Origin of the sequence: Acidovorax benzenivorans (assembly GCF_028680575.1) — a bacterium.
Taxonomy (GTDB): domain Bacteria; phylum Pseudomonadota; class Gammaproteobacteria; order Burkholderiales; family Burkholderiaceae_C; genus Acidovorax; species Acidovorax benzenivorans.
Genome location: NZ_JAPCKI010000005.1, coordinates 284055 through 390660, shown reverse-complemented (window position 1 = coordinate 390660; position 106606 = coordinate 284055). Strand labels below are relative to the sequence as shown.

The following is a 106606-nucleotide window of genomic DNA, read 5'->3' as shown; positions in this document are numbered from 1 at the left end:
GCCAATCATGTCCATGGTGATCACCTTGAATCCCTGCTGAAATTCTCAGCAGGTCAGTGGAACACCCTGGTCAATTTTGGATTGGCACTTTGCGGTTTAGCTGGTCAAGATTGCATCGGCACCAACAGTGTGGATCACCTTGTCGGCCACGCGCGCCGTGCTGGCCGTGCCCTTGCCGTATTCCCCGCTGCCGTTGAGAACCTGGCTCAAGGTGGCTGGGCTGATGCCAAGCGTCTTTGCCACCTGGGTGCGTTGCTGTTGCTTGCGGATACGGCCGGAACTGGTCACCTTGATCTTGACCGTCCTGGCTTGAGCCTTCGCGCGGGGGGCGAGATAACGCGAGGGCCAGATTTCATTGGCTGGCTTGCCTAACGCTTCGGCGACGATTTGCTCAGCAGCCCACCAATGCGTGGAAAGCACGCGCTGAAAGTGTGAATAGCCGTGCTCTTTGGCGAGCTGACGAAGGCTCACACCTTTCTTTTCGAGTGCGGCTTTGACATCCGCTGGATGCCAATCTGTCTGCTGCATACATTTTTGTGTGTTCATGGTCATGATGGTAAACACAAATAAATGTTCTCGCAAGCATTTGATGCACACAAAAGAGTGTATTTAGTCCAGGTGGAGTGTTGCCTTTCTCTGCGCGTGGTGGTAGCAGGTGTTTCTGTTTCAACTTGCGCATGCTTTAATGTGTTCATGGACACACTAAAATGTTTGCATCGCCTTGTGAGGTGTTGAAGCCATGGACCGACCTAGTAACGAACTCCGCGACGCCTACGCGGCATCCTTAGGTGAACGAATCCGGTCCTGCCGTGGAGGCGTCACCCGAGAAGAGTTCGCACGCAAACTCGATCTCCACGTAAACACCATCGGGAAGTTCGAACGCGGCATCACCATCCCTGATGCGTTTGCGCTGCTTCGTATGGCTGAGATTGGGAAATGTCCGGCAGAGTGGCTGCTGACCGGCAAGGTGAAGTCCGACAAGATCGACCGCAGTGTTCATGCAGTGGAATCGGGCGACTACATCTACGTCCCACACTTCGATGTGGCGATGTCAGCTGGCAATGGCGTCTTTTGCGACGTTGAGCGGGTAGTAGCCATGCGTCCGTTTGAAGCCAAGTTCATCCGTCAAGACCTGGGTATCAGCCACAACGAACTGGCCCTCGTGTCCGTCGTGGGCAACTCGATGGAGCCATTGCTGCGCTCCCGCGATACGACCATGCTGGACCTTCTCGCCAAGGGCGTGACCACAGAGGGCATCCATGCCATCCGACTTGATGGCGCGCTGATGCTCAAGCAAGTGCAGCGCTTGCCCGGCAAGGTGCTGCGGGTCAGCAGTGCCAACCCAGAGTACGCACCGTTTGAGATTGACGGCTCGGAGGACGAGTCCGAGCGGGATTTCATGGTGCTTGGTCGTGTGCGCTGGGGCGGCGTGACATTCAACTGACGATAGGCATGCCATGAAGACAACCAATGCGGCCATCACTGCAGCAGTGCTCATGTTGAGCACGCTGGGTACGGCGTATGGAAAAACCATAAGCGAAGAGCAGGCGCTCCGCACTTGTCAAAAGACGCTCAAGCAGGCCGCTCGTGATCCAGAGACCGCCGTAGTCCCGGACGTGGGCGCCATGCGTGGTGGTGCTGACAGGCGATTTCTTTGGAATGCAAATTCCCGCCTTGTGCGTATGCGCAATGGCATGGGCATTGAGGTCGGCGTGATCGCACTATGCGTCGTTGATGAAGAAACGGGGAGGATCAAGCTGCTGACGCTCGACAGCAAGCAGCTAATTTCCCCAGGAAATCCGTAGGCAACAGTACAGAAAAACTCTCTCATGCAGCAAAACTCACAAGAAATCTTCTGGCGCAGTTTCGACAGTCTCAACGGGGGGGACTCTTGGTGCCGAGGTCAACTGGCGGTACTCTGCGGGGAGCTCGGGCTGGAAGGAGTACACAGCCAACTTGAGCTTGAACGCACTTCTGGTTCAAGAAAAAGTGAGGCCGATATGCTGCTTGCGGGCTTTTACCGACTTGATCCAGGAGCGCTAAAAGCTGCAACGACAGATGCACAGCACCGTCACAATGAGCTGCTGGCAGCATTTCGGAGTTGCGAGGCCGCCGAGCAAAAATTACAGGCCACCAGAGCCGCTTGGGAGTCCGCTGCCACAGCACTCAAGCTGACCATCGATTCCCTCCAGCCAAAGGTAGATGCTGCAGAGGATATACGCAGCAGGCAGTTTCTACCTTGGGCTCCAATCATCCATTTTTCTCGCCCTCTTGGACCAAAGGCATTTCTAGATTCGCCAGAGTCATTGAAGAAAAGTCGGGATCAGTTTGATGCGAAGATTAAAAATTTCCGCGAGCTTTACGATTACGCGTACTGGCTTAGGCTTGATGCCGAAAGTCCGAATTTTTCTGTTTTCGAAAGTGCGCTCAAGCGGGTAAATGATGCGCAGAAAAATTTTGAACTCGGACTTGCTCGCAAACAGCATCTAGACAATGCCTTTCAGACCGCACGAGACAGCTATTTTGCGTCGATCAGTAGTTTGCAACAGCTATTTTTTAATCTCACGGTTGGTCAACGCGTAGCCCTCTTTTCGTTGATGCACAGAGAAATCCCGATGTCAGAATTTCGAGTGGGTGTACCAGCCGATTTGCTTGAAATCACTTGACCAAGGCCGGGAATCGCACCTCCAGCCAGATAGTATTTATTAGTCAGGCCAGCACATGCTGGCCTTAGTTTTTTGTGCCCCGACCTCGACAGTCGCGGCATGGGAATCACCACTTCTTTCCTCCTGGGCATCTTCACGGTGCAGCTGCTCGCGGCTGTTGTTGCGTTGCGTTTTTTGGTCGCAGCATGGTTGCGGCATCAGGTTGCGCTTGTCGTGGCACAGGAGTGGTCGAAGGAGAATTGTCGGTACTCAGCCGATCAGTCTTTTGGTGAAAGTGGCGGCCGAGTCTATGCGGCCGCCATTGCTGCTATTGAGGCTTCTGCAGCTCTTCGATCAACGCACGGCGGAACGCTGCAATGTTCTTCGCTGCGTCCTGGGCATCCTCCTCTGAACCCAGAGGCATCCCGCCTAGCGGATGTTCCTGATGCTTCAGGAGAAGTCCGATGACGTCGTGGCTGAATGCTATCGCTTCGTTTTCTGTTAAAGCTCTCATGAGTGCCCCTTTCGTTGGCATTGGTGGTGGTGAGAAACGACCATTGTCCAACGTCAGGCGGCGCTCACCAATGCTGGGAAACACAACACCCCGCCAGATCGTCGCAGTCATGTCGCTCTCAGCGGCCGGGCTGGTGGGCCTGGTGGTGCATGAGAGCTACACCGACAAAGCCATCGTCCCCACCCAAGGCGACCGCCCCACAGTGGGCTTCGGTAGCACCATTCATGAGAACGGAGCGCCTGTAAAGATGGGCGACACCACCACCCCAGTGCGTGCACTCATCAAGGCGCATACCCACATTACCAAGGATGAGGCAGCTTTCCGCGACAGCCTGCCTGGCGTGGCGCTCCACCAGGGCGAATACGACCTGTACCTTGACTGGGTGTACCAGTACGGCATGGGCGCCTGGCGCACATCCGCCATGCGGCGTGAGCTGCTCGCGGGCAACTACAAGCCCGCGTGCGATGGCCTTCTCGACTACCGCAAGCTGACCAGCACCCGCCAGGAGGGGCCGGGCTGGACCGTGAGCAGGCGTGATGCCCAGGGCAAGCCAGTGCGCTGGGAGTTCGACTGCAGCACGCCCGGAAACAAGGTCTGCCGGAGCGTGTGGACCCGCCAGCTTGAGCGCCACAAGAAGTGTATGGAGTTGCAGTGATGGGAAAGCTCAAACGCCTTTTTTGGGCTGTCGCATCTGCCGTCGTTGTCGCCTTCGTTGGGGCATGCTCACCTCGGGCGGCACGGCGGCAACCATGGCCCAGGGCGCCGGGATGATGGCTGGCGTACTGGGGCCGATTGCGCTGGGCATCGCTGCGCTCACGTCGATCATTGGCAAGACGAAGGGCGAGACCCGTGTGGGCGGGCAGTTTGGCGTGGCGTATGACGGCGGCGTCTACAACCAGCGGCGCGGCCAGGCCTATACCTACGAGGGGCAGCAGTTCGACCGGGACTTTTCCAACGGTGCGCGTGTGGGCCTCACAGACGGCCAGGCATATCGCCTGGAAGGCGACAAGGTTGCCAATGAGCAGGCACTGCGCGACGCGGTGGCTGGCACGGCCAGCACCATCAATGACTTGCTCAAGGGCATTGGCAGCTCGCTGTCGCTCACGGGGTTCTCTGCCGGACTAGAGACCAGCACCAAGGATCGCGGCGGCAATTTCGCGGGCGGCATCTTGGGCGATGGTGTGGCATTCGGCGAGTCGGGCAAGGGCGACAACTACGCAGGCACGCTCTACGAGTTGTTCAGCACGCGCAGCCCGGACTTCAAAACCGCCGTCGAGAACTTCACGTTGGACCTCAAGCAGGCGACGCTGCAGTCCATCCAGGCCGCTGCCCAGTACGCCGCCGAGAAGGGCGAAGAGTTCCCCGCGCTGATCGCCAAGAAGTTCAAGGGCGTCGATTTTGAGGCCCTGACGTCTGAACAGACCGACGAGTACCTGAACTTTGTAAACACCCAGATCGAGGGCGTGAAACGGCTGCGCCAGGCGTTTGACGCGATGGGCATGGACCACCTTGCCGAGGTGAGCTTCGATGTGGCCTCGGGGCTTGCAGAGGTGTCTGGCGGGTTCGACAACTTCCTCACCAACCTCAGCAACTTCTACACGAACTTCGTCTCGGCCGATGAGCAGCGGGCGAACATGCAGCGGGTGCTGCAGAACGCGCTCTCGGCTGTGAACCTACAGCTGCCGGACATTGATGCCACCGACGCACGGGCGCAGTACGCCGCGCTGGTGAAGGCCGCTGAGAACGACATGAGCGAGCAAGGGCGAAAGGCATATGCCGCCCTGATCGCCAATGCCGGTGCCTTTGCCAGCATCACCAAGACGGTGGAGAGTGCGACCGATGCTCTGGACAAGCAGCGCGATTCCCACCTGAAGGCGTTGGAGCGCTCGGTCGCTGCTGAAAAGAAAGCCCTGCAAACGCGCCTAGACGCCGCCCAGGACATCGTCAGCACGCTGGGTGGCCTGGTGGACATACTCCACTCGAACGTGCGAGAGCTGTACGGCCAAACCGACGCAACCCGCGCCATGCTGGCACAGCAGGGGAATGACTTCATCCTGAAGGCCTTGCAGACCGCGCAGAAAACGGGCTACCTGCCCGACGCTGATGAGTTGGCAGACGCCATCTCTGGCGCGCGCGGCTGGCTGGATGTTGCGAACTTCGGCGGTGATGCTGCCGAACGCGACTATGCAGCCAACGTGCTGGCGGGGCGCCTGCAGGGCTTGGAGCGCATTGCGGGCAAGCAGCTCACGGACGCTCAGAAGACGGTGCGCGAGCTGGAGTTTCAGACCGGCCAGCTGGACCAAGAGCTGGAATACTGGCGTGATCACCTCGCGATTGCCAACAACACCTACGAAGCGATCACCTCGGTCGCTGAAGCGGTGGAGAACCTGCGCGGTGACTTCCAGAACGGCAGCACAAAGCCAGGTGGTGCAAACACTGTGGGCGGTGGCACTACTCCCTCGGCAGGCGGCGGCGCAGTGCCCCGCGCAAACTACGGCGCAGACGAAGCCCTCACATCGTTTGAAAAATTCAAAGCCTGGTACGCCGGGATTCGCGTCAACGCCGACCCACGCGTCTTGATGAACGAGGGCTACCAAGTCCCCGATTGGATGCGTGTCCACAACGGGGCCGACGACGCAACGGACAAGGAGCAGTTTGGGTCGTACTTGTTTTTCAAGAACAACCCTCAATACGCCAAAGACCTTGAGCAGGTATACAGCACAGGCCGCTCCAGCTACGCCACCGACGGCTCAACGCTCGTCCGCAGTGATCTCTCCAAGATGCCCACGGATGTGGCGGATTACTACCGCAACAACCGTGACGAGCTGCTCGCGTCGGAGGGCTTTGGGCTCGACCCCGTGCTCGCGTACCAGCTCTACAACTTTGGGCCCCAGCAGTTTGGTCTGGATGGCAAGCGCCAGTCGTTCACGGAATGGTTGCAAACAACCAAGTGGACACCCGAAGGCCTCGTCGCCAACAACAACGTTGTGTCGTATGCCCAAATGGGCTACAGCAACTACAACCTCGCGCGCTGGGACACCAGCAGCGGCAATATCGTTGATGTGGACGGCCGGATGTACACCCCGGACGGCAAATACATCGGCAACGCCAGCCGAGCACAGCTCGACGCCATCTATGGTGCGGGCTACCAGCCCACCACGAGTGGCTCCCGGTCATCACTCTACAACTCGCAGGTGAATGGCGGCGCATCTGAAGCCGACTACTACGGCGCCATCAAGACCAACCTAGACAAAGCGATTGCCGACGGCTGGTCCGCCCAGCAGCTTGTGGACGCTGTGACGTCCACGGGGGCATCGCTGCAGGACGTCGCCGCTGCATACGGGATCAGCCTCGCGCAAGTGCAAGAGAACCTGCGCGCTGGTGGGGCCACCAACATTCCGCAGTTCAGAGGCGGCGGCTCTCACTGGGGTGGGCTGCGCATTGTGGGCGAGGACGGACCGGAGTTGGAGGCAACAGGGCCGTCGCGTATCTGGAACCAGCAGCAGCTCGCTGACGCCTTGGGCGGAGGTGGCAACGGTCGGCTTGAAGAGTTCTTCCTGAAGCTGACAACCGAAATCCAGTTGCTCAAAAGTGCCTTCGAAGTTGGTGCGAACCACAGCGGCGACACCCTTGCCCTGCTGCGCGACGTCAAGAACGGCAACGCGCTCATCGTTCAAACCGCTCCTGCCTGAACCATGTACTACATCGAACGCAACCCCATCACAGACGCCATGTTCCTGGAAGGCTCTGTCCCTGAGCCCGCCCCATCAGAGCCTGCATGGGTCAGCGGCACCGCCTATCCGATCATCGGCACAGAAGTCACGCGGGCAAACATCCACCGTGTGTTCCGCAGTGCCGTAGAGATACCTGCAGGCACAGTGGTGGTGCCCGAGCAGGACCCCACACGCTGGACCGACATGCGCCCCACGCTGCGCCACCGGCCTTTTGGCCCCCACCTGCGGGCCGATGGCATGCTGTTCTACAAGCACCAGCCAGTGCAGAGCACCACGGAGGACATCAGCTACCGGTTACGCCAGCGGTATGCGAACGCGGTTGCCATCTTTGGCGCCAAGGGCGCGCACTGGCGCGTGCGTGTTTACAAGTTCGACGGTGGCCCTCTGGCGGTAGAACACACCGGCCGTATCAAGTCTGCCGCGCGGGGCTTCTGGGACTACCGCTTCGGGCAGCGCACCACGACCGACCGCGTCTTGGTCCACGGGCTCCCGATCTTCCCTGCGGCCGTGGTGCACGTCACGATTGAGGGCACGGGGACCCAGCTGCGCGCCGTCTCGCAGATCGAAGTTGGCAAGCTGCGCTACATCCCGGGCGTGGACCTTGAAGGGCCGGAGAGCGGCGTGGAGTTCGGACTGGTCCGCGCGCCCCGTGTGCTCACCAGCCGCAAGGCCGACGAGAACGGAAGCACCTCGGTGCTGATCTATGGCGCCACCTGCGACATGAGCGGTACAGCCGCACTGAGCAGCAAGAACGAAGACTCGGCGCTTTACCAACTGCTGCGCCTGGTTGGCAAGGGCGTTGCATTCACACCCACGCTGCTGCCCGGCTACCGGCAAAGCCTGCTTTTCGGGATTCTCAAGAGCGCCCCCATGTCGCGGGACAACGCCCGCACGTCCTCGTTCCGCTTCGAGATCGAGGGCCTGCCGACCACCTCTCCAAACTGACCCACACGACCGATATGCCAACCCCGATCACACCCATCGAAGCCGCGCCACAGGTACCGGACTCCAGCCAGGACGAGCCGATCTTTGACGAGGCGCAGGAGAACTTCTATCTGTGGGAGAAAGACAAGCTCGCCCCGGGCGCCAATGCCATGGCCGCTGCAACCTTCACCAACGCCACAGAAGCCGCAGCCAGTAAAGAGGCCGCGCACGCGAGCGAGCTGGCTGCAGCGGCCTCCGCGCTCACGTCGCTGGGCGGGTCGAATTTTCAGGGTGATTGGCTCGCTCTTCCTGGCGCGCCGCTCAATCGGCCAGCAAGTGTGGCGCACGCTGGGCGCATTTGGCTGCTGCTGCAAGACCTCGAAAACGTGGCGCTGGCTGGCCAGGTGCAGCCCGGCGGCATCGTCAACGCGGTGAGCAAGCGGCCCAAGAAGGAGGCGATCAACGAAGTGGGCGTGGAGGTGGGCAGCTTTGGCCAGCGCACGCTGCAAGCAGACATCAACCGGCCACTGTCAGAATCGGGCAAGACGGCGCTGCGCATCAACGCCCAGGTGTCCAACGCCGACGACCCCACGCAGTTCGTGTACCGCAAGGACCGCTGGTTTGCGCCGTCGCTGTCCATCGACCTGGGCGCGCAGACCGACCTGGTGCTGTTTGCCACCTACAGCCAAAGTGAATGGATGCGCCAGCAGGGCATCACGCCCTACGGCACGCTGCTGCCCAACCGCAACGGCACCCTGTCACGCACCATGTTCACGGGCGACCCGAGCTTTGGCGTATATGACGTGGAGAGCACCACGGTGGGCTATGCGCTGGAGCACAAGGTGTCGGACGCCATGACCTTCCGCCAGAACGTGCGCTACGAGACCGAGAAGGGCACGGGCAACTTCATCTCCAACCTGGCGCTACAGGCTAACCAGCGGCTGCAAAACCGCCAGGCATCGCGCCAGTACATGGACTACGACCTGCTTGCCACCGACACCTCGCTGCTCACACGCTTCGAGGCGCTGGGCGTCAAGCACCAGCTCGTCACGGGCCTGGACGTGCGCAGCGGCCACAGCCTGCTGGCCAGCCGCACCTGCCGCATCGGCGCGCTGGATTTGTTCGCGCCCGTCTATGGCATGCAGGCCACCTGCCCCGCAGCGCTGACCAGCGATGCACCGTCCAAGCTCACCGTAGCCGGGCTGTATGCACAAGACCAGATCAAGTTCGGCCAGGGCTGGACGGCCCTGGTGGGCCTGCGCCGCGACTGGTCCACCAACGACACCAACAACCGCGTGGCCAACACACAAACCCGCCAGAAGGACAGCGCCACCACGCTGTCCGCCGGGCTGGTGTATGAGTTCAAGCCGGGCTGGTCGGTCTATGGCAGCTATGGCGAGTCGTTCTTGCCCGTGTCGGGCCTGGCCTTCGGCGGATCGCCCTTTGTGCCCGAGACGGGCAAGCAGTGGGAGGCGGGCGTGAAGTACGAGTCGCCCAACGGCCAGATCACCGGCGCGCTCGCCATCTTCGACCTGGTACGCCAGAACGTGACCACGGCCGACCTGGTGAACACGGGCTTCAGCGTGCAGACCGGCGAGCAACGCGCACGGGGGCTGGAGCTGGAGCTGGGCGCGGACCTGAAGAACGGCTGGAAGCTGACCAGCGCCTACACCTACACGCAGACCAAGGTCACGCGCGACAACAACGCTGCCATCGTCGGCCTGCCGCTCAACCTCACGCCGCGCCACACGCTCACGGCCTGGGCCACGTACAAGCTGCCGCAGTACCAGCGCGTGACGCTGGGCCTGGGCGGGCGCTACGTGAGCGAGCAGATCGGCTCGTACCCGTTCACGCTGCCGTCGTACTTTGTGGCCGATGCCTCGGTCAGCTACGTGGGCGAGAACTACCGTGTGACGGCGGGGGTCAAGAACGTGTTCAACAAGGCGTACTACGACGGAGCGATCAATGCCAACGTGGTGTCTCCGTCACTGCCGCGCAACTTCAGCCTGGGCGTGACGTACTTCTTCTGACGGCCGCTTCAAAGTCTTTGGCATGTCCTTCCCGCCGTTCGCCCTGAGCCTGTCGAAGGGCTACCCAATGTGCTGTGCCCTGGCTTCGACAGGCTCAGCCCGAACGGTTGGGGAATGAGCCCAAGCCCCTCCCCAATAGCCGCCGTTACACCGCCCACCATGACCAGCCAGCGCACCTTGAACCGCCTCTTTACCCTGCACTCCTGGGCGGGCATCGTCACGGGGCTGCTGCTGTTTATCGTGTGCTTCTCGGGTGCGGTGGTGGTGTTCAAGAACGAGATCGACCTGTGGGCCAACCCGTCGCTGGCGCAGCTGCCGCGCTCTGCCACGCCAGCGTCGCTGGACGCAGTGCTGACGCAGCTGCACACCCGCTACCCCGGCGCCACGGTGGAGACCATTGCGCTGCCCGATGCGGTCAACGCCAGCTACTTCGCGTTTGTGCGCGAGCGCGGGGCACCTGCGAACACGCGCACCAAGGTGGCCTTGCGCTCGGATACGGGCACGGTAGTTGGCCCGGTGGACAGCCAGCTGGGCCAATACCTGCGCATGCTGCATGTGTTCCTGTTCTTCGGACCGCGCTGGATCGTGGGCTTTCTGGGTGCTGCGATGCTGGTGCTGATTGCCACAGGCATCGTCATCCACCGCAAGATCCTGGCCGAGCTGTTCACGCAGCGCTGGGGCCGCAGCTTTCGCGTGGTGATGTCGGACCTGCACAAGTCTGCGGGCATCTGGGGGCTGGGCTTTCACATCCTGATCGCGGCCACGGGGGCGTGGATGGGACTGACGCCGCTGTTCGAGCAGGGCACCAAATACCTGACCACCACCGCCACCATCACCGAAGCTGCAGCTGCAAAGCCCGCGCGCAAGGCCGCTGGCGATGCCGCCGAGCCCGTGCCCATGCAGTCGCTGGATGCGCTGTACGCCACCGCGCAGCAGGCTGTGCCGGGGCTGGAGGCGCGTTATGTGTCGCTGCGACGCTGGGGCACGAGCACGGCCGAGGCGGGCTTTACCGGTAACCTGCAGGGCCACCTGGCCAGCACTGCGCGGGTGGACATCCACGCCGCCACCGGCGCGCCCAAGAAGGTGCACGACCCACGCACGGCGGGCTTCTGGTCGCTGGTCAACGGACTCATGGAGCCGCTGCACTTTGGTGACTTTGGCGGGCTGGCGCTGAAGTGGCTGTATTTCTTTTTGGGCATGACCCCCGCGTTTTTATCGGTCTCGGGCACGCTGATCTGGCTGGATGCACGCCAGCAGCGCAGGCGCGAGGCCGAGGCGGCGCAGGGCACATCGACCGGCGAAATCGCGGCTGCGGGTTGACACCGCATTACTCGCTCCATTTTCTGCAGCCCTACCGTCCATGCAACGTTTCTTCCTGGCCCTGCACGCCACCACACCCGCCGCGCTCATCGTGGCGGTGTTCGTGCACCTGTGGGGGCCTTCGGGCCTGCCCTCGCTGGCGCAGCGGCCGGTGTGGTCGGTGTGGGCGCTCATCGGCGTGTGGCTGCTGATGTCGGCCGTGGCCGCGTGGGCGCTGCGCACGCTGGCGCTGTGGCGCGTGGCGCTGGGTGGCGCGGGCGCGCTGCTGGCCGTGGCCGGTGTGGCTGGGCTGGTGCTGGGCAGCGCGCAAGGCCCTGCCATGTTGGTCAGCCTGGTCGCCATGGGGCTGGTCTGTGGGGGCATTGCGGTTTTCATCGGGCCACAGCGGGTGCAGGCGCACCGGCGCAAGGCGTCGCGCGCTGCGGCCGTGGCTCGGTCGGGTTCTGCAGTGCACGCAACCACCGCCCACCCGCGCTGGCACCCACGCGGTTGGGCCCGCTGGGTAGGGTCAGCCCACTGGCCCTTCTGGCTGACCGGTGTGCTGGCGGTGGAATCCTTCCGCCTGGCCCACATCGTGGCCACCGAACCCGCACGGTCGTCGGGCATGCTGGGCCTGCTGCTCGCCTTCTTCGTGGCCCTGCCCGCCGCCACGCTGCGCCACTGGGCGCCCCGCACCACCGTGCTGCTGTGGGCGTTGGCCGCGCTGGCCTATGGCGGCCTGGCGGCCAAGGCCGGGCTGGTGCAGTGGGCGGTGGCGTCGGCGTTGTGCGCCTTGGCTGCGGGCGCACCCCTGCTGTTGCGCGCGCGGCGGGCGCTGCGCTGGCGGCGGGCGGGCCACGGTGCGCCGCACACGCCCAACCCAGGCACCCACCGCACCCCGCCGGAGGCCGCATGAACGAGCTCATCGGTGCCAGCGCCGCGCTGGCCTCACTGATCGCGCTGACCCGCTGGGCGCGCACCGTGCCCACCCGCGCCTGGGGCGACGGCACTCCCCCCACCACAGCAGCATCACGGCACGCCTGGGCCGTGGTCCTGGCCACCCTCGTGCTGCAGGCCCTCGCAGCCTCTGCAGCGACCGGGCTGGCGGCGGGGCTGGCGCTGGTGGCGGCTGCCTGGATGGTGCTGGGCTGGCTGCTGGTACTGGCCATGAACCAATGGCCCATCGCCAGCCTGCGCTGGGGCCACCGCCTGGGCGCCCTGGGCGGCGCGGGCTGTGTGCTGGCACTGGCCTGGCAGTTTCTGCGGGCATGGGGCGTCGCACACTGAAACACACCCAGCTCGCAAGATCAGAGACATTGGCGCATAGGTTTTGGATAAAAACAGGCTACAGCGCTTATGCAATATGCGCCAATAGCTATTTTTTTAATAGCATCCGACGCAACAGGCAGTGCGCTGCCAACCCCTGCCCGCCCCCACAGCGCCACGGCACAATCGCGCCCATGGACCTGCCACTCGACGCCCCCTGGATTCACACACTGCGCTTCACGCTGGAGGTGGCCGCCACCATTGCGTTTGCCCTGTCGGGCGTGATCATGGCGGCGCGCAAGCGGCTGGATGCCGTGGGCGTGTGTGTGGTGGCCTTTGTGGCCGCGTTTGGCGGGGGCACGTTGCGCGATTTGCTGCTGGACCAGCGGCCCTTTTTCTGGATTCGCCACACCGAATTCGTCTGGGGCATCCTCGCGCTGTGCATCGGCGCCATGCTGTTCATGCGCCAGCGGCACTTTCAGCCCACCGAGCGCGCCATGCTGCTGCCCGATGCCATCGGCCTGGGCCTGTTTGCCGCTGTGGGGGTGGACATTGCCACCGCCGTCGGCATGCCACCGATCATCAGCGTGATGATGGGCGTGACCACGGGTGTGTTTGGCGGCGTGCTGCGCGACGTGTTGTGCAACGAGGTGCCCCAAGCCTTCAGCGACCACCGGCCCTACGCGCTGTGCGCCTTCGCGGGCGGCTGGGCCGACGTGGCCCTGCGCCAGGTGCAGGCGCCGGACTGGGCGCCGCTGGTGGCCTGTGTGCTGCTGACGGCCGGGCTGCGCGGGCTGGCGCTGTGGCGCAACTGGGAACTACCGGCGTGGCGGGTGTAGCGGGCACATCCAACCCCTGCCGCACAAGGCTGGCGCGCCTGTGACAGCATCTGGTGCCCAGGGCCCGCACACTGGCCCCGTCCGACTGCAGGAGACAAACCACAATGACCACCACCCCCACGCCCGCCCACCTGCGCGCCACGGCCCTCATCGACAGCGACGCCCCCACCGTCCAGGCCTTTGCCGCTCAGCACGCGCGTGGTGCCACCGACCGCGAGCGCGCCGTGGCCCTGTACCTGGCCGTGCGCGACGGCTTTCGCTACGACCCCTACCGCATCGACCTGTCGCCCCAGGGCATGACAGCCAGCACCGTGCTGGCCAACGGCTACGGCTGGTGCGTGCCCAAGGCCGCGCTGCTTACCGCCGTGTGCCGTGCGGCGGGCATTCCGGCGCGCATGGGCTTTGCCGACGTGCGCAACCACCTCTCCACCGAGCGCATGCGCGAAACCATGAAGACCGACCTCTTCATCTGGCACGGCTACACCGACATCTGGCTCGATGGCGCCTGGCGCAAGGCCACGCCCGCGTTCAACATCGAGCTGTGCGAGCGCTTTGGCCTGCTGCCGCTGGAGTTCGACGGCGAAAACGACTCGATCTACCACCCGTTCGACAAGTCGGGCGCACGCCACATGGAATACGTGCGCCAGCGCGGCGCCTTTGACGACATGCCGCTCGCGCAGATCGTGGCGGACTTCCGCACGGTGTACGGCGGCTGGCTGCAGGGCGACGCCACCCGCAGCAGCCTGCAGGACGCCAGTTTTGCCAACGACATTGAAAAGGAAGCCCGCTGATGACGCACGCCACCGAGAACGCCACCACCACCCCCATCCCCGCAGGCTTTGCCCCGCTGGAGGCAGGTGGCCCTTACATCCAGCACAACGGCCCGCTGTATGTGCTGCACCAGGGCAATGTGGTGAAGTTCGGCTTTCGCGTGGAGCAGCGCCACACCAACCCCATGGGCAACCTGCACGGCGGCATGATGGCCACCTTTTGCGACATGCTGGTGCCCCTGTCGGTGCACCGCAAAAGCGACCAGGTGTCTGACCGCTTCTTGCCCACCATCAGCCTGCAGATCGACTATCTGGCCCCTGCCCCACTGGGCGCCTGGGTCGAGGGCGAGGCCGAGCCGCTGCGCATCACGCGCTCTCTCGTATTCGCGCAAGGCCTGGTCACGGCCGATGGCGTGCCGTGCGCGCGGGTGAGCGGGGTGTTCAAGATCGGGCCCGTGGCGCCCCGTGACGCCGTGGAGTGAACGGCCGCAGGCCCGAATGGCGGCGTGTGGCAACACGCCACCCCTGGCTGAACGCCCCGCGCTTGCGTAGCCACGCATACCATCCAGTTTCGCACTATTATTCATAGATGTTTTTTATTTTTGTATTTGCATACATCTATGAGCAATATAGCGACTTGGTATTCTCTAGCTTGAGCACTCAAATAAATTCATAGATGTTCAAAAATACTCATTTAAACTAACATCTATGAATGCCAGCACAAAACACCAAGCCCACTGACTACCCCCAGGCGGTTCTTCAGCAGATCATGTCGCTTGCCCAAAACATCGTGATCGCACGCAAGCGCCGCAAAGAGACGCAGGCCCAGTGGGCGAAGCGGCTGGGCGTGTCGCAGCCCACCATGGCGCGCATCGAACGCGGCGACCCGTCGGTGTCCATGGCGTCGTACGTGATGTGCATGTGGCTCATCAACCAGGCCCATGGGCTGGCCGACCTGATTGCGCCGCAGAACGACCTGGCCTCGCTGGAACAGGAAGTGGCCAGAACAAGGCCCCGGTCCACGGCGCGGGCTTCGGTGCAGAAACCGACGACAACAGGAAAAAAGACAGCCACCCAAACGGAGGCCAGCGAAACACAAGGAACTGCCTTTCCACCCGCATCAAAAGCCAATGCGCCAATCCATTCAGTAGCCCCGCACCTGGCAAAAGAAGAGCGTTCATTGTTCGGCACAGATCGGACGGCTGCAGCAAAGAAGGCCACACGGATAGCGGGGCTCGGCGCGGTCGAACGCACACCCAACAGCACCGCCGCAGGCCTGGCCGCACTGATCTCGGGCCAGAAGAAAGCGCGGCCATGACCCCACCCGACAACGCGCGGCAAGTCACACCGCGCTCCTACGTGCCGCAAGACACGCTGTACGTCTGGACGTTGGTCAACCCTGCACAACCCGTGCTGACGGGGGCGGTGGGCCTGTCGCAGTTGGTGCCCAACTGCGCCACCTTCAGCTACGCCGCAGATTGGTGGGAGTTTGCGCTGAGCGAAGACCTGCCCCTGCTGGCGGGACACGTGTTCAGCGCCAACCACAAAGACAGCGCACCCGGCGCCATTGACGATGCGCGGCCAGACCGTTGGGGCGAGCGCATCATCCGCCACATCGACCGCCCTGCGCGCCTGTCGATTCTGGAGATGCTGCTGTTCGCTGGTGACGACCGCTTTGGCGCTTTGGGCATCTCCACATCGGCCGATCACTACATCCCCCGCCGCATCGGACCCTATCCGCAGTTGCGCGATCTGGAGGCCATGGTGCGGGCGGTGGAAGACGTGCAGTCGCAAGTCCCGGTCACGCCAGAGATCCAGCGGCTGGTGCAGCCCGGCGTGACGCTGGGTGGGGCACGCCCCAAGGCGCTGCTGCAAACCGACAGCGGGCCCTGCGTCATCAAGTTCAGCGAGCTGGACGACGCGGTGGACACGCCCCTCATCGAGCACGCCACCATGACGCTGGCGGCCAGGGCAGGCATCCACGTGGCCACCACGGGCGTGCTGCCCATTCCATCGCGGATGGGCCGTGGGCCCCAACGCCACGCACTGACGATCGAGCGGTTTGACCGCGTGCGGCTGGACACCCTGAACCTGCGCGTGCACTGCATTTCTGCCAAGACCGCACTGGCGGCTGCGGGCCTGGCCGAAAGCTACGGCGCACTGGCCACCGTGCTGTTGCGCCAGGCACACCCCGACCGGCAAAAGGCGCAGCGCGAGGAGCTGTTTCGGCGCATGGTGTTCAACATCCTCATGGACAACACTGACGACCACGAGCGCAACCATTGCCTGCGCCTGGGCTTTGACGGCTACTACGACCTGGCCCCGGCGTTCGACGTGGTGCCCACGCTGCAAAACATGGGCTACCAGGCCATGGTGGTGGGCCAGCACGGCGCGCAATCCACGCTGGACAACGCGCTGACTGAGTTGAGCGAATTCGGCATCCCCCGAGCCAGGGCCATCGAGCTGATTCAGGAAGTTGCTCAAGCGGTAGAGCAATGGCCCCAGCATTTTCTGCAGCACGGCGTTTGCGCGGCCGACATGGAGCAACTGGCGGCCAGCATCGACCGCGATGCACTCAAACAGCAGCGCCGGGCGTTCTGCTGAGCCGACGACCGAGGGGCGCCCTCAGCGTCCCTGGCGTTCTTCCTCGCCCAGTCGCTCCACCACATATTCCACAAACCGCGCCAGCTTGGGCAATTGCCGCCGGTCGGGCGCATACACCAGTTGCACGGGCCGTGGCGCGGGCAGGCAAGGCTGCATCACCGGCACCAGCGCGCCGCTGGACAGGTCGTCGGCCAGCAGCACCTCGGGCTGCATGATCAGGCCCAGGCCGCGTAGCGCAGCCTCGCGCAGGCCGTCGCCCTGGTTGCAAACGAAGCGCGCGTTTTCGGGCCAGAAGAACTCGTCTTTACCATCGCGCAGCGTCCATTCCACCCGGCGCTGCCACACCGAATGGCTCAGGCACTGGTGTCGGGCCAGGTCGGCCGCACGCTCGGGCGTGCCGTGGCGCTGCAGGTAGGCAGGGGCAGCAGCAATCACCATGCGGTAGGGGCGCAGCGGGCGCGCCACCAGGCCCTCATTCACCACCTGGCCAATGCGCACGGCCACGTCAAAGCTCTCGCCCGCCAGGTCCACCACGCTGTCAGTGAGCTGCAGGTCCACACGCACTTGGTCATGGCGTTGAAGAAAGTCGGCCACCAGCGGCGCGATGACATGGTTGCCCAGCGTGAACGGCGCGCTGACCCGCAGCAGGCCCTGCGGCACGGCGCGGCTACGCTCTACCGCCGATTCGGCCCAGCGCACCTGCTCCAGCACGCGCTTGCTGTCGTCGTAGAACGCGGCGCCCACCTCGGTCAGGCTGTTCTGGCGCGTGCTGCGCTGAAACAGGCGCGCGCCCAGGTGGGTCTCCAGCTGCTGGATGTGTTTGCCCACCATCACCGCCGAGATGTGGAGCTGACGCGCAGCGGCGGCAAAACTGCCAGCCTCGACCACGGCCACCATGACTTCCATGTTGCGCAGCTTGTCCATGGCAATTCCCAATATTCCTAATCAATAGTTAGCACAAGCATAACTTCTACGTACTTTATGCATTGATTAATTAACAAAAGAATCGGGTTGTCAGTTCTTCTTCAACCCTTTTCAACCCCAAGGAACACACCATGTCCAAGATTCTTCTCATCGGCGCCAGCGGCACCATCGGCCAGGCCGTGCTGGCCAACCTGGGCGCACGCCACGACGTGATCACTGTGGGGCGCAACAGCGGCACACACCGCGCCGACTTTTCGCAGCCGGGCTCGGTCGCCAAGCTGTTCGCTGCCGTGGGCCAAGTCGATGCCATCGTCAGCACCGCAGGCAACCTGCACTTTGGCCCGCTGGCCGACATGACGCCCGAGCAGTTCAACCTGGGCCTGCAAGACAAGCTGCTGGGCCAGGTGCAGCTGGCATTGATCGGCCAGAAGTACCTGACCGATGGCGGCTCCATCACGCTGACCGCAGGCATCCTGTCCATCGAGCCCATCCGCAATGGCGCCAGCGCCACGGCGGTGAACGCCGCCATCGAGGGCTTTGTGGCGGCCGCCGCCATCGAGCTGCCGCGCGGCCTGCGCATTAACGCAGTCAGCCCCACCATCCTCACCGAGTCGGTGGGTGTGTACGGGCCGTTCTTCCCGGGGTTCGAGTCCGTACCCGCAGAGCGCGCAGCGCTGGCCTACCAACGCAGCGTGGAAGGCGCGCAGACGGGGCGCGTGTACCGGGTGCAGTGATCTCGTCTACCCGAATTTAAACAAAAATAGCTGCTACCGCCCTATTCATAGGCGGTAGCAGCTATCAATTTAGTAGCTGCAACGAACCTCGGTGGCGCTTAGTCCAAACTTGCGCCCGACTCCTTCACGACCTTGCCCCATTTGATGGACTCGGCCTGGATGAAGGCAGCAAACTGCTCGGGCGTTTCGCTGTACGTTTCGGCGCCTTGCTCGTTGATCTTCTTCTTCACATCCGCCTGGTTCAGCACCTTGACCAGCGCGGTGTTGAGCTTGGCCAGCACCGGCGCGGGCGTACCGGTGGGCGCAAACATGCCGAACCACGATGTGGCCTCGTAGCCGGGCACACCGGCCTCGGCGATGGTGGGCACGTTGGGCAGCTCGGGCGAGCGCTTGGCCGTGGTCACGGCAATCGGCACCAGTTTGCCGCTGCGCACATGCTGGATGGCCGAGGGCATGTTGTCGAACATGATGCCGATCTGGTTGCCCAGCAGGTCGGTGACGGCGGGTGCGCTGCCCTTGTAGGGCACGTGCACCATGTCCACCTTGGCCAGGCTCTTGAACAGCTCGCCCGACAGGTGGATGGAGCTGCCGTTGCCCGACGAACCAAAGTTGACCTTGCCGGGGTTGGCCTTGGCGTAGGCGATCAGTTCCTTCACGCTCTTGTAGGGCTGCGCGGGGTTGGCCACCAGCAGGTTGGGCACGTTGGCCACGCGCGTGAGCGGCGCGAAGTCCTTCACGGGGTCAAACGGCATCTTCTTGTACAAGCTGGCATTGATGGCGTGCGTGCCCACCGTGCCCATGAACAGCGTGTAGCCATCCGCTGGCGCCTTGGCCGCCATGGTGCCGCCGATGTTGCCACCCGCACCCGCGCGGTTGTCCACGATGACCGACTGGCCCAGCTCGGTGGTCAGTGCCTGGCCGATGATGCGCGCCAGGATGTCGGTGGTGCCGCCTGCGGCAAAGGGCACAACGATGGTGACGGGCTTGGTGGGGTAGGCCTGGGCGAGCGCAGCGCTGCTGCCCAGTAGGCCGATACCAGCGAGGGCGGTGACAGCAGCGGCCGACAGCGCGAAGCGGCGGGTGGTGTGGGTGGAACGGGTCATGGTTTGTCTCCTTCAAGAAGGTGGATGAATGGATGGGTGCCACCAGCGCCGCGTTGGGCAGGGTCTGGCCGCGCCGTGGCCTCAACCGGGTGCCGATGCCTCCGGGCGAGAACGGGGGGCGCCCCTTGCGGGGCGGCAGGGAAGATCAGTTCAGGTTGCTAAACAGGCGCCACTCCCAGCGTGGTGCCTCCGCACACGTACAGCACCTGCCCGGTCACGAAGCCGTTGTCGGGCGAGAGGAAAAACAGCGCCGCGCGCGCCACATCGTCGGGCGTGCCCATGCGGCCCACGGCGATGCTGTTCAAGATGCGCTGCGTCTGCGGCGCACCGTCGGGGTTGCTCTGGCGGAAGAGTTCGGTGGCAATCGGGCCGGGGCCAATCGCGTTGACGGTGATGCCGTCACGACCCAGCTCCATGGCGAGCGTGCGCGTCATGCCGATCATTCCGGCCTTGGTGGCCGAGTACACGATGCGGTCGCCCTTGCCCAGCGCGGCACGCGACGACATGTTGACGATGCGGCCCTGCCCGCTGGCGCGCAGCGTGGGCAAAAAGGCCTGCACCAGCAGCATGGGCGCACGCAGGTGCAGGCCCACCACGTCATCCAGCTGCGCCGTGGTGGCAGTATCGATGGTGCCGGGGCGCGTGGCGCCCGCGTTGTTCACCAGCGCCGTCACGTTGTGTTTGGCGGCAATCTCGGTCGCGCGCTCGCGGGTCGATGCCTCATTGGTCAGGTCGCCCTGGTACGAGGTAAGCCGAGGGTGGCTCCAGGTGGGCAGCACGTAGTCCAGGTTGACCACGGCGTGGCCCTGGGCCAGCACGGCGTCGGCAATCGCACGGCCGATGCCGTTGCTGGCACCCGTAATGACGGTGACCGGTGTGGGGTTGCGTTCGATCACGGTCACACGCGCTCCAGGATGATGGCAATGCCCTGCCCCACGCCGATGCACATGGTGCACAGCGCGTACTGGCCGGCGTGTTCATGCAGGCGGTTGACGGCGGTGGTGACCAGCCGTGCACCGCTCGCACCCAGCGGGTGGCCCAGCGCAATCGCGCCGCCCCAGGCGTTCACCCGCGCGTCGTCGTCCTTGATGCCCAGTGCGCGCAGCACGGCCAGGCCCTGCGCTGCAAAGGCTTCGTTCAGTTCGATCACGTCCATGTGGTCGATGGTCAGGCCCGTCTGCGCCAGCACCTTCTGCGTGGCGGGCGTGGGGCCAAAACCCATGATGCGCGGCGCCACACCGGCCACCGCCATGCCCACCACGCGGGCGCGGGGCTTGAGGCCGTATTTGGCAGCGCTGGCTCCGTCGGCCAGCAGCAGTGCGCAAGCACCGTCGTTCACGCCGCTGGCGTTGCCCGCCGTCACCGTGCCATCGGGCCGCACCACGCCCTTGAGCTTGGCCAGCGCTTCCAGGCTTGTCTCGCGCGGGTGTTCGTCCTGGCTGACGATGATGGCGTCGCCCTTCTTTTGGGGGATGTGCACGGGCACGATCTCGCGCGCCAGGTGGCCGTCCTTGATGGCGGCTACAGCGTTGAGCTGGCTGCGCAGGGCCATCTGGTCTTGCGCTTCGCGCTCAATGCCGAAGTCCGTCGCCACGTTCTCAGCGGTTTCGGGCATGGAGTCCACGCCGTACTTTTCTTTCATCAGCTTGTTGATGAAGCGCCAGCCGATGGTGGTGTCGTACACCGCGTTGTTGCGGCTGAAGGCCGACTCGGCCTTGGGCATCACGAACGGTGCGCGGCTCATGCTCTCCACGCCGCCCGCAATCATCAGGCCCGCCTCGCCTGCCTTGATGGCGCGCGCCGCGGTGCCCACGGCGTCCATGCCAGAGCCGCACAGGCGGTTGATGGTGGCGCCGGGCACGTCGATGGGAAGGCCCGCCAGCAAGCTGCTCATGTGGGCCACGTTGCGGTTGTCTTCACCGGCCTGGTTGGCGCAGCCGTAGAGCACGTCGGTCACGGCCGCCCAGTCCACGCCGGGGTTGCGGTCCATCAGCGCCTTGATGGGGATGGCACCCAGGTCGTCGGTGCGCACGCTGGAGAGCGCGCCGCCATAGCGGCCGAAGGGGGTGCGGATGGCGTCGCAGATGAAGGCTTGGCGTTGTTGGCTCATGGTGTTGTCTCCTCGTTTCTTGGGGGGTTGGATTCAGGCGGCCGCACGGATCGACAGGCCCACCAGTTGCTCCAGCTCGGCCAGCGACAGGCCAGGCACGGTGTCGATGAGCTGCAGCCCCGTGGGCGTGCAAGCCAGTGTGCACAGATCGGTGTAGATGCGCTTCACGCAGGCGACACCGGTGAGCGGGTAGCTGCATTGCGTGACGATCTTGCTGGCGCCCTGCTTGGTCAGCAGGTCCATCATCACCCAGGTCTGCTTGGCGCCGATGGCCAAATCCATCGCGCCGCCCACGGCGGGGATGGCTCCGGGCTCGCCGGTACTCCAGTTGGCCAGGTCACCCGTAGCCGATACCTGGAAGGCGCCCAGCACGCAGATATCGAGGTGGCCGCCGCGCATCATGGCAAAGCTGTCGGCATGGTGAAAGTACGCACCGCCGGGCAGCAGCGTCACGGGCTGCTTGCCCGCGTTGATGAGGTCGTAGTCCTCCAGACCCGCAGCGGGCGCGGGGCCCATGCCCAGGATGCCGTTCTCGCTTTGCAGGATGACCTCGCGGCCTGCGGGGATGTGGTTGGCCACCAGGGTGGGCTGGCCGATGCCCAGGTTGACGTAGGCGCCGTCGTGGATGTCTTGCGCCACGCGTTTTGCCAACTCGTCTTTACTACGTTTTTGATAGCTACTCACGCTTATTCCTTGTGCGCCAGAGGCCAATTTCATGCTGATTTCTTGAAACCACCGGCCTGGGTGGCCGTGCGGTCGATCTTCACGACGTGAGTCACGTAGATGCCGGGGGTGACGATGGCCTCCGGGTCCAGCGAGCCGAGCGTGACGACCTCGTGCACGGTGGCGATGGTGGTCTTGGCGGCAGTGGCCATCACGGGCCCAAAATTGCGGGCGGACATACGGTAAGTGAGGTTGCCCCAGCGGTCACCCTTCTCGGCCTTGATCAGGGCCACGTCGCCGTGGATGGGGTACTCCAGCACGTAGTGTTTGCCGTTGATCTCGCGCGTCTCTTTGCCAGCGGCCAGCTCGGTGCCATGCGCTGTGGGGCAGAAAAAGGCGCCGATGCCCGCGCCCGCAGCGCGCAGGCGCTCGGCCAGGTTGCCCTGAGGTACGAGTTCCAGCTCCAGCTTGCCGCTGCGGTACAGCTCGTCGAACACATGGCTATCGACCTGGCGCGGAAAGCTGCAGATGATCTTGCGCACCCGCCCTGCCTTGAGCAGCGCGGCCAGGCCCTGGTCGGCGTTGCCAGCGTTGTTGTTGACCACGGTGAGGTCGCGCGCGCCCTGGGCGATGAGGCCGTCGATCAACTCACCCGGAATGCCGGCCGTGCCGAACCCGCCTATCAACACCGTGGCACCATCCTTCACCCCCGCGAGGGCCTGGGCCACCGAGTCCGCCAGTTTGTTGATCATTGCAACGCTTTCTTGGTTTGCTTGGTTGTTGTCTCTTCGAAATTTGTTCGCATACAGAACAAATGTTCGCTTAAAGAATTATAGTTGGCACACGTATGAATTCACAAATCCCAGAAACCAAAGACCCCAAACCGAGCGACAGCTATGTGCAGTCGTTCGCGCGCGGGCTGGAGGTGATCCGTTCTTTCAGCGCGGCCACGCCGCAGCAGACGTTGAGTGAAGTGGCCGCGCAAACTGGCCTGACCCGTGCGGGCGCACGGCGCATCCTGCTCACGCTGCAGACGCTGGGGTACGTAGAAACGGACGGCAAGCTGTTTCGCCTGAGCCCGCGCATCCTGGACCTGGGGTTTGCCTACCTGTCGTCACTGCCCATCTGGAACCTGGCCGAGCCAGTGATGGAAGATCTGGTGGAAGAGGTGCGCGAGTCGTCATCGGCCGCTGTGCTCGACGGCCTGGACATCGTCTATGTGCTGCGCGTGCCCACGCACAAGATCATGCGCACCACGCTGGGCGTGGGCTCACGCCTGCCCGCATGCTGGACGTCCATGGGCCGCATGCTGCTGGCCGGGCTGCCAGACGATGAACTGCAGGCCCGGCTGCAGGGCCACCCCATGCAGCGTTTTACCGAACACACCACCACCGATGTGGATGCGCTGATCGCCCACATCCGCCAGGCGCGGCAGCAAGGCTGGTGCCTGGTGAACCAGGAGCTGGAAGAAGGCTTGATATCGATTGCGGCGCCGCTGACCAACCGCATGGGGCAGACAGTGGCGGCGCTCAATATCAGCGGTCAAGCCAACCGCACGAGTGCGGCGGTGATGCAGGAGAGCTTGTTGCCCGGGCTGCTTCGCGCGGCAAAAACCATCTCGCGCATGATGGGTGCCCCACGCGCGTGAGTGACAGCAGGCCTGCGCAGCAGCAGCGCTGCCGTGGATTTTGAGACGGGCTCAAATCATCAGCGCTTGCGAAAGCCCAACACCAGCACCACACCGCCAAGTACCATGGCGCCCAGGCTCATCCATTGCGGGATGTTCACGGACTCTTTTTCCTTGACCGTCAGCTCCAGTGGCCCCAGTTTGGCTTGGGTCGTGTCCTTGGTAAAACTGAAGCCCCCGGTCAAAAATCCGGCCAGCCCCAACACCAACAACAGCACACCGACGATTCGCATTGCATTCATAACGTTTCTCCCCATGCCGGGTTTGGAGGACTGCGACAAAGTGGACCCGGCTCCCGGCCTTTGCGCCAGCCCAATGTAGGTGCGCCGCCCCACGGTCAGCGTAGGACGCCGCCCCGGCGCGATGTAGCAGGCAGGCGCAATCCGCATCGCCCTCCCCCGCCTTCCCTTCAGGCGCCAGGCTCTTGCCCTGCGTGCTACCCTCACGCCCCATGTTCAGCCCCTCTCAAGCCGATGTGCGCCGCTTTCTGTGTGGTGTGCACGCCAAGACCCAGAGCGGCGCGCCTATGGAAGCCATCGAGACGTTGGCCAGCCTGTGGATCGCCGAGCACCCCGAATACCACGCCGACCTGTCCGACGCCGACGCCGCCGTGGCCCGTAACTACGACGAAACGCCGGGGCAGACCAATCCGTTTCTGCACCTGTCGATGCACCTGTCGATCAGCGAGCAATGCAGCATCGACCAGCCACGCGGCATCCGCCAGGCGGTGGAGCTGCTGACGGCGCGGCTCGACTCATTGCACGACGCGCACCACGCAGCCATGGACTGCCTGGGCGAAATGCTGTGGGAAAGCCAGCGCGCAGGCCGCCCGCCCGATGGCGATGCCTACATCGCCTGCGTGCAGCGGCGCGCCACGCGGGACTAAGAACCTGTTCAAGGTCTAAGCCCCGCACGGAGCGTGGTGTTCACAACAGCTTGAACGCCAGCACCGCCACCAGCGTGGGCGGCAACGCGCCCAGCAGCAGTCCCAGCGGGTGGATGGCGTTGTCAGCGAACTTTTCTTTCAAGATCGCCGCGCCTGCAGGGTTGGGTGCATTGGCAATCACCGTCAGGCCACCGCCCGTCACCGCTCCCGCCACCAACGCCACCTTGAACTCGTTGCTGAGGCCTTCGACCAGTGAGCCCAGGTAGGTCAACGCAGCGTTGTCGGTGAAGGCCGTGAGCGCTGCCGCGCCAAAGAACACGGCGTTGGCGTCCATCTTCATGAGCACTGGCTGCAGCCACCACTGTTGCAAACCGCCCAACACCACCAGCCCGGCCAGAAAAAAGGCCACCAGCAAGGCCTCGCGCAGGATCAACGGGTTTTGATGGCGCTGGTAGGCGGTGGTGAACCCCATAAAGAAGAGGAACAGGCCCATAAAGACAGCAGGGTGGTGCGCAAACAGCACCACCAGCGCCAGGAACATCAGGTGCACCAGCATCACGGACACAGGGACTGGCGCCTCGTCCGTGGCGATCTTGCGCCCCATGTGCCCCACCTGGCGGCGAAACAGCAGCGTGGCGATGCCCGCATTGACCACAACGGCCACGGCGGCCTTCCAGCCAAAGTTCGACGCCATGAACCACAGGTCCCAGTTCCACTGCGCCGCCACCATGAGCACCGGAGGCGCAGCAAACGGCGTGAGCGTGCCGCCGATCGAGATGTTGACGAACAGCACGCCAATGGTCGAATACTTGAGCTTGCTTGACAGCGGCTGCGAGAACAGGATGTCGCGCAGCATCAGCGCCGCCAGCGTCATCGCAGCAGGCTCGGTGATGAAGGAGCCCAGCAGCGGGACGACCGACAACACCACAAAATACATCGCCACCCCGCGCTGCAAAGGCATGCATCTCGCGAGCAGCCGAACCGCAGAGCCCGCCATCTGAAGAATCGGCCGAGTAGCCGCAATCACCATGATCGCGAACACAAACAGCGGTTCGGTGAAGTTGCGCGAGTCCAGGTATGCCGTGGCCTCCTGCTTGCCGCTGATGGAGAACATGAACAGCATAAGCACCAGCGCCCAAAAGCCGAAGACCACTTCCACCTCGCCCATCAGATGCCAAATGCCCGCATGTTTGGGCTGCGTGTGCGCGAGGTGCTCGAAATACTTGGTGGAGAAGGTGTGGAGGATGGCCAGGCCGAACAGGACGGCACCGATCACCTGGATCAGGGTGGGAGAGGAGTTCATGGGTCGCAGAAAAACCGCGCGGCGGCCCGACCAGCGCATGAACCTGCCGAGCCACCATGGCGCCGACACCCAATCATGATTTTACCGTGGGACGACTGCGGGCCTTGTAGGCGCAGCGCGCTTTAACAGCCGCGCGTGCTGAGCACACCACCATGCCACCCACTCGGGAGTCGCACGTTCCAGACCATCATGTGGGCGCCCTATCTGCAGATCCCTATCCGCAGCCCCTATCCGGTCACTCGCCCGCACAGCCGCTGCCATCAACACCCGCTGAGCCCATCCCCAGTGGGCACCGTAGCTGCCATCCACCGAAGGATGCGATCGCCCAGCAAAAAGCCCGCCGAAGCGGGCCTTTTTGGTGAGTCAGCGCAGTTGCCGATCAACGAAAGCGCGACTGGGGCACCGTGTGCAGGTCACCGTCCAGGCCGCTCACGTAACTGGCCAGCGCCTTCAGTTCAGCGTTGGTGAACTGCTTGGCCACACCGCCCATGATGGCGTTACCTCGGCCCACGTTGGTGTTCTTCTCGACCTTGTAGGACTTGAGGGCCACAAACAGGTAGTCGGCGTGCTGGCCTGCAATCTTGGGGTACGAGGGGTCGATGGGCTTGGCAAAGTTGTCGCCGTGACAAGACACGCAGGCGCCCTTCTTCAGCAACCCCGCCACCTGCACACTGGGTTCGCGCGAGGGCTTGGCGGGCAGCTCGGCACCGGTCTTGCCGTGTTGTTCGTAGTAGGCCGACACGTCAGCGATGTCCTTCTCGGACAGCGACTCGGCGATGCCGCGCATGGTGGGGTGCTTGCGTTCGCCCTTTTGGTAGGCGACCAGCGCCGCCGCAATGTACTTGGCGCTTTGGCCCGAAATCATGGGCACCTTGTGCACCTCGGGGAAGCTGGCTTGGTAGCCTGGAATGCCGTGGCATCCAATACACATGGCAATCTTTTGCTTGCCGGCTTCCACGTCGCCCTTGGCTTCCTGGGCGTGGGACAAGGCGGTCACGGAAGCGACAGCCAGGGCAAATAGCGTGGTCAACGTTTTGTTCATTTTGCGCGCACAATCTCGTGGAAGTTCAGCTCTGGGCTCTGATCAGCAGTCGATTATAGCCAGCGCCCTGTCAAGCCCATTCATCAACGATCCGGTGTTTTCCCCCATGAAATTCCAAGGCTCCCAGAACTACGTCGCCACCCAAGACCTGATGCTCGCCGTCAATGCCGCCATCACGCTGCAACGGCCGCTGCTGATCAAGGGTGAGCCCGGCACGGGCAAGACGATGCTGGCCGAGGAAGTGGCCCAGGCGCTGGACATGCCGCTGCTGCAATGGCACATCAAGTCCACCACCAAGGCGCAACAGGGCCTGTATGAGTATGACGCAGTGAGTCGCTTGCGGGACAGCCAACTCAATGATGGCGACAGCGCCGAGCGCGTGAAGAACATCCGCAACTACATCATCCAGGGCGTGCTGTGGCAGGCCTTCACGGCCGACCGGCCCGTGGCGTTGCTGATCGACGAGATCGACAAGGCCGACATCGAGTTTCCGAACGACCTGCTGCGCGAGATCGACCGCATGGAGTTCTACTGCTACGAAACGCGCGAACTCATCAAGGCCAAGCACCGCCCACTGGTGTTCATCACGTCCAACAACGAAAAAGAGCTGCCCGACGCCTTCCTGCGCCGCTGCTTCTTTCACTTCATCAAGTTCCCCGAGGCCGACACCATGCGGCAAATCATCAACGTGCACTTCCCCACGCTCAAGAGCGAGCTGCTCAGCGTGGCGATGAAGACGTTTTATGACGTGCGCAACCTGCCGGGCCTGAAGAAGAAGCCTTCGACCAGCGAACTGATCGACTGGCTCAAGCTGCTGGTGGCCGAAGACATCCCGCTCACCGCCCTGCAAAGCGCCGACAACAAGGTCGCGGTGCCTCCACTGGTGGGGGCGCTGCTCAAGAACGAACAGGACGTGAGCCTGTTTGAAAAGCTGGTGTTCATGAACCAGAGGAACCGCTGAGTGAGCGACGGCAACAACGACACCCGCCAACTGCTGGTCAATGGCCTGTCTGACGCCGTGGGCTTCGTGGGTGGTGCGCTACTGGGTTTCTGGCTGGGCAAGTTGCTGGGGCTCGACATCTTCGCGCCCGGCTATGGCACCGGCAGCCTGATTGGCATCGCCATGGTGGGCATCGGTGGTGGCCTGGGCCTGCATGTGGCTCGGCGCTGGCAAACCAGCCGCCGCAGCCAGCCGTCCAAGGATTAATGAAAGGGTAGAGCCCCATGGCTTTTGTAGAACCTGTCACGCTGCGTGATCGCGGCATTCGCCTGGAGCCCCTGGCGCTGTCCCATGAACAAGGCCTGGCCGCCGCCGCTGCCGATGGCGAGCTGTGGAAGCTGCGCATCACTTCGGTGCCCGAGCCCCAGGACACCCGCGCGTACATCGAGGCAGCCCTCAAGATGCGCGAAGACGGCAACCGCTTTGCCTTTGCGGTGGTCGATGATGCCACCGGCAAAGTCCTTGGCACCACGAGCTACCACGACATCGTGCCCGCCGTGAAGCGCGTGGAGATCGGCTGGACCTGGTACTGCAAAAGTGTGCAGCGCACCCACGTCAACACCACCGCCAAGCTCTTGATGATGGGCCACGCGTTCGACACGCTGGGCTGCCACGTGGTGGGCTGGCGCACCGACAACTACAACTTTGCGTCGCAACGCGCCATTGAGCGCCTGGGTGCCAAGAAGGACGGCGTGCTGCGCGGCCACGCACTGCGCCGCGACGGCACCATCCGCGACACCGTGATGTACAGCATGCGTGCCGGCGAATGGCCCGAGGCCAAGGCGCAGTTGCTATATCTTTTAGAGCGCCACGCGCAATAAGCACTAGCGCCAGAGGCCAAAATCATGCTGATCGACTTCTTCTACACCCTGCGCTCGGCCAAGTTGCCTGTGTCGGTCAAGGAATACCTCACCCTGCTCGAAGCCCTGCAGGCCGGTGTGGTGGGCCCCAAGTCGGATGACGCGTGGAGCCTGGACGATTTCTACAACCTCTCGCGCCTCACGCTGGTCAAGGACGAAAAGCACTACGACAAGTTCGACCGGGCCTTCGGTGCCTACTTCAAGGGCGTGGAGATGGTGGCCGACTTCACCAAGCAGATCCCGGCCGACTGGCTGCGCAAGATCCTGGAGAACGAACTCACGCCCGAGCAAAAAGCCGCCATCGAGAAGATGGGCTGGGACGAGCTCATGGAGACGCTGAAAAAGCGCCTCGAAGAACAAAAAGAACGCCACGAGGGTGGCAACAAGTGGATCGGCACCGGCGGCACCAGCCCGTTTGGCCACGGCGGCTACAACCCGCAGGGCGTGCGCATTGGCGGCGCAGGCAAAAACAAGAGCGCCGTGAAGGTGTGGGAGCAGCGCGCCTACAAGGACTACGACGACCAGCAGGAGCTGGGTACACGCAACATCAAGGTGGCGTTGCGCCGCCTGCGCAAGTTTGCGCGCGAAGGGCATGAGCTGGAGCTGGACCTGCCCGACACCATCCGCAGCACGGCGGCCAATGCGGGCTACCTGGACATCAAGATGGTGCCCGAGCGGCACAACAACGTGAAGGTGCTGCTGCTGATGGACGTGGGCGGCACCATGGACGAGCACATCCAGCGGGTAGAAGAGCTCTTCAGTGCGGTCAAGAGCGAGTTCAAGCACCTGGAGTTCTACTACTTCCACAACTGCGTGTACGACTTCATGTGGAAGAACAACCGCCGCCGCTTTGCCGAGAAGTTTCCGACCCTGGACATCATCCGCAAGTACAACAAAGACTACAAGCTGATCTTTGTGGGCGACGCGACCATGAGCCCCTACGAAATCCTGCAGCCCGGCGGCAGTGTGGAATACAACAACGAGGAAGCGGGCGCGGAGTGGATTCAGCGCCTCACGCACGCCTTCCCCAAGTTTGCGTGGATCAACCCCGAGCCCCAGGGCGTGTGGCAGTACCGCCAGAGCATCAGCATCATCCAGCAACTGGTGAGCAACCGCATGTACCCGCTGTCGCTCAAGGGGCTGGAAGAGACCATGCGGCTGCTGTCCAAATAACCCGTGCGCACTCGGCAAGGTGCCTTGTGAGCATCTGTCCGACAGGGAGCGCTGCAGTTTCAGGGCATAGTCGGGGATGACGTGGGCGGGCCTCGTGGTTCTGCCCCATACATTCCATCCCTTCAAGACACACTCCCTCGCGCCGTGCCTATCCGCGTTTTGCGCCCCACCACCGCTACCACCCCAACGCCGGCCCTGTGGTCGGCGTTGCTGCTTTCTGGCGCGCTGAGCCTCGGCGGCTGCAGCCTGTTGCAGCGTGCCGACGAGCCCGCAACCAGCGACATTGCCAGCCCCGCCGCCAGCGATGGTGCCGCTGCGTTTGACGTGGTGGTGCGCGCGCCCGACGGCGTGCGCGAGACGCTGGAGCGCCACCTGGAGCTGCAGCGCTTTCGCCAACTGCCCGACCTGCAGGCCAACGAACTGCAGCGCCTGCTGGGTGCCACCGACGCCAATGCGCGGGAACTGCTGAGCACCCTGGGCTACTTTGCCCCCACCATCACCGTGGAGCTGACCGAAGCGCCAGACACCGCCAGCGCCCGCAAAACGGCCCCTCGCACCGTCACGGTCACTGTAGAGCCCGGCCCACCAACACGCATTGCCGCTGCCAACATCACCGTGGCAGGCACCGCCGATGCGGACACCGACAACCTGGCGCGCCAACAGCAGCGCCTGCAGCGCAACTGGTCCCTTGCACCCGGCCAACCCTTCACCCAGTCGGCGTGGGACAACGCCAAGGCCGACGGGTTGCGCCAGCTGCAGGCGCGGCGCTACCCCACGGCCCGCATCGCCAACAGCCGGGCCGAGATCGATGCTGACCTGCACGAAGCCCAACTGGGCGTGAGCTACGACCCAGGCCCCGCCTACCGATTCGGCCCCTTGCGGGTTCAGGGCAGCGAGCGCTACAACAGCGATGGCGCGCGGCGCCTGGCACGCCTGCCCACCGGCGCGGTGTATGACGAGGCCCAGATGCTGGACGCCCAGTTGCGCCTGGCCAGCAGCGGCTACTACGACGCCGTGTTCCTCACGCTCGACACCGAAGGCACCGACCCGCAAGCTGCCTCCGTGGTGGCCCAGGTGCGCGAGGCCGCGATGCAAAAGCTGGTGTTTGGCCCCGGCTTCTCGACCGACAGCGGCGCACGCCTGTCGCTGGAGCACATCCACAACCAGATGCCCGTGCTGGGCTGGCGCGCGGTAACCAAACTCGCGCTCGACCGCGAAACCAAGCTCGCCAGCACCGAATGGACAGACCTGCCCAACAACAACGGCTGGCGCTGGTTTGCGGGTGGCCAGGCGCTGCGCGAAGCCACGGGCGACTACGACGTGAACAGCGGCCGCCTGCGCGCGGGCCGCAGCAAAAGCACCAAAAGCATCGACCGCAACTACTTTCTGCAATACGACTATGCCAACAGCCAGGGCCTGACCGACAACACGCGGTCGCCCTCCGACACCAGCACGGCCCTGAGCATCAACTACGGCTGGACGGGCCGCTACTTCAACAGCCTCACCGCCCCCACGCGAGGGCACGGCGTGGCGGTGGAGCTGGGCCTGGGCACTACGCTGCGGCCAGAGCGCGACCCGTTTGTGCGCACCCTGGTGCGGTGGCAGTCCTTCATCCCTGCAGGGCGCGTGCAAGACGATGCGGGCATCGGCCGCAATGCGCGCGTGGCACTGCGGGCCGAGGCAGGCGCCGTGCTGGCGCGCGAGGGCGCGCAGATCCCCGTCACACAGCTTTTTGTGACCGGTGGCGACACCACGGTGCGCGGCTACGGCTACCGCAGCATCGGCGCGCGCACCGACAACGGTCAGCTCTATGGTGGCCGCTACCTGGCCGTGGGCAGCGTGGAGTGGCAGCGCCCCATCGTCTACCAGGGCGCCATGACCGACTGGGAAAGCACACTGTTCGTCGATGCAGGTGCCGTGGCCGACAAGGTCGGTGACCTGAGCCCGCGTGTGGGCGTTGGCGCCGGTGTGCGCTGGCGCAGCCCCGTGGGCCCGCTGCAGGCCGACCTGGCTTACGGCGTCAAGACCAAAGAGGTGCGGTTGCACCTGCGTCTGGGGTTCAGCTTCTGATGGTGATGAGCAACGCCCCACACACCTCCAGGCCCCGCGCCCGTGCGTCGGACTTCAGCGCCGGGTCCTCGTCCGCCCCTCGCCCCCAACCACCCCGCGCGCCGCGCGTGCTGCGCGCCCTGGGCTGGCTGCTGGTGGCCCTGGTGGCCTTGCTGCTCACGGTCAGCGCGCTGCTGTGGTGGTGGGCGGGCAGCAACACATCACTGGCCACCACACTGGCCCGCGCGGCGCAATACCTGCCCGCCAACCAGCAACTAGAGAGCCGCGAGGTCAGTGGCTCGCTGCGCAGCGGCGGGCGCATTGGCTGGTTGCGCTGGAGCAGCCCCACCCTGGCGGTGGAAGTGACCGACATCCGCCTGGGCTGGCAGCTGGCCCCCTTGCTGCAGCGCCGCCTGGAGCTGGGCGAGGTGCATGCCGCCCGCGTACAGATCACAGCCCAACCTACCGACGCGCCCAAGCCCACGCCCCTTACCGACCTAGTGCTGCCGCTGCAGCTGGGCGTGCCGTTCCGTGTAGACCAGTTGTTGTGGGCCGGGCCGCCCGCCGTGGAGGCCCGGGGCCTCGTGGGCGACTACCGGTTTGACGGCCGCCAGCACCGCCTGAACATCGGCGCGGTAGAGCTGGCCCAGGGCCAGTACAGCGCACGCGCCACGCTGGACGCCCAAGCCCCCATGGCGCTGGACGCCACCGTGGACGGCACCGTGCGCACCGCCGTCCCCGGGGGTGGCGCGGCGCTGCAGGTGGGCGCCCACGCCACGCTGCAGGGCACGCTGGCCACCGCCGCAGCCCAACTACAGCTGCGGGCGCGCGTAAACCCCGCGCCGCCCAGCGAAGCCCCAACACCACCTGCAGCCGCGTCTGCCAGCCAACCGCGCGCACCAAAACCCCCGCCTCCACGCACAACCACCGCGCCCGCTGCAGAACCCATGCAGGCCGACCTGTCCGCCACGCTGGCACCATGGGCGCAGCAACCGCTGCTGTCCGCCAACGCCACGTTGCGTGCCATCAATCTGGCGGCCCTGTGGCCGCAGGCACCCGCCACGCAGCTGAACGGCACCGTGCAAGCCGGGCCGACATCCGGTGGTTCAGGCACGGCCGGCAACCCCACAGGCTGGAGCCTGCAGGCCCGGCTGCGCAACGACCTGCCCGGCCCGTGGGACAAAACCCGCCTGCCACTGACCGCATTGGACGCGAGCGCAAACTACGACGGCACACGCTGGACCGTGCCCAGCGCCACCCTGCAGGCAGGTGCGGGCAGCATCACGGCACAGGGCCACTACACCCCCGCCACCCACGCCCTGGAAGGCCAGGCCACGCTGCGTGCCCTGCGCCCCGACACCCTGCACACGCTGCTGGCCGCCGCCCCGCTCTCGGGCCGCGTCGCCGCGCAAACCCAGGACGACGCCGTGCGCTTCAGTGCCGATGTGCGGGCTGACCAAAGTACGGCTGCGCGCGCCGTGATGACAAAGACAACAGCGGCAGCAGGCGCACCGCTTCGCATCAACACCTTCAGCACACAAGGCACCTGGCAGGCCGCCGCTGGCGGCACGGTGCGGCTGGACCGTCTGGTACTGGACGCCCTGCAGGCCCGGGTGGAGGCCACCGACCTGCGCGTGGCGCTGGGCGCACAGTCCGCCCAAGGCAAAGTCACCGTGGCGGTGCCCGGTGCCACGGCACAGGCACAAGGCACGCTGGCCGCACAAAGCGGTGCAGGCGACCTGCAGGTGCAGTGGACCGACACCGACCGCACGCAGCGCTGGCTGGCCAGCCTGCCGCTGGTGGGCGCTGCCGTGCAGCGCACGCTGCAAGGGGCCAGCGCCAAGGGGGCGGCACAGCTCACCGCCCGCTGGAAGGGTGGCTGGCAAACGCTGGCCCAGCAACTTCCAACAGCCAACGCTGCCAACGTGCCACCTCGCAACCAGGATCGCTTTGAGCTGCAAGCCACGCTGAACGCCCCCCACCTGGACCTGACGCTGCCCGCCACCACCACCACCACCACCAACGCAGGCGGCGGTACAACCGCCGGGCAAGCCCTGCAACTGCGCGCCATCCAGGCAGAACTGGGTGGCAACTTGGCACAGGCCACCCTGGCGTTGCGTGGCGAGGTCCGCACGCCAGCCCCCCAGTCCATACAGACGGCGGTGCAGACCCGCGTCTCCAGCACCATGGTGGGTGCTGGGCAATGGCAGCTGCAGGTCAGCGAACTGCGCCTGCAAGCGCAAGCAGCGCAGCGCCCCGGTCCATGGACCCTGCAACTGTCGGAGCCTTTGGGCATGACCGTGCGCACTGGCGCACACACCCCCAGCGCACCCGCCTCAGGGGCGAGTAGGCGCGCCACACCGTCCGCCTCGGCATCCGCATCCACCCTCAGCCTGCAGGCAACAGCCGGGCAGGCCCGCGTGACAGGCCCCTTGCCGGGCACCGTGGCACTGCGCTGGTCGCCCGTGCAATGGTCAGCGGCCACGGCACCCGGCGCCGCCCTTCGGTTGCAAACGCAGGGCACGCTGCAGGGCCTGCCCATGGCCTGGGTCGATGCCCTGGGCCTGGGCGAGACACCGGCCGCCGCAGGCCAGCCCGCGCAGCCGCTGCTCGCGCGCATGGGGCTGGCCAGCAGCATCGTGCTCGACGGCCAATGGAGTGTGGACACCACCGGCGACGCCCTGCGCGCCAGCGCCAGCCTGCGCCGTGCCAGTGGCGACCTGCGCATCCTGGCGGGCGATGCCACGGCCGTCACGGCGGTGCAAAGCAGCGGCCAGGGCGCTGGCTCGGGGGCCACCACCGTGCTGGCGACCAGGGCCACACCGCCTGCAGGTTCATCCAGCGCATCGGGCGCCCCAGGCACTCCCGCCGGTGTGCGCGAGGCAGAAATCACAGTCTCTGCCGAAGGCGACAAGCTGCGCGCGCGCCTGCTGTGGGCCAGCGACCGCGCAGGCGAGATCGACGCCACCGCCAGCACGCGCCTGGCCGCCACCCATGCCGATGCACCCTTCACCTGGCCTGCAGACGCCCCGCTGGCCGGCACCCTGCGCGCGCGCTTGCCAGACGTGGGCGTGTGGTCGGCGCTGGCACCGCCCGGCTGGCGGGTGCGGGGCACGCTGGACGCCAGCGCCACCTTGTCGGGCACGCGCGATGCCCCGCGCTGGGCGGGCACCTTGGGGGCCGACGACATGGCGGTGCGCTCGGTGGTCGATGGCGTGGACCTGCAAGGCGGCCGCCTGCGCGCCACGCTACAGGGCAACCAGCTCAACATCACCGAGTTCCGCCTGCAAGGCGGGCGCGGCAGCAACGCGCGCATCGCGGGCTTCAGCGGCAACCGCACTGCGGCAGCGCAAGACGGCGGCACGCTGACCGCCACCGGCCGCGTGGCCTGGGGTGACAGCGCCACGGCAGGCACCGGCTTGTCGGGCATCGCCATGTCACTGCAGGCCGAGGCCAAGGCCCTGCAGGTGCTGGTGCGGGCCGACCGGCAAGTGAGCGTGTCGGGCCAAGTGCAGGCGCAACTGCAACAGGGGCAGATCAGCCTGCGGGGCAAGCTCACCACCGACCGCGCCACCATCATCCTGCCCGACGAATCAGCGCCCCGCCTGGGCTCGGACGTGGTCGTGCGCTCTGCCGCCAAGGACCGCGAAGACCAGGCCAAGGCGCAGGCCGCCGCCAAGGCCAGCCAGGTGGCGGCGCAGGCAGAGACAGCCAAGCCCCCCGACATCGCCATCACCCTCAACCTGGGGCACGACTTTGCGCTTCAGGGCCAAGGCATCACCACCCGGCTGACGGGTGAAGTGGACATCCGCAGCAGCGCCGTGCCCGGCGCCCCACCCCGCGTGACCGGCGAAGTGCGCACCGACCAGGGCCGCTACCGCGCCTGGGGCCAGATGCTGGATGTGGAGACGGGCCTGATCCGCTTCAACGGCCCCTACAACAACCCCTCGCTCGACATCCTGGCGCTGCGCCCCAACATCAGCGTGCGCGCGGGGGTGCAAGTCACCGGCAGCGCGCAGGCGCCGCGCGTCACGCTGTACTCCGACCCCGAGCTGCCGGACGCCGAAAAACTGTCGTGGGTGGTGCTGGGCCGCAACGCATCGGCGGGCGGGGCCGAAGCCGCCGTGCTGCAGCAGGCAGCGCTCGCCCTGCTGGGCCGCAACGGCAGCAAAAACCCCACCGCCAACGCCGCCAGCCGCCTGGGCCTGGACGAGATCGGCTTTCGCGGCGCCAGCACGGGTGAGGACGCCAGCGCCGCCGCCCTCACGTTCGGCAAACGCCTGTCCAAAGACCTGTACGTGACGTATGAGCGCAGCCTGTCGGGCACGCTGGGCACGCTCTACATCTTTTACGACCTCTCCCGCCGCCTCACCCTGCGCGGGCAGACGGGGGAGAAAAGCGCGGTGGACATCATCTATACGGTGAAGTACGACTGAGGCGGAGCACACCAGGGAGCGAGCGCACGCCCACTACAATGCGCGGCTGTCTCGCCTCCTCGTAGTTCAATGGATAGAACGAGTGCCTCCTAAGCGCTAGATACAGGTTCGATTCCTGTCGAGGGGACCAGATTTATGGTCAAAACGGCCTCTAGCGCTTATTAAATAAGCGCTAGCAGCTATCAAAACAGTAGTATTCAGAGAAGCAACCCCGTGGCAGGGTCTTCGCAGTGTGTGCGGCGGGCCTGCCCGCTTGAAGGCCCTTAGAGCCTGTTCAGAGTCTTACAGCCCACACACCGCAGCCACATGCTCCAAGACATCCAGAAAACCCTGTGGGCCACCGCCGACAAGCTGCGCGCCAACATGGACGCCGCCGAATACAAGCACCTGGTGCTCGGCCTCATCTTTGTCAAATACATCTCTGACACCTTTGCCGCCCACCACGCCACGCTGGTGCTGCGCCTGGCAGACCCCGACGACGAATACTTCTACGGTGATGCCGACCCCGCCGACATTGCCGCCGAACTGGAAGACCGCGACTACTACAAAGAAGCCAACGTCTTCTGGGTGCCAGAAGCCGCCCGGTGGGAGCAACTGCGCAGCAGCGCCAAGCAGCCCGACATTGGCAAACGTATTGACGACGCCCTGACGCTGATCGAGGCCGAGAACCCCACGCTCAAAGGCATTCTGGACAAACGCTACGCCCGTGCACAGCTGCCCGACGGCAAACTGGGCGAGTTGGTCGACTTGGTATCCACCATCGGCTTTGGCGACACCCCCGACGTGGCGCGCGACACCCTGGGCCAGGTGTACGAATACTTTCTGGGCATGTTCGCCAGCGCCGAAGGCAAACGCGGCGGGCAGTTCTACACGCCCGCCAGCATCGTCAAAACCCTGGTGGCCGTGCTCAACCCGCACACCGGCAAGGTGTACGACCCGTGCTGCGGCAGCGGCGGCATGTTTGTGCAGAGTGAAAAATTCATCGAAGCCCACGGCGGCAAAAAGGGCGACGTGTCCATTTATGGGCAAGAGAGCAACCCCACCACCTGGCGCCTGGCCGCCATGAACCTGGCCATTCGCGGCATCGACTTCAACCTGGGGCGCGAACCCGCCGACACCTTTGTGCGCAACCAGCACCCCGACCTGCGCGCCGACTTTATCCTGGCCAACCCGCCCTTCAACATCAGCGACTGGTGGCACCCCAGTTTGGAAGGCGACGCCCGCTGGGTGTATGGCGACCCACCCCACGGCAACGCCAACACCGCCTGGCTGCAGCACATGCTGCACCACCTCAAAGCTACCGGCCGTGCTGGAATCGTTTTGGCGAATGGCAGCATGAGCAGCAGCCAGAACAACGAAGGCCAGATCCGCGCCGCCATGGTCGATGCCGACGTGGTGGAAGTCATGATCGCCCTGCCCGGCCAGCTGTTCTTCAACACGCAAATCCCGGCATGCCTGTGGTTTTTGGCCAAGAACAAAAAGCGCAAGGGTGAGGTGCTGTTTATCGACGCCCGCAAACTCGCCACCATGATCAGCCGCGTGCAGGGAGAGCTGACCGACGAGGTCATCGACCGCATCGCCGCCACCGTGGCCGCCTGGCGCGGCGAGCCCGCGCCCACCGTCAGCTCCGTTCAGGCTGAGCCCGTCGAAGCCCACCCCCACCCCGCCCCCTATCAGGACATCCCCGGCTTCTGCCGCAGCGTGCCCCTGGCCGAAATCGCCCAGCACGGCCACGTGCTCACCCCCGGCCGCTACGTGGGCGCCGAGGCGGTGGAGGACGACGACGAAGCCTTTGCCGACAAGATGGTCAAGCTGACGGAGAAGCTGGGCGAGCAGATGGCGAGGGGATCGGAGTTGGATGCGGTGATTCGGCAGAAATTGGGGGGGTTGGGGTATGAGTTCTGAGTGGCCCTATATCGCTCTGAACGAGTTATGTCTCAAGATCACCGATGGGGCACATCAGAGCCCTAAGTCGGTGGAAACTGGGAAACCAATGGCCTCCGTGAAGGACCTCACACGATTTGGTGTCGATCTCAGTTCAGCGCGGCATATTTCGACAGATGACTTTGCTGTTCTCGTCAAGCAAGGTTGCAGACCGCAAGTTGGCGATGTCTTGATAGCAAAGGATGGGAATTCGGCTTTGGATACGGTTTGTTGCGTTGATAAAGAGCTGGAAGCCGTACTGCTCTCATCAGTTGCAATTCTTCGCCCCGACCCTACGAGACTGAATTATCAGTACCTAAAACACTACCTCTCATCCCCCGATGTCGTCGAATACCTGAAGAGCAACTTCATCTCTGGTGCTGCGATACCTCGCGTTGTGTTGAAGGATTTCAAGAAGGCGGAGATTTGTGTACCGCCCTTGAAAGAGCAGGCCCGTATTACCGCCATTCTGAACACATTCGACGACCGCATCACCCTCCTGCGCGCAACCAACGCCACGCTCGAAGCCATTGCCCAGGCACTGTTCAAGTCGTGGTTTATCGATTTCGACCCCGTGCGCACCAAGATGGAAGGCCGCGCCCCCGAAGGCATGGACGAAGCCACCGCCGCGCTGTTTCCCGATGCGCTGGAGGAGTCGGAGTTGGGGTGGGTGCCGAAGGGGTGGCGAATGAGCCGCCTGGCCGACCTGACTTCAACACACCATGGGAGCATCCAAACAGGGCCCTTTGGCAGCCAGCTCCATGCGTCGGACTACGTGGACTCAGGCGTGCCGGTGGTCATGCCAAAAGACATCAAGGATCGCCGTGTCATGACCGACTCGATTGCGCGAGTGAGCCAGGAAAACGCTGATCGCCTTTCAAGACACAAACTGATCGCGGGCGACATTGTTTTCAGTCGCCGGGGTGATGTCGAGCGCCACGCTCTCATCACACAAAGAGAAGCGGGTTGGCTGTGCGGCACAGGTTGCCTTTTGCTCCGCCCAGGCAAAAGTTGGCGCTCTTCAACCTTTTTGTCCATGGCATTGGACGCGGCTCAAGCCCGCACTTGGCTGGTACAGCATGCGGTGGGCGCCACCATGCCGAATATCAACACCGGCATCCTTGGCTCTGTTCCCGTGCTCCTGCCGCCAGATGCGCTGCTTTCTGCCTTCGAGGATGTAGTCTCGGCAACGGAACTGCAGCGCAGTCACAACTCATCAACCGCTGAAACCCTCTCCGCCCTCCGCGACACCCTGCTCCCCCGCCTGATCTCCGGCCAGTTGCGCTTGCCCGAAGCGCAGGCGCTGGTAGACGATGTCTGAAAGGACCGGGGCTGTGAAAGTGTTCTTTCATAGCGGCGCGGTCTATTAAAGAGTTCTTTCACAGCGCGGCCAGAGGGCCGTTGGACGTTGGCTGCCGCTGTGCAGAAAACCCGTCTGGGCTGTAAATGAAGGCGCGCGCATGTATAAAAAATCGCGTTTTCTATACAGATGCTGGCTAACATGCATAGAAATCCGGCTTTTCTATACACATCCCTGACCTTCTCAGGCCCAACATGCCCCTGCTCCACCCGCTCGAACAGCTGGACGCTGCCCGCTTCGACACGCCCGCCATCCTCAAGAAGCTGGCCAGCAGCAGCCGCCAGTTGGCAGAACTCAAGGGCATTGCGGCGTCCATCCCCAACCAGGGCATCTTGATCAACACGCTGGGCTTGCAGGAGGCCAAGGACAGCTCGGAGATCGAGAACATCGTCACCACGCACGATGAGCTGTTCAAGGACGATGTGCTGCCCGAGGCGTTTGCCAACCCGGCCGCTAAAGAGGTGCTGCGCTACCGTCAGGCGCTGCGGGTGGGGTTTGAGCAGGTGCGGGCCACCGGGCTGCTCACGGCCAACCACATCATCCAGATTCAGAGCGAGCTGGAACGCAACAACGCGGGCTTTCGCAAGCTGCCGGGCACAGCGCTGAAGGATGGCGCGGGGCAGACGGTGTATACGCCCCCGCAAGACCCGGCCGAGATTGTGGCGCTGATGGGCGGCCTGGAGCGGTTTCTGAACGACCCCGATGTGTTCGCGGTAGACCCGCTGATCAAGATGGCGCTGGCGCACCACCAGTTTGAAAGCATTCACCCGTTTTACGACGGCAATGGCCGCACGGGGCGCATCGTGAACGTGCTGTATCTGGTGAAAGAGGGGCTGCTCGACATTCCGGTGCTGTACCTGAGCAAGCACATTGTGCGAACCAAGGCCGACTACTACCGCTTGCTGCAAACCGTGCGCGACGACGACACCTGGGAGGACTGGGTGCTGTACATGCTGGACGCCGTGGAGCAGACCGCCGCGCAGACGCTCGCCACCATCCACGCCATCAAAACGGCGCTGTTCGACTACAAGCACCGCATTCGGGCGCAGCACAAGTTCTACAGCCAGGACTTGATCAACAACCTGTTCACGCACCCGTACACCAAGATCGACTTTTTGCAGCGCGACTTGCAGGTGTCAAGGCTCACGGCCACCAAGTACCTGGACGCGCTGGCCACCAGCGGCTTTGTGCAAAAGCAAAAAATCGGGCGCGGCAACTATTACGTCAACCAGGCACTCAGCACCATCTTGCTGGGCCAGAACGAGGCCCGCCCATGACCGAAGACCAGCTCGAACGCGAAACCCTGGCTTGGCTGCAGGACGTGGGCTACACCCACATCGCAGGCCCCGACATCGCCCCCGACGGCCCCGCGCCCGAGCGCAGCGACTACCGCCAGGTGCTGCTGGCCGGCCGCCTGAAGGCGGCGCTGGTGCGGCTGAACCCTGCCGTGCCCGTGGTGGCCATTGACGACGCCCTGGCGCAGGTGCAAGACCTGGGCGTGCCCGCGCTGCTGGGGGCCAACCGGCGGTTTCACCGGCTGCTGGTGGCGGGTGTGCCGGTGCAGTACCAGCGCGGCAACGAGACGGTGGGCGACTTTGTGCGCCTGGTGGACTGGGCCGCGCCCGAGCGCAATGACTGGCTGGCGGTGAACCAGTTCAGCGTGCGGGGGCCGCGCCACACGCGCCGGCCCGATGTGGTGCTGTTTGTGAACGGGCTGCCGCTGGTGCTGCTGGAGCTGAAGAACCCCGCCGACCAGGCCGCCAGCGTGTGGAAGGCCTACGACCAGATCCAGACGTACAAAGAGCAGATCCCGGACCTATTCCACACCAACGAGGTGCTGGTGATCTCGGACGGCACCGAGGCGCTGCTGGGGTCGCTGAGCGCAAGCGCCGAGCGCTTCATGGCGTGGCGCACGATTGACGGTGTGGCGCTGGACCCGCTGGGCCAGTTCAACGAACTGCAAACGCTGGTGCGCGGCGTGCTGGCGCCGCAGTACCTGCTCGATTACCTGCGCTACTTTGTGCTGTTTGAGGACGATGGCCAGCTGGTCAAAAAGATTGCGGGCTACCACCAGTTTCACGCGGTGCGTGCCGCCATTGCGCAGGTGGTGGCTGCGGCCAAGCCGGACAGTGGCACAGAACCGGCCATCAAGGGCAAGGGCGGCGTGGTGTGGCACACGCAGGGCAGCGGCAAGAGCATCACCATGACCTGCTTTGCCGCCCGCGTGATGCAAGAGCCCGCGCTGCAGAACCCGACCATCGTGGTCATCACCGACCGCAACGACCTGGACGGCCAGCTACTGGGCGTGTTTGGGCTGGCGCAAGACCTGCTGCGCGAGCAGCCCGTGCAGGCCCGCACCCGGCAGGAGCTGCGCACCCTGCTGGCCAACCGGCCATCCGGCGGCATTGTGTTTGCCACCATCCAGAAGTTCATGCCCGGCGAGGACGAAGACAGCTACCCCATGCTGTCGGACCGCCACAACATCGTGGTGATAGCCGACGAAGCGCACCGCACGCAGTACGGGTTTGAGGCGCGGCTGAAGGTGCGCAAGGAAAATTTCAAGCCAAATCAGGCTCTAGCGCTTGAAACACAAGCGCTACCAGCTACCAATACAGTAGCAATCCCCATCACCACAGGCAGCGGCACCGCACCCGCACACCGCGCCGAGTTTGCGCCGCCCACCTACCGGGCAGGCACCGAAGCGAACACGGTGGAGCCCACCCGGGAGCACTACCAGGTGGGTTACGCCCAGCATCTGCGCGATGCGCTGCCCAACGCCACCTTTGTCGCGTTTACCGGCACACCCGTGAGCGGCACCGACCGCGACACGCGCGCGGTGTTTGGCGACTACATCCACGTGTATGACATGCAGCAGGCCAAGGAAGACGGCGCCACCGTGGCCATCTACTACGAAAGCCGCATGGTCAAGCTGGGCCTGAAGGCCGACGAGCTGCCCAGCATTGACGCCGAGGTGGACGAGCTGGCCGAGGACGAGGAAGAAAGCGTGCAGTCGCGCCTGAAAAGCCGCTGGGCCGCGCTGGAGCAAGTGGTGGGCGCCGAGCCCCGTGTGGCGCGCGTGGCCCAAGACCTGGTGGCGCATTTTGAAGAGCGCAACACCGCCCAGCGCGGCAAGGCCATGGTGGTGGCCATGAGCCGCGACATCTGCGCGCACCTGTACAACGAGATCGTGCGCCTGCGCCCCGACTGGCACGACGCAGACCCCGAACTCGGCGCCATCAAGATCGTGATGACCGGCAGCGCCAGCGACAAGGCCCTGCTGCGCCCGCACATCTACAGCGCACAGATCAAAAAACGGCTGGAAAAACGCTTCAAAGACCCGGCCGACTCACTGCGCATCGTGATCGTGCGCGACATGTGGCTGACCGGCTTTGACGCGCCCTGCGTGCACACCCTGTATGTGGACAAGCCCATGAAGGGCCACAACCTGATGCAGGCGATTGCCCGCGTGAACCGCGTTTTCAAGGACAAGCAGGGCGGCCTGGTGGTGGACTACATCGGCATTGGCAACGAGCTCAAAGCCGCCATGAAGGAATACACCGCCGCCCAAGGCCGGGGCCGCCCCACGGTGGACGCGCACGAGGCCTTCAGCGTGGTGCTGGAAAAGCTCGATGTGCTGCGCGCCCTGCTGCACGGGTTTGACTACAGCGGCTTCTTGACGGGCGGCCACCGCGTGCTGGCGGGTGCGGCCAACCATGTGCTGGGCCTGCCGCGCCAGGCCGGGCAAGACGGCAAAAAACGGTTTGCCGACACGGCCCTGGCGATGAGCCAGGCCTTTACGCTGAGCTGCACGCTCGACGAGGCCAAGGCGGTGCGCGAGGAAGTGGCATTCATGCAGGCGGTGAAGGTGATCTTGACCAAGCGCGACATCACCGCCAAACAGCGCACCGACGAGCAGCGCGAGCTGGCGGTGCGCCAGATCATCAGCCAGGCCGTGGTGTCTGAAAGCGTGGTGGACATCTTTGATGCGGTGGGGTTGGAAAAGCCGAACATCGGCCTGCTGGACGAAGGCTTTCTGGCCCAGGTGCGGGCGCTGCCCGAGCGCAACCTGGCGGTGGAGCTGCTGGAGCGCCTGCTGGAGGGCGAAATCAAAAGCCGCTTTGCCAGCAATGTGGTACAGAGCAAAAAGTTCTCGGAGCTGCTGGGTGGGGTGATCGTGCGCTACCAGAACCGCAGCATTGAAACCGCCCAGGTGATGGAAGAACTGCTGGACATGGCCCGCAAGTTCCGCGAGGCACATGGCCTGGCCGACAAACTGGGGCTGACTGAAGACGAGGTGCGCTTTTACACCGCGCTGGCCGAAAACGAGGCCGCCGTGCGCGAGCTGAGCGACGACACGCTAAAAAAAATCGCCCACGAACTGACCGACAACCTGCGCAAAAACCTGACGGTGGACTGGACCGAGCGCGAGAGCGTGCAAGCCAAGCTACGCCTGATGGTCAAACGCATCCTGCGCAAGTACAAATACCCGCCGGACCTGGAAGCGGCAGCGGTGGAACTGGTGCTGCAACAGGCACAGGCGCTGGGTGATGCGTGGAGCGAATTGGCCGCAGCCTGATTGAAGTGCCCCATGGGCGTGCAGCACTGAGCCCCGTTGAATCCAAGAGGCGCTCCCCTGGCCGACGAAACAAACAGGGTTTCATCTCCATCTCTTGTAGGGCCCGCTCCACATCTTGGGCGCCAGCCTTCAGACCGTGAAGCTGTCGGACAATGCCCCGGTGCCCCCGCAGACGCGCACATTCTCAAGTCAATACGCCACTTGCCCACCTAAGATCAGCCCATGTCGGCACCCCCTTCCCCCTCCATCCTTCCCTTTGCCCCACAGCCATCCGCCAGCGCGCTGGCGCAGGCGCTGGGGGTTCCCGTCTTTACCCCGCACTGGCACATGCCGCAGTACCCCGATGGGGCCGTGGGGCCGTGGCAGATGAAGCGCACAGGGGTGGGGCTGGACCGTGGCTACCACAGCGGCCCGTGTGTCACCTCGGGCTCGGCAGTGCTGATGCGCCAGAGCGCTGCGGGCGGGTGGGAAACCTGGATGTCGCTGTCGCCGATGGAAGTGGAAAGCCAGGAACTGGCCTGCCGCCATGCGCAGGGCCACACGGTGGTGATGGGTCTGGGCATGGGCTGGGTCGCGGCCAACATCGCGCTGCAGCCCTCGGTGGAGCGCGTGACCGTGGTGGAGCGGGATGGGGATGTGCTGGAGCTGTTTGGCCGTTGCCGCGTGCTGGAGGGGCTGCCGGAGTCCGCTGCGCGCAAGGTAGAGCTGGTGCAGGCTGACGCGCTGCAGTGGCAACCCCAGGGCGCGCCCGTTGACTTTCTGTACGCGGATATCTGGCTGCACCTGGCGGAGCCACAAACCCTGGCGGAGGTGCAGCGCATGCAGGCCAACGTGCAAGCTGATCAGGTGTACTTCTGGGGGCAAGAACTGGTGCTGGGTGCCATGGCCAGCGCGCAGGCGGCGCCTGGTACGCCCGCATGGGCCGACGCGGTGGACCGTGCCGTGCGCGAGACAGATTTGCCGATGCTGGCGCAGGCCGAGGAAGGGTATGCCAACCTCATTGCGCGTGTTTTGCAGTTGCGCAGCCAAGGCCGCCATCCGGCAAGCGCCTGAACCCACCCCGCCCCCGCCGGAAGGCAGGGAACGCGATAGCACGTTCAGGCGGCTTGCGGCGCAGCGCGGTCGGCAGCAGACGGGCGGCCAGCAGTCATTGCACTGCCCATCGAGGCCGCCACGATGCAGCCAATCGCCAGCCACTGAACACCGCTCAGGTGCTCACCCAGCAGTGCCAACGCCAGCACAGCAGCCACCGCTGGCTCCATGCTGATCATGATGCCGAAGGCCTCCTTGGGCAGGCGCTTCAGGGCCATCATCTCCAGCGAGATCGGGATGGCGCTGGAGACCGCCGCCACCGCCACGCCGATGAGCAGCACGGAGGGGGACAGCAGCGCAGCGCCCGCATGCACCACGCCCACCGGCACCACCACCAGGGCCGCCACCAGCAGGCCCAGCGACACCGAATGCCCCGCATGCAGGTGCCCGGCGCGTTTGCCAAACACGATGTAAAGCCCCCAGAACACGGCCGCGCCCAGGGCGTAGAAGACCCCCACCGGGTCCAGCGTGCTGCCGTTGAGCCCCAGCGGCAGCAGCATGCCCAACCCCGCCATGGCCAGCGCCACCCACACAAAATCCACCGCGCGGCGCGATGACCAGATCGCCACCGCCAACGGCCCCGAGAACTCGATGGCCACCGCCAGGCCAAACGGCAGCGTACGCAGCGACATGTAGAACATGAGGTTCATGCCCCCCAGCGCCGCGCCGTACAGCATGACGGCCCGCGCATCGGCGCGCGACAAATGCCAGCGCCAGGGCCGCCACAGCAGCAGCACCAGCAAAGCCGAAAAGCCCACGCGCACGGCGGTGGTACCCTGCGCACCCACCACCGGAAACAGCCAGTGCTTGGCCCACGAGGTACCGATGCCCAGCGCGGTGACGGAGCCCAGAACGGCAAGAAAAGGGAAAAAACGGTGAAGTAAAGAATGGGAAGGGGAAGCGCTCATGGACTGAAAATATAGTGCGACACCGGCGCGCTTTTGACTCGAATTTCTGGGCTTACGCGCAACTTTCGCTCACCTCTCAAGGAGCCTCCGCATGGGCAGCCCGGCAACACTCGACCGCTTTGACCTCGCGATCCTGGACATCCTGCAGACCGACAACACCACGCCCCAGCGCGCGATTGCGCAGGCAGTCAACCTGTCGGCACCCGCCGTGCAGCGGCGCATCCAGCGGCTCAAGGACAGTGGCGTGATCCGCGCCAACGTGGCCGTGCTGGACCCGGTGAAAGTGGGCAAGCCGCTGACCATCGTGCTGGAGGTGCACCTGGACAACGAGCGCCCCGACCGCACCGCCCCGCTGCGCGCGCGCATTGCGGCGGAAGACGCGGTGCAGCAGTGCTACAGCGTGACGGGCGAGGCGGACTACCTGCTGGTGGTGAACGTGGCGTCGATGGAAGACTACGAAGCGCTGACGCGGCGGCTGTTTGAGGGGGACGACAACATCAAGCGATTCAGGACCTCAGTGGCGCTGGCCAGCCTCAAGACCGGGCTGCGCGTGCCGCTGGACAGCGCAGCACCCGCCACCTGATCACAGGTCACAGGTCACAGGTCACAGCCCCAACACCTGGCGCATCTGCGTGCCCGTCAGGCGCTGGCGCGGGCCGCCCAGCAGCGCGCACATGCGCGCATTGAGCGGCGCCGCCAAACCATGCTGCGCCGCCAGCCGCACCACCGCGCCACACAGCGCGTCGATCTCCGTCACGCGCCCGGCCTCCAGGTCGTCCCACATCGACGAGCGGGCCGTGGCGTCGATCTGCAGCATGCGTTTGGCGAGCCGGGTGAACAGCCAGTTGGGCAGGCGCAGCACATGGGGCAGCAGCGTGGGCGACACGGCCGTGACCTGGGCGGGCGTGATGCCCGCGCGCGCCATCACGCGCAGCGCCTCGGTCTGCAGCGCGGCAAAGACGCGGCGGCAGTCGCGGTCCAGCAGCTCTTGCCGCAGCGGCAGGTCGGACAGCGCATTGACCGGGTTGTTGAGGTTGAGCAGCAGCTTGCCCCACTGCACGGCACGGATGTCTTGCGGCAACACGGTGGCCAGGCCTGCGGCGTTGAAGACCGGCGCGATGCGCTCCGTGACGGCATCGCGCTGCAGCTGCAAATGGCCCGCGGTGGCGCGGTGTACCTGCGCGCCGCGCAGCACCACGTTATAGGGCACCATGCCCGCCAGCACGTTCAGGCCGGGCGCCATTGCCGCGATGCGGGCCACGTTGTCGACGCCGTTTTGCAACGAGATCACCGGGGTGCCGGGCACACAGGCCGCCACCAGCTCGCGTGCGGCAGACTCGGTGGCGCCGCTTTTGACGCACAGCAGGATGATGCTGTCGGCACTGGGCGCGGCGTCTGCCAGCGTGGCGGCCAGTTGCAGTGCGGACGCTGGCACGGTGCGGTCAAAGCCGTCCAGGTCGGTGACCTTCAGGCCCTGCTGCTCGATGGGCTGCAGCGCATGTGGGCGGCCCACCAGGCACACCGACTGGCCGTGCGCGGCCAGTCGCCCACCCACATAACAACCAATGGCGCCTGCGCCCAAAACGATGAAGTTCATGCCGATGCGTGTGTGCTGAGGTGGAATTGGACGCAGACAGACCAGGAACCGGCACAGCCTGCGCGCTACCCCCGCATTGTGCGGGGCAGGCCCCTGGCGGCGTGGCGCGCACGCGACGAGGCGCTTTGAAGCACTCTGCGGGTGACTTTGAGGGCTTTTGAGCCGATAGCGCTAGTGCAATATGCCTGACCAGCTATTCAATTAATAGCAAACAGGGCATCACACAGCTCAGGGCTTGGCAGCCGCAAACCGCACGGTCACCCGCAGGCCGCCCAGGCGCGCCGAACTGTCCAGCGCCACGGTGGCGCCATGGGCCTGCGCAATGGCCTGCACGATGGCCAGGCCCAGGCCGCTGCCGGGAGCGCCTTCTGACGTTTCACGCACAAAACGCTGCATCACGCGCTCGCGGTGCTCGGGGGCAATGCCGGGGCCACTGTCTTCGACGGTGAGCACGGCGGCGTCGCCCTCGCGGCACACCTGCAGGTCCACCTGGCCGCCGGGCGGGCTGTATTTGATGGCGTTGTCCAGCAGATTGCGCGCCAGCATGCGCAGGGCCTCGGCATTGCCGGGCACGGTGGCGGCGTCCGATTCCAGCAGGCCCACATCCATGCCACGCGCCTGGGCAGCGGGAGCCACGTCGGCCAGCGCCAATTGCGCCGTGGCACGCAGGTCCACCGGATCGTTGACGGCCGTGCTGGCCTCCTGCCGTGCCAGGGTGAGCAGCTGCTCGACCAGGCGCGTGGCGCGCTCGATGCCAGCCGACAGGCGTTCGATGGCGGCCGCCCGCGCGGCATCGTCGCCCGCGCGCTGCAGGCCCTGCAGCTGCAGGCGCAGCGCGGCCAGGGGCGAGCGCAGCTCGTGCGCGGCGTCGGCCACGAAATGCTCCTGCGCGTCAAAGGCGCGCTGGACGCGTTCGAACAGCAGGTTGAGTTCACTCACCAGCGGCTGCACTTCGTCAGGCAGTTGTGCATCGCTCACGGGCGAGAGGTCATCCGCCTGGCGCTGGGCCAATTGGCGGCGCACGCGCTCCACCGGGGCCAGCGACCGGCTCACGCCCCACCACACGGCCAGCACCAAGAGCGGCGCCATGATGGCCAACGGTGCCAGCGTGCGCAGCGCCAGGCTGCCAGCCATGTCGCGCCGCGCGGCCATGTTCTGCGCCACCTGGATGACCTGCGAGCGCGTCTGCATCGAAAACACCCGGTAGGTGCCGCCACGCGCCTGCACGTTGGTAAAACCCAGCACGGCAATCTGCGGCAGGGCGGCGCCCACGGCCGATTCAAAAATGCGCAGGCCCTCATTGGTCCACACCTGCACGATGAATTCGTGGTTCTCGTCCTCCGGGTCCAGGCCCGGGCCCAGGCCTTGGGCATCCACCGGCAGGCCCGAGCGCAGGGCCAGCGCGGTTTGCTGCATGTGGTAGTCGAACAGCGCATCGGCCTCAGCCAACGCCCCCCGGTAGGCCAGCGCGCCCTGCACCGCGCCAGCCAGCACGATGGCAGCGAGCAAAAACATCAGCAGCCGCATGCGCAGCGACCGCGGCAGCATGGACTGCAGCGCGCTGCGCCAGGAGGTGGTTGGCACGTTCTTCATCTCTATCCATCCATCCCCGCCGCATGCTCAGGGCAGGAGGTTGCGCGGGGGCAGCCAGCAAGTGCCGCCCCGCAGCAAAGGCTGTCGTCCCCTTGGGGGGAAGCGGCGAAGCCGCTCAGGGGGGTCATGCCTTCGGCACGAGGTAGCCCACCCCGCGCACGTTCAGCACCAGCTCGGGCCCCAGCTTCTTGCGCAGGCCGTGGATGTAGACCTCCACCGCGTTGCTGCTCACCTCGTCGCCCCAGCCGTAGAGTTTGTCCTCCAGCTGCTGGCGCGACAGCACCATGCCGGGGCGGGCAATGAGCGGCTCCAGCACCGCCCATTCGCGCCCCGACAGCACCACGGGCGTGCCGCGCACGGTGACCTCGCGCGTGGCGGGGTTGATGCTCACGCCCTGGTGCTCGTACACCGGCTCGGCGCGGCCCGCTGCGCGGCGCAGCAGGGCACGGATGCGGGCCAGCAGCTCGTCTAGGTCGTAGGGCTTGAGCACGTAGTCGTCAGCCCCAGCGTCCAGCCCTTCGATGCGCTGGGCCACGGCATCACGGGCGGTGGCCACCAGCACAGGGGTGCGATTCTTGCGGGCCCGCAGGTCACGCAGCACGGCCAGGCCGTCGCGTTGGGGCAGGCCCAGGTCCAGCAGCACCAGGTCGTACGCCTGGGTGCGCAGGGCGGTGTCGGCCGCATCGCCAGCGCGCGCCCAGTCCACCGCGTACTGCTCGGCGCGCAGCAGGTCCAGCACGGCTTCACCGATCATGGAATCGTCTTCAACAAGCAGCAGGCGCATGGCAAGGGGGTAGAACGGTCAGTCGGGGATCGGTGAGAAGGGCTACCCGCGAAGGATAGCGGCGGTACGGCCGCTGACGCCGCACTGGACTGCCAGAACGACTTAGATTTGACACATCACTGTCACAATGAAAGCGCCACGCGCACACTGCCCGCCCCATGGGCCGGGCCACCACCATAAAACACAAGGAGCAAGACCGATGGCATTTCCCTCTCTCCACCACCTTGCTGCGGCCGTTGCGCTGGCCGCGCTGTCTGCCACGGGTGCCCAGGCGCAGGGCGTGGTCAACGCGCTGTGCAGCACCGACGCGCCCTGGTGCGAAGCGGCAGCCAAGGAGTTCACCCGCAAGACGGGCATCAAGGTGAACCAGGCCCACAAGGGCACGGGTGAGATTGCAGCGCAGTTGCGCGCCGAGGCCAACAACCCAAAGACCGACATCTGGTGGGGCGGTACGGGCGACCCCTTCTTGCAGGCGGCCGAGCAGGGCCTGCTGGCCGAATACCGCCCCGCCTATCTGCATGACCTGCACAGCTGGAGCGTGCGCCAGTACGCCATGTCGGGCCACCAGGTGGGGGGCTTTTACAGCTCGGCCATCGGCTTTGGCTACAACACCGAAACACTCAAGAAGAAAAATCTGCCCGAGCCCCAGTGCTGGTCCGATGTGATCAAGCCCGCCTACAAGGGCGAGGTGGAAATATCGCACCCCGCCTCCAGCGGCACGGCCTACACCGTGATCGCGGGGCTGGTCCAGCTCATGGGCGAAGACAAGGCGTTCGACTACCTCAAGGCCCTGCACAAGAACACCACCACCTACACCCGCAGCGGCCAGGCGCAGGCGCCGAACTTGGCCAAAGGCGAGGTGGGTGTGGGCATCACCTTCATGTTCAACTTTGAAAAGTGGAAGGCCGACAAGTACCCGGTGAAAACCCAGGCGCCTTGTGAAGGCACCAGCTACGAGGTGGGCGGGATTGCACTGGTCAAGGGCGCGCGCAACATGGAGAACGCAAAAAAATACTACGACTGGCTGATGAGCCCCGAAGGCCAGGCCGTGGGCGCCCAGGTGGGCAGCTACCAGGTGCCCGCCAACAAGACCTTCAAGATGGACCCGCGCATCCCGACGCTGGACAACGTCAAGCTCATCAAATACGACTTCGAGAAATACGGCAAGGCCGCCGAACGCCGGCGCCTGATCGACCGCTGGACGAAGGAAGTGGAGCCCCTGCCGCGCTGACGCGCAGCGCCCGCCGCAGGGCCCCAACCGACGGCGGGCGCAGGCCATGGATCAGCCCAGGCGCACGGGCACAAAGATCTTGTCGCCGTCGCGCTCAATCAGCAGCGCGACCGACTTGCCCGCCTTGGCCATGGCCGCACGCACCTGCGTGATGTCCTTGATGGGCGCGCCGTTGATGGCCAGCAGCACGTCGCCCGGCTGCACACCGGCTGCGGCGGCGGGGCCCCGCGCCTGCTCGATGACCAGGCCCTCGCTGAGGCCTCCCTTGGCACCCATTTCACGCCGCTCCTGCGGGTCCAGCGGGCGCAGCGACAGACCCAGTTGGCCCTTGCCCACGGCGTCGTCGTTACGTGCTTGCTTGATCGCCTTGTCGCTGGCATCGCCCAGGGTGGCGGTCAGCTCCAGCGGCTTGCCCTGGCGCCACACCGACAGCTTGACCTGCTGGCCCGGCTGGGCCTGGCCCACCCAGGCGGGCAGATCGCCCGAGGCCACGATGGGCTGGCCGTCCACCTGGCGGATCACGTCGCCCGCCTGCAGGCCTGCCTTCTCGGCCGGGCTGCCCTTGCTGACGCTGGCGACCAGCGCGCCTTCGGGCTTGTCGAGCGCGAACGACTCGGCGAACGCCTGGTTCACCTCTTGCACCGCCACGCCCAGTTGCGCATGGCGCACCTTGCCGGTAGCGACGATCTGGTCCTTGATCTTGGCGGCCAGCTCGATGGGGATAGAGAACGACACGCCCTGGTAGCCGCCCGAACGGCTGTAGATTTGCGAGTTGATGCCCACCACCTCGCCACGCGCGTTAAACAGCGGCCCGCCCGAGTTGCCGGGGTTCACCGCCACGTCGGTCTGGATGAACGGGACCAGGCTGTCGTCAGGCAGCGAGCGGCCCTTGGCGCTGACCACGCCCGCCGTCACGCTGTTTTCAAAGCCGAAAGGCGAGCCGATGGCCAGCACCCATTCGCCCACCTGCAGGTCGCGGGTACTGCCCAGGCGCACCATGGGCAGGTTCTTGGCGTCGATCTTGAGCACGGCCACGTCGGTCTTGGGGTCGGAGCCCAGCACCTTGGCGCGGAACTCGCGCCGGTCCGTGAGCTTGACGATGACTTCGCTGGCGCCCTTGACCACGTGGGCGTTGGTCAGCACCAGGCCGTCAGGGCTGACGATGAAGCCCGAGCCCTGGCCGTGCGTGGGCACGTTGGGCTGGCCTTGCGCACCCGCGCCCGGAAAACCAAACTGGCGGAAAAATTCATAGAACGGATCGTCTGGGTCGATCTGCGGGCCCCGGCGCTGACGCGCGGCGGGCTGGCTCTCGTCTTGGCTGTCGTCATCGGCCATCGCGGTCTTGGTGCTGCCCGTCACGCTGATGTTGACCACCGCCGGGCCGTTCTGCGCGGTGATCTGCGCAAAGCTGGGCAAGGCCCCTCCAGGGGCGGCCGGTGTCTGGGCCACGATGGCGGGTGGCGGGGTCAATGCGCGTGCCTGGTGCCCGGTGATGAGGCCTGCGCCCGTAGCACCCACCGCCCCGGCGGCCACCAGGGCCAGGATGAGGCGGCGGGGAGTGGAGGTCAGCGTGGTCGTGTTCATGGTGTGGAGCCTTTCCAATCGGAGTTGCGATGGAAGACAGTGTGGGCACCAACACTTAGACGAAACTTAGAACGTGTTTACGATCTCCCAGGAGTCGCTCAGCGGCTCTTTGGCGACCCAGGCTACACCGCCCCACGCCCCTTCTGGCTCTCGAAATACACCACCTTGCGGGCCCGCATCACATCACCCAGGGGCCGGTGTGCAGCCAGCGCCTGCCAAGGGTCGAACACGGCGGCCTCCACCTCGGCGGCCAGTGCGGGGTCGGCCACAGGGTCTTGCCTGGGCAGGGTCAGACGGGCCACCGTGGTGTAGGGCGTGGGCCAGTCCACGCTGGCATCCTCAATGGGCGTGGTGGCCTCATTCACAAAGGGCTGCAATTGCAGATCCCACAACAGATCCTGCTGGCGCAGGCGGGCCGAAAACTCGGCGTTCCAGTCGTCCTGAACCTGGGTGACCGGCGCGCCGTTGGAGGCATGGGGCACCAGGCGCACACGCACCGCATACGGCCCACACGCGATGGGCGCCGCGCTGTGTACGGCATGCGCAGCAAAGCCGCCGAAGGGTCGGCCGAAAGTCTTGACCGTCTTGGCGATTTGCCTGGCGGCCCCCAGCAGCCCGTGGCGCTGCACCAAAAACTTGATCAGCGCGCCGCCGCCATGCGAGGCCGCCACCACAAAGTCCACGAACTCGCCGCTTTGGGGAAAGGCGAACTTCTCCTGGTTGATGAGCGTGAAGTCCTGGCTTTTGGCAGGCCCGTTGCCCAGGGCGGAATCGCCCTTCACGCCCAACACGCTGAACGAGAAGCCCCGGATGTCGGGCTTGCGGTCGGAGGTCTTGTCCATGCCGCCATTGCTCAGCCGCACCCGCACCTCGTACTGCCCAGGCTGGGCAAACAGGCCATGCGCCGCGAACGCAGGCAGATCGCCCAGCACCTGCAACTGGCCGCGCGCGGCGGTGAGCTGCTTGCGGTGCAGGCCCCTGCCATTGCCGTACTTGTGCGACTTGCGCGCCTGCAGTTCGGCAAACTGGCGCGCATACCCGGCAAAGCGCTGGGCTTCGTCGGGGGCCACCACTTCTTTCCAGTCGGTGCTGGGGGTGTAGCTTGTGTCCATGAATGACCTCGGTTGAAAACCTGGGGGCATGGTAGCGCGACATACCGAAAAACGGGGACCTCGTTGACCCCTGCGCTCAGAGACTGCGAAACCGGTACACGATCGCGCCCTGCACCACCTCCCTGGGCGCCAACCAGCGCATGGGGAAGGCCGCGTGGTTGGGCGCATCGGGGTACTCCATCGGTTCCAGGCAGATACCGTCGCCCGGCTGCCAGAGCCAGTCGCCCTGCTGCGCGCCACGGCCCCGATCCCGCGCCGGGTCCGCCTTGAGGCCATGGCCCGCATAGACCTGCACACCGGGCGCGGTGCTCCAAACCTCCATTGCACGGCGGCTGACGGGCTCGCTCAGCAGCGCGGCCAGGCGCAGGCCGTGTGGGGTGATGGCTGACGACGGGGGTGCAAAAGGTGCATCCTGTTCGTCCAGCACCAGGTAGTGGTCCAGCCCGCCGGCCAGGGCCAGTTGTGCGCTGGGCGCTGCCACTGCATCGCCCACACGGCGGGCCTCGCGGAAGTCGAATGGCGTGCCCTGCACCGCAGCCAGTGCACCGGTGGGGCATACGTCGGCTGCCAGCGGCACATAGCGGCTGGCAGGCACGTGCAAGGTGTGGCCGTGGGTGCTGCCCTTGCCCGCTAGGTTGAAGAACGCATGCCCGGTGAGGTTCAGCATGGTGGGCGCATCCAGCGCCTCGGCCGTCCAGGCCATGTGGAGCGCGTTGTCGGCCGTGACCTGCAAGCGAAGCTGCAGGCGCACCGCACCCGGTACGCCGTCGTCTTGGGTGCAGAAGGTGTGGCTCAGGGTAAGTGCATCGGCCTGCACGTCATCCACTGCAAACACCTGAAAGCGGCTGCCACGCGGCCCACCATGGTGGTGGTGTGGGCCGCTGTTGGTGGGCAGTTGCAAAGGCGAGCCATCCGGCACGGTGAGCGTGCCTGCACGCAAACGCCCAGCCCAACGCCCGATCAATGCGCCCATGGAGAGCTGGCCTTCCAGGAAGCCTTGCAGGCTGTCGTAGCCCAGCGCCACATCGGCCAGGCCACCCTGCCCGTCGGGCACCGCCACCTGCACCAGGCGGGCGCCGTAGTTGCTCACGGCCACCTGCAGGCCGCCCGCGCCACGCAGGGTGAACAGGTCAGTGCGCTGGCCATGCAGGTCGCGCTGGAATGCGTCGCGGGAGAGTGTGTAAGCCATGTGCCGAGTCTATTTCGTGGGGTTGGGTGCGTCGCGCGTCACCAGCCAGATGCCCGCGCACACCAACACCAGGGCCAGCAGGTTTTTCCACTCCCACAGCGCCTCGCCCAGGAACAGTGCCGACAGCGCTGCGCCGAAGATCGGCACCGTGAAGTTGAACACCGTGACCTGGCTCACGCGGTTGTGCTTGAGCAAGATGCTCCACAGCGAGAACGCGGCCGACGACAGCAGCGCCAGGTACAACAGCAGCACCGTCGAGCCCCAGGTGAAGCCAGCGAGCGAACCGCCCAGCGACCAGCCAATGGCCAACAACGCCACACCGCCCAGGCCCAGCTGCCAGCCCGTCATCACGACGGAGTCCATGCGCTGCGACACCTGCTTGCCGTAAATGCTGGCCGCGGCCAGCACGAGGGCGGCGATCACCACAAAGCCTTCGCCCAGCAGCGTGAAGTCCAGGTCCAGCGTGCCGCGCCCCAGGTTGACGACCATCACGCCCGCAAAGCCAACCAGGCAGCCCCACAGCTTGGCGTGGCTGAGGCGGTCGTTGTGATAGACCCAGTGCGCCAGCAGCACGCTGAAAAACGTGCCCGTGGCGTTCATGATCGAACCCTTGACCCCGGTGGTGTGCGCCAGCCCCACGTAGAAGAACACGTACTGCAGCGTGGTCTGTGCCAGGCCCAGCACCACCAACTGGCGCCCGGCCACCAACCCCAGACCCCAGATGGCCTTGCGCGTGGCCACGGCCCAGGCCAGCAAGATCAGCCCCGCGCCCAGAAAGCGCCAGCCTGCAAACACCAGCTGCGTGGGGATGTCATTGCGGGCGACGGCAAACCAGGCATAGCCGGTTTTGATGGCTGGGTACGAGCTGCCCCACAGCAAGCAACACAGCAACGCCAGCGCCACCACGACCTTGCGGTCGGAAAATCGGGTGTGACCCATGTGAGTTCAGCGCTCTCTAGTGACACAGCCCGTGCAAGGACGGGCTGTGTGGGAGGAGGCTCGCAGCTCCAGGACGCAAGCTGCAAGACCACGGTTTCTGCTATCCATTGCGCTACGCGCCACCCCCAACGCATGCAAAGGGCACAGCCCAGGCGATGGCAGCCGCGCAAGGGCCGCCCCGCCGCGCTGGCTGCGTCCCACTTCCGTAGCGCGCAGCGCGTAGAGAGAGGGGAAAGGCGCGAAGCGACTCAGGGGGTGTCACTTCAAGTCACGGGTGCGGGATTGAACAACACCAGCGCGTTGTGCAGCTTCCACTGTTCGGCCCAGGTCTTCTTGCGGCCGCTGGCCACGTCGAGCAACAGGTGGAACATCTCCCAGCCCAATTGTTCGATGGTGGCCTCGCCATCGGCGATCTTGCCCGCGTTGATGTCCATCAGGTCGTGCCAGCGCCGGGCCAGGTCGCTGCGCGTAGCCACCTTGACCACGGGACATTCGGCCAGACCGTAGGGTGTGCCCCGGCCGGTGGTGAACACATGCAGGTTCATGCCCGCAGCCAGCTGCAGCGTGCCGCAGATGAAGTCGCTGGCGGGTGTGGCGGCGTACACCAGGCCGCGCTGGTCGCGGCGCAGTTTCTCGCCAGGTGCCAGCACATGCGCAATAGGCGCGGTGCCGCTCTTGATGATGGAGCCCATGGCCTTCTCGGCGATGTTGGACAGCCCGCCCGCCTTGTTGCCCGGCGTGGTGTTGGCTGCGCGGTCCACACGGCCACGGTCGAGGTATCGGTCGTACCAGCCCAGTTCGCGCACGATGGATTCGGCCACCTCGGGCGTGGCCGCGCGGCTGGTGAGCTGCTCCACGGCATCGCGCACCTCCGTGTTCTCGCTGAACATCACGGTGGCTCCGGCGCGCACCAGCAGGTCGGCACAAAAGCCCACGGCGGGGTTGGCGGTGACACCCGAGAACGCATCGCTGCCACCACACTGCACGCCCAGCACCAGCTCGCTGGCGGGGATGGTCTCGCGGCGGCGCGCGTTCAGGCGCTCCAGGTGCGGGCGCGCGCTTTGCACGATGTGGTCGAGCATGGACATGAAGCCCACATGCTCGTCGGCCTGCAGGCACACCGTCTCGGGCCCCAGCGCCGCATCGCGCTCGTCGGTGATGGGGAAGCTGCCCGGAGGCAGCAGGCGGTCGGGCTGGAGCTTTTCGCAGCCCAGGCTCACCACCATGACCTCACCCCCAAAGTTGGGATTGAGGCTGATGTTGCGCAGCGTGCGGATGGGGATGATGGCGTCGGGCGCGTCAATGGCCACGCCGCAGCCATAGGTGTGCTCCAGGCCGATCACGTCGTCAACCTGCGGATACAACGGCAGCAGTTCGTCCTTGATGCGGCGCACCGCCAGGGCCACCACCCCCGCCACACACTGCACTGTGGTGGTGATGGCCAGGATGTTGCGCGTGCCCACCGAGCCGTCGGCGTTGCGGTAGCCCTCGAAGGTATAGCCCGTGAGCGGTTCCAGCACGGGCGGCTTCACGGTGGCCATGGGCAGGCCCTCCAGCGCGCGTGCCGAGGGCATTTGCAGCAGGCGCTCGTGCACCCAGCTGCCTGCCGGGATGGGCTTGAGCGCGTAGCCGATGGGCACGCTGTAGCGGCGCACCACATCCCCTTCGGCCATGTCCGACAACGCTAGCTTGTGGCCCTGGGGCACCTTGTCGCGCAGGATGATGCCCGCGCCCGGCACGCCCTCGGGCAGCACCGTGCCTGCGGGCAGGCCACCGTCGTTGGCGACGATGGCGACGTTGTCGTCCGCGTGCATGCGGATGGTGAGGGGTTCTCGCATGGGGTCAGTTCTCTTCATGTCCGCTTCGCGTTTTGCACGGCCGTGCTCATCCACCGGCCTTCAGCACCAGGTCCGGCAACCACATCGAAAACTGTGGCACGTAGGTCACCAGCATCAGCGCCACGATGAGTGCGCTGTAGAACGGCCAGATGGTCTTCATCACCTCGCCCACGGAAATGCCGCCGATGGTGCAGCCGATGAACTGCGTGGTGCCCACGGGCGGCGTGTTCAGGCCCAGCGCGCAGTTGATGAGCATGACGATGCCGAACTGCTCGGTGCTCATGCCGAACTGCTGGCAGATGGGCAGGAAGATGGGCGTGCAGATGAGGATGGTGGCCGCCATGTCCAGGAAGGTGCCGAGCACGAACAGGATGATGTTTACGCACAAAAAGATCACCCAGGGCGAGGTGCTCATGGATTTGAGCGCATCGCCCGTCAACTCGGCCACGCCGTACAGACCGATCAGGTAGCCGAACATGGACGAGATGCCGATCAGCAGCAGTACGGTGCCCGTGGTCTTGACCGCCTTGGAGGCGGCCTTGAGGAACTGCTCGCGCGTGAGCTTCTTGTAGACGAAGACCGACAGCACCAGGGCCCAGACCACCGCCACCGAGGCAGACTCTGTGGCCGTGAACGCCCCCGACAGAATGCCCGCGATGATGATGACCACCACAGCCAAACCCGGCACCGAGGCACGGAACGATATCCACACGATCTTCCAGCCGGGGAAGGTGCCTGCAGGGTAGCCGCGCTTGACGGCCACGAAGTACGCAGCCGCGAGGTTGCAGATGGTGAGCAGCAGCGCAGGCACGATGCCCGCAAGAATCAGCGCCGCAATGCTCACCTTGCCGCCCGCAGCCAGCGTGAAGATGATGAGGTTGTGCGACGTGGGCATGAGCGCACCCACCAGCGATGCATGTGTGGTCACGTTCACCGCGTAGTCGGCATGGTAGCCCTCTTTTTTCATTTGCGGGATGAGCACGGCGCCCATCGCAGACACGTCGGCCACGGGCGAGCCCGAGACACCACCGAACAGCGTGCAGGCGAGCACATTGCTCATGCCCAGGCCACCGCGCACATGGCCCGCCACGCTCTTGGCAAAGTTGACGATGCGGTCGGCAATGCCGCCGTACATCATGATTTCGCCAGCGAAGATGAAGAACGGGATCGCCAGGAACGAAAACGGGTTCATCCCCGAAATCATTTGCTGAAAGCCCACGGCCAGCGGCAGGCCTTCGTACAGGATGGTGGCCAGCGAAGACAGGCCGATCGAGAAGGCCACGGGCACGCCCAGCAGCAGCAATAGCGTGAAGCTCACGCACAGGATGGTCAACGCCATGGTGGTGGAATCTTTATGGGGACGTTAGGGTGCTGAAACGACGGTTTCAATGCCACGCAGGCTCAACCTCGGCGTCGTGCAGGATGGCAATGATGTGTTCCAGCGAGAACATGGCAACCAACACGCCAGCCATGGCAGGAGGCACGTATTTGAAGGCTTCAGAGATGCCCAGCGTGGGGATCTTGTAAGGCGCCACCGATTCGGCCAGCACGCCACAGTTCCAGGCCATGACGATGCCGAACAGCAGCACCAGCGCGTGGATCAGCAGTTCGAGCTTGGTGCGCAGCCAGTCGGGAGCCAGCACCAGAAAGGATTCGAGACCGATGTGGCCCGCATCACGCACGCCCACGGCCATGCCCAGCATGGTCACGTACAGCACCAACAGCACGGCGCCACTCTCGGCCCAGGTCGGGGTGTCATTGAAGATGTAGCGGCCAATGACCTGGTAGAGCACGGCGCACACCAGGAGGACGAGCCCCCCCACGCCGAGCTGCAGGCAGGTGCGCGCGATGAAGGCACAGAGTCGCGTGTACATAGAGAACATTCAGAAGACGAAAAGATGGACCTGCCGCAGGACACACGGCCCTGCGGCAGGGAATGCCAGGGTCACTGCACCGCGTCGATGCGCTTGACCATGTCCTGGAGCTTGGGGTCTTTCAGGAACTTTTCGTACACCGGCTTCATCGCGGCCTTGAAGGCAACCTTGTCAATTTCGACGATTTGCGCTCCCGCAGCCTTCACGGTGGCCAGGGACTTTTCTTCACGCTCGTCCCAGATCTTGCGCATGAAACCCACCGATTCCTTGGCGGCAGCGCGGATGGCCTTTTGTTCGTCGGCGCTCAGGGTGTCCCACACCCGCTTGCTGAACAGCAGGATCTCGGGTGCCATGGAATGCTCGGTCTTGTTGAAGTATTTGGCCACTTCGAAGTGGCGCGAGCTTTCGTAGCTGGGGTAGTTGTTCTCGGCGGCGTCCACCAGACCGGTCTTGAGCGCGGTGTACACCTCGCCAAACGGCATGGGGGTGGCGTTGGCACCCATGGCTTCAAGCAAGGACACCCACAGGTCGCTCTGCTGCACACGCACCTTCAGGCCCTTGACATCAGCGAGGGTCTTGATGGGCTTCTTGACGGTGTAGATCGAACGCGCGCCGGAGTCATAGAACGCCAGCCCCACAAAACCCTGCGACTCGCAGTCCTTGAGGATCTCGTCGCCGATGGCGCCGTCCAGCACCTTGCGCATGTGTTCCTTGTCGCGGAACAGGAAGGGCATGGTGGGCACCATGGTGGTGGGGCAGATATTGTTCATGGGCGCGACGTTCACGCGGGTCATGGCAATCGCACCCAGCTTGGTCTGCTCAATGGTGTCCTTCTCGATGCCGAGCGAACCCTTGGCATACACCTTGATGCTGTGCTTGCCACCCGTGGCCTTGGACAGCGTCTCGCCCATGTGGCGCACGGCCAGCACGGTGGGGTAGTCCTCGGGGTGGATGTCCGACGAGCGGAACTCGGTGGCCTGCGCGGCCAGGCTGCCGAGCAAGATGCCAGCGGCGATGGCCACGCGGCCAAAGAGGTGTGGAACGTTCATGGTGCGTTGTCTCCTGGGTTGAATCTGTTGGGTGGCGCCGCGCTCAGGCGGGCTGATACGGGGCTTCTGCGAGCCCTTGGGCGCCCGGGCGGGTCACGAAGACCGCGCCGCCGTGGGCCACATCGTTGCCCTGCGGCTGGCCGGGGCGGATGGAGGTGATGAACAGCTGGTCCATGTCGGGCCCGCCAAAACTGCACATCGAAGGTTTGCTGACGGGCACGACCAGCGAGCGGTCCAGCACGCCCGATGGCGTGAAGCGGTGCACCATGCCAGCGTCGTTGGCGCAGATCCAGTAGCAGCCATCGGTGTCGATGGCGGCACCGTCGGGCCGACCAGGCAGCTCGCGCATGTCCACCAACAGACGGCGCGGGCCCAGGCTGCCGTCGTCATGCAGATCCAGCGCCCAGATCTTCTGCACGCTGGGGTGGCTGTCGCTGAGGTACATGGTGGCGCCATCGGGACTGAACGCCAGGCCGTTCTGGGTGACCAGGCCTTGCACCTGCGGCGCCGAGAGGCCGCGTGCATCTTGCCGGTACAGGCCGCCCGCTGGCTGCGCCAGCGACATGTCGCGCACCATGGTGCCAGCCCAGAATCGCCCCTGGCGGTCACAGCGGCCGTCATTGAAACGCATGCCCGATTGCGGGTGCTGCACGGCAGAGATGAGGGTGCAGGCCAGAGTGCCGTCATCGGCGGGCTGCAGATGGAAGATGCCGGTGTCCATGCCTGCCACCAGCCCACCGCTGGCATGCAAGGCAATGCAGGCCAGCCGCTCGGAGGTTGTCCAGCTGCTCAGTTGCCGGTCGGCCCAGCGCAGACGGCGCAGCGCACGGCCCTCAATGTCCACCCAGTACAGCGCCTGCTCGGCAGGGCTCCACAGCGGGCTTTCGCCCACTTGGTCCTGGTGGTGAGGCAACAGGAGTTCCATGGACTCGCTCACTCGAACGGACCGGTGCGCACAAACGGCCCGCCCTGGTAGATCACGGCGGGGTCGGTCAGGTCAGGCTGAGGGTCGGCGGCTTCCACCTGGGCACGGAAGGGTTCGGAGCTGTCTTGAGGGCGGTAGCCGATGTGGCGCGCCAGCGTGTTGTCCCACCAGGTGGTGGTGTTGTCGCCCATGCCATAAATGATGCTGTGGCCCACCACTGGCGCCGTGAGGCTGGCCACCACCAGGCGCTCCAGGTCGTCGTAGCTCATCCAGGTGGCCAGCATGCGGCGGTTGCGTGGCGCGGGGAACGATGAGCCGATGCGCAGGCACACGGTTTCGATGCCATAGCGGTCAAAGTAAAAGCGCGAGAGGTCTTCGCCAAATGCCTTGGACAGGCCGTACAGGCCGTCGGGCCGCGCCGGGTCGCGCAGGCCCACCACCTCGTCTTGGCGGTAAAAGCCGGTCACGTGGTTGGAGCTGGCAAACACCACGCGTTTGACGCCCTGCTTGCGAACGGCTTCATAGAGGTTGTAAGCGCCCACGATGTTGGCCTGCAAGATGGGGTCCCAGGGCTGCTCGGTGGACACGCCACCCAGGTGCACCACGGCGTCCACGCCCTCCAGCAGAGGCAACATGGCACTGGCGTCTTCCAGGCGCGCGGGGCGCAGCTCTTCGCCGGACGCCTCGCTGCCCAGGTCGGCGATGTCGGACAGGCGCAAGGTGGTGCAGTACGCCTTCAGGCGCACGCGCAACTCACACCCCAGCCCCCCGGCGGCCCCGGTCAGTAACAAGCGTTGAAAACGGATCGGCGTCGGGTGACAGGGCATGGCTTTTGCGGAGGTTCTTGGTACAGTGGCGTTACAAGCGGTTGAACGTCATCAGTTGTCATACAACAAAAGGCAATGTACTCCTTTCAACCCAGCCACCACATAGGGATAACACCGAGACATGAGCACCGACATCGCCCCACGCCGCAAGCCCCGCACCCTGGCCCTGGAGCTGGTGGACTCCCTGGGCGACCGCATCCGTGACGGCCGCCTGGCACTGGGCGACAAGCTGCCCACCGAGGCGGCCATCATGGCCGAGTTCAACGTCAGCCGCACGGTGGTGCGCGAGGCCATTTCCAAGCTGCAGGCCTCGGGGCTGGTCGAGACGCGGCACGGTATTGGCACCTTTGTGCTGGGCCTGGGGCAAGCCCCGGGGTTCAAGATCACGCCAGACCAGTTCAGCACCCTGCGTGACGTGATAGCCGTGCTGGAGCTGCGCATTGGCGTAGAAACCGAAGCCGCCGCGCTGGCAGCGCAGCGCCGCACCCCCGCCAACCTCAAAACCATGCGCGAGGCGCTGAACACCGTGGCCGAGGCCGTGGACGCCGGGCGCGATGCTGTGGCGGCAGACTTCCAGTTCCACCTGGAGATTGCGCGCGCCACGCAGAACAGCCACTTTGCCGAGCTAATGGGCACGCTGGGCAGCATGATCATTCCACGCGCACGGCTGGACTCGGTCGATCCACCCAACGACGAGCGTCGGCAGTACCTGCGCCGCGTCAATGGCGAGCACGAAAGCATCTACGACGCCATCGTGGGCCAGGACCCTGATGCAGCCCGCGCAGCGATGCGCACCCACCTGGCCAACAGCCGTGAGCGCCGTCGGCGCGCACAGGCCGAAGCAGGCTGAAGGCAGCCCGCCCATGGCGACACCACCTACCCCGCGCAATGACAACGCCCTGGGCAGCGCGTATAGCGCACTGGTCCCATGAGTAGTTACCCGCAGTGCTCAAAAGCCCACTTATGTTGTACGATGACATACAACAATAAGCTCGCCCAAACCGGGCTGCGGCCCACTGCCTTTGCCTGTAAGGCGGGCCCAGCGCAGGCCCGTTCTCATTCTGTCTGCCAGGCATTTCCTGGCACAGGGGCTTTGTTCCGATTTTCTTCAACCACCTGCACACCACCACAGCCATGCACGCAAACCTGATCGCCGGCACCTGGACCGAAGGCGTCCGTACCTACCAGAACACCAACCCGTCGGACACCCGCGACGTGATCGGCGACTACGCCGTGGCCAGCCGCGAACAGGCGCTGGAGGCCGTGTCGGCCGCCCACGCAGCCTTCCCCGCATGGAGCTTGTCCACCCCCCAGCAACGCTTTGACATCCTCGACGCGGTGGGTAACGAAATCATCGCTCGCAAGGCCGAGCTGGGCGACCTGCTGGCACGCGAGGAAGGCAAGACCCTGCCCGAAGCCATTGGCGAAGTGGGCCGCGCGGCCGCCATCTTCAAGTTCTTCGCAGGTGAAGCGCTGCGCCCCGGCGGGGAGCTGATCCCCTCGGTGCGCCCTGGCGTGGGCATCGAAATCACACGCGAGCCGCTAGGCACCATCGGCATCATCACGCCATGGAACTTCCCCATCGCCATCCCGGCCTGGAAGATCGCCCCGGCCCTGGCCTACGGCAATTGCGTGGTGTTCAAGCCCGCTGAAGTGGTGCCCGGCTCCGCCTGGGCGCTGGCCGACATCCTGCACCGCGCGGGCCTGCCTGCGGGTGTGTTCAACCTGGTGATGGGCCGGGGATCTGACGTGGGCCAGGTTCTGCTGGAAGACGAACGCATTGCAGGCGTGAGCTTTACCGGCTCCGTCGGCACCGGCCAGCGCGTGGCCGCCGCCTGCGTGCCACGCGGCGCCAAGGTGCAGCTCGAAATGGGTGGCAAGAACCCCTTCGTGGTGCTCGACGATGCCGACCTGGCCGTGGCCGTGGGCGCAGCCGTCAACAGCGGCTTCTTCTCCACCGGCCAGCGCTGCACCGCCAGCAGCCGCGTGATCGTGACCGAGGGCATCCACGACCGTTTCGTGGCTGCCATGGTCGAAAAGATGAAGACCCTGAAGGTGGATGACGCCCGCAAGGCTGGGACCGACATCGGCCCCGTGGTGGACGACCGCCAACTGGCGCAAGACCTGGAATACATCGGCATCGGCCAGCAGGAGGGCGCCAAGCTCGCCTACGGCGGCGAGGCCCTGGAGAAGAACGCCGACGGTGCCCCAGGCTTTTACCTGCGCCCCGCCCTGTTCACCGAGACCACGCCCGGCATGCGCATCAACCGCGAAGAAATCTTCGGCCCGGTGGTCAGCGTGTTGCGCGCCAAAAACTACGAAGAGGCCCTGGCCCTGGCCAACGACACGCCCTTTGGCCTGGCCAGTGGCATCGCCACCACCAGCCTCAAGCACGCCACACACTTCAAGCGCCACGCGCAAGCCGGCATGGTGATGGTGAACCTGCCCACGGCGGGCGTGGACTATCACGTGCCGTTTGGTGGCCGCAAGGGCAGCAGCTACGGCCCACGCGAGCAGGGGCGCTACGCGGCAGAGTTCTACACCACGGTGAAGACTGCGTACACGCAAGCCTGAAGCTGGCACCGCCGCCGCCGACGCGGCGGCGCCAACGGCCACGGCGGTTGCCCTGCGTCAAATTGCGGCAAAATCAGGCCCTAGCGCTTATACAAAAAGCGGATGAAGCTATAACATTTGTAGCAAATTGCGCTGCACCGCAGCATCGCGGCGGTATCATCCCGCCCCATGACCTCCCTCCCACGGACCTTCTCTGCGCTGCGCCTGTGGGTGCTGGCCTGGTTCGTGGCGTCGATGGGGGTGGCCATTGCATCGCCGCTGGTGCACCCCCAGTCCATCGAGGTGATCTGTTCGAGCGCGGGCACCATCAAGCTGCTGCTGCAAACCGACGATGGCACGGTGGAAATGGGCGCCATGGGCATGGACTGCCCTTTGTGCTCCACCCCCAGCGCCCCGCCCCCCACACCGGCAGCCGCCGTGCTGCCACCCCACCCCCTGGCCCATGCGCTGCAGCCCGTCGAGGCCGCTCGCATCGCGGCAGCCACCGCAGCACCGCTGCCCGCACGCGGGCCACCATCGCGCTCTTGATCTGAAGCCTGTTGGCAGTACCCCACACCTGGTGGTCGGGTGCTGCCTTGTTCCCGCTGGTTTCTAGACCGCGCAGCCCTGCGTGCACTCCACGCGGGCCAGGCTGCGCTGTCGCCTCAAGACAAGAGCGTTTTCATGTCCCGTTCCTACTCCTCCCCCCGCCATGCTGCGGGCTCTCCGCACCTACCTCTTTCTCCTCTGTGCTGGGGTGTATTCGCCACCTGCGCACTGGCCTCGGTCGCAGCCCATGCACAGACCACCACCGCGCCCACACTGCAGGCCGTGGACGTGGTGGACACCGCCGCATCCCCCAACGGCAAGCTCAGCCTGGACACGCCCGTGGACACCGGCAGCCGCCTGGGCCTGACGGTGCGCGAGAACCCGGCCTCCGTCACGGTGGTGGACCGCGCCACCATCGATGCCCGTGGCGCGCAAGACACGCAGGAAATCCTGCGCGCCGTACCGGGTGTGGTGGCGCACAACGCGCCCGGTTCGATGTCCGCGCACTACCGGGGTTTCACCAGCAACTCGGTGGCGCAGCTCTACAACGGCATCAACCCGCAATACGGCAGCGCCACGCGCGCGGTCGACAGCTGGATCTACGACCGGGTCGAGGCCATCGGCGGCGCGTCGAGTTTTCTGTACGGCTCGGGGGGTGTGGGCGGCTCCATCAACTACATCACCAAGACGGCCGAGCGCAGCGACTTTGTTGAGGGCCAGGTGCGCCTGGGCTCGTACGACCTGAAGGAAGTGTCCGTGGGCCTGAACCGCCGACTGGCAGGTGGCGATGGCAGTGCGGGCCCGGCGCACTACGCACGCATCGACCTCAACCACCGCAACGCGCGCAGCTGGACCGAGGGCACCAATACGCAGTCCACTCAGCTCGCCACCTCGCTGCTGTCAGACCTGGGCGGCGGCTTCAGCCACACGCTGGCCTACGAGTACCAGAAAGACCATGTGGACCGCCCGTACTGGGGCACACCGGTGCTCAACCCCGCCGTGGGCGCGCTGACCATCGACCCGGCCACGCGCTTCAAGAACTACAACAGCGCCGACGGCATGTACGAGCATCGCGTGCAGTGGCTGCGGTCGGTGGCGCAATGGCGTGTGTCAGACGCACTGCAGTTCAAGAACACCTTGTACGTGTACGACGCGCTGCGCGACTACCGCAACGTGGAGACCTACACCTTCAATGCCACCAACACGGCGGTCACGCGCACATCCCCGCTGTTGCAGCGCCACGACCAGCAACTGGTGGGCGACCGGTTGGAGGGCACCTACCAAGGCCAGCTGGCGGGCAGGAAGAGCGACTGGGCCTTTGGCCTGGACGTGAGCGTGAACAAGCAAACGCGCTTCCCGTTTGGCCCCTCGGTCACGGTGAGCACGGTCAATCCGTACCACTTCTCCATAGAGAACTTCTTCGACATCCCCGGCATGTCGCCCGTGTGGAACCCCGACAAAGACAACAAGATCACCAACACCGCGCTGTACCTGGAAAACCGCACGGCCGTGGCGCCGGGCGTGAACGTCATCACCGCGCTGCGACACGAGCGCATTGAACTGGACCTGGTGAACCGCCGCGCCGTGACGGCCACAGCCCCCGCCACCTTCAGCCGCAGCTACCACCCCACCACCGGCCGCCTGGGCGTGGTGTGGAGCATTGCACCTGGCGCCAACCTGTATGCGCAGGCCTCCAACGCGGCTGACCCGCCCTCGGGCTCGCTGGCATCCGCCTCGTTTGCCGATGTGCGCAACAACAGCGAGCTGACCACGGGCCGCCAGGTCGAGGTGGGCAGCAAGTTCGACTTCTGGGACAACAAGGGCAGCGCCACGGTGGCGGCCTTTGAAATCCGCCGCAAAAACATCGCCTCGCAAGACCCGTCCAACCCCAACCTCACGGTGCTGGTGGGCGAGCAATCGTCCAAGGGCGTCGAGTTGTCGGCGGGCATCCGCCCCACGCCGCAGTGGCAGCTGCAGGGCAACCTGTCACTCATCCGTGCGCGGTATGAGAATTTTGTGCAGGGCGGCATCTCGCGCGCGGGCAACGTGCCGCAACTGGTGCCACAGCAGGTCGCCAACCTGTGGGCGTCGTATGCCATCACGCCCACCGTCACCGCCAGCGCGGGCGTGCGCCATGTGGGCAAGGTGTATGGCAATGCGGCCAACACCAAGTTCTGGCCTTCGTACACGCTGCTGGACCTAGGACTGGCGTGGAAGGTCAACAAGACGACGACCTTGACGGGCCGCGTGCGCAACGCCACCGACCGTATCTACGCCGCCGAGACGCGCGACCAGGTCTACCTGGGTGCGCCGCGCACGCTCGATGTGACGCTGCACACCGCGTTCTGACGCAGGCGGAGAACCGGACATGCCACACGCCAAACGCTGGCTGTACCTCGTCCACCGCTGGCTGGGCGTGCTGCTGTGCGCCTTCTTCGCCATGTGGTTCCTTTCGGGCCTGGTGATGATGTACGTGGGCTACCCAAAGCTCACGCAGGCCGAGCGCCTGACCCATCTGCCGCCGCTGCGCACCGCCACTTTGGGCCCCGAGCGCCTGCTGGAGCCCACTGACGCCCTGCAGCGCGCAGGCCTGGCAGGGCCGCTGCAGGACTTGCGCCTGGCCGTGGCCAGCGGCGGTCGCGCGGTGTACCTGGCCATGGCGGCAACCCCATCGGGCGATGCCGCCCCGCACCCGCACAGGACACCAGCGGCTGTGGTCATCGACGCCATCACAGGCGACCGGCTGCAGCGCGTGGACGCAGCCCGGGCCGTCGCATCGGCCCGCGCGTTTGCGCAAGCGCCCGACCCGCTCATCACATACCAGGGCGCGGTCAACGAAGACGCCTTCACCCACTCGCGTGCACTCGATATGCACCGCCCGCTGCACCGCCTGCACCTGGGCGACAGCGCGAGCACCGTGGTCTACGTGTCGGGCACCACCGGCGAGGTGGTGCGCGATGCCCCGCTGCACGAGCGCGCCTGGAACTACGTCGGTGCCTGGATCCACTGGCTGTATCCCTTCCGGGGCAATGTCTTCAACGACTACTGGACCAACATCGTGAACTGGCTGTCCATTGCGGGCATCGTGCTCACGCTGACGGGCACGGTGGTGGGCGTGCTGCGCTGGCGCTTTCTGGGGCGGTACAAGACCGGTTCGCGCACGCCGTACCGGGGCGTTGTGATGCGCTGGCACCATGTGTTCGGGCTGGCATTTGCCGTCATCGCTTTCACCTGGGTCTTCAGCGGCCTCATGTCGATGAACCCATGGAAGATTTTTGACAGCGGCGCGGCGCCACTGCGCCAGCAGGCCATGAACGGCGGCCCGCTGATGCTGCCCGCGCAGGCCGCCAGCGTGCAGGCTCTGCTGTCCGCTGCTTCACCCAACACGCGCGAGCTGCGCTGGGTGCGCAGCGCAGGCCATACGCTGGTCATGGCGACCAGCCCCACCGGCGCCCCGGCGCTGCTCAACGCCACCACAGCTGCACCACACACCTGGCCCCCCGGCGCTGTGGCCCAGGCCGCAGCAAGGCTGTTGCCCCACCCCGTGGTGCGCACTGAAACGCTGACCGCCTACGACCTGCACTACTACAACCGCGCCGCCCACACCATGGCGGGCGGCGGCGACAAGCCCCTGCCCTCATTGCGTGTGGTGTTTGACGACCCACACGCCACCTGGGTCCACATCGACCCGCGCACTGGCGCCGTGTTGGGCCGCACCGACAGCCATCGCCGCGCCAGCCGCTGGCTGTTTGCCATGCTGCACAGCTGGGACTGGCTGCCGTTGCTGGAGCGCAGGCCGCTGTGGGACGTGGTGCTCATCGTGCTGAGCCTGGGCGGGGCAATGATGAGCCTGACCGGCGTGGTGATGGGGTGGCGCAGGCTGGGGGTAAAGCTGCGGCCACCCACCGCGGCTGTGGCCCGCCCGTGACCTGGGCGCGCTGCGCGCCTATGATGGTCGCAGTTGCCTTTTGAAACACCTGCACATGACGGCCCCTACATCGCCTTCCGCAATGTCCGCTACGCGCCAACCCACCAACGGCCGATCATCGCCCCCCAAGCGGTCGGCCAGCCTGCCTTTGCGCACCATGGTGGCGTGGGGCACGGCCCTGGTCCTGCTGATGGCCTGGGTCACGGTGGCCATCCTGATGAACGTGTCCTGGCGCGATGCCATGAACGCGCAGACCCGGCAAAACAGCAACCTGGCGCTGAGCCTGAGCGAACAGACCGTGCGGGTAATGGCGGCGGTAGACCAGGCCACGATCCGCATGCGCAACGCAGTCCTGGAAAACGACTTTGAAAAGGCGGACTTCACGCGGTTTGCCAACGAAACCGGGCTGGCGCCCCTGATCCTGACCCAGCTCTCCCTGGTGGGCCCCGATGGCCGGTTTATCGGCAGCAACATCGATCCCACCAGCGAAAAAACCGGCCATGTCGATCTGTCGGGCCGCGAACACGTGCAGGTGCACCTGAACCCGAAAGTGGCAGAGGCTGCGCGCCTGCAGCAAACGCCCAACGGACTGTTCGTTGGCAAGCCGGTGGTGGGAAAGGTGTCTGGCAAGGCCACCATCCAGCTATCGCGAAAGATTCCGGACGCCAGTGGCGGCATCGCAGGCCTGGTGGTGGCCTCGGTGAACCCCGGCTATTTTGAGGACGTCTATCGGGGCGTGCAGTTGGGGCGCACCGGGGTCGTGACCCTCATCGGCAATGACAGCACCGTGCGCGCCCGTGTCATGGGCGGACAGAGCGTGGGCATGGGTAGCGTGCTGGCACGTGCTGCCAACAACAACATGGAAGAACTGGGGGCCAACGGCAACTACGTGCGCTCCAGTGGCATCGATGGCGTCGAACGTATCTATGCCTACAGCCGCGTGGGCGACTATCCGCTGCTGGTCGTGGTGGCCACCAGCACCGACGAGTCCCTGCAGGAATGGCGCGCCAGCCGCAACGTGGCCTTGTTCACCATGGCGCTGTTCAGTGTGGCGCTGGTGGGCGCCGCGATCATCTTTGTGCGCAGCGTGCGCCAGCTGGAAAGCACCAACGCCGCCTTGCGCATCAGCGAGGCCGAGGCCCGCTCGGCCAGCCAGGCCAAGAGCGAGTTCCTGGCTGCGGTATCGCACGAGCTGCGCACGCCCCTCACTAGCATCCGGGGGTTTGCAGAGCTGATGGAGCTGCGGCTGGAGCAGCCCCGCTTCAAGGAGCAAGCCAGCCTGATCCGCAAAGCGGCAGATCACCTCAACGCTCTGCTCACCGAGATCCTGGACCTGGCCAAGGTGGAGGCGGACGCCATGCCCCACACGCCCACCGAACAGAACGTGGCAGAGATCGTTCAGTCCACGGCCGACTTCTTTGCCATCACGGCGGCGAACAAGAATCTGGCGCTCGATGTGCGCATCGCCCCCGATGCCCCCCAGACCCTGTTGTGTGACGGACTACGGATCAAGCAAGTGCTCAACAACCTGCTCTCCAACGCCTTGAAATTCACGGACACGGGCTCGGTCGCCATCGAGGTGGACGCCGCTGGCGATACCGTGCGCTTTCACGTGGTGGACACCGGCCCCGGAATCCCGGAGCACCTGCATGAAACGATCTTTGAAAAATTCCGCCAAGGCAACGACCGGGTCAGCTACCAGCACGGCGGCACAGGCCTGGGGCTGACGCTGTCGCGGGCGCTGGCGGTGCTGATGGGAGGCACGCTCACGCTGTCATCCACGGAGGGCCAAGGCGCGCGCTTTACGCTGACGCTGCCACGCGACCCAGGCACTGAGCCTCAGTAAGCAGTTCGTACTGGTGGGGTCCTACGGCGTTGTGGAGTCAGTGTCGGCTGCGCAGCGTGCGGCTGAGCAAAATCACCGGCACCAGCCCCACCACCACCAGCGCCAACGACGGCAATGCGGCCTCACCCAGCCGCTCGTCGCGCGCGAGCTGGTACGCCACCACCGCCAGAGTGTCGCTGTTGAAGGGGCGCAGCACCATGGTGGCGGGCAGCTCCTTCATCACGTCCACAAACACCAGCAGCACCGCAGCGGCGGTGGACCGCTTGAGCAGCGGCCAGTGCACGCGCGCCAGCAGGCCCGCGCTGCCCATGCCCAGCATGCGGGCCGAGTCATCCAGGCTGGGCGGAATCCGTGCGTAACCGCTCTGCATGGACTGCAGGGCCACCGCACAGAACCGTACGAGGTAGGCCCACACAATGCCGAATGCCGTGGCCGTGACCAGCGCGCCCACACCCCACTGTGGCATGGCCGCCTGCAGCCAGCCCACAGGCAACAACAGCCCCACCACAATAACGGCGCCCGGCACGGCATACCCCACGCTGGCCAGTTGCACCACACCGCGCGTGATGACGTCGGGCTGGCGGCGCACCGCAAAGGCCAATGCAAGCGCAATGGCGACGGCCAGCGCGGCGGTGATACCCCCTAGGCGCACGCTGTGCCAAGCCCATTCCATGAAGCGCTCCCACGGCAGCACCGACCAGTCAGCCGCCAGCGGCCGCAGCATGAAGACCACCGGCGCCACAAAACCCATGACCACCGGTACGGTGCAGACCGCCCAGGCAGCCCAACGGCGCGCGCCACGGAGCAGCAGCGGCTGCGCCTCTGCCGAGCCTGCGCGCCCGCCGCCGGTGGCGAAACGCATGCGTTTTTGAGCGCGGTGTTCCAGGTGAAGCAATGCCATCACCACCACCAGCAGCATGGTGGCCAGCTGCGCGGCGGCCAGGCGGTTGTCCATGGACAGCCAGGCCTTGTAGATGCCCGTGGTGAAGGTCTGGATGCCAAAGTAGCTGGCCACGCCAAAGTCGGCCAAGGTTTCCATCAGCACCAGCGCCACGCCTGCAGCCACGGCCGGGCGTGCCAGTGGCAGGGCCACCGCGCGAATGCGGCGCGACAGCGGGGCGCCCAAAAGGCGCGCGGCCTCCATGAGGTGGGCAGCGCGCTCGCCCAGCGCCGTGCGCGCTAGCAGGTACACATATGGGTACAACGAGAAGATGAACACCCACACCGCGCCGCCCAGGCTGCGCACCTCAGGCAGCAGGCGGCCTTCCAGGCCGAAGGCATTGCGCAGACCCACCTGCAGCGGGCCGCTGAACTGCAGAAAGTCGGTGTAGGCGTAGGCCGTCACGTAGGCGGGCATGGCCAGCGGCAGCAGCAGCAGCCATTCAAACGTGCGTCGGCCCGGAAAGTCGAACAACGTCACGGTGGCCGCAGCCAAGGTGCCGACCACGGCAGCGCCCAGCGCCACCAACAGGCTCAGCCACAGTGTGGTCCACACATATCCGGGCAACACGGTGGCCGCCATCTCGCGCAGGATGGCGCCGGCCTGCGCATCGCCCTGCCCCATGGCCGACCACGGCAACCACGACGCCAGCACGGCCAGCACCGGCAAGGCCAGAAAACCTGCAAACAGGATCAGCGGGATGCTGCGAAGGACAGAAGAAGGCGTGCGGCGCAAGGCAAGGGGCTCGGCAGAAGGAAGAAAGCGCACACCTCGCTGCGAGGCATGGCCCAGCAGCGCTCAGGAACGCAAATGCGAATTTTAAGCATTCACTCCGCCCCGCCTAAAATGCGCAGATGTTTCTTGAGGTCTCCCAACTCGAAGTGCGCTACACAGGCCGCACACAAGCCGCCGTGCAAGGCGTCACGCTCAACCTGAAAGCGGGCGACATCGGGGTGCTGATCGGCCCCTCCGGCTGCGGCAAGACGACCCTGTTGCGCGCCGTTGCCGGGCTGGAGCCCGTGACGGGTGGCGAAATCCGCCTCACCAAAAGTGTGGTCAGCAGCGCCACACTGAGCGTGCCACCCGAGCTGCGCCGTATCGGCATGGTGTTCCAGGACTATGCGCTGTTCCCGCACCTCTCGGTGGGCCGCAACGTGGCCTTTGGTATCCACCAGCTGCCCCGGGCCGAGCAGGCCGCGCGTGTGGCCGAGGTGCTGCAACTGGTGGGCCTGACGGGCAGCGAGCACCGCTACCCGCACGAGCTCTCTGGCGGCCAGCAGCAACGGGTGGCCCTGGCGCGTGCGCTGGCGCCCCGCCCACAGCTCATGCTGCTGGACGAGCCCTTCTCCAACCTCGACGTGGACTTGCGCGAGCGTCTGGCGCACGAGGTGCGCGGCATCCTCAAGGCCGCAGGCGCCACGGCCCTGTTTGTGACACACGACCAGTTCGAGGCGTTTGCGATCGGCGATGTGATCGGCGTGATGAACGAAGGCCACCTGCACCAGTGGGACGATGCGTACACCCTGTACCACCGCCCCGCCACGCGTTTTGTGGCGGACTTCATCGGCCATGGTGTGTTTGCACCAGCCACGCTGGTCCAGCGCGGCAACAACGTGGTGGCGCAGACACCCTTGGGCGACCTGACCGACCTGGACGAGTGCCCCCTGCCCAGCAGCTACCCCGCTGGCGAATGTGATGTGCTGCTGCGCGCCGACGACATCGTGCACGACGACCATGCACCCGTGCAGGCGCAGATCGTGCGCAAATCGTTCCGGGGGTCGGAGTTTTTGTACACCTTGCGCCTGGCCAGCGGCCATACGGTGCTGGCCCATGTGCCCAGCCACCACGACCACGCGCTGGGCGAGTGGATCGGCATCCGCGCCCAGGTGGACCACGTGGTGACGTTTCCGCGTGGCTGAGGCGGTGATGGGATAAAAATCGGCCGGATGCGCCAGTCGGGCATGCCTTTCATGCTATTTATTCAATAGCATTTCACCATTCATTTCACGACTTGCCCTTGCGCTGCAGGCCCTCCAGCCCGTTCAGGTCCACCTGCGACATCAGGCCACGCAGCTCTTTCACGCCGATCTTGTCGCCCTCGATGCTGACCACCAGGCCGTTCTTGAGGATGGTCTTGAACTCGGCGTGGCTGCCATCCTTGTCGTAGCGCTGGTGCAGGGTGCGGCCCCCCTCTTGCCACGTCTTTTCGGCGCTGGTCTGGTCTTCCTTCTCGCCCTGCACCATGCCCATGGCCATCACCGCCATCTGTCCCAGGCCGCCCACGTCCACGATCTCCAGGCGCAGCTGCTTGTCGTCGCTGCCGTATTGCGCGCTGGCCTGGCTGGTGGGCAGGCCCAGGGCCGCACCGTCCTGCACGTCAAAACCGGTGCGGGGCAGGCCTGCCAGCTTCTCGGGCAGGGCCGCCTTGAGCGACTGGGCCGCAATGGTCTGACCACCACCGAGTACGCCTGCGGCGGCCTTGGCGGCATCGCCCGTTGCGGCAGCGATGGCGGCCGGGTCCTGGCTCTTCTGAGCCTCTTCCATCTTGCGGGCGGCTTCTTCCATCTTTTTACCAGCAGCCTCCAGGCCCGAAGTGTCGATGGACACCTTGCCGCCTGGCGTGTTCATGGTGATCGCAGGGGCCCCGGCATCGCCAAACAGCGCACCACTGCGCGGCATGAAGAGCGCACTCACGGACCCGATGACCACGCCCATCACGATGGCCGCGATGATGACCACCACCGTGTAGCCCACCGACTTCGCAGGGGCGCTCTTCATGAGTACCGGCAAGCCGGTGTAGAGCAGGTAGATGGAGTACAACGCCGCCAGCAGGCCCAACATGGCCAGCGAGGGCAGCAGGCTGAACACACCGCCCAGCATCGCGGCCGTGCTGGCGTACACCGCCACCTTCAGCGCCTGGATGGCGTTCTTCTGCCCGCCAAACGTGGGCGCCAGCGCATCGATGATGAGCCCGAGCACCCACAAACCCACCAGGCTCAGCCCGTACGACACGACCATGTTCACCAGCCCGGAGACGAAGGGCACACGGATGGTGACGCCGAAGCCGCCGAAACCGATCAGCGACATGCCAATGAAGCCGCATACCGCCGGAATGGCGGCCAGGATCATGGCGTAACGGGTGAACAGAGTGGCTGTGTCGGTGGCCTCCGTGTCGATGGTGGCCCAGGTCTCTTTGGGTTGCAGAAGAATGCTCTTGGCGCGTTCAATCAGGTTCATGGTGCCCTCCCGGCAATGTGCAAAGGCCTGCAATGGTCAGCAGGCGAATGGAAAGCGCGGACGATACGGGAGATTGCGCAAAGCGGACCAGCACAGCCGCTGCCAGCGCGCCCCAAAGCGTGCAATATGCACGCTTTTGCCGCACAAAGACGGCCCTTGGCACACAGGCGCAGGGTTCAGGCTTTGCGCAGTTGATCGACCGTGTCGTGCAGGTGCTGTGTCCAGGCACGGCGGTCGCGCTCGCCTGCCAGTTCGGGCGGGCCGTAATGCACCACGGCCTCGATGGGCGGCGCACACAGCGTGCGCCAGATCGAGCCCACCAAGGTTTCGTCGCCGATGTAGCTGGGCGCAAAACTGGTAGCGCCCGTGACCTTGTCGGCAAAACGCAGGCCTACGGGTTGCACCGGCGCCTGCGCGGCCACGGCGGCCTGCAGCAGGTTGGCATGGAAGGGCAGCATCTCACGGCCATCGCCCGTGGTGCCCTCGGGGAACACCGCCAGCACCTCGTGGCGCTCCAGCGCCTCTTGCATGGACCGCACCATGCGCAGCGCGTCGCGGCGCGAGCTGCGCTCGATGTAGAGCGTGCCTGCGGCCGTGGCCAGCGTGCCGATCAGCGGCCAGCCTTGCACGTCGGATTTGGAAACAAAACGGCAATGCCGCGCCGCATGCATCACCGGGATGTCGAGCCAAGAGATGTGATTGGCCACCAGCATCACCGGCCCGGCCACCGGGGGCTGCCCCAGGATGCGCAAGCTGATGCCTGCGTGGGACAAGAGCTCCAACGACCACACCTGCACGCGGGCATGTTGCTGGTCGGGCGACAGCGCCGGAAACCGCAGCGCCACGATCCACAGCCCCTTGGCAATGTGGCCCAGCAGGCGCAGCAGGCGCCAGCTGGCAAGCAAGGACTTCACCGCAGGGCCTCGCAGCGTCTCACTGCCTCAACCCCGGTCAAAAGCCACCTGGCCACCGACAAGGGTCATGCGCACGCGGCCCGGCAACTCGTAGCCCGAGAACGGCGTGTGTTTGCCCTGGCTGCGCAGCGCGTCGTCCTGCACCGTCCACGCGGCCTGCGGATCAAAAATGCACAGGTCGCCTACGCCGCCTTCCACGATCTGACCCACGCTGGCCTGAAGCGTGCCCAGCGCGTTGCCCAACACCCGGGCGGGCTCGGACGTGACCACGGCCAGCGCACGTTGCAGCGGCACGCCACTGCCCTGCGACCACTTGAGCGAGAGCGACAGCAGCAGCTCCAGCCCCGTCGCTCCGGGCTCGGCCTCGGCGAACGGCAAGGTCTTGGCGTCTTCATCGACCGGGTTGTGGTCCGACACCAGCGCATCAATGGTGCCATCGGCTAGCGCGGCGTTCAGCGCATCGCGGTCGCGCTGCTGGCGCAGCGGGGGCGACAGGCGGGCGCGGCTGTCGAAGAAGCCGATGTCCACATCGGTGAGGTGCAGCGAGTTGATGCTGACATCGGCCGTCACCTTCAGGCCCTCGACCTTGGCGCGGCGCAGCAGCTCCACGCCCGCCGCACTGCTGATGCGGCACAGGTGCACACGGGCGCCGGTGGTCTTGAGCAGCTCGAAGATGGTGTGCAGTGCAATGGTCTCTGCCGCCACGGGCACGCCCGACAGGCCCAGCCGCGTGGCCAGCGGACCGCTGGCAGCCACGCCCTTGCCCAGGTGCATCTCTTGCGGGCGCAGCCACACGGTGTAGCCAAAGGTGGCGGCGTACTGCAGCGCGCGCTGCAGCACCTGGGTGCTGGCCAGCGGCACCTCGGCCTGGCCAAAACCCACGCAGCCGGACTCGGTCAGCTCGGCCATCTCCGTCAGCACCTCGCCCGCCAGGTTGCGGGTGAGCGCCCCCAACGGGAACAGGCGCGACTGGTGTAACTTTTCGGCGCGGAACTTGAGCATTTCGACCAAACCGGGCTCGTCGAGCACGGGGTCGGTGTCAGGCGGACAGACCAGGCTGGTCACGCCACCGGCCACGGCGGCAGCCATCTCGGATTCGAGCATGCCTTCATGCTCGTGGCCGGGCTCGCGCAGGCGCGCCGCTAGGTCCACCAGGCCGGGCAGCACGATGCAACCGGTGGCATCCACCACGCGCTTGGGTGCAAAGTCGGGCGGCACGCGGTTCACGCCTACGATGCGGCCTGCCGCGATGGCGATGTCACAGGTCTGGTCGAGGCCCGAAGCGGGATCGATCACACGGCCGTTCTGGATCAGTATCTTCATGATTTCAAGCCAAATAGGCCGCTAGCGCTTATTGGATAAGCGCTAGTAGCTATAAAAACAGGAGTATCCATTCTGAACGTCACGCCTCATTCCCGGCGACGATGGACATCACGGCCATACGCACCGCAATACCGAAAGTCACCTGCGGCAGGATCACGCTCTGCTTGCCATCGACCACGGCCGAGTCAATCTCCACGCCGCGGTTGATGGGGCCGGGATGCATCACGATGGCGTCTGGCTTGGCCAGTTGCAGCTTCTCCTGCGTAAGGCCGAAGCTCTTGAAATACTCTTGGCTGGACGGCAGCAGCGCACCGCTCATGCGCTCGTTCTGCAGGCGCAGCATGATGACCACGTCGGCGTCCTTGATGCCTTCTTCGAGCGTGTGGCACACGCGCACGCCCATCTGCGCCATGTCGGATGGCACCAGCGTGCGCGGCCCCACCACGCGCACTTCGGCGCAGCCCAGCGTGGTCAGGCCGTGGATATCAGAGCGCGCCACGCGCGAGTGCAGCACATCGCCCACGATGGCCACGGTGAGGTTGCTGAAGTCCTTCTTGTAGTGGCGGATGGTGAACATGTCCAGCAGCCCTTGCGTGGGGTGCGCATGCCGACCATCGCCCGCGTTGATCACGTGCACATGGGGTGCCACATGCTGGGCGATGAGGTACGGCGCGCCCGACTCGCTGTGCCGCACCACGAACAGATCGGCCGCCATCGCGCTCAGATTGGCGATGGTGTCCAGCAGCGACTCGCCCTTGCTGGCCGAGCTGCGCGCGATGTCCAGGTTGATCACGTCGGCCGACAGGCGCTTGGCCGCGATCTCGAACGTGGTGCGCGTGCGGGTGCTGTTCTCGAAGAACAGGTTGAACACGCTCTTGCCGCGCAAGAGGGGCACCTTCTTGACCTCGCGGTCGCTCACGCTGACGAAGTTGGCGGCCGTGTCGAGGATGTGCGTGACGATGTCACGCGGCAGGCCTTCGATGGACAGCAGGTGGATGAGTTCGCCGTTGCCGTTGAGTTGGGGGTTGCGCTTGTGCAGCACGGTCAGGCCTCTTTGACTTGGAATTGGAAGGTGCCGCTGTCGTCGCGCGCCAGGGCCAGCGACTGAGTGGCAGGCAGCGCCACGCGTGCAGCGGCAAAGTCGGCCTGCACCGGCAGCTCGCGCCCGCCACGGTCCACCAGAACGGCCAGGCGCACATTGTCTGGGCGGCCGTAGTCGAACAGCTCGTTGAGCACGGCGCGGATGGTGCGGCCGGTGTAGAGCACATCGTCGAGCACCAGCACATCGGCACCGTTCACGTCGAACGGCAGCGTGGTCTGCGCACCAGCCGACAGGCCACGCTGGGCAAAGTCATCGCGGTGCATCACCGACGAGAGCACGCCCGCAGGCCCTTCCAGGCCCAGGTCTTTTTGCAGGCGCTCGGCCAGCCAGGCACCGCCCGAGGCAATGCCCGCCAGGCGCGTGGTGGGGGTCAACATGCTGCGCACACCGCGCAGCAGCTCGCGGTACAGCGCCTCGGCGTCAAGCACCAGACTGCCGGACGTTCCGGGGGATGGGGTGGTCATGGGAGATTCCTCAAAAACTGTTCCAGGATGATGCAGGCCGACGCAGCGTCGGCGTCCTTGGCACCGCTGGCAATGGCTTCGGTGGTGCTGTAGCGCTCGTCCACCTCGAACACCTGCAAACCGAATCGGCCGCGCAGCTGGCGGCCGAACTTGAGCGCGCGCTGGGTGTTCTCGTGGCTCGCACCGTCGGGGTGATAGGGCACGCCGATCACCAGCGCGTCGGGCTGCCACTCCTTGATGCGCTCGGCCACATGGACAAAGCGGGCGTCGCCCTCGGCCTGGATGGTGCGCTGTGGCGTGGCACTGCGCAGCATGCGGTTGCCCGTGGCCACGCCCGTGCGCTTGAGGCCAAAGTCAAAAGCAAGAAAGGTCTGGAAATGCGCAGGAACGGCTGGCGGCTGGATGGGCTGAGCGGGCACGCCAGTCATGCGTGCCCCGCCTCGGGCGACAGCATCCAGGCCTTCAGGCCCAGCAGCGCCAGGGCACGGTCGTAGCGCTCGGGCACAGGGGTGTCGAAGATCACCGACAGATCGGCCGCCACGGTGAGCCAGGCGTTCTCGGCCAGCTCCGATTCAAGCTGGCCCTCGCCCCAGGACGAATACCCCAGCGTGATGAGCACGCGACGGGGGCCTGCGCCTGTAGACAGGGCTTCGAGCACGTCCTTGGAGGTGGTCATCTCCAGTCCGCCGGGGATAGTCATGGTGGAGGCGTAGGCCGACTCGTCGGTTTCGGCCCGGTCCATGAGCATGGGCTCGTGCAGCACAAACCCGCGCTCGGTCTGCACGGGGCCACCCTGAAAGACGGGCTCTTTGGTGAGGTCCTCCCGACGCAGGGACAGGTCCACCTTGTCAAACAGGCCTTTGAGGGTGATGTCCGAGGGCTTGTTGATGATGAGGCCGAGTGCACCGCGCTCGCTGTGCTCGCACAGGTAAACGACGCTGCGCGCAAAAGACTCATCTTCCAGGCCGGGCATCGCGATCAGGAAGTGATGCGTCAGGTTGATGGGCGCAGAATCAAAAGACATCCCGCAATTTTAACGGTGAAGATGCCCCCCGCCCCCGAGCCCTCCTACCCCCGTGGCCTAGCCTGGTTCCGCCGCGACTTGCGCGCCCAAGACCATACAGCCCTGTACCACGCACTGACGCGCTGCGAGCAAGTGTTCTGCGCCTTTGTCTTCGACAAGGACATCCTCGATGCCCTGCCCCGCGCCGACCGGCGGGTGGAGTTCATCCGGGAGTCGTTGGTGGAGCTGGACGGTACGCTGCGCGCACTTTCGCAACAGGAGCGGGGAGGCCTCATCGTGTGGCACGCGGTGACCAGTGATGCCATTCCGGCGCTGGCCAGTGCCTTGGAGGTGCAGGCCGTATTTACCAACCACGACGACGAACCCCAGGCCCTGGAGCGAGACCGACGGGTGCGAACCCGACTGGCCGCTGCAGGCAAAGCCTTTCACACGTTCAAGGACCACGCCCTGCTGGAGCGCAGCGAGGTGCTGACGCAGACCGGCAACCCGTACAGCGTGTTCACTCCTTACAAGAATGCCTGGCTAAAGAAGATCGATGCGTTCCAGCTCAAGAGCTATCCGGTGGAGCGCCACGCCCACCATCTAGCAGCACGCCCACAGGCCTATTGCCAGCCCGTACCCACCTTGCGGGACCTCGGATTTGAGCCCACAACGCTGCCCCAGTTGCGCCTGCCCACCGGTGCGCGGGGAGCGCAACAACTGTTTGACGAGTTTCTGGGCCGCATTGCGCGGTATGAGGACACGCGCAATTTTCCGGCGGTGAAAGGACCCAGCTACCTCAGCGTGCATCTGCGTTTTGGCACCATCTCGCCACGCTTGCTGGCGCGTACGGCGCACCGCCTGATGCTGGAAGGCAACCCGGGCGCGACCACCTGGCTGAGTGAGCTGATCTGGCGCGACTTTTACTTTCAGATCCTGCACCACCATCCGCATGTGGTGGGCCGGAGCTTCAAGCCCGCCTACGACGCTATTCAATGGGAATCAGGCCCCGATGCAGATGCGCTGTTTGCTGCCTGGTGCGAGGGCCGCACCGGCTACCCGCTGGTGGATGCAGCCATGGCGCAGATCAACCAGACCGGTTACATGCACAACCGCCTGCGCATGGTGGTGGCGAGCTTTCTGGTCAAGGACCTGGGCATCGACTGGCGCCGGGGCGAGGCCTACTTTGCCACCCACCTCAATGACTTCGATCTGGCCGCCAACAATGGTGGCTGGCAGTGGGCCAGCTCCAGCGGGTGTGATGCCCAGCCCTATTTCCGCATCTTCAACCCCGTGAGCCAAAGCGAGAAGTTCGACCCGGAGGGCAAGTTCATACGCCGCTACCTGCCCCAGCTCGCAGCGCTCCCGACCAAGGCATTACACGCCCCCTGGCTGGCACGCCCCCTGGAGCTGCAGGAAGCCGGTGTACGCCTTGGAGATTCGTACCCCTTGCCGGTGGTGGAGCACGACGCCGCGCGGCAACGCACGCTGGAGCGGTATGCCGTGGTGAAGACATTTACGGATTGATCGCACCGCCTCCAACCCTGCGGAAAAAGCGGATTGACTGGCCCCGTCAGTGATGCGCCGTGGGTGGCGAATCTCCCTGCGGTGGCTCTTCCGGCGTCATCTGCATGCCCTCGCCGCCCAGCGATGCACCGGCTGCCAGCCGCAGGCGCAAGCGTACGTCGGTGCGGTTGTCGGCATTGGCGATGGCTTCTTCGGGCGATATGGTGCCCGCTTCCACCATGCCCAGCAGTGACTGGTCAAAACTCCACATGCCTTGCTCGCCACTGCGGGTGATGGCGGTCTTGAGTTCGTCGATCTGGCCCTTCTGGATCAGCTCGGCCACATAGGGCGTGAGCAGCATGATCTCGGTAGCGGGCACCAGGCGGCCCGCGAGGCCCGACACCAGGCGCTGCGCTACCACCGCTCGCAGGTTGAGGGACAAGTCCATGAGCAGTTGGCGGTGGGCGTCCTCAGGGAAGAAGTTCAGGATGCGCTGCACCGCCTGATTGGCGTTGTTGGCATGCAAGGTGGACACGCAGAGGTGGCCAGATTCCGCATAGTGCAGCGCGTGCTGCATGGTGGCTCGGTCGCGGATCTCGCCGATCATGATCACGTTGGGCGCCTCGCGCATCGCACGGCGCAGCGCCTCGTCATACGACAGGGTGTCGAGCCCCACCTCGCGTTGGGTGACTAGGGACTTTTTGTGGCTGTGCAGGTATTCGATGGGGTCTTCCACCGTGAGGATGTGTCCGCCAGTGTGCGTGTTGCGATGGTCCAGCAACGCCGCCAGGGTGGTGGTTTTGCCCGAGCCTGCTGACCCCACAGTCAACACCAGCCCCCCTTTGAGGAACGCCAGCCGCTGGAGCACGGGCGGCAGCCCCAGTTCTTCCAGCGTCGGGATCCGGGCGATCACATGGCGGACCACCATGCCAACCTGTCCCCGCTGCATGTGCACGTTCACGCGAAAGCGCTCGCCCTCGGCGGTCTGCAACGAGAGGTCGCACTCCATCGTGGCCTCGAACTCCTTGCGCTGTGCCTCGCGCAAGATGGAATAGGCCATCTGTCGCACATCGTCAGCAGCCAGCACTTGCTGGGCGATAGGCACAAAGGCACCCTGGCGCTTGATGGTGGGCGCTGCACCCGCCAGTAAGAACAGGTCAGACGCCCGCTCACGCGCCACCAGTGCCAGACAGGCCAGCAGCCGGGGGTCCGGGGAAGGGGGTGGCGACAGCGGGTCCATCAGGGTGACCTTACCCACTGTGCCCGCGCACAAGCGCGGGAGAAAGCGGCAACGGAGCCCCCCCGACCCAGGCTAACCCGCAGGGTCGGGAGCGGTCCTGCATCGCGTCAGGCCTCTGCGGCCGCAGCGATGCGGGCGTAGTGCTGAATCAGGCTCAGCAGCTCTTCGTCAGAGTACGGTTTGCCCAGGTAGTGATTCACACCCAGCTCCATCGCATGCTCGCGGTGCTTTTCAGCAATGCGCGAGGTGATCATGATGATGGGCAGATCGCGCAAAGCGCCGTCTGCACGGATGTTGCGCGCCAGATCGAAACCGTCCATGCGGGGCATTTCGATGTCGGACAGCACCACCGTCGGGCGCTCTTCCTGCAGCCGCTCCAACGCCTGCAGGCCATCGGCCGCCAGCGCCACACGGTAGCCTTCGCGCTGCAGCAGACGTTGCGTCACGCGGCGCACGGTAATGGAGTCGTCCACCACCAGCACCAGCGGTACCTGGCTGGTGCCCGCCAGCTGGGGCGACACCACAGCCTTGCCCGCGCTGCCTGCACCCTGTGCATCGGGCGCGGGAGCCATGTCGGCACTGGCCGCACGCACCTGATCGCCATACACGGTAGCCAAGGCCACCGGGTTGTAGATGAGCACCACGGCACCCGACGCCAGCACGGACATACCCGCCAGGCCCGGCAGACGGGACAGCTGCGGCCCCAGATTTTTCACCACCACTTCCTGGTTGCCCAACACTTCGTCCACGTGCAGGGCAATGCGCTGGGCAGCGCTTCGGAAAATCACCACCGGGCGGGTCTTGCCCGCTGGCTCGGTGCTGCGCGTGGAGGACTGCAGCAGAGCTCCCGACCAGAAGAACGGGATTTTCTCCATGCCGTCGTCAAACACGCCGGTCCGATAGGCCTCTTCGAGGTCAGGGGCCGAGGTACGACGGACGATCTCGACCACGTTGGCCGGAACGCCAATCGCCAGGTCGCCCGAGCGCAGCATCACCACCTGCGTCACCGCTGTGGTCAGCGGCAGCACCATGCGGAACGCCGCACCCTTGCCGGCCTCGGTGGAGGTCTCAATACGGCCACCGAGCGCATTGATCTCAGCACGCACCACGTCCATGCCAATGCCACGCCCGGCCAACCCAGTCACCTCAGAGGCCGTCGAGAAGCCCGGCATGAAGATCAGGTTGGCGGCTTCGGCATCGCTGAGTTCCACACCGGGTTCCACGATGCCCTGGGACAAGGCTTTTTCGCGGATACGCGGCAGGTTCAGGCCCGCACCGTCATCGCGGAACTCGACCGAGACGTCGTTACCTTCATGACGCAGATCCACCGTGATCGTGCCAGAGGCGGGCTTGCCCGCCGCCGCCCGCACTTCGGGGTCCTCGATGCCATGGGCCACACAGTTGCGCAGCAAATGCTCGAACGCAGGGGTCATGCGATCCAACACGCCACGGTCCATTTCGATGGAGCCGCCAGTGATGTCCAGCTTGATCTGCTTGCCGGTTTCCTTGGAGGCCTGGCGCACCACGGCGTACAGACGCTCGGCGATGCCCTCGAACTCCACCATGCGGGTACGCAGCAGGTCGCGCTGCAGCTCGCGTGCCTGGCGGCCCTGGGCAATCAGGTCGTCTTCGGCGCCTTCCATGGCGCGCTGCAGATTGCGCTGCACCGTGGCCACGTCATTGACCGACTCGGCCATCATGCGGGTCAGCTCCTGCACCCGTGTAAAGCGGTCGAACTCCAGCGGATCGAAGCCTGCCGCAGAGTCTTTGGACAGCGCCAAGCGCGACTGCATCTGGGACTCGGCTTGCACCTCGATGTCGCGCAATTGCTGGCGCAAGCGGTCCAGGTTGCCCGACAGATCAGTGAGCGAGCTGCGGAACTGCCCCAGGCGCGCATCCAGGCGCGAGCGGCTGATCATCACCTCGCCCGCCTGGTTGACCAGGCGGTCCAGAAGCTGCGCACGCACACGCACCGACTGGTTGGCGGCCACCCGCAGGGGCGCCAGTTGGGACGGCCCAGGCAGACGCACGGCCGGAGCCGATATCGCCAGTGGTTTGGCAGAAGGCGCGGCCGCTGAGGGGACGGAGGCTTCGGCCGCATCCGCCACATGGGCACGAGAGACGGGCGTGGCTTCGACCGGCAGGGCAACCACGGTGTCAGAGGGACTCTGACCAATGGCACGCAGTGCCTCGAAGTTGGCTTGCAGGCCGTCGAAACTGCCTTGCAGCGGCTCGATCTGGTCGGCCGTGACGGTGTCTACGTCCAGCTGCTCAATCGCTGATTCCAGCCGGTGGGCCATTTCACCCAGGCGCATCGCCCCAGCCAGTCGTGAACTGCCTTTGAGCGTGTGCAGAGCCCGCAACACTTCGCTGCGGGCGCTGAGGTTGTCAGGGCGTGAGGCCCATTGCCGCAACGCACCACCGAGCTGGGGCAGCAACTCGGCCGCTTCTTCCTCGAAGATGGGGAACAGGTCGGGGTCGATGACGTCGATCGCATCGATGTCGTCGTCCGCGTCCGGGATCGAGGCAATAGCGTGCGCGATGGCATCGTCAATGCGCTGATCGTGGTCATGGACGACTGCAGACAATGCAGGCGCTACGTGGCCCCCCATTGGCACAGGAACCACAGGCGCTTGTGCCACGGGCTCCGGCTCGGGGGCCAAGCCGGCCACCGATGCTTCGGAGGCGTCCCGCTCTGCGGCATCGAGATAGGCCTGCGCATCTTCCTCGGGTGGAGACTGGGTGCTGACCACCTCGGTTTCCAGGATCTGGCGCAACTGGGCCAGCACTTCCGGGCTGGGCTCCTTGAGAAACCCCGCAGCAAACTGATGCAGCAGGCGGCGGATGTCTTCCGCTGCAGCCATAAAGGCTGCAGCCTGCTCCTGGGTTCCCCCCGATTGCAGCTGGACATGCTGCAGCGTGTGCTCCAGCATGCGGGCCATTTCGGACAAAGCCGTGAAACCGACGGTGGCGGAACTGCCTGCCAGCGAATGCGACAGGGCAACGGCCATGTCGGGCAAGGGCTCGTGCAGCTCCAGCGCCCACTCCTGCAAGCAGGTGACAAGGCGACGCGACCATTCATCGGCCTCGTTCAGATAAACGTTGTACAGCGGGATACCGATGCGCAGCGTGTCGATGACCTTGACGGCATCGTCGCTGCCACCTTCTTCCTGCGGCAGGGCATCGAGCAGATTCGACACCTCTTGCGCGGGCTCCACATCCGCACCAACGTCCAGTGGCAGTGCCTCGGAGCTTGGCATCGTCTCAGCGGCGGGCGCCCGCGATTCGGCCGCCTCGGCAGACTCGGCCTCCAGCAGCTTCTCCAGCTCGGCGACGTCCAGGGCTTCCAATCCATCCGACGGCGTGTCGGCATCGACACTCACCACATTCAGCGGCTCGGCAGCATCCAACACCAGCTCTTCTGGCAGCAGCAGCGCATCACCCAAAGCGTCTGCCGGAGCCTCCAGCGGCGCATCGACCAGGTCTGGATGGGTAACCTCTTGCGCGGGCGTTTCGGCCGCCACGGGCTCCAGATCAGGCAGTTCCAGGTCAAGGACAAAGTCCACGCTGGAAGGATCAACCACCGGTGCGGGTTCGGGAGCGGACTCGTTCAGTGCGGCTGTGAACACCGAGAAGTCGATCTCCTCAGCCGCCTCCGGCGCAGCACTGGCGGCGTCGGCAAGCGGTTCGTGCACATGCTCCGAGATCTCGGTGGCCTGGAAATCCGGCACCGTCAGTTCGTCGTCGAGCGCCTCGGCGGAGAGGGCTGCTACCAGCTCCGGCGTAGCCTGAGGTACTGTGGGTTCGGGCGCAACACCACCATCGACTGGCATCACCAACGGCACCAGCGTGCCGTCCAGCCGCATGGCGTCAGCAGACCGGCGGAAGGACTCGGGGTCCCAACCCGTCGCGCGGCCCGCAGCGATGTCATCTGCCCAACGGCCGAAGGCATGCAGTGCGTCCGTTGACAACTGCAGCAAGCTCGGCTGCATAGGCTTTTGTTCGGCCAGCCAGACGTTAAGCACCTGCTCCATCGACCAGGCCGCTTCACCAAAGTCGTTCAGCCCCACCATGCGCGAGCTGCCCTTGAGCGTATGGAACGCGCGGCGCAATGTGGTCTGCTCGCCGAGGTCACCTGGTTCACCCCGAAGCTGGTCAATGGCAGCCAGGCCATTAACCACCACTTCGCGCGCCTCTTCGAGAAACACCTCAAGCAGTTCGTCTTCTACATCGGGCACCACAGCCGGCACGACTGCGGACACAGGAAGAGAGGCTTCCGCCGACGCCGGTGTAGCCATGGCCACGGCCGGGGCAGGTACGTCAAAGGAGATATCCGGGGCCAGACCCATCGACTGTGCCGCCACGCCTGAATCGGCCGCGGGGGCCGGCTCAAAATCAGGGAACGGCGCAAAGTCCGTGGGTTCGCTGACAGGCTCCTGCACCGGAAAGCGGGGAATCACGTCAGGCACCAGGGTGGCAGAGCGTTCTTCCAGCTTGGCGGGCGCTTCTTCCACCGCATCGGAAGCGCGCGCACGGGTTTTGCCCATGAGAATGCGCAGCTCGCCCAAATCTTCGTCATACACAAAGAGCTTGCGCGCCATGGTGCGCTGGTAGCTCAGCATGTCGATCAAGAAGCCCAATGCGCCCAGGCTATTGCCCAACTTTTCAAACACGCTCTGGCGCTCTTCTTCGGGCACCTCGTTGATCAGCAGGCGCTCCACCGTATCTCGCATGCGGACCACGGCCAGGGATGCCTGGTCCAATCCCAACACCGACAACACGCCACGCATCTGCGCAAGGTGCCCTGGCACGGTCGCCAGCACACCAGTGTCCGTGGGGTTACGGAAAAACTGATCCATGGCCTTCTCGGCCTCGCCCAGAGTCACTCGGAGCTCATCGACTACGCTGCCCATGGTCTGGTTGTCGCTGACCCGGCGGTACAGCTCTTCCATCCATTGTTCGAGCGGTTCAGGCTCGGCACCGGCCGTGACCGCGTCCAGGCGCTCTGCGAGACGGCTGGCACGGGCTTCCATCTGTTCGTCTGCCGCGTCCAACTCTTCAAAAGCTGCCTGCAGGTACAGCACCGAAGTGGCCACCTCCATCGCCAGCGCGGGCGACGGGGGTTCGCCCGATCGGGTGGTCGAATCGAGGGCACGCGTCAACGCCTGCGCCAGGTTTTCGCTGCCCGGATGGAGCTTACGCAGCGAATCGCACACCAGACTGAACTGGTCTGCGGCTGGCTTGAGTTTGTTGCGGTCACCACCTGCCAGCGCCGACCAGGTTTCTGTAGCCGAAGCAATGCGCTTGCGCGCCTGCGTCAACACCGCCGGGTCAAAGCGTCCGAAGCGGGCTGTCTCGTAGTCCACCGGCTTGAAGCGGTCTAGCGCAAAAGCCTGGCGGACAGCACGCAACGAGGGGGCAGCATCCTCCGCCAAATCTGCCACCCTGGCCTGCGAGCAAAAGAAGAGCAGGTCCTGCACCAGCCGGTCGGCGATCGTCGGATCGCCCTTGGCCAACGTGGCGTACTGCATGAGCACACGAGACGCCACACGCTTGACGTACACATCCGGCGGCAAAAGGCCCGAACCAAACGCCTCGAAGAAACCTGCGCAGATTTTCCAGAAGGCACGCGCCTGCCGGTCTGTTTGCTCAGCCACAAAGCCCTGACAGGTATCGCGCAAGCTCAGGGCAGCCTTGAGGTCACCCGATTTAACAATGCGCAGCACCGCCGCATCCAGCCGCGCCCGCGCCTCGGGGCCGTAGGGCAGCGGTGGGCGCGACACAGCACCTTCCGGCTCGCGGAAACGGCGCTCCACCGGCCACAAATCGGCGGGGTGCACCCGGTCTGCGCCTGCCAAGGCCTGTGCATCGCGATACTGCGGAAACAGGGCCACCGGCGAAACGGCTTTGCCCGCCAACACGGTTTCGAGGTATTCGATCAGCGCAAAACTGGCGCGCTCGATCACTGCGGCAGCGTCGTCGCTGCAGGTTTCGGGGCGCTGCACAAACTTCTGCACCGCCGACTCCATGGACCGCAATACGAGCGCCGGTGGGCCCATGCCCACCATTTCCAATGCGCCGCAGGCTTGGTGCAGTTGCTGGCGCGCAATGCGCAGGGGGCCAGCGTCGAGCGCCGCCAGATCAGACTCGCGCGCTGCCTCGGCATCGCGCACAAAACGCCGCATCGCCTTGACGGCGCCGTCCAGCGATTTGCGAAGCTCGTCAAGCACCCAAGCCAAAGGACCCAGGTCCTGATCTCCCTGGGTCCCGTCAGCGGCCGGTGCATTGTTGACATCAATAGATGACATGGATTCGTCCCCGGCTGCAATGAGCCAGCTGGTTGATGACTAACTGCTGCGTCAGGCGATCTTGAACCGTGCCACCGATTGGCGCAGTTCTTCGGCCATGTGCGAGAGCTCGCGCACCTGCTGCGCCGTGGTTCGGGTACCTTCACCCGTCTGCTCGGTCACCGCAAAAATGTGCTGGATGTTGTCGGCCACTTCGTTGGCCAGAACAGCTTCCCGGGAAGTCGAAGACGAAATCTGCTCAATCAGTTCAGCAAGACGGCGCGACACGCGGTCAATCTCGGTCAGTGCGGTACCGGCGCTGTCCGAGAGGCGTGCCCCTTCCACCACACCCTGCGTGGAGCGCTCCATAGCGGCCACGGCGTCCTGGGTGTCGGTCTGAATGGCTTTCACCAGTGCAGAAATCTGGCGTGTCGCATCGGCCGAGCGTTCAGCCAGACGCTGCACTTCTTCTGCCACCACCGAGAAGCCTCGACCGGCTTCACCAGCGGATGCCGCCTGAATGGCAGCGTTCAGAGCCAGCACGTTCGTCTGTTCGGTAATGTCGGAAATCAGCTCGGTGATTTCACCGATCTCCTGCGACGATTCGCCCAGGCGCTTGATCCGCTTGGAGGTGTCCTGGATCTGGTCGCGGATGGAGTTCATACCGCCGATGGCGTTTTGCACGGCCTGCAGGCCCGAGTCAGCAGCTTGCAGCGATTGGCGGGCCACCGTGGCGGACTCTTGCGCTTGCGTGGACACCTCGTTAATGCGTGTCGCCATGTCCAGAACGGAGCGGCCAGTTTCACGAATTTCGCGCAGCTGTTCGGTCGATGCCGCCAGCAGTTCGGTCGAGGTGTTGTCCACCTGTGCGGTCGTTTGTGCCACGCGAGTCGCCGTGTTCTGCACGCTGCCCACCAGCTGACGCAACTCTTCCACCGTGTAGTTCACGGAGTCGGCAATAGCGCCCGTGATGTCTTCCGTCACGGTGGCTTCTTGCGTCAGGTCACCTTCAGCGACCGACTGCAGTTCGTTCATCAAACGCAAAATGGCGGCCTGGTTGGCGTCATTGACGCGCTTGGCTTCCTGCTCCTGGCGTTTGGCGTCGCGTTGCTGATTTTCAGCAGCTACTTGGCGACCACGGCTGTCCAGCAGCTGGACACGCGAAATGCCGATACCGCACAGCAGCACGAACAAACCGGCCAGAGCCAGGGCGGCGAACTGGCCTGCGCCCAGACCTGTCTGTGCAGACAGCTTGCTTTGCAGACCTTCCAGTTGGCGACGCAGCGGTTCGCTGTCGGCAATGATGGCGGACTGCGCTTCACGGGCAGACACCAGACCTTGCAGGTTGCCCAGAATGGCGCTGGCCTGGGTGCGAGTCTGCTCGTACAGCTTGATCAAGGCTTCCAGTTGCTCACGGGTCTGCGCATCCTTGGTGGACGACAGGCGCAACTCGGGGCTACCTTCCAGCAGGCCCTGTGCGATTTCCTTGAAGGAGTTCAAATCCTTGCCCAGCAGAAACACCGCCTCGGGGCTCACACCTTCCATGGTCTGGAATTCGTTGGCGGACTTGCCGATACGCTGCGTCAACATCACCAGTTGGCCCGCAGCAGAGATCTCAGCCGCAGGGGCGTTTTGTTGCAGCTTGAGCGAGGAGACTGTTTCGGCGATTTCCAGCAGGTCAGACGATTGGCGGTTGATGGTGCGCAGAGCATCACCCACCTGCGTCAGAATCTTTTGTTGCCCCATCACCACGCTGGCATTGCGCTCCGCACGCTCCATCAGCGGGTTGACAGCATCCAGATCTGGCTTGAAGGGCTCGCCCAACGACTGCACGCCCAACTCGTTGTCACCGGCATTCAGGGCTCGCACGTTACGGGCCAGCACGCCAGAGCTTTCGACCACGTCCGGAAAGGCCTGTGGACTACCCACCAGCGCCTGCGACACCGACTTGGCAAGACGTTGCGACTGCATCAGCGACTGGCCGGTGGCCGCAAGCTGCTGTGCAGAACGGTCGGCTTGCTGCAGCACCCAACCAGCGATCAGGGCCAGCACCACCACACCCACGGCCAGCAGAGCCAGCAGTCGGCGCTGATGGCCAGCAGCGGTCGAGCGGCCCAGCAGCGGCAGGCTGATGAGATCCTCTTCAGCCTCGGGCGCAGTCAGTTCGGGCGTGTAGCCGTCAGGATCACCCTGGACACTGTTCATGGCTTCCGCCTGATAAGAGTCGCGCAGTTGCGAACCATCCAGAGCCCCCGTGGCCAGGAGATCCTGCCCATCGTCGGTCGTGCCGGTGGCTGCGCCTGCGTCAGGCGTGGCGGGTTTCCGGTTGAACAGTTTTCCAAATTGATTGACGACGGACATGGTGCAGCCTTACAGAAAAACTCAAGCACTGATGCTCAGGAAAGCGGGATGTTGCGACAGGATCTGCAAGTTCAGCTCCTGCCAGCGTGTGCCACTGGAATCGATATAGGTGGTGCCGAAGAAACTGGGCGAATCTTCGGCGGGCGGCTCGGACGACACAAACGCATCCGTGCCACGCAGACCGGCAAGGCGATCCACCAGCAATGCGGCGTTGACATCAAGCGCAGCATTGAACGCCAGCAGGCTGGCTTCAGACAGGGCTTGCTCGGTGCGCAGCGCGACAGAACCCAGCAACCCAGCCAGATCCACCACGCCGACCAAACTGCCGCGCAGGTTGGCAACGCCCAGAAACCAGCTCTGGGTATAAGGAACAGCCTGCACCGACACCCAAGGGAAGATCTCCCCGGACTGCCCCAAGGGCAGCAAATAGAAATTCCCGGCGGACTCTACAGCCAGCCAGGAGGACACTGACGTACCTTCGGACCTTGCAGCCTGCAAACGGCTGGCAAGTCGGGTCTGGAGCTCCCGTAGGGCTTCGCGGTTTGCCATGAGCGAGCCGCTGCCTCAGTTCAGAGCGTCAATTTTGGCCTGCAGCTCTGCGGGATCCACCGGCTTGGTGATGTAGCCGCGCGCACCCTGGCGCATGCCCCAGACACGGTCGGTTTCCTGGTTCTTGCTGGTGCACATGATGATGGGCACGTCAGCATAAAGAGGGTCGCGGGTAATGGCACGCGTGAGCTGAAAACCGTTTTGACCAGGCATCACCACGTCCATCAGGATGAGGTCAGGCTTGTCTTCGGCCAGACGGCGAAATGCCTCTTCGGCATTTTCTGCAGTACGGACTTGCATGCCTTTTTTCTGAAGCAGGTCCGTCAAAAACATCAACTCGGTCTTCGAGTCGTCGACGACCAATACTTTCTGAATGGGCATTACATGGCTCCTTGTTGGGAATTGCCAAACTGTTGCACGGCCTGCAACAGCTGGTCTTTGGTAAACGGCTTGGTGAGATATTCCTGGCAGCCGACCATGCGCCCACGCGCTTTGTCGAACACACCATCCTTGGAGGACAGCATGACCACCGGGGTATCTGCAAAACGGGCGTTGCGCTTAATAATGGCGCAGGTCTGGTACCCGTCGAGCTTGGGCATGAGGATGTCGCAGAAAATCAGCTGAGGCTGGTAATCATTGACTTTGGCCAAAGCATCAAAGCCGTCATCGGCCAACAAGACTTCGTGCCCCCCCTGCTTGAGAAAAATCTCGGCGCTTCGACGGATGGTGTTGCTGTCATCCACCACGAGCACTTTGAAAGATGCGCCTGTTGTAGTCAATTGTCACTGCTCCCGATGGAGAAAATAAACAACGCAGCAGCGAACGGTGCTGAAGCGCCTCAGATCTGGACCATCTCGAAATCTTCCTTGCGGGCGCCACATTCTGGGCAGGTCCAATTCATTGGGACCTGATCCCATGGCGTGTTGGGTGGAATGCCGTGCTCGGGAGAACCCTCAGCTTCGTCATAAATCCAGCCGCAAATCAAACACATCCAAGTTTTAAAGTCGGTCACAGCTTAAAGGGCCTTCACATAGAATGCAACGATTGTATCTAGTGATCTCCGCGGCCTGCAGCTTCCGTGCCACCCCTCTAGCAGGATCTGGTCCATGACCACCAAAGCCTCCCTTCCTCCCTCCGAAATCCCCCATATTGACGACGATGACGCGGAGGAAGCGAGCCCGGCTTGTGTGCTGGTGTTCAATGCCAGCGACCCCAGCGGAGCGGGCGGACTGACCGCTGACATCACCACCATTGCCTCGGTCGGCGGGCATCCGATCGCCGTGGTCACCGGGGCCTATGCCCGCGATACCGCTCAGATTTTTGATCACTTCAGCTTTGACGACGAAGCCGTCTCCGAGCAGGCGCGTGCCGTGCTGGAAGACCTGCCCGTACAGGCCATCAAGGTCGGCTTTGTCGGCAGCCCCGAGAACATCAGCACCATTGCCGAGATCACGACCGACTATGACGAAGTCCCCGTGATCGCTTACATGCCCAATCTGTCTTGGTGGCAGGACGAGCTGATCGACGAGTACCTCGACGCCTTCCGCGAGTTGCTGCTGCCGCAGACTTCGGTGTTGGTTGGAAACCACAGCACCCTGTGGCGCTGGCTGCTGCCCGACTGGACTGGCGAGCGCAGCCCCACTGCCCGCGACATTGCCCGCGCAGCGTCCGAGATGGGCGTGCCCTACACATTAGTCACTGGCATTCCCTTGCCCGAGCAGTTTGTCGAAAACGTGCTCGCCTCGCCCCAGACCGTGCTGGGCAGTGGCAAGTTCGAGCTGTTCGACGCCACCTTCTCGGGCGCGGGCGACACACTGTCGGCCGCGCTCACCGCCCTGGTGGCCAGCGGCAACGACCTGGGCGAAGCCACCAGCGAAGCGCTGGGCTACCTCGACCGCTGCCTGGATGCGGGCTTTCGCCCCGGTATGGGGCACATCGTGCCCGACCGCATGTTCTGGGCCCAGCCAGAAGACGACGAGACCGACGACGAAACCACGATTGACGAAACACAGGCCCTGGAGGGTTTTGTGATGCCACCCCATGACACCAAGCACTGATCTCAATATTCCCCTGTTTGAACGCGCCAAGGCGCTGATCCCCGGCGGCGTGAACTCTCCCGTGCGGGCCTTCAAGGCCGTGGGCGGCACACCCCGCTTCGTCAAGCGCGCGCAAGGCGCCTACTTCTGGGATGCCAACGACCAGCGCTTTATCGACTACATCGGCTCCTGGGGCCCCATGATCCTGGGCCACGGCCACCCCGCCGTACTCGAAGCCGTGCAAAAGGCGGCGCTCGAAGGCTTCAGCTTCGGCGCTCCCACCGAGCGCGAAGTGGAGTTGGCCGAAGAAATCCTGAGCCTGGTGCCATCGATGGAGATGATCCGCCTGGTCAGCTCGGGCACCGAAGCCGGCATGAGCGCCATTCGACTGGCCCGTGGCGCCACCGGCCGCAGCAAGTTCATCAAGTTCGAGGGCTGCTACCACGGCCACGCGGACTCGCTGCTGGTCAAGGCTGGCTCGGGCCTGGCCACCTTCGGCAACGCCACCAGCGCGGGCGTGCCGCCCGAAGTGGTGCAGCACACCCTGGTGCTCGAATACAACAACGTCGCCCAGCTCGAAGAAGCCTTTGCCCTGCACGGCAAGGAGCTGGCCTGCGTGATGATCGAGCCCATCGCGGGCAACATGAACTTTGTGCGCGCCAGCGTGCCCTTCATGAAGCGCTGCCGCGAGCTGTGCACCGAATACGGCGCGCTGCTGGTGCTCGACGAAGTGATGACCGGCTTTCGCGTGGCCCTGGGCAGCGCGCAAAGCGTGTACGCCAAGAGCATCCCCGGCTTCAAGCCCGACATCACCGTGCTGGGCAAGGTCATTGGCGGCGGTATGCCGCTGGCGGCCTTCGGCGGCCCGCGCGCCATCATGGAGCACCTGGCCCCGCTGGGCGGCGTGTACCAGGCGGGCACCTTGTCGGGCAACCCGGTGGCCACGGCCTGCGGCTTGACCACGCTGCGCGAGATCAAGAAGCCCGGCTTCTTCGATGCGCTGTCGGCCTCCACCCGCTCGCTGGTCCATGGTCTTGCGCAAGCCGCAAAGGAAGAAGGCGTGCCCTTCAGCGCCGATTGCGAAGGCGGCATGTTCGGCTTCTTCCTGCTGCCCGAGCTGCCCCAGAACTACCCCGCCGTGCTCAAGACCGACAGCGCCCGCTTCAACCAGCTGTTCCACGGCCTGCTCGATCGCGGCGTGTACATCGCCCCAGCGCTGTACGAAGCCGGCTTTGTCAGCGGTGCCCACACGGCCGACGACATCGCCGCCACCGTGGCCGCTGCGCGTGAAGTGTTCAAAACACTATAAAAAGAATAGCCGCTAGCGCTTATTGGATAAGCACTAGAGCCTAATTTTCTTTAAAACTAAAGCGGAGGCAATACTGCCTCCGCCCGGTTCACACCGTCGTCATGCGGCGCAGGCAGTCTCGGTGGCTTTACCCCACCGGCCTGCGCCATGACCGACAAACTACTCTCCTCCCCCCACCCCATCCGCGACGCCGCCGAGGCCCACCCCAGCCGCCGCCGCTTTGTGCGCCAGATGGGTCTGGCCGCCGCTGCCCTGGGCACCCTGCCCCTGGCCGCCTGCGGCGGCAGCGACGACGTGCCCGCCGTGCAGTTTGCCCACGGCATTGCCAGCGGCGACCCACTGGCCGACCGCGTGATGCTGTGGACCCGTGTGACGCCGCCCGCTGGCCACACCAGCGACATCCCGGTGAGCTGGGAAGTGGCCACTGACAGCACCTTCACTACCCTCGTGGCGCAGGGGCAGGCCACCGCGCTCGCCAGCAAGGACTTCACCGTCAAGGTGGATGCCAGCGGCTTGAAGGCCGCCACTGCGTACCACTTCCGCTTCAAGGCCTATGCAGCCACATCCAGCACCGGCCGCACCCGCACCCTGCCCACGGGCAGCGTGGCGCAGGTCAAGCTGGCGGTGTTCTCGTGCGCCAACTACCCAGCGGGCTACTTCAACGTGTACGCCGACGCGGCCAAGCGCAACGACCTGGACGCCACCGTGCACCTGGGCGACTACATCTACGAATACGGCCAGGGCGGCTACGCCTCGGCCAACGCAGGCGCCATGGGCCGCCTGTCCGCACCCGCCAATGAAATCGTGAGCCTGGCCGACTACCGCCAGCGCCACGCGCAGTACAAAACCGATACCGACCTGCAAGCCCTGCACGCCGCTGCCCCCATGATTGCCGTGTGGGACGACCACGAAGTCACCAACGACACTTGGCGCGACGGCGCAGAAAACCACCAAAGCGCCACCGAAGGCAGCTTCAGCGTTCGCAAGGCAGCCGCCATGCAGGCCTACCACGAGTGGATGCCCACCCGCAACACGCAGCCTGAGCTGATCTACCGCAGCTTTGCCTTTGGCAACCTGGTGGCCCTGCACATGCTCGACACCCGCGTCATCGCCCGCGACGAGCAACTGAGCTACGGCAAGTACTTCACCGCCAGCGGCTTTGATGCGGCGGGCTTCACGGCGGCAGTGGGCAACACCAGCCGCCAGCTGATGGGCACCACCCAAACGCAGTGGCTGCAGCAGCAAATGGCCGCATCCACCGCCACCTGGCAGGTGCTGGGCCAGCAGGTGCTGATGGGGCGCATGAACATCCCTGCGCCCATCCTCATGGAAACCCTGCAGCCCGGCGCAGGCGTCAGCGTCAGCCAGTACGCAGCCCTGGTGGCCCGTGCACAAAGCAACCCCAGCAGCCTCACGCCCGCCGAGCAGGCCATCCTGGCGCAGCCCTCCATCCCCTACAACCTGGACGCCTGGGACGGCTACCAGGCCGCGCGCGAGACGGTGCTGGCCACCTCGCGCAGCCTGGGCAAGAACCTGGTGGTGCTGGCGGGCGACACGCACAACGCCTGGGCCAACGAGCTGCAGGACATGAACGGCAAAGCCGTGGGCGTGGAGTTCGCTACCTCGTCCGTCACCTCGCCCGGGTTTGAGGAATATCTGCCCCATGAAAAGCCCGCCACGCTGGCAGGCGCGCTCGAACAGCTGATTGGCCCGCTGCAATACTGCGACACCTCGCGCCGCGGCTACATGGTGGTCACCGCCACGGCCACCGAATGCCGGGCCGACTGGGTGTACGTGAGCACCATCACCAGCCGCAGCTACACCGCCAGCACGGACAAATCCCTCAAGGTGGTGGCGGGCACCGCGGGCGTGGGCCACATCGTCGCAGCTTGAGGGCCAGCCGCGCAGCACCCCACCCGTCGATCACAATCCAGCCGCGCATCCCCCATCACCGTTCACGCTAAGCCTGTCGAAGCGCAGCGCAAGACTGCGCCCTGGCCTCGACAGGCTCAGCCCGAACGGTTGGGGTTCCGGCTGGGGTTCTGATGGCGGTTGGATGGGTCGCAAACACGACACCAGGCAACACCCCGCCGCTACAGCAGTCCCCGCAGCTCGCGCGCGGCCTCCTGCAGCAGCGGCAGCATGTCGCGCTGCAGCGTCTGCGCCTGCATTTGCTGGGGCGATGCCACCACGTTGAGCGCCGCCACCGTTTGCCCCTGCAGGTTGCGCAGCGGCACTGCCAGGGCGTGCACGCCCAGCTCATGCTCCTCCACGGCCAGGCAGTAGTCGTCGCGCCGCACCTGGGTGATCGCCTGCCGCAGTAGACCCACCTGCGTGATCGTTTGGGGCGTGAGGCGGTGCAAAGGGCGGTTCTTGAGCCACGCGGTCAATGCCGCCGGGGATAGCGCCGCCAGCAGCACCCGCCCGGTGGACGTTGGGTGGGCCGGCAACCGCGCCCCCAGGTGCAGCCCATAGGCCAGCACCCGCGCCGGCGCGCCATAGACACCACTGCGCGCCACGATCACCACCTCGTCGCCGTCCAGCACCACCGCCGAGAAGGACTGCTGGGTCTGTGCCGCCAGCCGGTTCAGCGTGGGCTGCAGCACGCGCGGCAGCCGTGCTGAAGCGAGATAGCTGCCCGAAAACCGCAGCACCTTGGGCGCCAGCCAGAAGTAGCTGCCATCCGTCTCCAGATACCCCAGGTGTGCCAGCGTCAACAGGTGCCGCCTCGCCGCTGCACGGGTGAGCCCGGTGCGTTGCGCCGCCAGCGTGGCATTCAGGCGCTGGCGCTCGGTGTCAAAACTCTCCAGCACGGCCATGCCTTTGGCCATGCCTTCGATGAAGTCTGCCTTGGCAATGGGGGTGGAGGCCATGGTGTGTGACGTGGTGGGTGCTCGCCTGCGGGCCGGGCGTGGGGAACAGGGCTTGCGATACCCCACGGAGGTTCAAAGCGTTGCCCCCTTGAAGACTGCGCGATCATCGCACAAAGCATCGATTTATCGCACGCAATCGGCAGTGCCAAATATCTCTTTGATCTGGATCAATCTACGCTCCAAGCCACTGGTTCTCGTTATCCACCATCCCCATTCCCAAAGGTCTTTCATGCGCACCCAGGTTGCCATCATTGGTGCAGGCCCCGCCGGCCTGCTGCTCGGTCAGTTGCTCTACAAGTCAGGCGTTGATGCCGTCATCGTCGAGCAGCGCAGTCCCGACTACGTGCTCGGCCGCATCCGCGCCGGGGTGCTGGAGCAGGTCAGCATGGACCTGCTGGACAAGGCCGGTGTGGGTGCCCGCGCCCACGCTGAGGGCCTGCCGCACGACGGCATCGAGCTGCTGTTCAAGGGCCAGCGCCACCGCATCAACTTGCACGAACTCACCGGCGGAAGCCGCGTGACGGTGTACGGCCAGACCGAAGTCACCCGCGATCTGATGGATGCACGCGCCGCCGCAGGGCTGACCACCGTGTACGACGCGCAGAACGTGCAAGTGCACGACTTCAACGGCCAGCACCCACGCGTGACATATGAGAAGGACGGCCAGACCCACGAGCTGGCCTGCGACTTCATCGCGGGCTGCGACGGCTACCACGGCGTGTGCCGCGCCAGCGCGCCCGCCGATCTGCTCAAGACCTATGAGCGCGTGTACCCCTTTGGCTGGCTGGGCGTGCTGGCCGACGTGCCACCGGTGTCGCACGAACTCATCTATGCCAACACCGAGCGCGGCTTTGCGCTGTGCAGCATGCGCAGCGCCACGCGCAGCCGCTACTACGTGCAGGTGCCCAGCACCGACAAGATCGAGAACTGGACCATCGACCAGTTCTGGGCCGAGTTGGGCAACCGCCTGGACCCTGAGGCACGCGCCAACTTGGTCACCGGCCCGGCGCTGGAGATGAGCATTGCCCCGCTGCGCAGCTTTGTGGCCGAGCCCATGCGTTTTGGCCGCATGTTCCTGGCGGGCGACGCCGCCCACATCGTGCCACCCACCGGTGCCAAGGGCCTGAACCTGGCAGCCAGCGACGTGGGTTACCTGTGGACCGCACTGACCGAGTTCTACACAGAAAAATCAGCCGTTGGCATCGACACCTACTCCGACCGCTGCCTGCGCCGCGTGTGGCGCGCCGAGCGCTTCTCGTGGTGGTTTACCTCGCTGATGCACCGTTTTCCAGAGACGGGCGAGTTCGGCCAGAAGATCCAGGAGGCCGAGCTGGACTACCTGGTGAACTCGCGGGCTGCCTCGGTTTCGCTGGCCGAGAACTATGTCGGACTGCCGATGAATTTCGGCACCTGAACCTCACCTTCATCCTGACAACGGACATAAAAAAGCGGCTTCCAAGGAAGCCGCTTTTTGTTGGGTGCCCGCCGGTCGAATCAATGGCGGAAGTGGCGCACGCCGCTGAAGACCATGGCCACGCCACGCTCATTCGCTGCGTCAATGACTTCGTTATCGCGCATCGAACCACCGGGCTGGATCACGCAGGTCGCGCCAGCGTCCACCACCACATCCAACCCGTCGCGGAAGGGAAAGAAAGCGTCGCTGGCCACCGCCGTGCCTTGCAGCGTCAAACCAGCGTGGCTGGCCTTGATGCTGGCGATGCGGGCCGAGTCTAGGCGACTCATCTGGCCAGCGCCCACGCCCATGGTCATGCCGCCCTTGCAGAAGACGATGGCGTTGCTCTTAACGTACTTGGCGACCTTCCAGGCGAACAGCAGGTCTTCCATTTCTTCCAACGTGGGCTGCTTTTGCGTCACGACCTTGAGGTCGATGAGCGACAGCTCGTGGTTGTCGGCCGTCTGCAGCAGCAGGCCCGAGCCAATGCGCTTGGCATCCATGGCGTTGCGGCCGCGTTCCCAGTCGGTCTTGCCACCGTGTGCGGGCAGCGCGATCTTGAGCAGGCGCACATTGGCCTTGGCCTTGAAAATCTCCAGCGCCTCGGCCGTGAAGTCGGGAGCCATCAGCACTTCGACAAACTGCTTGCTCACCTGCGCAGCCGCTGCGCCGTCCACCACGCGGTTGAAGGCGATGATGCCGCCGAAGGCGCTGGTGGGGTCGGTCTGGAAGGCCTTGCTGTAGGCGTCCAGCGCATCCAGGCCCACGGCTACGCCGCAGGGGTTGGCGTGCTTGACGATCACGCAGGCGGCGGCGTCAAAGCTCTTCACGCATTCCCACGCTGCATCGGCGTCGGCGATGTTGTTGTAGCTCAGCTCCTTGCCCTGCAGTTGCACGCCGGTCACCAGCGAGCCGGGCGCGGGGTGCAGGTCGCGGTACAGCGCGGCCTGCTGGTGGCTGTTTTCGCCATAGCGCAGGTCTTGCACCTTGGTGAAGATGCCGTTGCTTTGGCCGGGGAACTGGGTGCGCGCAGGCACGTAGGTTTCCGACAGTTTTTCTTCTTCGAACGTGACGGACGAGAGGTAGTCGCTGATGGCGCCGTCGTATTGCGCGATGCGGTTGAACGCAGCCACCGACAGCGCAAAGCGCAGCTTGTCAGGCAGCTTTCCGCCCGCCTTCAGCTCGGCCAGCACGGCTTCGTACTGGTCGGCCGAGGTGATCACGCCCACGTCCTTCCAGTTCTTGGCGGCGCTGCGCACCATGGCGGGGCCACCGATGTCGATGTTCTCGATGGCATCGGCCAGCGTGCAACCGGCCTTGGCCACGGTAGCTTCAAAGGGGTAGAGGTTGACCACCAGCAGGTCGATGGTGTCGATGCCGTGTTCTTTGAGTGCCGCCATGTGGGCAGGCAACTCGCGGCGGGCCAGCAGGCCGCCGTGCACCTTGGGGTGCAGCGTCTTCACGCGGCCGTCGAGCATCTCAGGGAACTGGGTGACTTCGGCCACTTCGGTCACGGGCAGGCCCTTGTCGGCCAGCAGCTTGGCAGTGCCGCCGGTGGACAAGAGCTTGATGCCCAGCGCGTGCAGCGCTTGCGCGAATTCGACGATGCCGGTCTTGTCGGAGACGGAGAGGAGTGCGTTCATGGTGGTGGTGCGGAGGTTTTGAATAAAAACGGGCTATAGCGCTCGTGAATCATGCGCCAATAGCTATCAAATTAATAGCAAACAGAGACAATCCATCAGAGCAGCTTGTGCTCGACCAGCTTCTTGCGCAGGGTGTTGCGGTTCAGGCCCAGCCATTCGGCGGCGCGCGACTGGTTGTTGTCGGCCTGTTGCATCACGACTTCCAGCAGCGGCCTTTCGACCACGCGCACCAGCATGTCATACATGCCATCGGGCGTCTCGCCGCCCAGGTCGCGAAAGTAGCCCTGCAGGCTTTCGCGCACGCATTCTTCGATATGTTTTTTGCTCATGCAACCAATCCCTCTTGTTCTTCTGGTTCTGCGTCCACGTCGGTGGCAGCGGGCAGCCGGTCCATCTGTTGGCCCAGGGCGTCCAGGTAGTCGGCCACGGTCTGCCACTGCGTGGTGCAGTCTTCGATCGTATTGATATGTGCCCGCAAGGCTTCGCCGCCCGGCAGCGCGCGCAGGTACCACGCAATGTGCTTGCGTGCACTGCGCACCCCGGTCAGCTCGCCGTACAGGCGGTAGTGGTCTTGCAGGTGGTCCAGCAGCAGGCGGCGCACCTCGGCCACCAGCGGTGGCGCCAGGTGCTCGCCCGTGGCCAGGAAGTGGCCGATCTCGCGGAAGATCCAAGGCCGCCCCTGAGCGGCGCGGCCGATCATGATCGCGTCGGCGCCGGTAGCGGCCAGCACATCGCGCGCCTTTTCGGGCGATGTGATGTCGCCGTTGGCCACCACGGGGATCTTCACCGCCGCCTTGACGGCTGCGATGGTGTCGTACTCGGCCTGGCCTTTGTAGCCCTGCTCGCGCGTGCGGCCGTGCACGGTGAGCATCTGGATGCCCACACCTTCGAACGCGCGGGCGAGGGCCACCGCGTTCTTGTGCTCCTGGCACCAGCCGGTACGCATCTTCAGCGTGACGGGAACGTTGAAGGGCGCGCAGGCCTGCACCACGGCCTCGGCAATTTCCACGGCCAGGGCCTCGTTCTGCATCAGGGCGGAACCCGCCCATTTGTTGCAGACCTTCTTGGCCGGACAACCCATGTTGATGTCGATGATCTGCGCGCCGCGTTCCACGTTGTAGACCGCAGCCTCGGCCATCATCGGCGCATCGGTGCCGGCGATCTGCACGGCAATGGGCCCCGGCTCCCCTTCATGGTTGGCCCGGCGCGAGGTCTTGAGGCTGTTCCACAAGTCCTTGCGCGAGGTCACCATCTCGCTCACCGCATAGCCCGCACCCAGCGCCTTGCACAGCTGGCGGAACGGCCGATCGGTGACGCCCGCCATCGGGGCGACGAACAACCGGTTCGCCAAAGGAATGTGGCCAATTTGCATGGGCGGGGATAGGGAGGGGGAGGCAGCAACAGATGCTGAAAAAGGAGGCGGGATTGTACCTGCTCAAAATTTCAGCAACTGAAATGGAGCACACACCTTATCTATCTGCCGACCGGGCTCCATTGACTCAGCCCACCAGACGCTCTCCCTCGACCCCGTCGGAACCCATGGCGCAGGCGCCGCAGCCTCACCGGGCAGCGAGATCGGTGTCTGCAGCCTGTGCGGGCGGCACACCCCGCTGCGCGAAATGCCACCAGGCATCCGGCAGGTTGTCGAACTGGTGGCGCGCCATGAGCGCCCGCAGCCACCGGCGGTTGTGCAGCACATCCGGCGAGAAACCGCTGGCACCTGCCGCCGCCTCCGACCGCGCAGCGCCCGCCGGGGTGCCCATGTCCACGGCCTGCCCGTCGGCCAGTGGCCCACGCACCACCTTGTGGGCCTTGGTGCCGTCCACCACCTGCACCTGCACCACCCAGCCACCGCTGGTGGTGTTGCATGTGGCCTGCAGCGCCATGCCGTGAGACTGCAGCTCGCGGCCAATGCGCTCTAGCGCCGACCGCGCGGCGGGCGCCTTGTCGCAAGGCGCCGGGGCAGCGTGCTCCCACAGCGTTGGCTCTCCTTGCAACACGGGGGCGGACACGGCGGCCTGGGGGCTGTGCACACAAGCCGCCAACCACAGGGCCACAGCCACCGATGACCAGCGGGTCGCGAAAGGCAAGGCAACAGAGGGGTGCAAGCGGCGTGGCGCGGGTGTTGTGGGCAATACGGGCATGGGCAACCTCCTGGGTTTGTCATTCAGGGCCAATGTGTTTTCACGATACAAAAGCCCCCACAACCCAGCCATGCGCCGATGGCGCACGCCGCTGTAGGACAGAGCCCCCCTGGGCGAATGGGGCCCCCACCCGCCCCTACACTCGATAGCTATGGAAATATGGATGCACCAGCTGCTCGAATGGCTGGCCCTGCCGCAGTTCGGCCTGAGCACGGTCTTTGTGGTGTCGTTCGTCTCGGCCACGCTGCTGCCACTGGGCTCCGAGCCCGCCGTGTTTGGCCTTATCAAACTCAACCCCGACCTGTTCTGGCCCGCCATCGTGGTGGCCACTGCAGGCAACACCCTGGGCGGCGGCGTGAGCTGGTGGATGGGCCTGGGCGCGCACAAGGCCGTGGACAAGGCGCGCGGCAATGCCACCGAGGTGCGGGCGCTGAACTGGCTCAAGCGCTTTGGCGCGCCTGCCTGCCTGCTGAGCTGGCTGCCGGTGGTGGGCGACCCGCTGTGCGCGGTGGCCGGCTGGCTCAAACTGCCGTTCTGGCCGTGCCTGGCCTACATGGCTGTGGGCAAGTTTCTGCGCTACCTGGTGATGACCAGCGTGCTGCTGTACTTCATGCCGGGGCATCTGGCCATGTAGCGGCCCGCCAAGATCACCGGGATCAGGGCGGCAGCAGACGGTCCCAGTCCACGGGCGCCGTGGTGTCCACGTGCAGCGTGATGGCCTCTTCGTGAGGCTGCAGGGGGTGGGCGCGGGCCCACTGGGCGTCCAGCACCGCCACATCGGCCTCTGACGCACCGCCTCCGGCCAGCGCACGCTGGCGCACTCGCTCGCGCAGCACCGGCAAGGGAGCCTCGAACGACAGGATGTGGCAGGGCACTTGTGCAGAATCGGCCAGCGCCAGGAAAAGCGTACGCGCATCACGGTCCAGCAAGGTGGCATCGACGATCACGGAGTAGCCTGCTGCCAGCACCTCGCGCGCCACTTGCGCCAGCCGCTGGTGCGTGCGCAGTGTGGCCTCGGCGGTGTAGATGCCGCCCGGTATACCGTCGCTGACAGCGTCGGGCGCCAGGCCAAACAGGCGCTTGCGCTCCACGTCGGCCCGCACACGCACCATGCCACGCTGGCACGCCAAGGCCAGCGCATGGCTGCTCTTGCCCGCGCCCGAAAAGCCATGGGCCAACCACAACGTGGCAGGGCGTGCCATGGGCCAGCGTGCAGGCCGTTGTCCTGCAAAGCCCCCCGCCAGTTCCAGATACTCCTCCATGGTCTGCGCAGCCTGCACGCTGCCACTACCGCCACCGGCGGGGTCCATCCGCAGGGCAGCAACCCGCGCCCGCACCAGAGCACGGTAACAGCCGTAGTAACGCAACACCACCAGGCCTGCGTAGTCCCCGGCGTGTTCCAGCCACCGGTTCAAGAACCGCCAGGCCAGATCCGCCCGACCATGGGCCGCGAGGTCCATCACCACAAAGGCGATGTCGGCCACACAGTCGATCCAGCGCAAGGCAGGGTTGAACTCAAGGGCGTCGAACAGCTGGGCCTCGCCGTCGATGAGCGCAATGTTGGCCAAGTGCAAATCGCCATGGCATTCGCGCACCCGACCGGCTGGCCGCCGTGCCTCGAACGCGGCGGCCAGGGCCTGCCCCTGCTGCCGGCACCAGTCGGCCACCTGCGCCAGCAACGGACCATGACCAGGCAGTGCGCCTGTCACGGGGGCAAGCAGGGCAGCCAGGCAGTCGTCCACCGGCGCGCGCACCGCCACCGCCGTGCCCCAGGTGTCGGCACCTGATGCGACGGCGGCTGCCGCGTGGAACTGCGCTACGTGGCGCGCCAGCTGGTCGATCTGCGCAGGCGACACGCGATGCGCATCCAATGCGGTGGCGAGCAGTGCCTCCTGGGCAAAACGCCGCATCCTCACGGCGGGCTCGGCGCCTGGTGGAGCGTCTTGCCACGACACCAGCCGGAGCGTGGCAGAAGCATCTTTTGCCGCACCGTCCACCAATCCGACAAGGCCCAGGTAAAGGCCCGGCGCCGTGCGGCGGTTGATGCGCAGCTCTTCCTCGCAGGCCGCATGTCGCAGCGCCTGGGTACTGAAGTCCAGAAAATCCAGCTGCAATGGCTTTTTGAACTTGTAGGCAAAGTCACCGGCCAGCAGCACCCAGGAGATATGGGTCTCGATACATTCCACGGGCTCCATCGGGTCTACGGGATGCGGGAAAGCCTGTGGTTGCTGCTGCAGCAGGCGCACACGCTGCTGGGCGATGGTGAACTCGGCCGACAGGTCGGTGGATGGGGGCATGGAACGGACGCGGGGCCGGTGCATCGGCACCCACGCGCAGGCGCAAAAAAGGT

General features: G+C 65.1%; 90 protein-coding genes and 1 tRNA gene. 45 read left to right on the top strand and 46 right to left on the bottom strand.

Features of this window, described 5'->3' with window-relative positions; all coding sequences use genetic code 11:
* Positions 1-96: 96 nt before the first annotated feature.
* A complete protein-coding gene (locus tag OIN59_RS12005; RefSeq protein ID WP_274110563.1) occupies positions 97-546 on the bottom strand; it encodes a helix-turn-helix domain-containing protein in 450 nt (149 codons plus the stop codon).
* A gap of 193 nt (positions 547-739) precedes the next feature.
* Between OIN59_RS12005 and OIN59_RS12000 the strand changes: the two genes are divergently transcribed.
* Genes OIN59_RS12000 through OIN59_RS11990 form a run of 3 tightly spaced genes read left to right on the top strand, consistent with a single transcriptional unit; the run spans position 740 to position 2666 of the window.
* Positions 740-1444 (top strand): XRE family transcriptional regulator, encoded by a 705-nt coding sequence (locus OIN59_RS12000; protein ID WP_274110560.1) that lies wholly within the window; start codon positions 740-742, stop codon positions 1442-1444.
* Positions 1445-1457: 13 nt separating this feature from the next.
* On the top strand, positions 1458-1805 hold the full coding sequence (locus OIN59_RS11995) for a hypothetical protein (RefSeq protein WP_274110558.1): 348 nt from the start codon (positions 1458-1460) through the stop codon (positions 1803-1805).
* 24 nt (positions 1806-1829) lie between these two features.
* Positions 1830-2666 (top strand): hypothetical protein, encoded by an 837-nt coding sequence (locus OIN59_RS11990; RefSeq protein WP_274110557.1) that lies wholly within the window; start codon positions 1830-1832, stop codon positions 2664-2666.
* A 307-nt stretch (positions 2667-2973) separates the two neighbouring features.
* Here OIN59_RS11990 and OIN59_RS11985 read toward each other — a convergent pair whose 3' ends face one another.
* Complete coding sequence (locus OIN59_RS11985; RefSeq protein ID WP_274110555.1) at positions 2974-3270, bottom strand: hypothetical protein; 297 nt, start codon at positions 3268-3270, stop codon at positions 2974-2976.
* Here OIN59_RS11985 and OIN59_RS11980 point away from each other — a divergent pair.
* From OIN59_RS11980 to OIN59_RS11925, 12 genes are all read left to right on the top strand, one after another.
* Positions 3269-3814: a glycoside hydrolase family protein gene (locus tag OIN59_RS11980; RefSeq protein ID WP_274110553.1), complete on the top strand. Its 546-nt coding sequence runs from the start codon at positions 3269-3271 to the stop codon at positions 3812-3814. The genes OIN59_RS11985 and OIN59_RS11980 overlap by 2 nt on opposite strands.
* Positions 3815-3878: 64 nt before the next feature.
* A complete protein-coding gene (locus tag OIN59_RS11975; RefSeq protein WP_274110551.1) occupies positions 3879-6851 on the top strand; it encodes a hypothetical protein in 2973 nt (990 codons plus the stop codon).
* A 3-nt stretch (positions 6852-6854) separates the two neighbouring features.
* Positions 6855-7838 (top strand): hypothetical protein, encoded by a 984-nt coding sequence (locus tag OIN59_RS11970; RefSeq protein ID WP_274110549.1) that lies wholly within the window; start codon positions 6855-6857, stop codon positions 7836-7838.
* A gap of 14 nt (positions 7839-7852) precedes the next feature.
* Positions 7853-9847, top strand: a complete 1995-nt coding sequence (locus OIN59_RS11965; RefSeq protein WP_274110547.1) for a TonB-dependent receptor — start codon at positions 7853-7855, stop codon at positions 9845-9847.
* A 159-nt stretch (positions 9848-10006) separates the two neighbouring features.
* Complete coding sequence (locus OIN59_RS11960; protein WP_274110545.1) at positions 10007-11167, top strand: PepSY-associated TM helix domain-containing protein; 1161 nt, start codon at positions 10007-10009, stop codon at positions 11165-11167.
* Between the two features lie 40 nt (positions 11168-11207).
* A complete protein-coding gene (locus OIN59_RS11955) occupies positions 11208-12062 on the top strand; it encodes a hypothetical protein (protein ID WP_274110543.1) in 855 nt (284 codons plus the stop codon).
* Complete coding sequence (locus OIN59_RS11950; protein ID WP_274110541.1) at positions 12059-12433, top strand: hypothetical protein; 375 nt, start codon at positions 12059-12061, stop codon at positions 12431-12433. Before OIN59_RS11955 ends, OIN59_RS11950 begins: the two co-directional genes overlap by 4 nt.
* Positions 12434-12606: 173 nt before the next feature.
* Complete coding sequence (locus OIN59_RS11945; RefSeq protein WP_274110539.1) at positions 12607-13251, top strand: trimeric intracellular cation channel family protein; 645 nt, start codon at positions 12607-12609, stop codon at positions 13249-13251.
* 104 nt (positions 13252-13355) lie between these two features.
* Complete coding sequence (locus OIN59_RS11940; protein WP_274110537.1) at positions 13356-14042, top strand: transglutaminase-like domain-containing protein; 687 nt, start codon at positions 13356-13358, stop codon at positions 14040-14042.
* Complete coding sequence (locus tag OIN59_RS11935; RefSeq protein ID WP_274110535.1) at positions 14042-14503, top strand: PaaI family thioesterase; 462 nt, start codon at positions 14042-14044, stop codon at positions 14501-14503. Before OIN59_RS11940 ends, OIN59_RS11935 begins: the two co-directional genes overlap by 1 nt.
* A gap of 287 nt (positions 14504-14790) precedes the next feature.
* Complete coding sequence (locus OIN59_RS11930; protein ID WP_274110533.1) at positions 14791-15339, top strand: helix-turn-helix transcriptional regulator; 549 nt, start codon at positions 14791-14793, stop codon at positions 15337-15339.
* On the top strand, positions 15336-16625 hold the full coding sequence (locus OIN59_RS11925) for a type II toxin-antitoxin system HipA family toxin (RefSeq protein ID WP_274110531.1): 1290 nt from the start codon (positions 15336-15338) through the stop codon (positions 16623-16625). The genes OIN59_RS11930 and OIN59_RS11925 overlap by 4 nt, the downstream gene beginning before the upstream one ends.
* Before the next feature lie 21 nt (positions 16626-16646).
* On the opposite strand, the gene OIN59_RS11920 is transcribed toward OIN59_RS11925, so the two are convergent.
* Positions 16647-17549, bottom strand: a complete 903-nt coding sequence (locus OIN59_RS11920; protein ID WP_274110529.1) for a LysR family transcriptional regulator — start codon at positions 17547-17549, stop codon at positions 16647-16649.
* Positions 17550-17680: 131 nt separating this feature from the next.
* Here OIN59_RS11920 and OIN59_RS11915 point away from each other — a divergent pair, with 131 nt between their 5' ends.
* Complete coding sequence (locus tag OIN59_RS11915) at positions 17681-18283, top strand: short chain dehydrogenase (protein ID WP_274110527.1); 603 nt, start codon at positions 17681-17683, stop codon at positions 18281-18283.
* A 98-nt stretch (positions 18284-18381) separates the two neighbouring features.
* Here OIN59_RS11915 and OIN59_RS11910 read toward each other — a convergent pair whose 3' ends face one another.
* The 5 genes from OIN59_RS11910 to OIN59_RS11890 all read right to left on the bottom strand — a co-directional run bounded on the left by OIN59_RS11910 (position 18382) and on the right by OIN59_RS11890 (position 22911).
* Positions 18382-19386: a Bug family tripartite tricarboxylate transporter substrate binding protein gene (locus OIN59_RS11910; RefSeq protein WP_274110525.1), complete on the bottom strand. Its 1005-nt coding sequence runs from the start codon at positions 19384-19386 to the stop codon at positions 18382-18384.
* A gap of 158 nt (positions 19387-19544) precedes the next feature.
* On the bottom strand, positions 19545-20288 hold the full coding sequence (locus OIN59_RS11905) for an SDR family NAD(P)-dependent oxidoreductase (RefSeq protein WP_274110523.1): 744 nt from the start codon (positions 20286-20288) through the stop codon (positions 19545-19547).
* Entirely contained in the window at positions 20285-21496 is a 1212-nt protein-coding gene (gene pcaF / locus OIN59_RS11900) for a 3-oxoadipyl-CoA thiolase (RefSeq protein ID WP_274110521.1), read from the bottom strand. Before pcaF ends, OIN59_RS11905 begins: the two co-directional genes overlap by 4 nt.
* A 33-nt stretch (positions 21497-21529) precedes the next feature.
* Complete coding sequence (locus OIN59_RS11895; protein WP_274110587.1) at positions 21530-22180, bottom strand: 3-oxoacid CoA-transferase subunit B; 651 nt, start codon at positions 22178-22180, stop codon at positions 21530-21532.
* A gap of 29 nt (positions 22181-22209) precedes the next feature.
* A complete protein-coding gene (locus OIN59_RS11890) occupies positions 22210-22911 on the bottom strand; it encodes a 3-oxoacid CoA-transferase subunit A (protein ID WP_274110519.1) in 702 nt (233 codons plus the stop codon).
* Positions 22912-23006: 95 nt separating this feature from the next.
* On the opposite strand from OIN59_RS11890, the gene OIN59_RS11885 reads away from it, so the two are divergent.
* On the top strand, positions 23007-23807 hold the full coding sequence (locus tag OIN59_RS11885) for an IclR family transcriptional regulator domain-containing protein (protein ID WP_274110517.1): 801 nt from the start codon (positions 23007-23009) through the stop codon (positions 23805-23807).
* A gap of 59 nt (positions 23808-23866) precedes the next feature.
* Here OIN59_RS11885 and OIN59_RS11880 read toward each other — a convergent pair whose 3' ends face one another.
* The gene (locus OIN59_RS11880; protein ID WP_198509136.1) at positions 23867-24088 is read right to left on the bottom strand and encodes a hypothetical protein; all 222 of its coding nucleotides are present in this window, start codon (positions 24086-24088) and stop codon (positions 23867-23869) included.
* Positions 24089-24297: 209 nt separating this feature from the next.
* On the opposite strand from OIN59_RS11880, the gene OIN59_RS11875 reads away from it, so the two are divergent.
* Positions 24298-24732: a DUF1841 family protein gene (locus tag OIN59_RS11875; RefSeq protein WP_010459392.1), complete on the top strand. Its 435-nt coding sequence runs from the start codon at positions 24298-24300 to the stop codon at positions 24730-24732.
* A gap of 40 nt (positions 24733-24772) precedes the next feature.
* Here the strand turns inward: OIN59_RS11875 and OIN59_RS11870 are convergent, their stop codons facing one another.
* Together OIN59_RS11870 and OIN59_RS11865 are read right to left on the bottom strand one after the other, a co-directional pair.
* Positions 24773-26035: a putative Na+/H+ antiporter gene (locus OIN59_RS11870; RefSeq protein WP_274110513.1), complete on the bottom strand. Its 1263-nt coding sequence runs from the start codon at positions 26033-26035 to the stop codon at positions 24773-24775.
* Positions 26036-26414: 379 nt separating this feature from the next.
* Positions 26415-27077, bottom strand: a complete 663-nt coding sequence (locus tag OIN59_RS11865) for a c-type cytochrome (RefSeq protein ID WP_274110511.1) — start codon at positions 27075-27077, stop codon at positions 26415-26417.
* Positions 27078-27183: 106 nt separating this feature from the next.
* Between OIN59_RS11865 and OIN59_RS11860 the strand changes: the two genes are divergently transcribed.
* The 12 genes from OIN59_RS11860 (at position 27184) to OIN59_RS11805 (ending at position 45507) form a co-directional block, all read left to right on the top strand.
* Positions 27184-28038, top strand: coding sequence for an AAA family ATPase (locus OIN59_RS11860; RefSeq protein ID WP_055401588.1), 855 nt, complete (start codon positions 27184-27186; stop codon positions 28036-28038).
* On the top strand, positions 28039-28284 hold the full coding sequence (locus OIN59_RS11855; RefSeq protein WP_274110505.1) for a hypothetical protein: 246 nt from the start codon (positions 28039-28041) through the stop codon (positions 28282-28284).
* Between the two features lie 17 nt (positions 28285-28301).
* A complete protein-coding gene (locus OIN59_RS11850; RefSeq protein WP_274110503.1) occupies positions 28302-28898 on the top strand; it encodes a GNAT family N-acetyltransferase in 597 nt (198 codons plus the stop codon).
* Between the two features lie 24 nt (positions 28899-28922).
* A complete protein-coding gene (locus tag OIN59_RS11845; RefSeq protein ID WP_274110501.1) occupies positions 28923-30110 on the top strand; it encodes a vWA domain-containing protein in 1188 nt (395 codons plus the stop codon).
* A 144-nt stretch (positions 30111-30254) separates the two neighbouring features.
* The gene (locus OIN59_RS11840) at positions 30255-32180 is read left to right on the top strand and encodes an autotransporter assembly complex protein TamA (protein WP_274110499.1); all 1926 of its coding nucleotides are present in this window, start codon (positions 30255-30257) and stop codon (positions 32178-32180) included.
* Positions 32181-32185: 5 nt separating this feature from the next.
* Positions 32186-36595, top strand: coding sequence for a translocation/assembly module TamB domain-containing protein (locus OIN59_RS11835; RefSeq protein WP_407655092.1), 4410 nt, complete (start codon positions 32186-32188; stop codon positions 36593-36595).
* A gap of 55 nt (positions 36596-36650) precedes the next feature.
* A tRNA-Arg gene (locus OIN59_RS11830) sits at positions 36651-36725 on the top strand.
* A gap of 176 nt (positions 36726-36901) precedes the next feature.
* Positions 36902-38500: a class I SAM-dependent DNA methyltransferase gene (locus OIN59_RS11825; protein WP_274110495.1), complete on the top strand. Its 1599-nt coding sequence runs from the start codon at positions 36902-36904 to the stop codon at positions 38498-38500.
* A gap of 97 nt (positions 38501-38597) precedes the next feature.
* Complete coding sequence (locus tag OIN59_RS11820; RefSeq protein ID WP_274110493.1) at positions 38598-39839, top strand: restriction endonuclease subunit S; 1242 nt, start codon at positions 38598-38600, stop codon at positions 39837-39839.
* Between the two features lie 233 nt (positions 39840-40072).
* The gene (locus OIN59_RS11815) at positions 40073-41155 is read left to right on the top strand and encodes a Fic family protein (RefSeq protein WP_274110491.1); all 1083 of its coding nucleotides are present in this window, start codon (positions 40073-40075) and stop codon (positions 41153-41155) included.
* Positions 41152-44454, top strand: coding sequence for a type I restriction endonuclease subunit R (locus OIN59_RS11810; protein ID WP_274110489.1), 3303 nt, complete (start codon positions 41152-41154; stop codon positions 44452-44454). Before OIN59_RS11815 ends, OIN59_RS11810 begins: the two co-directional genes overlap by 4 nt.
* A 222-nt stretch (positions 44455-44676) precedes the next feature.
* Positions 44677-45507: a hypothetical protein gene (locus OIN59_RS11805; protein WP_274110487.1), complete on the top strand. Its 831-nt coding sequence runs from the start codon at positions 44677-44679 to the stop codon at positions 45505-45507.
* A gap of 44 nt (positions 45508-45551) precedes the next feature.
* Here the strand turns inward: OIN59_RS11805 and OIN59_RS11800 are convergent, their stop codons facing one another.
* Positions 45552-46454 carry an EamA family transporter gene (locus OIN59_RS11800; protein ID WP_274110485.1) on the bottom strand — a complete coding sequence of 301 codons (903 nt, stop codon included), beginning with the start codon at positions 46452-46454 and terminating at the stop codon, positions 45552-45554.
* Between the two features lie 91 nt (positions 46455-46545).
* Between OIN59_RS11800 and OIN59_RS11795 the strand changes: the two genes are divergently transcribed.
* Positions 46546-47037: an Lrp/AsnC family transcriptional regulator gene (locus OIN59_RS11795; RefSeq protein WP_274110483.1), complete on the top strand. Its 492-nt coding sequence runs from the start codon at positions 46546-46548 to the stop codon at positions 47035-47037.
* A 21-nt stretch (positions 47038-47058) separates the two neighbouring features.
* Here OIN59_RS11795 and OIN59_RS11790 read toward each other — a convergent pair whose 3' ends face one another.
* From OIN59_RS11790 to OIN59_RS11780, 3 genes are all read right to left on the bottom strand, one after another.
* Positions 47059-48051, bottom strand: coding sequence for a 2-dehydropantoate 2-reductase (locus tag OIN59_RS11790; RefSeq protein WP_274110481.1), 993 nt, complete (start codon positions 48049-48051; stop codon positions 47059-47061).
* Between the two features lie 228 nt (positions 48052-48279).
* The gene (locus OIN59_RS11785) at positions 48280-49644 is read right to left on the bottom strand and encodes an ATP-binding protein (RefSeq protein ID WP_274110479.1); all 1365 of its coding nucleotides are present in this window, start codon (positions 49642-49644) and stop codon (positions 48280-48282) included.
* 124 nt (positions 49645-49768) lie between these two features.
* The gene (locus OIN59_RS11780; RefSeq protein WP_274110477.1) at positions 49769-50428 is read right to left on the bottom strand and encodes a response regulator; all 660 of its coding nucleotides are present in this window, start codon (positions 50426-50428) and stop codon (positions 49769-49771) included.
* A gap of 199 nt (positions 50429-50627) precedes the next feature.
* On the opposite strand from OIN59_RS11780, the gene OIN59_RS11775 reads away from it, so the two are divergent.
* Positions 50628-51659, top strand: a complete 1032-nt coding sequence (locus OIN59_RS11775; RefSeq protein WP_274110475.1) for an ABC transporter substrate-binding protein — start codon at positions 50628-50630, stop codon at positions 51657-51659.
* A gap of 51 nt (positions 51660-51710) precedes the next feature.
* Here the strand turns inward: OIN59_RS11775 and OIN59_RS11770 are convergent, their stop codons facing one another.
* The 10 genes from OIN59_RS11770 to OIN59_RS11725 all read right to left on the bottom strand — a co-directional run bounded on the left by OIN59_RS11770 (position 51711) and on the right by OIN59_RS11725 (position 62996).
* Complete coding sequence (locus OIN59_RS11770; RefSeq protein WP_274110473.1) at positions 51711-53243, bottom strand: DegQ family serine endoprotease; 1533 nt, start codon at positions 53241-53243, stop codon at positions 51711-51713.
* Between the two features lie 122 nt (positions 53244-53365).
* Positions 53366-54355, bottom strand: a complete 990-nt coding sequence (locus tag OIN59_RS11765; protein ID WP_274110471.1) for a catalase family protein — start codon at positions 54353-54355, stop codon at positions 53366-53368.
* Between the two features lie 76 nt (positions 54356-54431).
* Positions 54432-55544: an aldose epimerase family protein gene (locus OIN59_RS11760; RefSeq protein WP_274110469.1), complete on the bottom strand. Its 1113-nt coding sequence runs from the start codon at positions 55542-55544 to the stop codon at positions 54432-54434.
* A 9-nt stretch (positions 55545-55553) separates the two neighbouring features.
* Complete coding sequence (locus OIN59_RS11755) at positions 55554-56483, bottom strand: DMT family transporter (RefSeq protein ID WP_274110467.1); 930 nt, start codon at positions 56481-56483, stop codon at positions 55554-55556.
* A gap of 263 nt (positions 56484-56746) precedes the next feature.
* Entirely contained in the window at positions 56747-58321 is a 1575-nt protein-coding gene (gene garD / locus OIN59_RS11750; protein ID WP_274110465.1) for a galactarate dehydratase, read from the bottom strand.
* A 46-nt stretch (positions 58322-58367) separates the two neighbouring features.
* On the bottom strand, positions 58368-59660 hold the full coding sequence (locus OIN59_RS11745) for a TRAP transporter large permease (protein WP_274110463.1): 1293 nt from the start codon (positions 59658-59660) through the stop codon (positions 58368-58370).
* Between the two features lie 46 nt (positions 59661-59706).
* Positions 59707-60195, bottom strand: coding sequence for a TRAP transporter small permease (locus OIN59_RS11740; RefSeq protein ID WP_274110461.1), 489 nt, complete (start codon positions 60193-60195; stop codon positions 59707-59709).
* Positions 60196-60266: 71 nt separating this feature from the next.
* Positions 60267-61244, bottom strand: a complete 978-nt coding sequence (locus OIN59_RS11735; RefSeq protein ID WP_274110460.1) for a TRAP transporter substrate-binding protein — start codon at positions 61242-61244, stop codon at positions 60267-60269.
* 43 nt (positions 61245-61287) lie between these two features.
* Positions 61288-62169, bottom strand: a complete 882-nt coding sequence (locus OIN59_RS11730) for an SMP-30/gluconolactonase/LRE family protein (protein ID WP_274110458.1) — start codon at positions 62167-62169, stop codon at positions 61288-61290.
* An 8-nt stretch (positions 62170-62177) separates the two neighbouring features.
* Positions 62178-62996 carry an NAD-dependent epimerase/dehydratase family protein gene (locus OIN59_RS11725; RefSeq protein WP_274110455.1) on the bottom strand — a complete coding sequence of 273 codons (819 nt, stop codon included), beginning with the start codon at positions 62994-62996 and terminating at the stop codon, positions 62178-62180.
* 121 nt (positions 62997-63117) lie between these two features.
* Between OIN59_RS11725 and OIN59_RS11720 the strand changes: the two genes are divergently transcribed.
* From OIN59_RS11720 to OIN59_RS11695, 6 genes are all read left to right on the top strand, one after another.
* On the top strand, positions 63118-63846 hold the full coding sequence (locus OIN59_RS11720; protein WP_274110454.1) for a FadR/GntR family transcriptional regulator: 729 nt from the start codon (positions 63118-63120) through the stop codon (positions 63844-63846).
* A gap of 284 nt (positions 63847-64130) precedes the next feature.
* Positions 64131-65570 carry an aldehyde dehydrogenase family protein gene (locus OIN59_RS11715; protein ID WP_274110453.1) on the top strand — a complete coding sequence of 480 codons (1440 nt, stop codon included), beginning with the start codon at positions 64131-64133 and terminating at the stop codon, positions 65568-65570.
* Positions 65571-65738: 168 nt separating this feature from the next.
* Complete coding sequence (locus OIN59_RS11710) at positions 65739-66098, top strand: DUF2946 family protein (RefSeq protein ID WP_274110452.1); 360 nt, start codon at positions 65739-65741, stop codon at positions 66096-66098.
* Between the two features lie 135 nt (positions 66099-66233).
* Positions 66234-68447: a TonB-dependent receptor gene (locus OIN59_RS11705; protein ID WP_274110450.1), complete on the top strand. Its 2214-nt coding sequence runs from the start codon at positions 66234-66236 to the stop codon at positions 68445-68447.
* A 19-nt stretch (positions 68448-68466) separates the two neighbouring features.
* Positions 68467-70026, top strand: coding sequence for a PepSY-associated TM helix domain-containing protein (locus OIN59_RS11700; protein WP_274110448.1), 1560 nt, complete (start codon positions 68467-68469; stop codon positions 70024-70026).
* An 82-nt stretch (positions 70027-70108) separates the two neighbouring features.
* Entirely contained in the window at positions 70109-71872 is a 1764-nt protein-coding gene (locus OIN59_RS11695) for a sensor histidine kinase (RefSeq protein ID WP_274110446.1), read from the top strand.
* Positions 71873-71909: 37 nt separating this feature from the next.
* Here the strand turns inward: OIN59_RS11695 and OIN59_RS11690 are convergent, their stop codons facing one another.
* The gene (locus OIN59_RS11690) at positions 71910-73547 is read right to left on the bottom strand and encodes an ABC transporter permease (protein WP_274110585.1); all 1638 of its coding nucleotides are present in this window, start codon (positions 73545-73547) and stop codon (positions 71910-71912) included.
* 119 nt (positions 73548-73666) lie between these two features.
* Here OIN59_RS11690 and OIN59_RS11685 point away from each other — a divergent pair, with 119 nt between their 5' ends.
* Positions 73667-74731: an ABC transporter ATP-binding protein gene (locus OIN59_RS11685; protein WP_274110444.1), complete on the top strand. Its 1065-nt coding sequence runs from the start codon at positions 73667-73669 to the stop codon at positions 74729-74731.
* Positions 74732-74816: 85 nt separating this feature from the next.
* Here OIN59_RS11685 and OIN59_RS11680 read toward each other — a convergent pair whose 3' ends face one another.
* The 7 genes from OIN59_RS11680 to OIN59_RS11650 all read right to left on the bottom strand — a co-directional run bounded on the left by OIN59_RS11680 (position 74817) and on the right by OIN59_RS11650 (position 80876).
* Complete coding sequence (locus tag OIN59_RS11680; RefSeq protein ID WP_274110442.1) at positions 74817-76049, bottom strand: Yip1 family protein; 1233 nt, start codon at positions 76047-76049, stop codon at positions 74817-74819.
* A 176-nt stretch (positions 76050-76225) separates the two neighbouring features.
* Complete coding sequence (locus tag OIN59_RS11675; protein WP_274110440.1) at positions 76226-76963, bottom strand: lysophospholipid acyltransferase family protein; 738 nt, start codon at positions 76961-76963, stop codon at positions 76226-76228.
* Between the two features lie 27 nt (positions 76964-76990).
* Positions 76991-78286, bottom strand: a complete 1296-nt coding sequence (locus OIN59_RS11670; RefSeq protein ID WP_274110438.1) for a dihydroorotase — start codon at positions 78284-78286, stop codon at positions 76991-76993.
* A 79-nt stretch (positions 78287-78365) separates the two neighbouring features.
* The gene (locus OIN59_RS11665) at positions 78366-79328 is read right to left on the bottom strand and encodes an aspartate carbamoyltransferase catalytic subunit (RefSeq protein WP_274110436.1); all 963 of its coding nucleotides are present in this window, start codon (positions 79326-79328) and stop codon (positions 78366-78368) included.
* 2 nt (positions 79329-79330) lie between these two features.
* A complete protein-coding gene (gene pyrR, locus OIN59_RS11660) occupies positions 79331-79852 on the bottom strand; it encodes a bifunctional pyr operon transcriptional regulator/uracil phosphoribosyltransferase PyrR (RefSeq protein WP_274110434.1) in 522 nt (173 codons plus the stop codon).
* Positions 79849-80280, bottom strand: coding sequence for a Holliday junction resolvase RuvX (gene ruvX / locus OIN59_RS11655; protein WP_274110432.1), 432 nt, complete (start codon positions 80278-80280; stop codon positions 79849-79851). Before ruvX ends, pyrR begins: the two co-directional genes overlap by 4 nt.
* Complete coding sequence (locus OIN59_RS11650) at positions 80277-80876, bottom strand: YqgE/AlgH family protein (RefSeq protein ID WP_274110430.1); 600 nt, start codon at positions 80874-80876, stop codon at positions 80277-80279. Before OIN59_RS11650 ends, ruvX begins: the two co-directional genes overlap by 4 nt.
* 21 nt (positions 80877-80897) lie before the next feature.
* Here OIN59_RS11650 and OIN59_RS11645 point away from each other — a divergent pair, with 21 nt between their 5' ends.
* Complete coding sequence (locus tag OIN59_RS11645; RefSeq protein WP_274110583.1) at positions 80898-82382, top strand: cryptochrome/photolyase family protein; 1485 nt, start codon at positions 80898-80900, stop codon at positions 82380-82382.
* A 46-nt stretch (positions 82383-82428) separates the two neighbouring features.
* Here the strand turns inward: OIN59_RS11645 and OIN59_RS11640 are convergent, their stop codons facing one another.
* From OIN59_RS11640 to OIN59_RS11610, 7 genes are all read right to left on the bottom strand, one after another.
* Complete coding sequence (locus OIN59_RS11640; RefSeq protein ID WP_274110428.1) at positions 82429-83601, bottom strand: PilT/PilU family type 4a pilus ATPase; 1173 nt, start codon at positions 83599-83601, stop codon at positions 82429-82431.
* 107 nt (positions 83602-83708) lie between these two features.
* A complete protein-coding gene (locus OIN59_RS11635; RefSeq protein WP_274110426.1) occupies positions 83709-89909 on the bottom strand; it encodes a hybrid sensor histidine kinase/response regulator in 6201 nt (2066 codons plus the stop codon).
* Between the two features lie 51 nt (positions 89910-89960).
* A complete protein-coding gene (locus OIN59_RS11630) occupies positions 89961-92249 on the bottom strand; it encodes a methyl-accepting chemotaxis protein (RefSeq protein ID WP_274110424.1) in 2289 nt (762 codons plus the stop codon).
* 21 nt (positions 92250-92270) lie between these two features.
* A complete protein-coding gene (locus OIN59_RS11625; RefSeq protein ID WP_274110421.1) occupies positions 92271-92798 on the bottom strand; it encodes a chemotaxis protein CheW in 528 nt (175 codons plus the stop codon).
* A gap of 15 nt (positions 92799-92813) precedes the next feature.
* On the bottom strand, positions 92814-93179 hold the full coding sequence (locus tag OIN59_RS11620; protein WP_007853160.1) for a response regulator: 366 nt from the start codon (positions 93177-93179) through the stop codon (positions 92814-92816).
* On the bottom strand, positions 93179-93577 hold the full coding sequence (locus tag OIN59_RS11615) for a response regulator (RefSeq protein WP_005796099.1): 399 nt from the start codon (positions 93575-93577) through the stop codon (positions 93179-93181). Before OIN59_RS11615 ends, OIN59_RS11620 begins: the two co-directional genes overlap by 1 nt.
* A 59-nt stretch (positions 93578-93636) precedes the next feature.
* Complete coding sequence (locus OIN59_RS11610) at positions 93637-93789, bottom strand: rubredoxin (RefSeq protein ID WP_165836572.1); 153 nt, start codon at positions 93787-93789, stop codon at positions 93637-93639.
* A 115-nt stretch (positions 93790-93904) separates the two neighbouring features.
* Between OIN59_RS11610 and thiD the strand changes: the two genes are divergently transcribed.
* The 3 genes from thiD (at position 93905) to OIN59_RS11595 (ending at position 98036) form a co-directional block, all read left to right on the top strand.
* Positions 93905-94855 (top strand): bifunctional hydroxymethylpyrimidine kinase/phosphomethylpyrimidine kinase, encoded by a 951-nt coding sequence (gene thiD / locus OIN59_RS11605; protein ID WP_274110406.1) that lies wholly within the window; start codon positions 93905-93907, stop codon positions 94853-94855.
* Positions 94839-96143 carry a glutamate-1-semialdehyde 2,1-aminomutase gene (hemL, locus tag OIN59_RS11600; RefSeq protein ID WP_274110404.1) on the top strand — a complete coding sequence of 435 codons (1305 nt, stop codon included), beginning with the start codon at positions 94839-94841 and terminating at the stop codon, positions 96141-96143. The genes thiD and hemL overlap by 17 nt, the downstream gene beginning before the upstream one ends.
* Positions 96144-96290: 147 nt before the next feature.
* Positions 96291-98036 carry an alkaline phosphatase D family protein gene (locus tag OIN59_RS11595; protein ID WP_274110402.1) on the top strand — a complete coding sequence of 582 codons (1746 nt, stop codon included), beginning with the start codon at positions 96291-96293 and terminating at the stop codon, positions 98034-98036.
* Between the two features lie 200 nt (positions 98037-98236).
* On the opposite strand, the gene OIN59_RS11590 is transcribed toward OIN59_RS11595, so the two are convergent.
* The gene (locus tag OIN59_RS11590) at positions 98237-99016 is read right to left on the bottom strand and encodes an IclR family transcriptional regulator domain-containing protein (RefSeq protein WP_274110400.1); all 780 of its coding nucleotides are present in this window, start codon (positions 99014-99016) and stop codon (positions 98237-98239) included.
* Between the two features lie 229 nt (positions 99017-99245).
* Between OIN59_RS11590 and pobA the strand changes: the two genes are divergently transcribed.
* Complete coding sequence (gene pobA, locus OIN59_RS11585; protein WP_274110398.1) at positions 99246-100430, top strand: 4-hydroxybenzoate 3-monooxygenase; 1185 nt, start codon at positions 99246-99248, stop codon at positions 100428-100430.
* A gap of 80 nt (positions 100431-100510) precedes the next feature.
* On the opposite strand, the gene purH is transcribed toward pobA, so the two are convergent.
* The 4 genes from purH to OIN59_RS11565 form a co-directional block, all read right to left on the bottom strand.
* Positions 100511-102112 carry a bifunctional phosphoribosylaminoimidazolecarboxamide formyltransferase/IMP cyclohydrolase gene (gene purH, locus OIN59_RS11580; RefSeq protein WP_274110396.1) on the bottom strand — a complete coding sequence of 534 codons (1602 nt, stop codon included), beginning with the start codon at positions 102110-102112 and terminating at the stop codon, positions 100511-100513.
* Positions 102113-102207: 95 nt separating this feature from the next.
* Positions 102208-102441, bottom strand: coding sequence for a Fis family transcriptional regulator (locus OIN59_RS11575; RefSeq protein WP_015015597.1), 234 nt, complete (start codon positions 102439-102441; stop codon positions 102208-102210).
* Entirely contained in the window at positions 102438-103484 is a 1047-nt protein-coding gene (gene dusB, locus OIN59_RS11570; protein ID WP_274110387.1) for a tRNA dihydrouridine synthase DusB, read from the bottom strand. The genes OIN59_RS11575 and dusB overlap by 4 nt, the downstream gene beginning before the upstream one ends.
* Positions 103485-103671: 187 nt before the next feature.
* Positions 103672-104256, bottom strand: a complete 585-nt coding sequence (locus OIN59_RS11565) for a M15 family metallopeptidase (protein WP_274110385.1) — start codon at positions 104254-104256, stop codon at positions 103672-103674.
* Positions 104257-104407: 151 nt separating this feature from the next.
* On the opposite strand from OIN59_RS11565, the gene OIN59_RS11560 reads away from it, so the two are divergent.
* A complete protein-coding gene (locus OIN59_RS11560; protein ID WP_274110383.1) occupies positions 104408-104890 on the top strand; it encodes a YqaA family protein in 483 nt (160 codons plus the stop codon).
* A gap of 22 nt (positions 104891-104912) precedes the next feature.
* Here OIN59_RS11560 and OIN59_RS11555 read toward each other — a convergent pair whose 3' ends face one another.
* The gene (locus tag OIN59_RS11555; RefSeq protein WP_274110381.1) at positions 104913-106553 is read right to left on the bottom strand and encodes a bifunctional aminoglycoside phosphotransferase/ATP-binding protein; all 1641 of its coding nucleotides are present in this window, start codon (positions 106551-106553) and stop codon (positions 104913-104915) included.
* Between the last annotated feature and the right edge of the window lie 53 nt (positions 106554-106606).

Coding starts and splice junctions, on each gene's coding strand:
- pcaF (WP_274110521.1), bottom strand. CDS start 21,496: ATGAGCCAACAACGCCAAGCCTTCATCTGCGACGCCATCCGCACCCCC.
- pyrR (WP_274110434.1), bottom strand. CDS start 79,852: ATGACCACCCCATCCCCCGGAACGTCCGGCAGTCTGGTGCTTGACGCC.
- OIN59_RS11700 (WP_274110448.1), top strand. CDS start 68,467: ATGCCACACGCCAAACGCTGGCTGTACCTCGTCCACCGCTGGCTGGGC.
- OIN59_RS11825 (WP_274110495.1), top strand. CDS start 36,902: ATGCTCCAAGACATCCAGAAAACCCTGTGGGCCACCGCCGACAAGCTG.
- OIN59_RS11740 (WP_274110461.1), bottom strand. CDS start 60,195: ATGTACACGCGACTCTGTGCCTTCATCGCGCGCACCTGCCTGCAGCTC.
- OIN59_RS11915 (WP_274110527.1), top strand. CDS start 17,681: ATGTCCAAGATTCTTCTCATCGGCGCCAGCGGCACCATCGGCCAGGCC.
- OIN59_RS12000 (WP_274110560.1), top strand. CDS start 740: ATGGACCGACCTAGTAACGAACTCCGCGACGCCTACGCGGCATCCTTA.
- OIN59_RS11685 (WP_274110444.1), top strand. CDS start 73,667: ATGTTTCTTGAGGTCTCCCAACTCGAAGTGCGCTACACAGGCCGCACA.
- OIN59_RS11800 (WP_274110485.1), bottom strand. CDS start 46,454: ATGAGCGCTTCCCCTTCCCATTCTTTACTTCACCGTTTTTTCCCTTTT.
- OIN59_RS11945 (WP_274110539.1), top strand. CDS start 12,607: ATGGACCTGCCACTCGACGCCCCCTGGATTCACACACTGCGCTTCACG.
- OIN59_RS11810 (WP_274110489.1), top strand. CDS start 41,152: ATGACCGAAGACCAGCTCGAACGCGAAACCCTGGCTTGGCTGCAGGAC.
- OIN59_RS11835 (WP_407655092.1), top strand. CDS start 32,186: ATGAGCAACGCCCCACACACCTCCAGGCCCCGCGCCCGTGCGTCGGAC.
- garD (WP_274110465.1), bottom strand. CDS start 58,321: ATGCGAGAACCCCTCACCATCCGCATGCACGCGGACGACAACGTCGCC.
- OIN59_RS11850 (WP_274110503.1), top strand. CDS start 28,302: ATGGCTTTTGTAGAACCTGTCACGCTGCGTGATCGCGGCATTCGCCTG.
- hemL (WP_274110404.1), top strand. CDS start 94,839: ATGACACCAAGCACTGATCTCAATATTCCCCTGTTTGAACGCGCCAAG.
- OIN59_RS11935 (WP_274110535.1), top strand. CDS start 14,042: ATGACGCACGCCACCGAGAACGCCACCACCACCCCCATCCCCGCAGGC.
- OIN59_RS11735 (WP_274110460.1), bottom strand. CDS start 61,244: ATGAACGTTCCACACCTCTTTGGCCGCGTGGCCATCGCCGCTGGCATC.
- OIN59_RS11620 (WP_007853160.1), bottom strand. CDS start 93,179: ATGCCCATTCAGAAAGTATTGGTCGTCGACGACTCGAAGACCGAGTTG.
- OIN59_RS11990 (WP_274110557.1), top strand. CDS start 1,830: ATGCAGCAAAACTCACAAGAAATCTTCTGGCGCAGTTTCGACAGTCTC.
- OIN59_RS11670 (WP_274110438.1), bottom strand. CDS start 78,286: ATGAAGATACTGATCCAGAACGGCCGTGTGATCGATCCCGCTTCGGGC.
- OIN59_RS11745 (WP_274110463.1), bottom strand. CDS start 59,660: ATGGCGTTGACCATCCTGTGCGTGAGCTTCACGCTATTGCTGCTGCTG.
- OIN59_RS11565 (WP_274110385.1), bottom strand. CDS start 104,256: ATGCCCGTATTGCCCACAACACCCGCGCCACGCCGCTTGCACCCCTCT.
- OIN59_RS11970 (WP_274110549.1), top strand. CDS start 6,855: ATGTACTACATCGAACGCAACCCCATCACAGACGCCATGTTCCTGGAA.
- OIN59_RS11910 (WP_274110525.1), bottom strand. CDS start 19,386: ATGACCCGTTCCACCCACACCACCCGCCGCTTCGCGCTGTCGGCCGCT.
- OIN59_RS11650 (WP_274110430.1), bottom strand. CDS start 80,876: ATGTCTTTTGATTCTGCGCCCATCAACCTGACGCATCACTTCCTGATC.
- OIN59_RS11995 (WP_274110558.1), top strand. CDS start 1,458: ATGAAGACAACCAATGCGGCCATCACTGCAGCAGTGCTCATGTTGAGC.
- OIN59_RS11865 (WP_274110511.1), bottom strand. CDS start 27,077: ATGAACAAAACGTTGACCACGCTATTTGCCCTGGCTGTCGCTTCCGTG.
- OIN59_RS11890 (WP_274110519.1), bottom strand. CDS start 22,911: ATGATCAACAAACTGGCGGACTCGGTGGCCCAGGCCCTCGCGGGGGTG.
- OIN59_RS11790 (WP_274110481.1), bottom strand. CDS start 48,051: ATGAACTTCATCGTTTTGGGCGCAGGCGCCATTGGTTGTTATGTGGGT.
- OIN59_RS11985 (WP_274110555.1), bottom strand. CDS start 3,270: ATGACTGCGACGATCTGGCGGGGTGTTGTGTTTCCCAGCATTGGTGAG.
- OIN59_RS11805 (WP_274110487.1), top strand. CDS start 44,677: ATGTCGGCACCCCCTTCCCCCTCCATCCTTCCCTTTGCCCCACAGCCA.
- OIN59_RS11680 (WP_274110442.1), bottom strand. CDS start 76,049: ATGAACCTGATTGAACGCGCCAAGAGCATTCTTCTGCAACCCAAAGAG.
- OIN59_RS11630 (WP_274110424.1), bottom strand. CDS start 92,249: ATGTCCGTCGTCAATCAATTTGGAAAACTGTTCAACCGGAAACCCGCC.
- OIN59_RS11640 (WP_274110428.1), bottom strand. CDS start 83,601: ATGGACCCGCTGTCGCCACCCCCTTCCCCGGACCCCCGGCTGCTGGCC.
- OIN59_RS11755 (WP_274110467.1), bottom strand. CDS start 56,483: ATGGGTCACACCCGATTTTCCGACCGCAAGGTCGTGGTGGCGCTGGCG.
- OIN59_RS11950 (WP_274110541.1), top strand. CDS start 12,059: ATGAACGAGCTCATCGGTGCCAGCGCCGCGCTGGCCTCACTGATCGCG.
- OIN59_RS11610 (WP_165836572.1), bottom strand. CDS start 93,789: ATGTGTTTGATTTGCGGCTGGATTTATGACGAAGCTGAGGGTTCTCCC.
- OIN59_RS11595 (WP_274110402.1), top strand. CDS start 96,291: ATGACCGACAAACTACTCTCCTCCCCCCACCCCATCCGCGACGCCGCC.
- OIN59_RS12005 (WP_274110563.1), bottom strand. CDS start 546: ATGAACACACAAAAATGTATGCAGCAGACAGATTGGCATCCAGCGGAT.
- OIN59_RS11920 (WP_274110529.1), bottom strand. CDS start 17,549: ATGGACAAGCTGCGCAACATGGAAGTCATGGTGGCCGTGGTCGAGGCT.
- OIN59_RS11870 (WP_274110513.1), bottom strand. CDS start 26,035: ATGAACTCCTCTCCCACCCTGATCCAGGTGATCGGTGCCGTCCTGTTC.
- OIN59_RS11625 (WP_274110421.1), bottom strand. CDS start 92,798: ATGGCAAACCGCGAAGCCCTACGGGAGCTCCAGACCCGACTTGCCAGC.
- OIN59_RS11845 (WP_274110501.1), top strand. CDS start 28,923: ATGCTGATCGACTTCTTCTACACCCTGCGCTCGGCCAAGTTGCCTGTG.
- OIN59_RS11885 (WP_274110517.1), top strand. CDS start 23,007: ATGAATTCACAAATCCCAGAAACCAAAGACCCCAAACCGAGCGACAGC.
- OIN59_RS11555 (WP_274110381.1), bottom strand. CDS start 106,553: ATGCCCCCATCCACCGACCTGTCGGCCGAGTTCACCATCGCCCAGCAG.
- OIN59_RS11645 (WP_274110583.1), top strand. CDS start 80,898: ATGCCCCCCGCCCCCGAGCCCTCCTACCCCCGTGGCCTAGCCTGGTTC.
- OIN59_RS11940 (WP_274110537.1), top strand. CDS start 13,356: ATGACCACCACCCCCACGCCCGCCCACCTGCGCGCCACGGCCCTCATC.
- OIN59_RS11775 (WP_274110475.1), top strand. CDS start 50,628: ATGGCATTTCCCTCTCTCCACCACCTTGCTGCGGCCGTTGCGCTGGCC.
- OIN59_RS11815 (WP_274110491.1), top strand. CDS start 40,073: ATGCCCCTGCTCCACCCGCTCGAACAGCTGGACGCTGCCCGCTTCGAC.
- dusB (WP_274110387.1), bottom strand. CDS start 103,484: ATGCAAATTGGCCACATTCCTTTGGCGAACCGGTTGTTCGTCGCCCCG.
- OIN59_RS11975 (WP_274110551.1), top strand. CDS start 3,879: ATGCTCACCTCGGGCGGCACGGCGGCAACCATGGCCCAGGGCGCCGGG.
- OIN59_RS11860 (WP_055401588.1), top strand. CDS start 27,184: ATGAAATTCCAAGGCTCCCAGAACTACGTCGCCACCCAAGACCTGATG.
- OIN59_RS11760 (WP_274110469.1), bottom strand. CDS start 55,544: ATGGCTTACACACTCTCCCGCGACGCATTCCAGCGCGACCTGCATGGC.
- pobA (WP_274110398.1), top strand. CDS start 99,246: ATGCGCACCCAGGTTGCCATCATTGGTGCAGGCCCCGCCGGCCTGCTG.
- OIN59_RS11795 (WP_274110483.1), top strand. CDS start 46,546: ATGGGCAGCCCGGCAACACTCGACCGCTTTGACCTCGCGATCCTGGAC.
- OIN59_RS11980 (WP_274110553.1), top strand. CDS start 3,269: ATGTCGCTCTCAGCGGCCGGGCTGGTGGGCCTGGTGGTGCATGAGAGC.
- OIN59_RS11705 (WP_274110450.1), top strand. CDS start 66,234: ATGTCCCGTTCCTACTCCTCCCCCCGCCATGCTGCGGGCTCTCCGCAC.
- OIN59_RS11730 (WP_274110458.1), bottom strand. CDS start 62,169: ATGGAACTCCTGTTGCCTCACCACCAGGACCAAGTGGGCGAAAGCCCG.
- OIN59_RS11965 (WP_274110547.1), top strand. CDS start 7,853: ATGCCAACCCCGATCACACCCATCGAAGCCGCGCCACAGGTACCGGAC.
- OIN59_RS11770 (WP_274110473.1), bottom strand. CDS start 53,243: ATGAACACGACCACGCTGACCTCCACTCCCCGCCGCCTCATCCTGGCC.
- OIN59_RS11560 (WP_274110383.1), top strand. CDS start 104,408: ATGGAAATATGGATGCACCAGCTGCTCGAATGGCTGGCCCTGCCGCAG.
- OIN59_RS11960 (WP_274110545.1), top strand. CDS start 10,007: ATGACCAGCCAGCGCACCTTGAACCGCCTCTTTACCCTGCACTCCTGG.
- OIN59_RS11590 (WP_274110400.1), bottom strand. CDS start 99,016: ATGGCCTCCACCCCCATTGCCAAGGCAGACTTCATCGAAGGCATGGCC.
- OIN59_RS11715 (WP_274110453.1), top strand. CDS start 64,131: ATGCACGCAAACCTGATCGCCGGCACCTGGACCGAAGGCGTCCGTACC.
- OIN59_RS11930 (WP_274110533.1), top strand. CDS start 14,791: ATGTCGCTTGCCCAAAACATCGTGATCGCACGCAAGCGCCGCAAAGAG.
- OIN59_RS11780 (WP_274110477.1), bottom strand. CDS start 50,428: ATGCGCCTGCTGCTTGTTGAAGACGATTCCATGATCGGTGAAGCCGTG.
- OIN59_RS11725 (WP_274110455.1), bottom strand. CDS start 62,996: ATGCCCTGTCACCCGACGCCGATCCGTTTTCAACGCTTGTTACTGACC.
- ruvX (WP_274110432.1), bottom strand. CDS start 80,280: ATGACTGGCGTGCCCGCTCAGCCCATCCAGCCGCCAGCCGTTCCTGCG.
- purH (WP_274110396.1), bottom strand. CDS start 102,112: ATGAACGCACTCCTCTCCGTCTCCGACAAGACCGGCATCGTCGAATTC.
- thiD (WP_274110406.1), top strand. CDS start 93,905: ATGACCACCAAAGCCTCCCTTCCTCCCTCCGAAATCCCCCATATTGAC.
- OIN59_RS11875 (WP_010459392.1), top strand. CDS start 24,298: ATGTTCAGCCCCTCTCAAGCCGATGTGCGCCGCTTTCTGTGTGGTGTG.
- OIN59_RS11785 (WP_274110479.1), bottom strand. CDS start 49,644: ATGAAGAACGTGCCAACCACCTCCTGGCGCAGCGCGCTGCAGTCCATG.
- OIN59_RS11635 (WP_274110426.1), bottom strand. CDS start 89,909: ATGTCATCTATTGATGTCAACAATGCACCGGCCGCTGACGGGACCCAG.
- OIN59_RS11925 (WP_274110531.1), top strand. CDS start 15,336: ATGACCCCACCCGACAACGCGCGGCAAGTCACACCGCGCTCCTACGTG.
- OIN59_RS11955 (WP_274110543.1), top strand. CDS start 11,208: ATGCAACGTTTCTTCCTGGCCCTGCACGCCACCACACCCGCCGCGCTC.
- OIN59_RS11720 (WP_274110454.1), top strand. CDS start 63,118: ATGAGCACCGACATCGCCCCACGCCGCAAGCCCCGCACCCTGGCCCTG.
- OIN59_RS11880 (WP_198509136.1), bottom strand. CDS start 24,088: ATGAATGCAATGCGAATCGTCGGTGTGCTGTTGTTGGTGTTGGGGCTG.
- OIN59_RS11695 (WP_274110446.1), top strand. CDS start 70,109: ATGTCCGCTACGCGCCAACCCACCAACGGCCGATCATCGCCCCCCAAG.
- OIN59_RS11765 (WP_274110471.1), bottom strand. CDS start 54,355: ATGGACACAAGCTACACCCCCAGCACCGACTGGAAAGAAGTGGTGGCC.
- OIN59_RS11575 (WP_015015597.1), bottom strand. CDS start 102,441: ATGAGCAAAAAACATATCGAAGAATGCGTGCGCGAAAGCCTGCAGGGC.
- OIN59_RS11710 (WP_274110452.1), top strand. CDS start 65,739: ATGACCTCCCTCCCACGGACCTTCTCTGCGCTGCGCCTGTGGGTGCTG.